Here is a 111790-nt window from a genome sequence, read left to right as displayed (position 1 = left end):
GCGCACGATCAGATGAGTCCGCCCCTGCTCGTCGGTGTCGCGGAAGGTGACGCGACCATTCTCATAGAGCCAGGCCAGGGCCTCGCCCTGATGCGGCTCCAGCGTCAGGCGGGTCTCAGGATCATCGTCAATCAGGCCCGCGATGGCGTCGCGTAGAGCGTCGATGCCCTCCCCGGTCCAGGCCGAGACGCCGACCGCCTTGCCCTCGCGCGCCAGACGTTCGGCCTGCCCCAGCACTGCTTCGCGCACGTCGGCGTCCAGCAGGTCGATCTTGTTCCAGACCTCGAGGATGCGGCGCGTCTTGCCCTCCGGCGTGGGGATTTGCTCCAGCACGGCCTCGACGTCCTTGGCCTGGGCGTCGCTGTCGGGCGAGGCGATGTCGCGGACGTGCAGGATCAGGTCGGCTTCACCCACCTCTTCCAATGTGGCGCGGAAGCTCTCGACCAGCTCGTGCGGCAGGTCGGAGATGAATCCCACGGTATCGGCGATGATGGCCGGCCGCCCCTGCGGCAGCCGAATGGTGCGCTGGGTGGTGTCGAGGGTGGCGAACAGCAGGTCCTTGGCGAAGACCTCGGAGCCGGTAAGCCGGTTGAACAGGGTGGACTTGCCGGCGTTGGTGTAGCCGACCAGAGCCACCGACGGGAAAGGCACCTTCTTGCGCGCCTTGCGGTGCAGACCGCGCGTGCGGCGCACCTCTTCCAGCTCGGCCTTCAGCCTCACGATCCGGTCGGCGATCAGACGCCGGTCCAGCTCGATCTGGGTTTCGCCCGGACCGCCGGTCGAGCCGGTGCCGCCGCGCTGGCGCTCCAGGTGGGTCCAGGTCCGGACCAGGCGCGAGCGTTCGTAATCCAGCCGCGCCAGTTCGACCTGCAGCCGACCTTCCTTCGTCCGCGCGCGGCGTCCGAAGATTTCCAGGATCAGGCCGGTGCGGTCGATGACCTTGACCTCCCACGCCTTTTCCAGATTGCGCTGCTGCACCGGCGACAGGTCGTCGTCGATGACGACGGCCTCGGCGTCGGCGGCGCGGACCAGAGCGGCCAGTTCCTCGACCTTGCCGGACCCGAACAGGGTCGCGGGCGTAGTCGAGCGCAGTCGCACGATCTCTTCGGCGCGCACGTCCAAGTCCAGCGCGCGGGCCAGGCCCGCGGCTTCCTCAAGGCGCTCGCTCGCCAGCCTGGGGCTGTCCGAGCGTCGGTCGGGATGGATGACGACCGCCCGGATCAGCGGGACGGCGTGGTCGATGAACTTGGAGGTCAATCAGTCTTCTTCGGCGTCGGGCTCGTACATCTGCACGGGCGCGGACGGCATGATGGTCGAGATGGCGTGCTTGTAGACGAGCTGCGACTGGCCATCGCGACGCAGCAGCACACAGAAGTTGTCGAACCAGGTCACGATGCCCTGCAACTTGACGCCGTTCACCAGGAAGATGGTCAGCGGGGTCTTGGTCTTGCGGACGCTGTTGAGGAAGGTGTCCTGAAGGTTCTGGCGTTTGTCTTGCGACATGGCAGGTTGGTCCTGTTCTTGGTTCTTTTTCGCCGGCCAAGGCAGCCGGTGCGGACTCATCGGCCCGCACACAACCTTAAACGCGCCTTCGCAGTCGCGGCAACGCCCTAAATGGCCTCGCGACGCGCCTGTTCAAGATAGACCTCGCGCAGACGGGTCGCGACCGGGCCCGGCTTGCCGTCCGCGATCTTCGATCCGTCCAGCGAGATGATCGGCATGACGAAGGAGCTGGCGGCGGTGACGAAAATCTCCTTGGCCCGCTTGGCCTCGTCCACGCTGAACGGCCGCTCGTCCAGTTCGATGCCCTCGGCCTCGGCCAGCTTCAGGATGGCCGTGCGGGTGATGCCGCGCAAGATGTTGGCCTGGGTGTCACGGGTGCGCAGCTTGCCGTTCTCATCAACGATCCAGGCGTTGGTGGACGAGCCTTCAGTCACCAGCCCCATGTCATCGACCATCAGGCACTCATAGGCGCCCTTCTCGCGCGCAGCCTGCTTGGCCAGGACGTTGGGCAGCAGACCCACGGTCTTGATGTCGCAACGGCCCCAGCGGATATCGGGCATGGTCACGCCCGCCGCGCCCTTGGCGGCCAGGGCTTCGCCCTTGGCCAGATCGATGGTCTTGGACGTGACGATGACGCTGGGCGGTGTGTCCTTCGGAAAGCCGTGATCGCGTGGCGAAGTCCCACGGGTGACCTGAATATAGACGATGCCGTTGCGCACCCGGTTGCGCCGGATGGTTTCCTTGAGCACTCGTTCCAGGGCTTGGGCGGTCATCGGGATCGGGATGCGGAGTTCGGTCAGGCTGCGGGCCAGCCGCGTCATGTGACCTTCGAAATCGGCCAGCTTGCCATCGAACACCGACCAGACCTCATAGACGCCGTCGGCGAACTGGAAGCCGCGATCCTCGATGTGAACCGTGGCGCCGTTGTGGGCCTGATAGGTTCCGTTGACGTAGGCGATCCTGGACATCAGGCGCCCTCTCCTTCTTCGTCTTCGCCGCCGCGAGCGGGCGAAACGCCCAGCGACTTCAGTTTGCGGTGCAGTGCGGATCTTTCCATGCCGATGAAGGCGGCAGTGCGCGAGATATTTCCGCCGAAACGCATGATTTGCGCGGCCAGATAGTCCCGTTCGAACACTTCGCGCGCCTCACGCAGCGGCAGGGCGATGATGCGGTCGGCGCCCAGCGAGGACGCGCCGCCGGACGACGCCACTTCCTGGGGCAGCATGTCGGCCGTGATCGGCTCGTCCGGATCGCCCGTCGCCAGGATCAGCAGGCGCTCGACGTTGTTGCGCAGTTGGCGGACGTTGCCCGGCCAGGGATGGACCTGAAGCACGGCAAGCGCGTCGTCGGCGATCCGGCGATGCGGCAGACCCTGCGAGGCTGACAGGTTGTCGACGAAATATTCGATCAGCTCGCCGATGTCCTCGCGACGCTCGGACAGCGGGGGCACGCGGATCGGCACGACGTTCAGGCGGTGGAACAGATCCTCGCGGAACCGACCCTCGGCGATCTCGACCTTCAGATCGCGCGCGGTCGAGGTGACCACGCGAACGTCCACCTGGACGTCCTGCTCCCCGCCGACACGACGGAACCGCTGCTCGACCAGCACGCGCAGGATACGGCTCTGGCTCTCACGTGGCATGTCGCCGACGTCGTCCAGATAAAGTGTGCCGTTGTGGGCGCGCTCGAACACGCCGATCTTACGGGGACGGCCGTCGCCGCCCTCTTCGCCGAACAGCTCCACGTCCAGCCGTTCCGGGGTCATGCCGGCGGCCGAGATAGCGACGAACTCGGACTTGGCGCGCGGGCTGCCGTCATGGATCTGACGCGCCACGAGCTCCTTGCCCGAGCCGGGCGGACCCGAAATCAGGACGCGGCTGTTGGCCGGCGCCACCTTGGCGATGGTGCCGCGCAGCAGTTGCGCCGCCGCCGATTTCCCAATCAGGCCAGTGGGCGCCATCGTCTGCGCCCGCAGACGGCGATTTTCACGCTTCAGAGCAGCTGCTTCCAGCGCGCGCTCGACTACGACCACCAGGCGATCCGATTTGAACGGCTTTTCGATGAAGTCGTAGGCGCCGCGTTTCAAGGCGCTGACGGCGGTTTCGATGTTGCCGTGGCCTGAGATCATGACGACCGGCAGGTCTTCATCCAGCTCCTTGACGACATCCAGCAATTCCAGCCCGTCCAGACCGCCGCCCTGCATCCAGATATCGAGCACGGCCAACGACGGCTTGCGCGCCCGGATCGCGGCCAGGGCCTCATCAGAGTTGGCGGCCGTTCGGACCGAATGGCCCTCGTCCTCGAGCAAGCCTGAGACCAGTTCGCGGATGTCCGCCTCGTCGTCCACGACCAGAATGTCGGCACCGGTAATGCGCATGACGCCTCTCTTACTCCGCCGCCCGCGCCGTGCCGGGGGCACGTTGGGCAGCCTTGCTGTCTTGGGTCAGGGGGAAGATCAGGCACACGCGTGCGCCCGATAATGTCTCGGCGTCTGCCAGCTTCAGCTCGCCGCCGTGGTCCTCACAGATGCGTTTGACGATGGCCAGGCCCAGGCCCGTGCCCTTCTCGCGCGTCGTAACATAGGGCTCGGTCAGGCGATCACGATCCTTGGCCGGCAGACCGACGCCGTCGTCCTCGATCACGAAGGCGGCGAGCCCGCCCTCGACCGTCAGGCGGGCGATGATGCCGATTGCTTCCGTTGGAGCCGTATCGCGCATCCGCCGCGCGGAAACGGCCTCGCCAGCATTCTTGAGGATGTTGGCCAGGGCTTGACCGACCATGCGCCCGTCGCACTGCAAGACGGCGTCCGGCAGGGGTTCGATCAGTTCAACAATGATATCCGCCGCCGCCACACGCTGAGCGAATACCGCCTCGCGCAGCATTTCTGCGGGGTTCTCGCGCGTGAAGCGCGGGGCCGGCATCCGGGCGAAGGACGAGAACTCATCCACCATGCGGCCGATGTCGCCGACCTGTCGGATGATGGTCTCGGTGCAACGGTCAAACACCTCGACATCGTCGCTGACCTGCGAACGGTATTTGCGACGCAGGCGTTCGGCCGACAGCTGGATCGGCGTCAGGGGGTTCTTGATCTCGTGGGCGATGCGACGGGCAACGTCGCGCCAGGCGGCGTTGCGCTGGGCCGTGACCAGCCGTGTGATGTCGTCGAAGGTCAGGACCATCTCACCACCCTGCCCGCCTTCGATACGGACGCGCAGACGACGGGCTTCACCGGCGCGGCTGACGTCGATGTCCTCTTCAATGTGGGCCTCGGCGCGTTCGGAAAGTTCAGCCAGTTCAGGCGCAACCTCGGCCAGCAATTGCCCCTGCACATCCGCCTCGTCGATGGCCAGAAGTTGGCTGGCGCTGTCGTTGATGGCCGAGATGCGGCCCATGCGGTCCAGACCTATCACTCCGGCGCTGACGCCCGACAAGACCGTCTCGATGAAGCGACTGCGGCCTTGGGCGTCGTCGCTGGCGGTCTTCAGCGCCGCCTGCTGGGTCATGATGTCGCCGGTCATCCGATTGAAGGCCTCGGACAGGACGATCAGGTCAGACGGCGCCCCCGTATTGTCCACCCGCGCGCTCAGGTCGCCGCCCGCCACCTGGTCCGCCGCCTTCACCAGACGGCCGATGGGAGCCGAAATCGAACTGGCCGCGGACATGGCCAGCCAGACCGCGCCGACCAGAACCAGCAGGGCGGTCTCCAGATAGCTGAGCGCGAAGGCCGCTTGAATCCGCGCCCGACTTTCCTCGGCGGCGCGATAGGCGGCGATGGATTCCTCGCCATTGCGCATCCGCTGGATCAGACCCGGCGCCAGGGGTCGGACGACATAGAGGTAGGCGTGACCATAGTCAGGCAGCGGATACAGCGCTCGCACCATGTCCGGATTTTCAGTCACGGTCGTCGGCGCCACTTCGCCGGCCGCCACAGTCTCAAACGCTTCCCGCGGAGGGGCAACATAAGGCGGCGCGTCGGGCTGCTCGCCGCTGGCCAGCACCTCTCCGTCGCTGTTCAGAATATAGAGGGCCGGATAACCGAAGAAGTCGCCGATCTGGGCCAGAGCGCGTGAAAACTGAATGCGGTTGTCGAAAAGGCTTCGCACCCCGCCCAGTTCCGTCGACATCGTCTCAAGATCGACCTCCAGCCCCGCGCCGACATCGGCGACGTAGGCCCGGCCGATTTCGGCGCCGTTCTCTACCGCTGAACGGACGTTGGTGCTGAACCACTGGTCCACGCCGCGGTTGACCAGGACACCGAACACCAGCGCGATCAGGACCGCCGGAACGACGGCGACCAATGAAAACAGGGTGACAAATCGCAAATGCAGCCGGGAGCCAGGGTCGTTGCGGTTCCTGGTCAGGCGCAGCACCCGCCCGCCGATCACTGCGGCCAGACCACCGATCAAGACCAGGTTGGCCAGCAGGATGAACAGGACGAACTGACTCGCCGCTGTTCGTGCATCGCCGCCGGCTGTCGCGCCTGGCGCGATGGCAACCAGCCAAATCGCCGCGGCGGCGATCAAGGAGGCGACAGCGTAGGCAGAGACGAACAAGGCCCGGGCGCGACCGCTAGCCAAACGCCCCCAGAGCGAACGCTCGGGGTCGTGACCTTCAGTCTGCGCGGCAGGCAACTCCGTCATCACCTTGCAGCTTCAACCAACTGTGGCCGATTTTCAACACTAGAGTTGCGGAATTGATCCACCGCAGCCAACCAAAGCTGGGAAAGCGCTTTCTCAACCTCACCGGGCGTCTCCAGTCGACAGAGGCGCGCCTTGGCGGCACGTCGCTCCAACGGTTCCTCCGGCCAGGGCGCCTGTTCGATATACCAGCCCAGATGCTTGCGGAACATCTTCAGGCCAAGCGGGAGGCCGTAGAATGCCGCTGAAGCCCGCAGGTGCTCGATGACGATGGCCAGACGCTCTTCACGACCAGGTTCCTGAAGTCGTGTTCCATCCGCCAGCGCGCGTTCCAGATGGGCCGCGAGCCAGGGCCGACCATAGACCCCTCGGCCCAGCATCAGGCCGTCGGCGCCGGATTGAGCGAGGGCCTCTCGCGCCTGTTCGGCGGTTATGATGTCGCCGTTGACGATGACCGGAATGCCCACCGACCGCTTGACCTCGGCCACCGCGTCCCAGTCCGCGACGCCGGTATAGAATTGCTTGCGGGTGCGTCCATGCACCGTGACGGCGGCAACACCGAGATCCTCGGCGCGCCGCGCCAGATCGGCCGCGTTATGGCTGTTCTCGTCCCAGCCCAGTCGCATCTTGACTGTGACCGGGCGACTGACGGCCGCGACAACGGCCCCCATGATCGCCGCCGCCCGTTCGGGGGTGCGCATCAGCGCCGAACCGCATGCAGCGCCAGTGACCTCCTTGGCCGGGCAGCCGAAATTCAGGTCGATGATGTCCGCGCCCGCCTTTTCCGCCATGCGCGCGCCTTCGGCCATGGCCGCCGGATCACCGCCGACCAACTGGATCACCGTCAGCGGCAGTCCGCCGCCGACAGCCGCACGTCGCACCACGTCGGGCCTCCCGCGCGCCAGTTCCGCCGAGGCGACCATTTCAGTCGCGACGTAGGTCGCGCCCAGCTTGGAGGCGAGCACGCGGAACGGCAGGTCAGTGATCCCCGTCATGGGGGCCATCAGCACCCGGCCGGCGATCCGCACGTCTCCGATTTGCAATCCTGTGCTCATATGGCCCTTACCGCCAACTGTTGCCCCTCTCGTCAAGCGGAACTGGGGCGCTTAGAAGGCCGACATGGGATTTGCAGCAATCGTTGTGGCGGCCGGTTCGGGCTCGAGAGCCGGCGGAGACAAGCAATGGCGGAGCGTCGGCGCCAAGCCGATGGTCCGCTGGTCGATTGAGACCCTGTTGAAGGCAGGGGCCGATCCAGTTCTCGTCGTTGTCGCGCCAGGCGCCGAATCTCGATTGAACGAGGCGCTGGACGGGCTGTCAGGATGGACCGCAGTCATCGGCGGCGCCACGCGAGCAGAATCAGTCTGCGCTGGCCTGACCGCTCTGGCCGCCAAGGACGACACGCCGGTCATGATCCACGACGCAGCCCGACCGTTCCTGACCTCCGAGGTGATCGAACGCCTGCTGGCGGCGCTGAATGACGCCGACGGGGCCCTGCCCGCCCTTCCCGTGGCCGACAGTCTGCGTCGCGGCGTGGACGGCCTGGTTGTCGGCGGCGTCGAGCGCGAAAGTCTCTGGCGCGCCCAGACGCCCCAAGCCTTCCGCCTCAAGACCATCCGTGGCGCCTACGCCGCCTGGACCGATGCCGCCGCCCCCACGGACGAAGCCGCCGTGGTCGAGCGCATCGGCGGCCGGGTGCGCCTGGTCGAGGGCGACGCTCGCTTGATGAAACTGACCTACCCCGAGGATTTCGCCATGGCCGAGGCCCTGTCGCCCAAGACCTTCCGCATCGGCCAGGGCTATGATGTGCATCGCTGGGGACCGGGAACCTCGGTCTGGCTGTGCGGAGTCGAAATTCCTCACGACCAGACCCTGATTGGGCATTCCGACGCCGATGCGGGCCTGCACGCCCTGACCGACGCGATCCTCGGCGCTATCGCCGACGGCGACATCGGCGACCATTTTCCGCCCAGCGATCCGCAATGGAAAGGCGTTTCGTCGGACCGCTTCCTGGTTTATGCGGCTGAACGCGTGACCGCGCGCGGCGGCCGGATCGTGAATGTCGATGTGACCCTGATCTGCGAGCAGCCCAAGGTGAAACCGCATCGCCTGGCCATGCGCGAACGCCTCGCCGAGTTGCTGCAAATTCCGCTCGACGCGGTCAGCGTCAAGGCGACGACGAGCGAGGGCCTCGGCTTCACTGGTCGCGGCGAAGGCCTCGCCGCCCAGGCCGTGGCCTCGGTGGAACTGCCCGCCTAGCTGCTGGACAGATCCGCCGACGCCCGTTCAAGCACGGCCGCAGGCGTTTCTCCGTTGCGCATTTCCGCCACCCCGACTTCAAACTCGACCACGAAGGGCGAACGATCCTTGCCCGCGTCGAAAGCGGTGCAGGCGATCACGGCAGAGATTCGTTCGGCCGCCATGCGTGCAGCGGCCGCGCTCGTGGCGGGCAGAACCAGGGCGAACAATTCGGGTCCCAGTCGCGCCGCAGTATCCTCTACGCGCACAAGTCGCGACACCATGGCGCCGATCTGAGGCATGGCGCGATCCAGCCAGCCGCCGTCGCGCGCCTGAACGACGGGGTCGCGTTCGGCAACTCGCAGAACGCAGACTGACAGGGCGCGATTGCGTGATCGCGCGCCCTCGGCGAGACGCGCCAGATGGGAGGCGAACAAATCGCGCGTGAACAGGCCGGTGGCCGCGTCCGTCAGGTCCGAGCCCCGAACTGAATCGAGGGCGCGCCGAATGGCCTGACGACGGCGATGGTTGCGAGCCAGAGCCAGAACCCGCTCGGCCGTCTCGTCCTCCGGCGTTTCAGCCGCGGCCACATCGGCGAAGCCTCTGCGGAACAGATCCGCCAGTTCGACCTCGGCCGCACCACGCAAATAGAGCACCAGCGGAATATGATAGAGGCGCGTATTCCGCTTCATGCCGGACGCGATCGACAAGGCCGGCGCATGATCCTGACCACCCCAAAGGACGGCGGCGTCAAACGCCCGCTCATGCAGGTAGTCGAAAGCGGTGTAGGGCGTCGGCGCGGCGATGACCTCGGCGCCGGCGGCCGACAGGGCGTTGGACATGGCCAGGAAGCGACGGTCGGCCGCTCCCGCCGTCAGAATTTGCAGGGGCGTATCGCCGAGATCGGGCGCCTGCAGGGTCACCCCGTGAGCCGCGAAGGTCTGCTGCCGCAGCTTGAACTCCTCTTCGGCGATGCCGGCGCGCGTCAACTGGTCGAGCCGCAAGGCGGCCTGCGCCGGATGCGGCGCCGAAGACATGGCAAGATCGGCGTCGCCTTGGCCTGAATCGTTACCGATCATGAGGATGGGCAGGTAGCGCGGCGCGGCGGCCTCACGAAGCCGGGCCAGCGCGGCGCCGCCCTCCATTCCGCGCGCGTCAATTACGGCCGCATCGACCGCCATATCCTTCAACACCAGAACGGCGGCGTCCAGCGTCCGCGCCGTCATCGTGGGCCATCCCAACTGGTCCAGACCCTCGCAAAGCGGGCCGATCAGGTCGTCATCGAAAGCGACAACCAGTACGCGCGGATCGGAATCCAAAAGTCTCTCCTTGAGGCCCGGTCGGTTCGCCCCCGACGCCGATGCTCCGAGCCGCGGCGATGATACCGACGCCTCCCCCTGTCTAGCAATGGGGCCGGCGCCGACCCCAGGTTACAATTTAAACGGCGCTGACAGAGGGTTTCGCCATTGGCCGAATGAGGTTAATCGGTCGCTTTGACGGATGCCGAGGTCCAGGCTTGAACCAACAACACCGATTGACGGCCCTGCCCCTTTTCTGGGGCAAGCTGGCGGTTCGCTCCTTCACCCGGAGTTGGGGGCGCGACGTCATGCTCTACACGGGCGGCGTATCCTTCTTCGCCCTGCTGGCCGTCTTCCCCGCCATCGCCATCCTGATCGGCTTCTACAAGGTTGTCCTTTCCATTGGTCAGGTCAGCGAGCAAGCGGCGGCTCTGGCCGATGTCGTGCCGCACGCCGCCCGCTCCATCTTCCTGAACGAGATCGACCGCCTGGCGAACGCCTCGGCCCGCACTGTATCGGCGCAAAGCGCTCTCGCCCTGATCATCGGCGCATACGCCGCGCACCGCGGTTTCAAGGCCTTGCTGGCGGGTTTGAACCTGATCCATGATGAGACCGAACCGCACGGCTTCTTCAAGTTCAACCTGCTGGCCTTCCTGGTCGCGCTGGCCGCCTTCGTCCTGTTCACCGTGGTGTCCGGCGCGGTCGTGACATCTCGGCTGATGGAGCACACGCACGCCCAGGACCCCGTCGGTCTTCTGGTACTGCCGCTGGACGGCCTTTGGCCCTCGCTCGGCCTGTGGCTCGGCCTGACCATGCTTTACCGTTACGCCATGTCCCACGCCACGCGCGTGGCGTGGAAGGCGGCGATCATGGGGGGCCTGATCGCCACGGTCATGTCGACCTTCTTCTCATGGCTTTGCGCCATTTATGTTGAGCAGATCGCCCAGCTCGGCGCCACCTACGGCTCGGTAGGCGCGGTGGTTGTGCTGCTGATCTGGCTATCATGGAATGTCAACGCCATCTTCTACGGCGGGGCCTTCGCCACCGAACTGGAGATCGCGTGGAAAACGCCCGAGCCGGAAGTTGAGGCTGACAGCTCGGTCGTCAATCTGTCGGAACGCCGCCAGTCTCGACAGTGATGCGCAGCACGCCGTCCTGCTCCTCGACCCCACAGACCTTCCCGCCCAGATCCCCCATCAGATAGGGTACGTCGATCCGCGCCATCGGGTCCGTCGCCAGCAAGGTCAGCCGCGCGCCCGGCGCCGCCCCCTCCATCGCCCTGCGCAAACGCAAGCTCGGCACGGGGCAACGATGCCCGCGCGCATCCACCACAAGCCCTGTCACGCGGTCACCGCCCTCAGCAACATGGCGAGGGCGACGCGCACGCTTTCCAGTCGCACCGCCTCCCTCCCGATATCGCCGAACCAGCGTTCGTCATGAACAACGACGCCGTCGCGTCCGACGGCCGCGAAATGCACCAGTCCGACGGGCTTTTCGATTGAGCCCCCGCCAGGCCCCGCCACCCCGGTGATGGACACCGACGCCGAGGCCCGCGATCTCTGAACCGCCCCCTGCGCCATCGCCCGCGCGACGGGGTCCGACACGGCGCCGAAACGCTCCAGAAGCTCGCCGGCCACTCCGAGAAGCTCGACCTTGGCCTCGTTGCTGTAGGTGACGAAGCCGCAATCCAGCACGGCCGACGACCCCGCGATGGCCGTGATCGCGCCTGACACCAGACCGCCGGTACAGCTTTCCGCCGTCGCCACCATGACCCCGGACTTAAGCCCGGCTTCGATCACGGCTTCAGCCGCAGCCTGAATATCATCGGGGAACATGGCTATGCGCTCCGTCTGCGAGTCGGTCTAAGGCTGCCTTCAGGGAGCGGGTCAGTCGACCGCGCAACAGCCAGCGGATCGCGAATGACCGATTCCACCATGACGACGGCCCTCCGCAAGGGCGCAGCGATAACACCCGTCTTGTTCGCCGTCGCCATCTTCACCTCGGCGTCTCTCGTTTTTATCGTCCAGCCTATGGTGGCCAAGCTGGTCCTGCCGATGCTGGGTGGATCGCCATCGGTGTGGAACACCTCCATGGTCTTCTTCCAGACCGCGTTGCTGGCCGGATACGGCTATGCGCATCTGCTGCAGCGCGTTCGATCATTGAAATGGCAGGCGGTCGTTCATCTCGGCCTTCTGGCGGCGGCGGCGCTGTTTCTGCCCTTGCAGATCAGCGGCCTGTTGGGTGAACCTGATCCTGCGGCTCCGAATGCCTGGCTGCTGGCGACGCTGGCCTTGTCGGTCGGCGCGCCGTTCGCGATCCTGTCAGCCACGGCGCCGCTCCTTCAGGCCTGGTACGCCCGTGTGCGCGCCGACCACGCCGATGGTCAGAACCCCTACGTCCTTTATGCCGCCTCCAACCTCGGCAGCTTTCTGGCCCTGCTCGCCTACCCGGCCGTGATCGAACCGCTGATGTCCCTGTCTGGCCAAAGAGTCGGCTGGACCGGCGGTTACGGGCTTTTCGTCATTCTGGTGGTCGGCCTGGCGGTCGTGGTCTGGCGCCGTCGCGCGCAGGACGCACCTGAGCCCGCGCCTCTGGCCGTCAGCGCGCCCATTCCCTGGCGCGAGAAGGGCGTGCTGGTTTTGCTGGCCGCGGCGCCGTCCAGCCTGATGCTCGGCGTCACCGCCCACCTGTCGACGGATGTGGCCTCAGCGCCCTTCCTCTGGGTCGCGCCCCTGGCCCTCTACCTGCTGACCTTCGTCATAGCCTTCCAGACCCGGCCGTGGATCAGCCTGCCGACGACCCTGGTCCTTCAGGCCGCACTCGGCGCCGTCGTGGTCAGTCTGGTGGGCATGAACACCGGTCAGTGGCTGTTGCTGCTTCTGGCCCACCTGACCGCCTTCTTCTTCACCGCACTCATGTGTCACCAGCGGCTCGCCGCGCGACGTCCCGCGCCGGATCGGCTGACCGAGTTCTATCTTCTGCTGTCGCTGGGCGGCGTGGTCGGCGGAGCGTTCAACGCCTTGCTCGCCCCGGTCATCTTCAACGGTGTCTGGGAGTATCCTCTGGTCATGGTGCTGGTCGGGCTAGCGAGACCGTGGGGCGATGGCGCCCTGTCGCGCCGCTATATCCTCCTTCTGCTCATCGGTATCGGCGTCGCCGTCGCGCCGCCGATCATCCTTGAGGTCATGCGCTACAACCCCGACTTCCGCGCCCTGCTCAGCGACCAGGCGCGATTGCAGATGGTTCAGGTCATTCTGGGCGGGGCGGCGATCTGCGCCTTTCTGGTCCGCGACCGTGCGATCCTGTTCACCATCATCATCGCCGCCATCACCCTGTCGGCCCACCACGTCGGTCGCGGCTACGACTGGAACCTGACGGAACGCAGCTTCTTCGGCGTGATGCGGGTGGCCGTCACGCGCGACGACAGCATGGGCGGGGACCTCCATGTCCTGATGCACGGCACCACCCTGCACGGCGCCCAGGCCCGCGCGCCCGGCTTCGCCTGCAGCCCCACCATGTATTACGCTACCGCGACACCCCTGGGTCAGGCGGCGCAGCGAATCCAGCAGCGTACCCCGGCGGCCAAGATCGGCGTCGTGGGCCAAGGCTCAGGCGCCATGGCCGCCTACAAGCGCGCCGAGGACGAGCTGACCTTCTTTGAGATCGACCCGATGGTGGACCGCGTGTCGCGCGATCCGTCCTGGTTCACCTACATCTCGCAGTGCGCCGACGGACCCATTCGCACCGTGCTGGGCGACGCGCGCCTGACCATGGCCAAGGAGGCGCCGGGCACCTACGACCTGCTGGTCATCGACGCCTTCTCGTCGGACGCCGTGCCCACGCACCTGCTGACGGTCGAGGCCATTCAGGGCTATCTCAAGCTACTGAAGCCTGACGGCGTGGTCGTGCTGCACCTGTCAAACCGCAACCTTGAAATCACCATGCCGGCTGTCGCCGCCGCTCGTCAGCTGGGCGCCGCCGACCTGCATCAGATCTACATCGAACAGCCGAATGCGCCGGAAATGTCCGAGGCTTCGACCGAGGCCCTGGCCATCTCGCCGACCGCCGAAGGCCTGGCAGACTTCAAGGGCGACGGCCGCTGGCGCAAGCTGGCCCCGACCGAGGTGCGCCCCTGGACCGACGACTACGTCAACCTGTTCGGCGCCTTGATCCGGCAGATGAAGGGGCGCGGTTAAGCCGCCCCCGCCACCCGCGCCAGATCGGCGGTGATCCGCTCGGCGACCTTCAGACGGTCGTCGGGCGTGGGCCATTCGCCCTTCACCACGATCTTCTGATCCGGCCTGATCTTCCAGAAGGCCTGGTTCTTCTGGATCAGACCGACCAGTCCCATCGGATTGGGGAAGCTGTTGTTGCGCAGGGTCAGAACCGCGCCCTTGGGCCCGATGTCGATCTTCTCGATGCAGGCCGTACGGCAGTTGGCCTTGATGCCGACGATCCGCAGAAGCTGCTGCGCCTCGTCCGGCAGCGGGCCGAAGCGGTCGATCAACTCGGCCGCCATGGCCTCGCGATCCTCCATTTTTTCAGCGTCCGACAGGCGACGATAGAGGCTAAGGCGAACGTTCAGGTCTGGCACGTAAGCTTCTGGAATCAGGACCGCCGCGCCGACATTGATCGACGGCGACCAGCCTCGGTCGGCTACGCCCTCGCCCGCTTCGCGCAGTTCGGCGACGGCGTCTTCCAGCATCTGCTGATACAGCTCGACCCCGACCTCGCGAATGTGGCCCGACTGCTCGTCGCCCAGCAGGTTGCCGCCGCCGCGCTGGTCCAGGTCGTGACTGGCCAGTTGGAAGCCGGCGCCCAGATTGTCCAGCGACTGCAGCACCTGCAAACGCCGCTCGGCTGACAGGCTCAGCGGACGCTTGGGATCAGTCGTCAGATAGGCGAAGGCCCGCGCCTTGGACCGACCGATGCGGCCCCGGATCTGGTGCAGTTGCGCCAGGCCGAACATATCGGCGCGATGGACGATCAGGGTGTTGGCCGTCGGAATGTCGATACCGCTCTCGACGATGGTGGTCGAAACCAGCACGTCGTACTGCCCGTCGTAGAAGGCGCTCATCACCTCCTCCAGCTGGGTCGGGCTCATCTGGCCGTGGCCGACCACGAACTTCACCTCGGGCACCTGCTCGCGCAGGAACTTTTCGATGTCCGGCAGTTCCTTCAGGCGCGGCGCGACGTAATAGGCCTGACCGCCGCGATACTTTTCGCGCAGCAAGGCCTCGCGCACCAGCACCGGGTCCCACGGGGTGACATAGGTCCGCACCGCCAGACGATCAACCGGCGGCGTGGCGATGATCGACATCTCGCGGATGCCCGACAGGGCCATCTGCAGCGTCCGCGGGATGGGCGTGGCCGTCAGGGTCAGCAGGTGAACATCGGCCCGCAGGGACTTCAGCTTCTCCTTGTGCTTGACGCCGAAGTGCTGCTCCTCGTCGACGATCACCAGGCCCAGATCCTTGAACCCGACCTGTTCGGCCAGCACCGCATGGGTGCCGACGACGATCTCGAAGGTCCCGTCCTTGAGCCCCGCGCGCGTCTCGTTGGCGTCCTTGGCCGTGACCATGCGCGACAGGTGCCGCACCGTAATCGGCCAGCCAGCGAAGCGTTCCGAGAAGGTCTTGAAGTGCTGGCGCGCCAGCAGGGTCGTCGGGCAGACGATGGCCACCTGCTGACCGCTCATGGCGACGACGAAGGCGGCGCGCAGGGCGACCTCGGTCTTGCCGAAGCCGACGTCGCCGCAGATCAGGCGATCCATGGGCGTGCCCTTGCCCAGGTCTTCCAGCACGTCGCCGATGGCGTTCAACTGGTCGTCCGTCTCCTCATAGGGGAAGCGGGCGCAGAACTCGTCGAACAGGCCGGACGGCGGCACGATGGCGTCGGACACCCGCAGCGCCCGTTTGGCGGCCAGGGCGATCAGACCCTCGGCCATGGCGCGCAGGCGTTCCTTGGCCTTGGCCTTGCGACCCTGCCAGCCGGCCCCGCCCAGACGATCCAGCTGAACCCCGTCGGCGTCGGTGCCGTAGCGGGTCAGAAGGTCAATGTTTTCAACCGGCAAATAAAGCTTGCTGTCACCGGCGTAGAGCAGTTCCAGGCAGTCGTGCGGCGCCTCCTGAATCTCCAGCGTCTTCAGGCCCTCATAGCGCCCGATGCCGTGATCCAGGTGGACGACCAGATCGCCCGCCGTCAGAGCCGAGGCCTCGGCCAGGAAGTTGGAGGCCCGCCGCTTGCGCTTGGGCCGCGCCAGGCGGTCGCCCAGGATGTCGGTCTCGGAAATGACCGCGACCTCGTCGGTGACGAAGCCATGCTCGACCGGCAGGACGGCGCGCAGATAGATGTCCTTCGGCGCCGCCAGCACATCGTCCCAGTCACGCACCGGCAAGACGTGCGCCAGGCCATGGTCGCCCAGCATGGCCGCCAGACGCTCGGCCGAGCCCTCGGTCCAGGAGGCGAACAGGACCCGCTTGCCCTGCCCCTTCAATGCCTCGGCGTGCTGCGCCACCGCAGCGAACAGGTTGACGCTGTCCTGCGACCGTTCGGCGGCGAAGCTGCGGCCCAACCGCCCGCCGGCGTCCTCGCCCGACCCCGCCGCCAGCGGCGAAAGGCGTCGCACGGCGCGACCGGCCAGGGCGCTGTTCCAGTCGCCTTCGTCCAGATAGAGGCTCTGCGGCGCGGGCGCGCGATAGGCCGCGCCGCCCTTGCCCCTGGCGGCTTCCTTGCGCGCCTCATAGGCGTCGCTCGTCAGACTCCAGCGCTCGGCGCGGGCCTGCTCTACCTGACTGTCGAGGAAGACCGGCGCGCTGTCCGGCAGGAAGTCGAACAGGGTGTCGAGGCGGTCGTAGAAGAGCGGCAGCCAGTGCTCCAGCCCCTGACGGCGCGCGCCCTCGCTGACGGCGGCGTACATGGGCTCGTCGCCGGGCGCGCCGAACAGATTCAGATAGCCGCTGCGGAACCGCGAGATGCTCTCGGCGTCCAGCAGCACCTCCGACACCGGCAGCAGGGCGACCTGCTTCAGTTGTTTGGTCGAGCGCTGGGTTTCGGGATCGAAGGCGCGGATGGATTCCAGTTCGCTGCCGAACAGGTCCAGACGGACCGGCTCGTCGAAGCCCGGCGGGAAGACGTCGATAACGCCGCCGCGAATGGCGTACTCACCACGCTCCGACACAGTCGAGGCGCGCACATAGCCGTTGGCCGAGACGTAGCGTTCCAGCGCCGCCGTATCCAGATCACGACCGACCCTGGCCTCGAACCCGGCTCCGGTCACAGCCTGGCGCGGAGGCGTGCGCTGAGTGGCGGCGGCGACAGTGGCGATGACCAGCAGGGGCCTAGCGTCCGACGGATCGCGCTGGGCCAGCCGGGTCAGGGTCGCCATGCGCTGGGCCGCAACCGAGGCTGTGGGGCTCAGACGGTCGTAAGGCAGGCAATCCCAGGCTGGATATTCAAGAACTTCAACGTCCTTGGCGAAAAATCCGAGGGTCTGGGTAAAATTACCCGCGCGCTGATAGTCCCGGGCGACCAGCAAGCCTACCCCGCCCTGGGCCGTCAGCCGTTCAGCGACGACCAGTGCATCCAGACCCTCGGGCGCGCCGCCCAGTTCGACGTCACGCCGCGCCATCGCCTCACTCATCAACCGATACCCTTGGCCACTTCCGCCGCGACGTGTTCGCGCATGAAGGCCCGGATGCGCGCCAGCATCGGCCCGTCGAACTCGGGCGGGGTCGGCTCCTTCTCGATGATCCAGGCGTAGAGGTACTGGTCCTCCTCGTTCAGGAGGTGCTCCAGTTCGTCCAGTTCGGCGTCGCTCAGCGTCGGCCCGATCTGGTCCGTGAACGGGCCCAGCACCATGTCGGCCTCGCGGAAGCCGCGTCGCCAGGCGCGGTAGGAAATCCGGCCGAGTCGTTGTTTCCGAGCGTCCTCTGGACGTGCATCAATATCGGCCACGCGGTTCCTTGCCCGGTCCGTTCATGTGAAGAGTTGGATCAGATAGCGTTCCCGTTCCGTTTTCGCCAGCTATGCTGAGGCTAATGCGGCCCGAGATTCTCTTTCCCCTGTTCGCGGACGTCTCCACCCTGAAGGGCGTGGGGCCCAGAAGCGCGCCCTTGGTGCACAAGCTGGCGGGTCCGCTGGTGCGCGACGTCCTGTTCCTGTCGCCGTCAGGGATCATCCAGCGCCGCCGCACGACCGCCGCGGCCGCCGTCGAGGGCGAGATCGGCGTCTTCGACGTCCTGATCGACCGGCTGATCCCACCGCACAAGAACGGCGCCCCGTTCAAGATGCGGGCGTCCGACGACACCGGTTTTGTTCACCTGATCTGGTTCGCCGGTTCGCCGCGCCATATCGAGAGCCTGGCCCCGCGCGGCGAGCGGCGGCTGGTGACAGGCAAGGTCGAGCGCTTCAACAACGAGGTGCAGATCGCGCACCCCGACTACATCCTGCCGCTGGACAAGGCGGACGAAATCCCTCTGTCCGAACCGGTCTATCCGGCGACGCAAGGACTGACCTCGCGTGTGGTGCGCAAATTGGCGCAGGGCGCGCTGGCCCTCGCTCCAGAGCTGGCCGAGTGGCAGGACCCCGCCTGGCTGGCGGCGCGGCGCTGGCCCGGCTGGCGCGCGGCGCTGGAGAGCCTGCACGCCCCGACGACGGAGATGGATCTAACGCCCGAGGCCCCGGCCCGCCAGCGCCTGGCCTATGACGAGCTGTTCGCCCACCAGCTGGCTTTGGCGCGCCGTCGCCGCACGCGACATATCACCCCTGCAGCGCGCATCGAGCCTGGCGACGCCTCGCGACGCATGCTCGCCGCCCTGCCCTTCACCCTGACCGGGGCCCAGGCCCGCGCTCTTGAAGAAATCCGCGCCGATCTGGCCGCGGGCGAGCAGATGGGGCGGCTGCTGCAAGGCGACGTGGGCTCCGGCAAGACCGCCGTCGCCGCCCTGGCTCTAGCCGACGCAGCGTCCAGCGGCTTCCAGTCCGCCCTGATGGCCCCCACCGAAATCCTGGCCCGCCAGCACTATCAGCGACTGGCGCCGATGCTGGAGGAAGCCGGCGTCTCGACCGTCCTGCTGACCGGCCGCGACACGCAGAGCGAGCGACGTCAGCGGTTGGCGGCTCTGGCCTCGGGCAAGGCCCAGGTCGCTATCGGCACCCACGCCCTGTTCCAGGACGCGGTGCAGTTCCATCGTCTGGCCCTGGCCGTCATCGACGAACAGCACCGCTTTGGCGTCAATGAGCGCCAGAGGCTTCAGGCCAAGGGGGATCCAGCCATCGGCGGCGTCCACCTGCTGACCATGTCGGCCACGCCGATCCCGCGCACGCTGGAACTGACCCAGTACGGCGAACTGGAAGTCAGCCGCCTTATGGAGAAGCCGCCGGGCCGCACCCCCGTCGCCACCGCCGTCTTGCCGCTGGTCCGCATCGGCGAGGTGGCCAAGCGACTGAAGGCGGCCATCGACAGCGGAGCTCAGGCCTACTGGATCTGTCCGCTGGTGGCCGAATCCGAAGCCATCGACCTGGCCGCCGCCGAGGAACGCGCCAACGACCTGCGACGAATCCTGCAGGTCGAGGTCGGTCTGGCCCACGGCCAGATGCCAGGCGCCGAACGTGAAGCCGTCATGGCCGAGTTCGCAGAAGGGCGCATCCCTCTGCTGGTCGCCACCACGGTCGTCGAGGTGGGTGTCGACGTGCCCAACGCCTCAATCATGGTCATCGAACACGCCGACCGCTTCGGCCTGGCCCAACTGCACCAGTTGCGCGGCCGGGTCGGGCGCGGGGCCAAGTCCAGTTCCTGCATCCTGCTATACGGCGGTCAGGACGGTGCGCTGGGCGAGACCGCGCGCGAACGTTTGGAGACCCTGCGTCGCACCGAGGATGGGTTCGAGATCGCCGAAGAAGATTTCCGCCTGCGCGGCGGCGGCGACCCGCTTGGCCTGAAGCAGAGCGGCTTCCCGGCCTATCGCTTCGCTGACCCGATCAAGCACCGAGCGCTGATGCTGGCGGCGTCGGACGACGCCCGTCTGATCCTGGGGCGCGATCCCGACCTGACCAGTCCGCGCGGCCAGGCCGTACGGGTGCTCGAGGCCCTGTTTGACTGGCGTGCGGACCGATCGGGAGCCGACTAGGAGGTCTGCCGGGTGTTCCAGGCAGCCAGCCGCGCCAGGGCGTCCGCTTCGATGTCCGCATAGAACAGGTTGTAGGGTCGCGCCTTGCGGCGGTCAGCCCAGCCGCTGAACTCACGGAAGGATTCCGATTTCAGCACCGTGTGACGCAACAGGCCGTCGCGGCATTGGGTGGCGATCTGACGGTCGATAAAGGCAGGGCGAAGCCCCCACTCCAGCCCTGTGGCGTTGGCGGCGCCCAGGTGACGGCGCTCGGGAACCGCCGCGCCGTTGTCGCTACCGGATACCGGGTTCACGCAGAGAGCGGGGCGATCGCCCAATTCAACCAATTGGCCGCGGTCATCCCAGATCAAGGCGCGTCGCAGCCTGCGCTTTGCAGCCCCTTCGTCGCCCTCGCCAACCTGCGACCAACCCACGACGCACCCCGTCTGATCCCGAGCGTGACAGGCGATGATCGGCGTCGTCTGATCCACAGCGACAATGGCGTCCATCAGATAGACCGCGACCAGCCGCTGGCGCAGACTCGGGTCAACCGCCACGCGCTCCTTGACCAGACGCGCGATCAGGTCCGCCCCCTGCTCGACCCCTGCCAGGATGATGGGCCCGGTCAGATGCTCCGCAAGCCATTGATCGAACGCCTGTTGGACGTCGCCATAGGCGAAGGCGCGCGCTTCACGGGCATCCTCGCGAAGCGTCAACCGCGTGTATAGGCTGGCCTGCCGGTAGCGTGGCGCGCTGATGGCGCCAGCTCTGGCGAAGGGACCGGCATAGTTGGGAATCACAACCCGCTTCAGATAGGCGTCGGCTTTGCGGTCGCCGATCGGACCGTTCCAGCCAGCCCCGCCGTTGTAGGTGGTCGAATGGACAAAGAAGATGGCGGCGTTTTCCGCGCTCGGAGCCCGGGCGTCCAGCAGGGCCCAGGCCGCAGACTGACGATAATCAGGCGGGGGCGGCGGCTCATAGGTCTGGAACGGAACCTGGGGATCCAACCCCGCCTTGAGTATGTCGCCGCGCCAGACCATGACAGCGGCCACCAGAATGAAGACGAGCGCAAAGCCCGTATAGCCGACCCATTGGCGCAAGGTCAGGCTGGGCATCTTCATCGATAGGGATCCGGCTTGGACAGAAATTCCTGGACGTAGCGCCGCACACCCTCTTCCAGCGGCGTCGATTGGCCGTTGAAACCGACCGCGCGTATGCGCTCCATGCTGGCCTCGGTGAAGTACTGATACCGGTCGCGGATCACCTCGGGCATATCGATATAGGCGATCGACGGCTCCTTACCCGCCGCCGCGAAGGTGGCGCGCGCCAGATCGGCGAACGACCGCGCCTGGCCCGATCCGGCGTTGAACACGCCCGACACGTCCGGCGTCTGCAGCAGCCAGTCGATGATGTTCACCACGTCGTCGACATAGACGAAGTCACGCAGCTGGCCGCCATCGGGATAGTTGGGGTTGTGCGACTTAAACAGGCTGACCGTCTCACCGGCCTGCACCTTGGGCCAGATCTGGGCCACAACCGACTTCATGCCGCCCTTGTGACCCTCGTTCGGGCCATAGACGTTGAAGAACTTCAACCCCGCCCACTGGCGCGGCGCCTCGCCCCGATCCGCCTGACGCACGGCATACTGGTCGAAAAGATATTTTGAATAACCATAGGCGTTTAGAGGACGCAGCGCATTCAGACTCTCAGGATCGTCGCGATCCTCGAACCCGATCTCGCCGTCGCCATAGGTCGCCGCCGAGGAGGCGTAGATCATCCGCACGTCGCGAAGCGCGCACCAGTCCCAGATGTCACGCGACAGGCTGAAGTTGGTGCGCAGGATCAGGTCCGCGTCCGGCTCGGTCGTCGAGGAAATGGCGCCCATGTGCACCACGGCCTCGATCCGTTCGGCGTGGCGCTCCAGCTGTTCGAACAGATCTTCGGGCGCCCACAGGTCGGCTATGGGATGCTTGGCGATGTTCTTCCACTTGGCGAGATCGGCCGTCTCCAGCCGGTCGCAGATGACCACGTCCCAGGCGCCGCTCTCGCACAGACGCGCCACGATGTTGGAGCCTATGAAGCCCGCGCCGCCCGTGACGACGATCATTCGCGGGGTCATGCCTTGTCTCCATTCATCTTTTCAATCGTCTTCGTCGTGGAATAGCCGTCGGCGAACTCGGCCAGGCGGACTTCCCCGCCCCAACTCTCGACCTCTGCTGCGCCGACGACCTTGTCCTTGGTGTAGTCCGCCCCCTTGATCAGCACATCAGGCCGCAGCCGCTCGATCAGGGCGATGGGGGTCGGGTCGTCGAAGGCCGTCACCCGATCCACGCTGGCAAGACCGCCGATAACGGCGGCGCGGCTGTCCAGGTCGTTGACCGGGCGCCCCTCGCCCTTCAGGCGACGCACCGAGGCGTCAGTGTTCAGCGCCACCACCAGCCGGTCGCACCAACCGCGCGCCTGATTAAGATAGGCGACGTGGCCCCGGTGCAGGATGTCGAAGCAGCCGTTGGTGAAACCGACCTTCAGGCCCTGACGCTTCCACGCCTCGACCTGATCCGACAGTTCGTCCAGCGGCGTGACCTTGGACTGGGCCAGGGCCGCGTGCTGGCTCATCTCGGCCTCGATCAGTTCGGCCGGCGTGACGACGGCGGTGCCGCTCTTGCCCACGACGACACCGGACGCGAGGATGGCGAACTGCACCGCCTGTTCCAGCGTCGCGCCTGCGCCCAGCGCAAGGCCCAGCGCGGCCAGACAGGTGTCGCCCGCGCCCGAGACGTCGAACACCTCGCGCGCCCGACCGGGGAAGTGGGTGACGCCACCGCCACGCCGCGCCAGCGTCATGCCCTTGCCTGCGCGGGTGACGATGACGGCCTTGGCGGTCGTGGAGGCCAGCAGGGCGGCCAGCGCCGCATCGACCTGCCCGTCAGTCTCGGTCGGCAGGCCGGTGGCGCCAGACAGTTCGCTGGCGTTCGGCTTGATGACGTCGACCGCGCCATAACGGGCGAAGTCGCGGCCCTTGGGGTCGACGATGACCGGCGCGCCGTATTCAGCCCCGGCCCACAGCGCCGCCTGGATGGCGCCGTCGTCCACCACGCCCTTGGCGTAGTCGGACAGCAGGATGGCGCCCGCGCCCTGAAACACCGCCTTGTCGCCATAGCCGGAATGGAGCGCGGCCTCATCGTCCAGCCGCAACAGCTGCTGGCCGGCGGCGACGAAGCGCGTCTTGACGATGGTGGCGGCGCCCTCGGGCCGGATCAGGGCGTCCTCGATCCGGTCCTCTGCAGTGATCAGATCGGTCAGCTCGGCGCCAGCCGCATCCTGCCCCGCCACGGCGCCCAGACGGGCCCGACCGCCCAAGGCCGCGACGTTGCGCGCCACATTGCCCACGCCGCCGGGCATGGCCACGGTGCGGCGCGCGCGCAGGACGGGGATCGGCGCTTCAGGCGAGATGCGGCTGACCTCGCCATAGACATAGCGATCCAGCATCAGGTCGCCGACGCAGGCGACCTTCAAGTCATGCACGCGTTCCAGCAGGGACTGCAGGGCGCCGAGATCAAGGGAACGTTCAGCCATGACGCCGAACTAGCGGATTCACGCCGCCTTAGCCATCGGCCCCTTGTGACCCAGCTTGATAGCCAGGTCGTCGAAGGCGATCAGTTCGGCGGCCAAGGCCTCAAACTGGCTCAGCGGCACCATGTTCGGGCCGTCCGACGGCGCGTTGTCCGGGTCTTCGTGCGTCTCCATGAAGACAGCGTCCACGCCGACTGCCACGGCGGCGCGCGCCAGAACCGGCACGAACTCGCGTTGGCCGCCCGAGGACGTGCCCTGCCCGCCCGGCTGCTGCACGCTGTGGGTCGCGTCGAAGACGATCGGGCAGCCGATCTCACGCATGATCGGCAACGACCGCATATCGCTGACCAGGGTGTTGTAGCCAAAGCTGGCGCCGCGTTCGCAGGCCATGACATTGGGGTTGCCGGCGCCGACCACCTTGGCGATGACGTTCTTCATGTCCCAGGGGGCCAGGAACTGACCCTTCTTGATGTTGATCGCCTTGCCGGTCGCCGCGGCGGCCAGCAGCAGGTCGGTCTGACGCGACAGGAAGGCCGGGATCTGCAGCACGTCGACAGCCTCGGCCACGCCTTCGCATTGGGCCTCGGAGTGGACGTCGGTCAGGGTCGGCAAGCCGGTGGCTTCGCGGATTTCGGCGAAGATCGGCAACGAGTCCTTCAGGCCGATGCCGCGCGCGGCGGTGGCGCTGGTGCGGTTCGCCTTGTCGAAGCTGGTTTTGTAGATGATGCCGACGTTCAGTCGGTCGCTGATTTCCTTCAGCTGATGAGCCGTCTCCAGCGCGTGCTGGCGGCTTTCCATCTGGCAGGGGCCGGCGATGAAGACGATGCGACGTCCGCCGCCAATCACGACGGGCTTCTTGAGGCCTTCGGACAGTTCGATGACGGCGTTGGGACGGTTCACGGCGGCGCTTTCGGCTGTTTGAATCGATCAGGTCGCGGCTCCATGCCGCAACTTTGCGTCCGACAGGTGGCGTCAGACCCTTGGTTTCGCAACCTACAGGGCGACTCAGGGCCTGACCACATGGCTGAGCCGTCGTGTTATCGTGAGCCCATGCCTATGCCCTCGGACAGCCCCCTGATTTCGACGCAACACCTGGCGGATCGCCTCGGCGCGCCGGTCCTGCGGATCATAGACGCCAGCTGGTGGTTGGATGGACGCGACGCACGCGCCGATTTCGAGCATGAGCGCCTGCCGGGCGCGGTGTTCTTCGATCTGGAAGCCGTCTCAGATAATGCCAGCCCCTACCCCCACATGCTGCCGACGCCCCAGGCCTTCGCCGAGGCCATGGGCGCGCTGGGCGTGTCCGAAAACGACGACATTGTCGTCTATGACGCCCAGGGCCTGTTCTCGGCGGCACGGGTCTGGTGGACGCTGCGGATCATGGGCGCGAAACAGGTCCGCGTGCTGGACGGCGGCCTGCCTAAGTGGCGTGCTGAGGGACGACCGCTGGACCACAGGCCGGACACGACCGACAGGACTTCGACGTTCCGTTCCAACTTTGCCAGCGAAGGCGTGGTTGATCTGGAACAGGTCCGCCATGCCTTGACCGGAGACATTCAGGTGATTGACGCCCGAGGCGCGCCCCGTTTCAGAGGGGAGGCCGCCGAGCCCCGACACGGCGTCCGCTCCGGCCATATGCCCGGCGCGCTGAACCTGCCCTTCGGCCAGTTGCTGAACGCCGACGGGACAATGAAGCGTGGCGCGGCGCTGGAAGCCGCCTTCCACGATGCCGACATCGACCTGGACCGGCCCCTCATCACCAGTTGCGGGTCCGGGGTAACCGCCGCCATCCTGACTCTCGGCCTTGCTGAACTGGGTCGGTCGTCGCGGCTCTATGACGGGTCGTGGGCCGAATGGGGCGCTCGCACCGACGCCCCCGTCGAAACCGGCTGATCGTTAGGCCACAGCCCGAACCGTCGCGTCCGCATCCTCCTCGCCGCGCGACACCACGGTGGCCACGACCAGATCGCCAGTCACGTTCAGCGTGGTCCGGCACATGTCCAGGAAGCGATCCACGCCCAGGATCAGGCCGATCCCCTCTGGCGGCACACCGACCATCGCCAGGATCATGGCGATGACCGGCAGAGATCCCGCTGGCACCCCCGCCGTGCCGACCCCGCCCAGAATGCAGACCAGCATGACAATGACCTGCTGGCCCAGGCTCAGATCGACGCTGAAGAACTGGGCGAGAAACAGCACGGTCACCCCCTCGAACAGGGCCGTGCCGTTCTGATTGGCCGTCGCCCCGACCGTCAGGACAAAGCGCGCGATCTTGCGCGGCAGGCCCAGGTTCTGTTCGGCGACACGCAGCGACACCGGCAGGCTGGCGTTGGACGAGGCGGTCGAGAAGGACACCACCATCGCCTCACGAATGTCTCGGAAGAATTTGACCGGCGACATGCCGCCCAGGGTCGCGATGCAGATCGGATAAACCACGAACATATGGATAGCCATCGCCCCCACCGCGACAGCGACGAAGGCGGCCAGCCGCACCAGAAGATCCCATCCGAACAGGGCCGCGAGATTGAACATCAGGCAGGCGATCGCCACCGGCGCCAGGCGGATGACCAGGTTGATGAGCTTCATCATCACCTCGAACACGCCCTCGATGGTCTTCTGCAAGGTCTCCGTTACCGGGCCCTTCGTCAGGACCAGCCCGATCCCGAACAGCAAGGCGAAGACCATGACCGGCAGGATCTCGTTCTCCGCGGCCGCCGTAAAGACGTTGGACGGCACCAGATCCAGGAAGAAGTCGCCCGCGCGGACCGAATCCGGCGCACTGCCGACGATGGAGGCCGCGCCGCTGCGTCCCTGCTCCAGAAGTTGCTGCGCCAGTACAGGGTCCACGCCGTCGCCGGGTCGGAACAGGTTGACCATGACCAGACCGATCAGCACGGCGACGGCCGAAACGAAAATCGTGAACAGCAGGCTCTTGGTCCCCGCCCGCCCGAGAGTCTTAAGGTCTCCCATCTCGGCCACGCCGATCACGAGAGCCGAAAACAGCAGGGGCAGCACCAGCATGAACAGCAGGCGCAGGAAGATCTGTCCCGCAGGCCCGGTGATGTTCGAGGTCAGCCACTGAACCCAGGGCGCGTCGCCGCCAATCGTCAGATTAACCGTCAGACCGCCTAGCAACCCGACCAGAAAGCCGATCAGCATCAGCCCATGCAACGGCAGGCCTTTTCGCGTCCTGACGGTCATGCGTCCCCCTTTCGGGCGGCCGACCGATGCCCTAGCGAATCGGCAGGGCGTAGATCAGGCCGCTGGGCCGCGCGCTCCATTGCGCGTTCAGACCCCTGGCCAGATTCAGCGCCGATTGCTGGCCAAGGTTCCGTTCAAAGATCTCGCCATAGTTGCCGCCCGCGGCGATCGCGTCTCGGGCCCAGGTCCGCGGCAGGCCGATCGAGGGGCCGAACTCGCCCTCCTCGCCCAACAGTCGACGAACGCGCGGTTCCTGGCTGTCTCGGGTCAAAGCCGCCACATTGGCCTTGGTCACCCCCAACTCCTCGCCCAACATCAAAGCGTTCAGCGTCCAGCGGATCACCGCTGTCCACTGATCGTCCCCATGGCGTACGACCGGCCCCAACGGCTCCTTGGAGATCACGTCCGGCAAGATCGCGTGCTGCTGCGGGTTCGCCAGGGTCGTCCGCGCCGCTGCCAGCGCCGAGATATCTGCGGTGAAAGCATCGCATTCCTCGCGCGCATAGGCCTGTCGCGCCTCTTCCTCGGTCTTGACCATAACCGGGCGGAACTCGATTCCGCGCGTGCGGAAATAGTCCTCCACGTTCAGCTCCGTGGTCGAACCCGTCTGGACGCAGATGCGGGCGCCGTTCAGCTCGGACGCGCTATTCAGGTTCAGGGCGCGGCGGACCAGGAAGCCCTGACCGTCGTAATAGTTGATCCCGGCAAAGCTCAACTCGCCCCCGGTGTCCCGGCTCATCGTCCAGGAGGTATTGCGCCACAGGACGTCGACGCGCCCGTCTCGCAGGGCGTCGAACCTCAGTTCCGCGGTCAGCGGCACAAATCGCACGGCGTCCGGATCGCCGAAGATGGCCGCCGCCGTCGCCCGACAGAAGTCGACGTCAAAGCCGCGCCACGCCCCGCGATTGTCCGTATAGGCGAAGCCGACCAGCCCCTGATTGACGCCGCAGTTAAGATGCCCGCGCTGCTTGATCGCGGCCAGCGTGGGACTGGCCTTGTCCGTCGGCATGGTGGTCGTGGTCGGTCGCGAGGTCGTCGGCGTCTCCGTCTGATCGGTCTTTGCCCGTCGCTCGCAGGCCGCCGTCGCCAGCAGCAGCGCCAGCGATATTCCCGTCACGTTCCTCGCCGCCCGCATTCCCTCACCCTCGCCAGCTTGCGCCCCCGCCTTCTTTAGAGCCCTCTAGGCCCAGAACCGCAACCCGCCGGAGCCCTCATGCCTCGCCTTTCCGACCGCACCCGCCTGATCGCCTCCGCCACGCGACGGGGTCAGGGCCGACGGCCGGTCAATCCGCCGGTTGAGCGCGCTTCCACAATGCTCAGCGACGACCCGGCCTCGATGCAGGATTCGGCCTATGGCCCGGTTTATGGCCTGGACGGCACCAGCGCCGCGCGTGAACTGCGCGCAGCCCTGGCCGATCTGGAGGGCGCCGGCGACGCCTTCCTTGTCCCGTCAGGCCTCGCCGCCGTCACCGTGCCCTTGCTGGCCCTGCTGCGCCCCGGCGACGAGGTGGTGACCAGCGACGCCGTCTATGGTCCCACGCGCCGCTTCCTTACACGCCACCTGGCCGCACGCGGCGTTACAACCCGGTTCCATCCGGCCGACGCCTCGACAGCGGACATCCTCGCCCTGTGCAGCGAGCGGACCCGCGTCCTGCTCATCGAATCCCCTTCGTCCCTCACGTTCGAGATCGTCGATGTGCCCGCCCTTGCCGCCGCCTGCCGGGCGCGCGGCGTCCTGACAGTGATGGACAACACCTGGGCGGCGGGTCTTGCCATGCGACCGCTGGACCTCGGCGTCGATGTCAGCGTCCAGGCGGTGACCAAGTACGCTGCGGGTCATTCCGACCTTCTAATGGGCGCAATCGCGATTCAGGACGCCGGGATTGCGCGCGCAGTTCTGCACACGATTGAAGACATGGGCTGGCATGTCTCGCCCGACGACGCCTGGCTGGCGCTGCGCGGCCTGCGCACTCTGCCTCTGCGCTACGATGAGGCGCTGAAGTCCGCGCTTCAGGTCGCCCACTGGCTTCAAACCCGACCAGAAGTCGAACGCGTCCTGTTCCCGCCCCTGCCCGGCTCGGTTAGCCACGACCTCTGGCGGCGCGACTACTCAGGCGGGGCGGCGCTGATGGGCGTTGTCATGAAGGGCGGCGACAAGGCCAGTGCTCACGCCCTGATGAGCGGACTGAACCTGTTCGGCATCGGCTATTCCTGGGGCGGCTTCGAAAGCCTGGTGACCCATGAGACGCCGCAACTGAGCCACCGCCTTCACGCACCTGACCTGCCGGGCCAGCTGCTGCGCCTGCATATTGGCCTTGAGGATCCGGCAGACCTGATCGCGGATCTGGAAAAAGGCCTGGAGGCCTGGCGCGCCCTGCAGGACTCGAACCTGCAACATCCCGCTTAGAAGGCGGGTGCTCTATCCGGTTGAGCTAAGGGCGCCTCGGCCAGGGCCGCAGCGAGAGGCCTGACCTAGTGGGTCCAGGACTGCTTGCGGTTGGTGGCGAAGTTGTCAGCGTAAGCCTTGATGATCACCGGCGCTTCCTGCGGTTCATGCAGGCGGAAGGCTATGCCGTGACGCTCGGCGTACTCGACGGCTTCTTCCTTGGTCTCGAAGTTCAGCCGCACCTGGCCATTCATGTCGGTGGTGCTGGTCCAGCCGGTCAGCGGATCCTGAGTACGCGCCGAAGCCGGTTCGAACTCCAACCGCCAATCATTGGTCTTGGCCTTGCCCGACTGCATCGCGGTCTTGGCCGGGCGATAGATGCGAGCGAGCATGGGCGGAATCCTTCGGCAACTTGTCTTGGCCGGGTCCATAGCCCGACCTCGCCGCCCGGTCCAGCCGTCCGCTGCGACAAGCTTCAGGCGGCGAGCGTGGTCGAACCCGCGTCGATCCACCGGCGCGCGGCGCGTTGGGCCTCGGCGATCTCGTCGTGGTCCATCTCTTCGCTCATTTCACGACGATAGATGCGCGCCTCGACAGAGCCCTTCATGGCCGCCAGATTGAAGATCATGTGAGCCGAAACGCGGTCAATAGGACAGCCGTCCAGACCCGCCGAATAGGCCAGTCCCAAGCGGAACAGGGCGTCTCCGTCCATGTCGACGGTCGGCAGCGGCAGGGCCGCGGTTTCGAGAGCTTCGGGCGCGGTTTCGTGCGCGATCATGTTCAGTCCTCCGGGCGTCGGTCATTCTGACCCTGCCTTTCGAACGCCATTCAAATACCGGCGGTTTGAAATTAGAGTTAACGGCTCCGCTGGCCCGGCGAGCGAATGCGCGCGCTCGTCGGGCCCGCATAAACAATCGAGCCGCAAACCTGACGGAGCCGTTCAGGACGAGTTCATGCGCCGGGCCCGACCTTGGCCTCCTGTTTCAACGGGTCGTCCGCAGCTTTCCCTCGGCGCCCAGACCAAGGAGACGTCCAGATGAACCGCCTGACCAAGGCCGCCATCGTCGCCCTGGCGCTGACCACCACGGCCGCGCCGCTGGCGGCCCAGGCCCAGAACCGCGACCACCGTGAGTGGCGCCAGGAGCGCCGCGAGGACCGCCACGACCGTCGTGAAGATCGCCGTGAGTGGCGCGAGGATCGACGCGAAGACCGTCGCGAGTGGCGTGAGGACCGCCGGGACGACCGTCGCGACTATCGCCAGAGCCGCCACTATGACCGTTGGGACCGCAACAACCGCGACTGGTGGCGCGGTCGCCCCGAGTTCCGTGACTATCGCGGCGCCCGCCAGGGTTACTGGTACGCGCCCGGGCGTGGCTATTACCGGGTCGAGCCGCGCTATTACGGCTACCGCTGGCGCCAGGGCGGCTACCTGCCGTCTGCCTATCGCGGCTACTATGTGGACGACCCCTATTATTACGGTCTTCGCCCCGCGCCGCGCGGTTATCGCTACGTCCATGCCAACAACGACATCCTGCTGATCGCCGTCGCCACGGGCCTGATCGCCAGCGTGCTGCACGACGTCTACTAGGTCAAACGACAGGCCTCCGCTTGCGGCGGAGGCCTATGACGTCAGAACCAGGCCTTGATCCCGACGACGAGGCGCGTCGCATCCACGTCGTCGCCGCGCGCCCTGGCGTAGTTGGCCGTGTCGCCGAACGAATGGCTCCACTCGACCCCGACATAGGGGGCGAACTCCTTGCGGATTTCGTAGCGCAGCCGCAGCCCCGCCGTGACCGAGGTCAGGCCCGAACCGATCTCCAGCTCAGGGATGGCGCTGGCCGACAGAGCCACTTCGATCGCCGGTTGCAGGATCCATTTCTGGGTCAGGCGCTGGTCGTATTCCGCCTCGGCGCGAGCAGTCAGATCGCCCTCGGTCGACAGGAAGGCGGCGGCGCTCATTTCGAACCAATAGGGCGCGACGCCCTGGACCCCGACGGTCAGGTGGGTCGTGTCGTCGCCGTCGGGACGGAAGTCCTGGCGCACACCGGCCTGTAGGTCCCAGAAGGGCGCTACGGCGCGGCTGTAGAGGGCTTGAACCTCTGCCTCGTGCAGCTTGCTGTCGAACGCCCCCTCGCCCTCGGTCTTCCACCAGAAGCGGTTGATGTCGCCGCCGGTCCAGCCCTGTGCGTTCCAGCTGTAGCTTTTCTCGCCGTCGCCGAACCCGGCCTCGAGCGTGTCGATCAGGACGGCGGTGGTGCGCACGTCGCCGTTCTCGGCCAGCAACTGCTTGCGCGCCGCCGCCATGACGGCGGGGTCGAACAACAGGTCAGCCGCATGGGCGGGCGCGGCGCGCGCGGCGGCGGGCGGCGGCGTCTCGACCATGCGGCCGCCGACGGCGTCCACGCTGGTCGGGATATTGGGCGCTCCGCCCGTCATGGCCGACATGTCGTGGCCGGCGTGCGGGTCGGCCGCCGCAGCGGGAGCGGCGTGCCCGGCGTGACCGCTCATGTCATGACCAGCGTGCGGGTCCGCCGCCACCGGGGCCGCAGGCGCAGTAGGCCGAGGAGCAGCGGCGCGCGGCTTGGGCGCGGGCCTCGGGCGGGCCTGCTGAGGGCGAGCTTGCGGCGGACGCGCAGGCGCAACGTGGGCGCCGTGACCGGCATGACCGCCGTGGCTCTGGGCGACGGCGGAACCGGCGGCCAGCATCAGGGGCAGGACCGCGACAGCGGCGAACAGGGCGCGGCTCATCGGGCGGCTCCTTCCATCGGACGAACCGTGACGACGTTGAACATCCCCGCGTGCATGTGCATCAGCAGGTGACAGTGGAAGGCCCAGTCGCCCGGCGCGTTGGCCGTCAGGTCGAAGGTGACCTTGCCGCCCGGCGCGACGTTGACCGTGTGCTTCAGCGGCTGATGCCCGTCGTGACCGTTGACCAGCTCGAAGAAGTGGCCGTGCAGGTGGATCGGGTGGGCCATCATGGTATCGTTGACCAGGGTCACGCGGACCCGCTCGTTCAGCTCGAACCGGATCGGCTCGACCAGTTCCGAGAACTTGCGCCCGTCAAAGCCCCACATGAACCGTTCCATGTTGCCGGTCAGGTGGATTTCCATCGACCGGGACGGCGGGCGCGTGTCCGTGTTGGGCGTCAAGGATCGCAGGTCGGTATAGACCAGCACCCGGTGATCGACGTCCTGAAGGCCCTGCGGCCGCTCCCCCAGTCGGTTGGCCGGGGCGGGCGAGACCATGTCCACCCCGACGCCGACCGCCATGTCGGCAGGGGCGTTGTCGGGGTCGCGCATGCTCATGGCGCCGTGGTCCATCGGCGCGGCGGCGGCGGCTCCCGCCGCTGCACCATGAACCGAATGGTCCATCCCGGCCATGCTGCCGTGATCCATGCCCCCCATCCCCATGTCGGCCATGGTCAGGTTCGGCACCTTGCGCAGCGGCGGCGCCTCGGCCGTCATGCCCAGACGCGGGGCCAGGGTGGCGCGGCCCATGCCTGAACGGTCGATGGCTTCCGACACGATGGTGTAGGCTCGGTCCTCGGTCGGGCGCACGATGACGTCATAGGTCTCGGCGACCGAAATCTGGAACTCGTCGACCTCGACCGGACGCACGTGCTCGCCGTCTGCCTGGACCACGGTCATGGCCAGACCGGGGATGCGGACGTTGAAAATCGACATGGCCGAGGCGTTGATGACGCGCAGACGCACCCGCTCGCCGGGCCGGAACAGGCCGGTCCAGTTCTCTTCCGGGCCGTGGCCGTTGACCAGATAGGTATAGGTCGTGCCGTTGACGTCGAGGATGTCGCGCGGGTCCATCCGCATCCCCGCCCACATCCGGCGCTCGGCCAGGTTCATGCCGTCCGACCCGTCCAGCAGGCCCGCCAACGTCGTCTTCTGCATGTTGAAATAGCCGGGGCTTTTCTTCAGCTTGGCCAGGATTTCGTGCGGATGCAGGAAGCTCCAGTCCGACAGGACCAGCACGTGCTCGCGGTCATAGCCGACCGGATCGACTCCCGCCGGGTCGATGACGATGGGGCCATAGTGGCCCATGGCCTCCTGCATCCCCGAATGGCTGTGATACCAGTAGGTGCCCGACTGCTTGATCGGGAACTCATAGACAAAGGTCTCGCGCGGCTTGATGCCGGGGAAGCTGATCCCCGGCACCCCGTCCATCTGGAACGGCAGCAGCAGGCCGTGCCAGTGGATCGAGGTGTCCTCGTCCAGGGTATTTGTCACCGACAGGCGAACGTTCTGCCCCTCGCGCATCCGCAACAGGGGCGCGGGCAGCAGGCCGTTGACGGTGAAGGCGTGGCCGGTGCGACCGCCGACGGTGAAGTTGGAATGGCCCACCGTCAGGTCGATGTTCGGCCCCGTCAGCGTCGGCAGGTCGGCGCGCAGGCCAGGCGATCCGGTCTGGGCCCAGGCGGGCATCAGGCCCGAAAGGCCGAGCAGCCCACCGCCGACGGCCGCGCCGCGCAACAGGGACCTGCGATCAAGGACGCTCTGGGTCATGTCTCGGCTCATCCTTCTGGAAGCAATCTGACCGGCTGGATAAACCATCATGATCAGACGTTGACCTTCCCATGACAGGAAGGTTTAGAAGGGGGAGGCTCTCTCGACGAAAGGCTCCGCCGATGTCCGCCGCCTCCCCCAAAATCCTTGATCTGCCTGTACTCGGCATGACCTGCGCCAGCTGTGTGGGTCGCGTGGAGAAGGCCATTCGCGCCGTGCCCCGCGTCAATCGGGCGCACGTGAATCTGGCGACGGAGCGGGCCCACGTGGTCATGGACGCCGGCGGCTCGCCCGCAGCAGTAGCCGCCGCCATCCGCGCCGCCGGCTATGAGCCGATGGAGGAAGAAGTCGTCTATCCCGTCCGCGATATGACCTGCGCCAGCTGCGTCGGTCGCGTGGAGAAAGCCCTGGCCGCCGTGCCCGGCGTGCTGAGCGCCAGCGTCAATCTGGCGACCGAACGGGCCACCGTCCGCTTCCTGTCGGGCGCCGTCGCCTTCCGCGACCTGGCCGCCGCCGTGCAGCAGGCGGGCTATGTGCTGGAACAGCCGGAACAGACCGGCCTCGACGCCGCCGACCGTGAACAGGCCGCCCGGGCCGCCGAGATCCGCAACCTGGGCCGCGCTGTCCTGATCGCCGGCGTCGCCACCCTGCCCCTGTTCGTACTGGAAATGGGCTCGCACTTCGTGCCGGGCATGCACCACTTGCTGGAACAGACCATCGGCACGCAGAACTGGCGGTTGATCAGCTTCGTCCTGGCCTCCTTTGTCCTGTTCGTTCCGGGCCTGATCTTCTTCCGCAAGGGCGTGCCCGCCCTGCTGCGCCGCGCGCCGGACATGAACTCCCTGGTGGTGCTGGGCGCCAGCGCGGCCTGGGCCTTCTCGACTGTGGCGACCTTCGCCCCCGCCCTGCTGCCGTCCGGCACGGCCAACGTCTATTTCGAAGCCGCCGCCGTCATCGTCACCCTGATCCTGGTCGGACGCTGGATCGAGGCTCGCGCCAAGGGCCAGACCAGTCAGGCTATCCGCCGTCTGATGTCGATGCAGGCCAAGACCGCCCGCGTCCTGCGCGACGGCATTGAGCAAGATGTGCCCATCGACGGCGTCCAGGCCGGCGACCTGATCGCCGTCCGTCCCGGCGAGCGCGTCCCGGTCGACGGCGTCGTCACCGAAGGCGCTTCCTGGCTCGACGAATCCATGCTGACCGGCGAACCCATCCCGGTCGAAAAGAACGCGGGGGCCAAGGTCGTCGGCGGCACCCTCAACACCACCGGCGCCTTCCGCTTCGAGGCGCAGCAGGTCGGGGCCGAAACCGTACTGGCCCAGATCGTCCGCATGGTCGAAACCGCCCAGGGCGCCAAGCTGCCTATTCAGGCCCTGGTCGACCACGTCACCGGCTGGTTCGTGCCGGTCGTCATGGGCGTGGCCGTCCTAACCTTCGCCGTCTGGTATCTGTTCGCGCCCGATCCGGCGCTCGGCATGGCCCTGGTCGCCGCCGTGTCGGTGCTGATCATCGCCTGCCCCTGCGCCATGGGTCTGGCCACCCCGACCTCGATCATGGTCGGCGTGGGCCGCGCCGCCGAACTGGGCGTCCTGTTCCGCAAGGGCGAAGCCCTGCAAGCCCTGCAAGGGGTCGAGGTCATCGCTTTCGACAAGACCGGCACGCTGACGGCGGGCCGTCCCGAGCTGACCGACCTGAGCGTGGCCCAAGGCTTCGCCGAAGACGAGGTCCTAGCCCTGGTCGCCGCCGTCGAGGGACAGTCGGAACACCCCGTCGCCCGCGCCCTGATCGAGGCCGCCGCCGCGCGCGGCCTCAGCGTCGCCCGCCCCGAACACTTCACCTCCGTGCCCGGCAAGGGCGTGGCGGGCGTGGTTGCGGGTCGCCGCATCGAGGTCGGCGCCGACCGCTACATGGCCGAGCTGGGCCACGACGTCGCCGTCTTCACCGAGGTCGCCGCCCATCTGGGCGACGAGGGCAAGACGCCGCTCTACGCCGCCATCGACGGCCGACTAGCCGCCGTCATCGCCGTGGCCGACCCGATCAAGCCGACCACGGCCGCCGCCATCCAGGCCATGCACGGTCTTGGACTGAAGGTGGCGATGATCACCGGCGACAACCGCCGCACCGCCGCCGCCGTCGCCCGCCTGCTGGGCATAGACGAGGTCCACGCCGAGGTCATGCCGGACGGCAAGGTCGCCGCCATCAATGCGCTGAAGGCCGGCGGCCGCCGCATCGCCTTCGTCGGCGACGGGGTCAACGACGCCCCCGCCCTGGCCTCGGCCGATGTCGGCCTGGCGGTCGGCGGCGGCGCCGACGTGGCCATCGAAAGCGCCGACGTGGTCCTGACCGGCGGCGACCTGCGCGGCGCGGTCAGCGCTATCAGCCTGTCGCGCGCCACCATGACCAACATCCGCCAGAACCTGGCCTGGGCCTTCGGCTACAACGTCCTGCTGATCCCGGTCGCGGCGGGCGTCCTCTACCCGGCCTTCGGCTACATGCTGTCGCCCATGCTGGCGGCGGGGACCATGGCCCTGTCCAGCGTCAGCGTGGTGCTGAACGCCCTGCGCCTGCGCGCCTTCAAGCCCCACATCCACGGAGCCGCCCAATGAATATCGGCAAGGCCTCCCTCGCCACCGGCGTTTCGGCCAAGATGATCCGCTACTACGAGTCCGTTGGCCTGATCCGGCCCTCGGAGCGGACCGAAAGCAACTATCGCGACTTCAACGAGCGCGATCTGAACGACCTGCGCTTCATCCGCCGCGCGCGCAGCCTGGGCTTTTCGGTCGAAGAGATCGCCCGACTGTTGTCTCTGTGGCGCGATCACAACCGGCCCAGCCGCGAGGTGAAGGCCATGGCCGAGAAGCACGTCGCCGACCTCGATGCCCGCATCAAGGAAATGCAGGCCATGGCCGACGCCCTGCGCACCCTGTCCCATTGCTGCGCCGGCGACGACCGCCCCGACTGCCCCATCCTGTCCGACCTGGCGGGTTCGCCCGCCGCCGCTTCTGAAGGAGCTTCTCAATGATCGTCCTGACCATTCCTAGGATCCGCTGCGGCGGCTGCGTCGCCAGCGTCGAGAAGGCCATCCACGGCGTCGACGCCTCGGCTGAAATCAAGGCCGACATCGAGGCCCGCCGGGTCGAGGTGACGACAGCGGCCGACCGTCAGGACCTGGTGACGGCGCTGGCCGACGCCGGCTATCCGGCCGAGTCCGCCTGATCATGGACAGGATGAAGATCGCCACACTCGCCTTCGGCGGCGCCATTCTGGGCGGCGCGGGCTTCCTGCCGAACGGCCTGCCTGACGTGGCCCAGGCCTCGGACATGACCGTCTACAAGAGCGATTCCTGTGGCTGCTGCGGCGGCTGGGTCGAGCACATGAGCAAGGCCGGCTACGCCATCCGCGTCGTCCCGACCGACGACCTGGCCCCTGTCAAGGTCCGCCTGGGCGTGCCAGAATCGCTGTGGAGCTGCCACACCGCTGTCGTCGATGGAAAGGTGATCGAGGGCCACGTTCCGGCCGCCGCCGTCGACGCCTTCCTGAAGTCGCCCGGCGCATCGCGCGGCATCGGCGTGCCGGGAATGCCGACCGGCTCGCCCGGCATGGAGTCTATCGAGCGTCTGCGGACAGCGCCTCGACCATGCTCCGGTCAAAACGACGCGCCTGGGCGTCAGTCATAACAGACCGCATTTCGAAAATGTGGGCGATGGTGGCTTGCTGCAAATCGCCCATGGCGTCGTGAAAATGATCGACGGCGGGCTGAACCACCCGGCTGTCGCCGTTACTGACCCTGATCGCCTCGGCCAACTCGCGATTGGCGGCCTGAACCTGTCCCTCCAATGTGAGGTGTTGCTCCGCGAACCTGTCTTCGATGCTGTCGATCTTCCTGTGCTGCTCCGACGACAGGTCCAGGTCCTTGTGGACGATCTCGCGCAGGGATGGCGGCGCCTGCCTGTTGAGCACCCAGCTCGCCCCCGCCCAAGCGCCAATGCCGCTAGCGGCGGTGGCCAGGGCGACCGTCACGGCGATGGATTTCCACGCGACAGGCATCAGCCGACTTCCATACGCGCCAAGGGCGACATCGCGGCCGAAGTGAAGACCCTCATCTCCGACGATGACTGCGCGAACTTCGCTCCCAGTCCGCCGTTCGCTACGTCGATCAGAAGCGCCATGGTGACCGCAACCGCACGCATCCGCTCCATCGCCCGCTGCGACTGGATCGCCTTCACCCGGCTCCAGACACCCTCTTCCAGGCGATCAAGCGAAGCGCCTTCGGGCGTGGAAGCACGCGCCAGCCAATATCCCAGATCTTCCATGACCGAAGCCTTTTGCGTCCCCAATGACGAATACGCACCATTGGCGCTCATCTCTCAAGACGTCGCAAAGAGGTCTGGTGCGGCCCGCGGTCTGGCCGCGATCAAGCGCCCGAATGGAAAAGTCGCAGCATGGCGTTCGCGACAGCCCCCAGAACGCCGACGCTCGCGATCAATCCAAGGACCAGCACGGCCTTGAAGTGCCGATGAAGAAAGTAGAGAATTTCACCCGCCATCTGCGTTTGCCCAGTGATTGCGGCCCATATTGGCACAACACTGGACAAACGCTGCAACAAGCGTGCGTGAACCTCGTTCTTAGACGAGACGGCTCTGCACCACGGCCGCGCCGATGAAGCTGGCGAACAGCGGATGCGGCGCGAACGGGCGGCTCTTCAACTCCGGGTGGTACTGAACGCCGATGAACCACGGGTGATCCGGGCGCTCGACCGTCTCAGGCAGGACGCCGTCAGGCGACAGGCCCGCGAAAACCAAGCCAGCCTTCTCCTCGATCGCTTCGCGATAGTTGATGTTCACCTCGTAGCGGTGACGGTGGCGCTCGCTGATCTCGGTCGCGCCATAGATCTCTGCAATCTTTGAGCCCGACTTGAGGGTGGAGTCATAGGCGCCCAGACGCATGGTGCCGCCCAGGTCGCCGCCTTGCTGACGCAGGACGCGCTGGTTGCCTTGCGTCCACTCGGTCATCAGACCGACAACGGGTTCGTCCGCCGGACCGAACTCGGTGGAGGTCGCCTTGGGGAAGCCCGCCAGGTTTCGGGCGGCCTCGATCACCGCCATCTGCATGCCGAAGCAGATGCCGAAGTAAGGGATCTTGCGTTCGCGGGCGAAGCGCGCCGCCTCGATCTTGCCCTCAGCCCCGCGCTCGCCGAAACCGCCGGGGACCAGGATGGCATGGGCGCTTTCCAGCCGCTGGGCGCAGGCTTGCGGATCGCCCTCGAAGGTGTCGGCCTCGACCCAGTCGATGTTGACCTTGACGTTGTTGGCCACGCCGCCGTGGTGCAGGGCCTCGATCAGGGACTTATAGGCGTCCTTCAGGACGGTATATTTGCCGACCACGGCGATGGTGACTTCGCCATCGGGGTGCAGGCGACGGCGCACGATCTCCTGCCAGCCGGTCAGGTCAGGCTGGGGCGCGTCGGTGATGCCGAAGTGGGCCAGGACTTCGCTGTCCAGACCTTCGTGGTGATAGTCCAGCGGCACGGCGTAGATGTCGGCCGAGTCCATCGCCTGGATCACGCCGCTCTCGCGCACGTTGCAGAACTGACCGATCTTGCGCTTTTCCTCCGCCGGGATCGGCTGCTCGCAGCGGCACAGCAGGATGTCCGGCTGGATGCCGATGGACCGCAGTTCCTTGACCGAATGCTGCGTCGGCTTGGTCTTCATCTCGCCGGCCGTCTTGATGAAGGGCAGCAAGGTCAGATGAACGAAGCAGGACTGGCCACGCGGCAGGTCCTGTCCCAGCTGGCGGATAGCCTCGAAGAACGGCAAGCCCTCGATATCGCCGACCGTGCCGCCGATCTCCACCAGGACGAAGTCCACGTCCGCGCCGTCGTCGGTCTTGGCCGGGCTTAGGCAGAACTGCTTGATCTGGTCGGTGACGTGCGGAATCACCTGGACGGTCGCGCCCAGATAGTCGCCCCGACGCTCCTTCTCCAGGATGGTCGAATAGATGCGGCCGGTCGTGACATTGTCGGACTTTGCGGCCGAAACGCCGGTGAACCGCTCATAGTGGCCCAGATCAAGGTCGGTCTCGGCGCCGTCGTCGGTCACGAAGACCTCGCCGTGCTGATAGGGGCTCATCGTCCCCGGATCGACGTTCAGATAGGGGTCCAGCTTGCGCAGGCGGACCTTGTAACCTCGCGCCTGCAAAAGAGCGCCGAGAGCGGCGGAGGCGAGGCCTTTTCCTAGCGAGGAAACCACGCCGCCGGTGATGAACACATAGCGAGCCATGGGCGGACACCTTACTCCATGATTCGCGGCGGGAGCATGGCCCGACGCAAAACAACTGTTGAACATAATAAGAAAGCGCGCCCTGCGGCGCGCTTTCGGGGATTTCGTATCTGTAGGCGGCTTACTGAGCCGGTGCTGGCGCCGGGGCCGGAGCAGAAGCCGCCGGGAGGCTGGCTTCCAGATCGTCCAGCGACGGGGCGGCGGGCGCCGCCGGGGTCGGCGCGGCGGGTTCAGCCGGAGCCGTCTGTTGCTCATTGCCTACGGCGATGGCGCCGACGGCGTCGGCGTCGATCACCGAGCGCGAGCCGCGGGCGAAATTGCCGGCGATGGTCAGGCTGATGGCGCAGACGAAGAAGGCGATGGCCAGGATCGAAGTCGCCCGCGTCAGCAGGTTGCCCGCGCCGCGCGCGGTCATGAAGCCCGACGGGCCTCCGCCCATGCCCAGGGCGCCGCCCTCGGAGCGTTGCAGCAGGATCACGGCCGTCAGGGCGACCGAGATCAGGATCATGGCGACGAGCAAGATGGTCTGGAGCATGGTGTCAATCATGTGGGCGCGCAGATGCGCCGATCAAGCGGCGGCGTCTAACACCGATGCGGGACCGGGGCAAACACCGAACGAAACAGGGCGAAGAAATCGCGATGCTTACGCCGCGCGAATGATGCCCAGGAAGTCCCCGGCCTTCAGCGAAGCACCGCCGACCAGAGCGCCGCCGACTTCGGCCACGTCCAGAATTTCCGCCGCGTTCGACGGCTTGACCGAACCGCCGTACAGGATCGGAGCGACCCGACCGCCCTCGCCCAGCCTGGCGACCATGGCGGCGCGCACTGCGACGTGCACTTCCTCGATCTGCTCCAGCGTCGGCGTCAGGCCGGTGCCGATGGCCCACACCGGCTCATAGGCCACGGCGAACGCCTTGCCCGAGAGGCTGACCGGCAGAGAGCCCGCGACCTGACGGCTGACGACTTCGACCGCCAGCCCGGCTTCGCGCTCCGCCAGCGTCTCGCCGATGCAGATGATGGGCTCCAGACCGGCGGTCAGCGCGGCTTCCACCTTGGCGGCGACATCAGCGTCGGTCTCGCCAAATCCGGCGCGACGTTCGGAGTGACCGAGAATCACCAGAGCGGCTCCAGCATCGACCAGCATGTCGGCCGACACCGAACCCGTGAACGCGCCCGACGCCTCGGCATGGCAGTCCTGGCCGCCCAGTTCGACGGACGTACCAGTCAGAACGCGCCCCATCCGCTCGATCAGAGTCGCGGGCGGGCACAGGGCCACGCGACAGGCCGCAGCCTGTTCCTGCAAGGCTTTCGCCAGAGCCTCAGCCTCACCCAGGCTCGCGCCCAGACCGTTCATTTTCCAGTTGCCGGCGACCAGCTTCACAGATTGTTTCATGGCCGCCTCTTTAGGCGCCGTTGTCGCGGAAGCCAAGATGTTGCGGTCCGTCCGCTTGCGGCGCCCTAGGGACTGCCCCTATACGCCAACGTGGCGCCCCTTTGACGCCGGCCCTCGTCAGGTTTCTGTCTCGATGATCACGCTGTTCCGCAACTTCGCCAAATCGAAATGGGCTGCGGGCCTGTTCGCCCTGCTTATCCTCAGCTTCCTGATCGTGGGCGCCCAGTCGGACGTCTTCTCGAGCTTCGGACCCAAGCACGTCATCGACGCCGGCGACCGCAGCGTCGGCGCCCAGCAGTTCCGCGGCGACTTCGAGCGCGTCCGCGCCAACCTGCAGGAGCAGGCCGGTCGCCCCGTGTCGTTCGACGACATGGTCAAGGAGAACATCCACACCCAGTACCTGGAAAGCCAAACCCAGCGCATGGGCTTCCTGGCCTGGGCCTGGAACGCCGGCATCCGCCCCGGCAAGGAACTGGTGCTGAAGGAAATCCGCCGGATCCCGGCCTTCTTCAACCAGGTTTCGGGCCAGTTCGATCAGGACCGTTACGAGCAGGCTCTGGCCGCGCAAGGCATGACCTCGGAGATGCTGGAGCAGGACCTGCGCGATCAGTATGTCGCAAGCCAGTTCGGTGCGGGCGTCTTCGCCGGCGCGCGCGTGCCGCGCATCTATGGCGCCCTGCTCGCCGGTCAGGCGCTGGAAACGCGCGATGGGCGCTGGTTCACTGTGACCCAGGCGATGGCCGGGGCCGCTGGCGCGCCGACCGACGCTCAACTGACCGCCTTCCTCAATGAGAACGCCGCCCAGTTGCGCCGTCCCGAATTCCGCATGATCTCGATCGTGCTGTTCAACCCCGGCCCCAACAGCCAGGCAGCGCCGATCACCGAAGAGCGCATTCGCGAGCGTTTCGAGTTCCGCAAGGCCGCACTGTCGAACGCCGAAAAGCGCACCTTCGTCACGCTGACCGTCCCGAACAAGGCCGCCGCCGACCGCGTCGCCGCCGACCTGCGCGCCGGCAAGACCCCGGCCGAGGTCGCCGCCGCCAACAAGATCGAGGTCAGCACCTATAACGACACGCCGCAGAGCGCGCTGGGCGACCCCGCTGTCGGCGCCGCCGTCTTCGCCCTGCCGGCCAACCAGGTCTCCAACCCGATCCAGGGCCGCCTGGGCTTCACCGTCGCCAAGGTGACCGGCGTCACCGCCGGCGCGCCCGCCACGCTGGAAAGCGTCCGCAACGCCCTGGTTCAGGAGTTGCGCGCCGAAGACGTGAAGGGCGAGACCTACGCCAAGGTCGAGAAGTACGAAAAGGCCCGCCAGGAAGGTAAGAACCTGGCCGACGCCGCCCAATCGGTCGGCGCCCGTCTGGTGCAGCTGCCGCCCTTCACCGCTGACGGCCGCCTGCCCGACGGTCAGCCCCTGAACGCGCCGCGTCAGATCTTCGAGTCGGCCTACGCCCTGTCCAAGGGCGGCGAGAGCGACATCATCGACGCCGGCGAAGGCCAGTATTTCGCCGTCCGCGTTGACGACATCCGTCCGGCTTCGCTGCCGACCCTGGCCGAAGTTCGCGCCCCTCTGGCCCAGCAATGGACCCTGCGCGAAAACGCGCGCCGTCTGTCGGCCAAGGCTGAGGAGCTGGCTGGCCGCATTCGCGGCGGCGAGGACATCGCCAAGGTCGCTGCTTCGGCCGGCGCCCAGCTGGCTACGCGCACCGCCGTCCAACAGAGCCAGGCCAGCCAGACCGAACTGGGCGAAGGCGTCCTGCGCGGCCTGTTCGGTCAGGGCAAGGGCCAAGTCTTCACCGGCGCGGCGTCGCAGAACAGCTTCGTGGTCGGCCATGTCGACGCCATCCACGCCGCCGTTCCCGCCCTGGCCGCGCCCCTGGTCGAGCAGGTTCGTCCGCGCCTGACCCAGGCTCTGGCCAACGCCATGGTCGAACAGAGCTTCGCCGCGGCCGCCGCACGCGTGAAGGCCAAGAACGACCCGGCCGCCGCCATCGCGGCCCTGGGCATCGAAGCCCCTGCCGCAACCGCTCCGGCGGCGCCGGCCCCCGCGCCCGCCAAGAAATGAGCGCAGGCGTTGGACACGAAGGTGAACGCGCCGCGTTTGTCTCTGGCCTGAAATCAGGCCGCCCCCAGGTCGTCGTTCGCCGCTTGATCGACGACCTGGAAACGCCCGTCTCGGCCTTCCTCAAGGTCGGTCACGGACGGCCCTACGCCAGCCTGCTGGAGTCGGTCGAAGGCGGCGCGGTCAACGGCCGCTATTCGATCGTCACCCTGGCCCCCGACGTCGTCTGGCGCTGCCGCGACGGTCAGGCCGAGATGGCGCGCGGCGAGGCGGTCCTGTCCGACCGTTTCACCGCTGAAGACCGCCCCGCGCTCGAATCCCTGCGCGCCCTGATCGCCGCCACCCGGTTCGACCTGCCCGACGATCTGCCGCCCATGGCCGCCGGCCTGTTCGGCGTCTTCGGCTACGACATGGTGCGGCTGCTGGAGCCGCTGGGTCCGGCGAACCCTGACCCGCTGAATCTGCCCGACGCCGTCATGGCGCGCCCGTCGCTGGTCGCCATTTTCGACTCGGTGAAGCACGAGATCGTCCTGATCGCCGCGGCCTATCCCGACAGCGATGTCGAGGCGGACACGGCGTTCAACGCCGCCATCGCCCGCCTCGACGACTTCGAGGATCGCCTTCGCGGCCCCCTGCCGATCCAGCGCGAAGCCGCGCCGGTTCCCGCCCCGGAATTCCGCTCGCCCGTCGATGCCGCCGGCTTCGACGCCATGGTCGCCAGGGCCAAGGACTACATCGCCGCCGGCGACATCTTCCAGGTCGTGCTGGCCCACCGCTTCTCCGCGCCGTGGAGCCAGGACCCGTTCGCCTTTTATCGGTCGCTGCGTCGCGGCAACCCGTCGCCCTATCTCTTCTTCCTCGACTACGTCGATTTCCAGCTGGCCGGCTCCAGCCCTGAGATCCTGGTCCGGTTGAAGGACGGTCGCGTCACCATCCGCCCCCTGGCCGGCACCCGCCCGCGCGGCGCCACGCCCGAGCAGGACAAGGCGCTGGAAGCCGAGCTTCTGGCCGATCCCAAGGAGCGGGCCGAACACCTGATGCTGCTCGATCTGGGCCGCAACGACGTGGGCCGCGTCTCGTCGCCCGGCTCGGTCGAGGTCACGGAAAGCTTCGTCGTCGAACGCTACAGCCAGGTCATGCACATCGTCTCCAACGTGCACGGCGCCGCTGATCCCAAGCTGGACGCGGTCGATACCCTTTTGGCTGCCCTGCCCGCCGGCACCCTGTCCGGCGCGCCAAAGGTACGGGCCATGGAGATCATCGACGAACTGGAAACCGAGAAGCGCGGCGTCGGCTATGGCGGGGGCGTGGGCTATATCTCGGCCAATGGCGAGGCGGACATCTGCATCGTCCTGCGCACCGCCATGTTCGCTAAAGACAGGATCTTCGTTCAGGCTGGTGCCGGGGTCGTCGCCGACAGCGATCCCGCCGCTGAATACGCCGAAACCCTGGCCAAGGCCCGCGCCCCGATGAAGGCGGCCGAGGACGCGTGGCGATTCACCGCGACGACTCGCGGCCAGGGCGCCGACGGCAAGATCTAAGGATTGGAAACCGTGGAACCCTGGTCGAACGACACGCCGGGGCCCACGACCATGGTCCCCGCCAGCATCACCGCCGCCGTCGCGGCGAAGGCGGCCGCCGCCAGCAGGCGCAGCGGCTTGGGTTGCTCTATGACCGGTTCGTTCAACAGGTCGCGGGCGTCGCGGATGGCTTCTAAGCGGGTCAAGACGGATTTCTTCCGATGGCGATGCTCCTGTATCGCGCGGACAGCTTAACGTCCGCTTTCAGTCCGCCTTCGCTTGGCGCGTCGTCACTCCCGTCCTAAGAACCCTGCCATGATCCTCGTCGTCGATAACTACGACAGCTTTACCTACAATCTCGTCCACTACCTCGCGGAGCTGGGCGCCCAGACGCATGTCGTCCGCAACGACGACCTGACGGTGGACGAAGCCTGGGCGCTGAAGCCTGAGGCCGTACTCCTGTCGCCTGGGCCATGCGCCCCCGATCAAGCCGGCATCTGCCTGCCGCTGATCACGACCGCGCCGCAGGACATGCCCATCTTCGGCGTGTGCCTGGGGCATCAGGCCATCGGGCAAGCCTTTGGCGGCGAGGTGATCCGCGCAAAGACCCTGATGCACGGCAAGACCTCGCCGATCGAGCATGAGGGCCGCAGCGTCTTCGCCGGCCTGCCATCGCCCTTTATCGCCACCCGCTATCACTCCCTGGCCGTGCGCCGCGAAACCCTGCCGGCCGAGTTGGAGGTCACCGCCTGGACCGCCGACGGCGAGATCATGGGCCTGGCTCACCGCACCCGGCCGATCCATGGCGTGCAGTTCCACCCGGAATCCATCGCCACCGAGCACGGCCACGACATGATCGCAAACTTCCTCGATCTGGCGGGCGTCAAGCGTCTGGCGACGGTCTGAGCCCATGGACGGTTTCAAGCCTCTGCTGGGCAAGCTGGTGGACGGGCGCGTCCTGACGCCGGATGAAGCCCACGCCTTCTTCTCGGCCTGCCTACGCGGCGAACCGACCCCGTCCCAGGTCGCCGCCGCCGTCACGGCCCTGCGCATTCGCGGCGAGACGGTGGACGAGATCGTCGCCTTCGCCACCGCCATGCGCGATGCGGCCCTGTCGCTGGATCACCCCTTCGACGAGGTGATCGACACCTGCGGCACAGGCGGCGACGGCCAGCACACCTTCAACGTCTCGACGGCGGCGGCCTTCGTCCTGGCGGGCGCCGGGCTCAAGGTCGCCAAGCACGGCAACCGCGCCATCAGTTCCAAGTCCGGTTCCTCCGACGTCCTGGCCGCGCTGGGCGTCAACCTGGACGCCACCATCCCGCAACAGGCCCGCGCCCTGGATCAGGCCGGCATCGCCTTCCTGTTCGCACCCACCTATCACGGGGCCATGCGCCACGTCGGGCCGGTGCGCGCCGAGATCGGTTTTCGTACGGTTTTCAACCTTCTGGGACCGCTTTGTAATCCAGCCCATGCGAACCGTCAGGTCATGGGCGTCTATGATCCCGCCCTGCTGGAGCCTCTGGCCGAGGTGCTGGGCCGTCTCGGCGCCCGCCGCGCCTGGACCGTACACGGTCAGGGTCTGGACGAACTGACCACCACTGGCCCGACTGAAGTGGCCGAATGGAAGGACGGCGCCGTCCGCCGCTTCACCGTCACCCCCGCCGACGCCGGCCTGCCGCTGGCGACGCTGGACGACCTGCGCGGCGGCGACGCCGAGCATAATGCGGCGGCGCTGACGGCCCTGCTGGCGGGCGAACCCGGCCCCTATCGCGACATCGTCGTGCTGAACGCCGCCGCCGCCCTGGTCGTGGCCGACCGCGCCGCCGACCTGCGCGAAGGCGCCGAACTGGCCGCCGCCGTCATCGACGACGGCCGCGCGGACCGCGCGCTGGAAACCCTGGTGCGCGTCACCAACACCCCTATCGAGCCCGAGGCCGCATGACCGACGTTCTGGCGAAGATCGCCGCCTACAAGCGCGAAGACGTAGCCGCCCGCAAGCTTGCGACCTCTCAGGACGCCATCGAGGCCCTCGCCGCCCAGGCCTCGGCCCCGCGCGGCTTCCGCGCCGCTCTGGAACGCAAGGCCGAGGACACCGGCCGCCCGGCCCTGATCGCCGAGATCAAGAAGGCCAGCCCCTCCAAGGGCCTGATCCGCGCCGACTTCGATCCGCCCGCGCTGGCAAAAGCCTATGAACGCGGCGGCGCGACCTGCCTGTCCGTCCTGACCGACGGCCCCAGCTTCCAGGGCGACGACGGCTTCCTGGCCGCCGCCCGCGACGCGGTCGCCCTGCCCTGCCTGCGCAAGGACTTCCTGGTCGATCCCTGGCAGGTGGCCGAGAGCCGCGCCCTGGGCGCCGACTGCATCCTCATCATCCTGGCCATGGTCGACAACGCCCTGGCCGCCGAGCTTCTGGCCGAGGCCGAGCGCTTCGGCATGGACGCCCTGATCGAGACCCACGACGAGGCCGAGATGGCCCGCGCCTGCAAGCTGGGCGGCGATCTGGTGGGCGTCAACAACCGCAGCCTTCGCACCTTCGAGGTCGACCTCGACGCCACCGAGCGCCTGTCCATGCTCAGCCCCGTCAAAGCCTTGCTGGTGGCCGAAAGCGGCATCTTCACCCCCGACGACGTCCAGCGCGTCACCGACGCCCACGCCCAAGCCATCCTCGTCGGCGAAAGCTTGATGCGTCAGGATGATGTGGAAGCGGCGACCAAGGCCCTGCTGTCGCTGAGTTAACGTCGGATATCGGCTCAGCAGGAAATGTCAGCTTCCGACCCGTCGCGGACATTGGCGGGGTGCAGCTCTTACCGCCTGCGCTCATGGATAAGCACGATTGTCTCAAACAGCTTTCCGTCTGGGTATCTATCAAACTGGCTCGACAGGCGCTGATCGACAGGTGATCCGCCATCGATGCTAACCGTCACTGTAAATCGGCACTCGGGGATGCCGTAATATGATCCACAGGAGACGTCTCGAACGCCAATGAGGGACACGTTGTCGTTTGGACGCTGCTGAAAGCGTGCGGTCCGCTCCGAGTAGCTGGACCAATGCGTCTGAACATATGCGACGACTTCCTCGTTGGTCGGAGCGACTAGCGCTGACGAAATGGGCGCGCTGTGACCCGTCATTCCCGTACAAGCCGCGATCAAACAGCCTGATAACGCGACAGGCGCGTGCGTTCGCACATGACGCCCAACTGGATTGATCATGGGCATCACGGGGTCTCCTGTCTTTCGGATATAAATGTGGAACATCCGCTTCCCATTTTTAGCTGACATCGACGGCGACGGCTTTTCGGCCTGGAGGCCAATGTCCGCTCTGGGCTCCGGTGCCCAGGACCGTAATCGACCCATTGCGGAACTTGACGATAGACTACTTTCAATGTCCCGTTTGTAGGTGCCCAAAACTACACCCCACCATCACCCGATCGTTCGCTGGCTAGACCGAGAGTTCGATCATGAGTTTTACCGTGTGGGAAACTGGCTCGTCCTCATAGTCTCAGTGGGGTTGGTGCCAATGCTGCTTTTCGGAGCTACAGCAGCCACGGTCGCCATTAGTGTGATCTGGGGAGCGCCCTGGTGCTTGCTCTTCGGCTGGAGAGGATATTTTTGGATCCAGCGGTTCGAAGCTCGTGAGCGACGACGGCGCGAGAGACAGAGGCGCAGGCGTCTCAGACACGTCAATGAGGCTGATGAGGGAGCTTCATGAGTCGGTGTTGCAGCTTTCCACCCTTAGCTGACATCCAAAGAAGCCGCTTTGAGCGGCAGCGCCCCCTCAACGCGGCCGAGTTGACATTCAGCAAGAACACTTACAGAACATCGACAACGGTTCACGCCTTGTTCTGGAAGCCTTGCGCCCATGCTCACCAAGAAGCAGCACGAACTCCTGATGTTCATTCACGAACGGATTCAGGAAACGGGCGTCTCGCCCTCCTTCGACGAGATGAAGGAGGCGCTGGATCTGGCGTCCAAGTCGGGCATCCACCGCCTGATCACGGCGCTGGAAGAACGCGGCTTCATCCGCCGTCTGGCCCACCGCGCCCGCGCGCTGGAAGTGACCAAGCTGCCGGAACAGGCCACGGCCGGCGCGCCGCGCGGCCACGCGGGCTTCAAGCCCGGCGTGATCGAAGGCGGCGGTCGCCCCCGCGCCGCTGAGCCTGCCAACGACACGCGCGAACTGGCCTTGATGGGCAAGATCGCGGCCGGCACGCCCATCGACGCCATCGAGCATGAGACCGCCCGCTATCCCGTGCCGGAAACCATGCTGGGCGCGGGCGAACACTATCTGCTCGAGATCGAGGGCGATTCGATGATCGAGGCCGGCATCCTCAACGGCGACATGGTCATCATCAAATCCACCGCCGACGCCTCGTCCGGCGAGATCGTGGTGGCCTTGGTCGAGGGTGAACAGGCCACGCTGAAGCGCCTGCGCAAGAAGGGCGCCTCCATCGCTCTGGAGCCCGCCAACCGCAACTACGAGACCAAGATCTACGGCTCGGATCAGGTCGCGGTCCAAGGCAAGCTGGTCGGCCTTATCCGCCGCTATCACTGAAGTCGGGATCGGCCTGACGCGTCCACGGCCGCTGGCCGCGCACGTCAGCCGCCCACACCGCCTTCCAGCCCGCGCCCACGCGCCACAGTTCCACCGAGCCCCCGCGCGAGTAGTCAACGCCGTCCAGCACCAGCCGGTCCGCGCATGAAGCGGGCAACCATGTCAAATCGGCCCGGCTGCTGACGACCAACGCCGACCGGCACATCGCGTCCAACTGTTCCGCCGTCGGCCCCTTCTTCCCCCACCACAGCGCGACCGGCCCAGCCGCTTCCGGCGCGCAGAAGGACCGCCTGCAGGCCCAGCCCTCCTCCGGTCTCGGCGTCAGTGCCAACCCGCGCCGCCGCGACCACAGATCGGCCGCGAACTGCCGCACGCCGGGCCGCACCACGACCGCCGCCTCGGCCTGCCGCCAGGCCGCATTGGTCCCGCCGTCGCCGATCCACAGATCCGGCGCCGCCGGACGCGGCCAGATCAGCACAGCCGCCGCCAGCGGCAGACCCAGCCAGCGCAACCGCCCGCGCCACAGGCAGATGAACAGGATGCCCAGGAAGGCCACCGGCAGAGCCGCCGCCGGGGCGCTGGCCACCGTCTGCACCGCCCCCGGCAGGCCCGCCGTCCAGTGGCCGATGGCCAGCATCAGATCGACGCCCTTGCCCGCCAGCCACAGGAAGGGCGCGCCCAGCCCCAGCGGCTCCAGCGCCGCGCCCAGCGCCAGCGCCGGCATCAGGATGAAGTCCGCGACCGGCGCCGTGCCCATGTTGGCGACCAGGCCATAGACGGCGGTGCGGTTGAAATGCTGCATGGCGAACGGCCCGGTCGCCATGCCCGCGACCAGACTGGCGGTGCATGCCACCAGCAGCCAACTGCCCAGCCTCTGCGCCGCCACGAAGGGCCAGGGCGCGGAAATCTCCTTGATCCGGCGCGGCCAGACCTCGGACAGCGCTACCAGAGCCGCTGTCGCCGCGAACGACATCTGGAACCCTGGCGTGACGATGGCCTCGGGTTGCAGCAACAGAACCGCGAAAGCCGCAACCGCCAGGGCGTGCATGGTCACCGCCTGTCGATCCAGCAGGATGGCGACAAAGGCTATGGAGGCCGTGATCGCCGCCCGCTCGGCGGGCGGCGGCGTGCCCGACACCACCAGATAGGTCCCGACCGCGATCAGCCCCGCGACCGCCGCGACCTTCTTGCCCGACACCCTGAGCGCCAGCCACGGCCAGGCCGCGACGCCCAGCCGCACGGCGAAGAAGACAAAGCCGCCGACGATGGCCATGTGCAGGCCCGAGATCGACAGGATATGCGCCAGCCCGGAATCGCGCATTGCGTCCAGATCCTCGCGCCCGATCCAGGTCTCATGTCCCGTGGTCATGGCGGCGGCGATTCCGCCCGTCCGCTCGCCCAGCCGCGCCACGATCCTCTGCGCCAGCGCATAACGCGCCGCATTGATTTTCATCGCCAGTCGCACCCGCCAGGGCGGCTCGGGCAGAACCGTCGGTCGTGTCTGCCCCAGAGCGAACAGCGTCCCGCCCATGCCCTGGAAGAAAGCATTGCGGCCGAAGTCATAGGCCCCCGGACTGGCCGGCGCCGGCGGCGGGTTCAGAATGCCATAGAGACGCACCGCCGTCCCCGGCGCCGGCGGCTCGCCGCGCACCGTCGCCCGCAACCGAACCGGCGTCGCCTCGGGGGTCAGCCCCCTGATCCGCACCGGCGCCACGACGATTCGCGCGCCGCGCTCGCCGGGACTGTCGATGTCCATGACCCAGGCCTCGACCACGGTCGACTCGGCCAGGGCCGGCGCGATCGGCCCGTTGACCGCCTCGGTCCTGAGTTTGGCTGTCGCCGCCCCGCCGCACAGGCAGGCCAGCATCAGCAGGGCGAGGGTCCGGCGCCGCGCCAGCCCAAGCCGCCGCCCTGCCAGCCAGGCCCCGCCTGTCAGCACCGCCGCCAGCATCAGCGGCCATCCCGCCGGTTCGGCCCTCAAGGCGAAATAGATCGCGCAGCCGCCGCCAAAGAAGACCGGCGCCCACAATCGCCACCGATCCGTCTGCGCCGCGACCTCGGCGCGCCCCCCGTCAAGAACCCTTAAGGCAAGGCTTCGCTTTGGCGCGCGCGGGCGTATAAGGGCCTCCGCAACGGACCCTTCCTGAATGACCTCCCCTTCCTCGACTGTCGTCACCCGCTTCGCCCCCTCGCCCACAGGCTACCTGCATATCGGCGGGGCGAGAACCGCGTTATTCAACTGGCTGTACGCCAGGAGCCGGGGCGGGAAATTCCTGATCCGCGTCGAGGACACGGACCGCGAGCGTTCGACCGACGACGCCGTGAAGGCCATCTTCGACGGCCTGTCCTGGCTGGAGCTGTTCGGCGACGAAGAGCCGGTCTTCCAATTCGCCCGCGCCGACCGCCACCGCGAGGTCGCCGAGCAGTTGCTGGCCTCGGGCCATGCCTATCGCGACTTCCTGACCGCCGACGAAACCAACGCCCTGCGCGACGCCGCCAAGGCCGAGGGCCGCGACTTCGTCTCGCCCTGGCGCGACCGCGAGCCGACCGTCGATGATCTGGCCAAGCCCTCCACCATCCGCTTCCGCCGCCCGCTGGACCAGGCCGTCGTGGTTGATGACGCGGTGCAAGGCAGCGTGCGCTGGGAATCCTCGTCGCTGGACGATCTGGTCATCGTCCGCTCGGACGGCGCCCCGACCTATAATCTGGCCGTGGTGGTGGACGACCACGACATGGGCGTGACCCACGTCATTCGCGGCGACGACCACCTGAACAACGCCGCCCGCCAGAGCCTGATCTATGACGCGCTTGGCTGGACGCGTCCGACCTTCGCCCACATCCCGCTGATCCACGGTCCCGACGGCGCCAAGCTGTCCAAGCGCCACGGCGCCCAAGCGGTTCATGAATACGCCGAGATGGGCTATCTGCCCGAAGCCATGCGCAACTATCTGGCGCGTCTGGGCTGGGCCCACGGCGACCACGAACTGTTCAGCGACGAACAGGCGATCGAATGGTTCGACCTTCCGGGCATCGGCAAGGCCCCAGCTCGCCTCGACTTCGACAAGCTGGCCCATGTCAACGCCCACTGGATCCGCTTGGCCGAGGACGATCGTCTGGCCAAGCTGACCCTGGACGCCCACCTGGCCCAGGGCCGCGCCCTGCAGCCCGACGACGAGGCCCGCCTGCTGCGCGCCATGCCCTTCGTCAAGGACCGCGCCAAGACCGTCGTGGAACTGGTCGCCCAGACCGAGTTCGTCCTGAAGCAGCGTCCGCTCGCCCTCGATGAGAAAACCCTTGGTTTGTTAAGCGGCGAAGGCGGCGAGAGAATTTCACGACTCCGTGAACGGCTCCGTCTTTTCCAGAGCTGGGACGTTTTCGCCCTCGAAGCTGAACTTAAGGCCTTTGCTAAGGAAGAGGGCGTAGGCTTCGGAAAAATCGGCCCTTCCATGCGCGGCGCTTTGACTGGCGGCTCGGTGTCGCCCGACATTGCGCGGATTCTTGCAGCCCTGGGACGCGACGAAGGTCTGGGGCGCTTGGATGATGCGCTGCAACAGACTAAGTGAACACCCATAACCACGCAGGCCGACGCCTCCCCGCGCCCGGTCGAAGGAAAACAAAAGGGGCCTAGATGACTGAACAAGCGAAACCCGCCGGCACGGCGACCTTCACCTACGGCGACAAGAACGTCGAACTTCCCGTCCTCGCGGGCTCGACCGGACCGGACGTCATCGACATCCGCAAGCTGTACGGCGCGACCGGCGCCTTCACCTTCGACCCGGGCTTCACCTCCACGGCCTCGTGCGAATCGGCTCTGACCTACATCGACGGCGACGCCGGCGTGCTGCTGCACCGCGGCTATCCCATCGACCAGCTGGCCGAAAAATCGAACTTCATTGAAGTTTGCCACCTGCTGCTGCACGGCGAACTGCCGACCGCCGCCCAGTACGAGAAGTTCGAGCAGAGCGTCACGCGGCACACCATGCTGCACGCCCAATTCGACCGCTTCTTCGAAGGCTTCCGCCGCGACGCCCACCCCATGTCGATCATGGTCGGCACCGTCGGCGCCCTGTCGGCCTTCTATCACGACAGCCTGGACATCCATGATCCGGTGCAGCGCGACATCTCGGCCATCCGCCTGATCGCCAAGATGCCGACCATCGCCGCCCGCGCCTACAAATACCACATCGGCCAGCCCTTCATCTCGCCGCGCAACGACCTGTCGTACGCCGAGAACTTCCTGCGCATGTGCTTCGCCGTTCCGGCCGAGGATTATGTGGTCGATCCGGCCCTGGTCCGCGCCATGGATCGCATCTTCACCCTGCACGCCGACCACGAGCAAAACGCCTCGACCTCGACCGTCCGTCTGGCCGGTTCTTCGGGCGCCAACCCGTTCGCCTGTATCGCCGCCGGCATCGCCTGCCTGTGGGGCCCGTCGCACGGCGGCGCTAACGAAGAAGCGCTGAACATGCTCAAGGAAATCGGCACGCCGGACCGTATTCCCGAGTTCATTCAGGGCGTTAAGGACCGTAAGTACAAGCTGATGGGCTTCGGTCACCGCGTGTACAAGAACTATGATCCGCGCGCCAAGGTCATGCAGCAGTCAGCCTATGAAGTGCTGGCCGCCACGGGCCGTGAAAACGATCCGCTGTTCCAGGTCGCCAAGGAACTGGAACGCGTCGCCCTGTCGGACGAGTACTTCACGTCGCGCAAGCTGTTCCCGAACGTCGACTTCTATTCGGGCATCACCCTGTCGGCGATGGGCTTCCCGACCACCATGTTCACCGTCCTGTTCGCCTTGGCGCGCACCGTCGGCTGGATCGCGCAGTGGCAGGAAATGATGTCGGATCCGACCCAGAAGATCGGTCGCCCGCGTCAGCTCTACACCGGCCCGACGCAACGCGACTACGTGTCGATCGAACAGCGCGGCTAAGGCCGTGTCGGGTCGAGAAGGCTGCGCCTTCTGACCACGGCCAAACAAAAATGAAAAACGCCGGGGCGAAAGCTCCGGCGTTTTTTGTTCACCCCACGCCGCCGTAGCGGCTCCGCCATGCTAGGTAATCGACATGAGCGACCATAAAGACGACGTCCCCGCCGCCGAAACTCCGGCCCAACGCGCCCTGCGCCTGAAACAGGCCGCGCTGAAAGCCCGCTCCGGCCCGCCGCAGAAGGGCGGCCTGCAGCGCGACAAGTCAATCACCGTGAAATCCGGGTCTAACAAGCCCTGGATGACGCGCTAAGTGCCAAGGCGCAGCCAGCAGACATCGTGAAAGGCCGTCAAGGATGGGAAGCGGACTTTAGCCCTAGTGATCGGGGAGTGACGATGGGTGGCTTGGTTCGAGCGCTCAATTCTCGCGAAAGCGGACCGTAAATTCAATCCGCGCCCCTGCACGCAAACTTCCTCTCGGACGGCTCAAGCGGGCTTCTGGCTTAGAAGCTTGGGCCAGCGCGATAGCACCGTAGCCCTTGCCTTCCGGGCGCTCACTGACAATGCGACAGTCCGCCAACCTTAGATCTTCGCCAACAGCACAATTAAGAGTGGCGGCGCCATCACGGTCGGTTGGGGTGAAGCTCCTGCCATGAATCGGTGTGCCATCGGCCGTGGTGCCGACGTGTTTCTCGCTAGATGCGCAGCCGCTGACGGCCAGGGCAAATCCTAGCGTTGCAATAAATGATCGAACCTTCATGCGCGCCTCCGCTTTGCCGGGAGGCTAGATCAGGGGATAGTGGAGCTCAATCGCGGACGACGGGAATGTCCGCCACGGGTCGAAAGCGGACGCGCTTTGAGGCACCACACACCGACGTTACAGTCTGCACTTTCAGCCCTTTCGAGCCGCAATCACCCGCAGCACCGCATCCGCCGCCAGCTCCGACGGATCGGGACCGCCTCGGCCCATCAGGTCCAAGGCTGCCGTCTGGCGCGCGGCCTGATCGGCGGCGGCCTGCGGGTCAGGCAATAGACGCCCGACCGCCTCGGTGAGCTTCTCGGGCGTGGCGTCATTCTGGATGAATTCGGGGGCGATGCGGTCGTCGGCGGCGATGTTGAACAGGGTGATGTGTTTGGCCGTCACCAGCTTCTTCATCAGCAGATAGGACAGGCCGTCGATCTTGTAGGCGATGACCATGGGCGCACCGGCCAGGGCCAGTTCGGTCGAGACCGTACCGCTGGTGGCCAAGGCGACATTGGCCGCTTTCATCGCGTCGTACTTGTCTGATTCCTGCACCAGATGGGCACGGAAGGGCCAGGCGGCGACGCGGCCCGCCACATCAGCGGCGACCGTGCCGGCGGCGATTACGGCCACCTCCAGCGAAGGGTTCGCCGCCTTCAGACGCTTCACTGTCGCCTCGAAGACGGGCGTCATGCGGGTGATCTCGCTGGGTCGGCTGCCCGGCAGGACCAGCAGCAGGGGCGCATCGGCGGCGATGCCGCGCGCGGCGCGGAACCGGGCGCCGTCGGCGCCGGCCATGTCCACGTGCAGGGCCTGTGACCCCACGACCGTCGTCGGCAGACCCTCGCGCTCGAACCAGGGCGCGTCAAAGCTGTAGAGCGACAGCAGATGATCGACGCTGGCGGCCAGGGTCTTGGCCCGACCCGGACGCGAGGCCCAGACCTGTGGTCCGACATACTTGATCAGCGGCACGCCGGGCAGCACCTCGCGCAGAGCCTTGGCCACGCGGATAGTGAAGCCCCAGCTGTCGATCAGGACGACCGCGTCGGGCCGCTCGGCCTTGGCTAGGGCCACCGTGTCGGCCACCCGACGCTTGACCAGACCATAGGCCTTCAGTCCCTCGATCCAGCCCAGGATGGACAGTTCGGCGATGTCGAACGGGCTGACGACCCCCTCGGCCGCCATCTTGGGTCCGCCCACGCCGACGAAGGTGACATCCGATCCCAGCCGCGTCTTCAGCGCTTGCGCCAGGCCGGCACCCAGGGCGTCGCCGGACGCCTCAGCGGCCACCAGCATGATCTTCAGCGGACGGCTCATCTTTCCACGCCCCAGACGAACAGGCCCAGCCGATCCGCCGCCTCGACCAGGGCTTCATGGTCGATGATGATCAACCGCCCGGCGAACCCGCCGATGCCGGCCAGCCCGGCGGCGGCCGCCAGCTCGACCGTGCGCGGCCCGATGACCGGCATGTCCACCCGCAGGTCCTGGATCGGCTTGGGCGCCTTGCCCAGCGCCCCCTTCAGCGCGCTGGGCGCGCCGCGCAGGTCGGCGGGAAGACCCGCGACGCGGCGCAGCATCTCGTCCGTACCCTCCTGCGCCTCGACCGCGAGAACCAGACCGTCGCAGACGACCGCACCTTGGCCGATATCCAGTTCACCTGATTTTTCAGCGACGTGCAGCGCCTTCTTCAGGTCCTGCAGTTGCTCCCCTGTCGGCGTGATCGCGCCCAAGGCGCCCGGCGCCAAGGCCTCGCCGCCCAGAATGTCGTCGGCGCCCTCGACCGCATATCCCTCGGCCTCGAACACCGAGAGGATCTTGCGCAACAGGGCGTCGTCGCCCTTGGCGGCCGCCGCCACGATGCCAGGCAGCAGGGTCGCCCCTTTGAAATCCGGCTTCAGCGTCTTGAAATCAGGCCGGTTCACATAGCCCGCGAAACAGACGGCCTCACAACCCTCGGCCTTCATCGCCTTCAGGATACGGCCGATCTCGGCCATGCCGAACTCTACGCCCGGCCAGCGCACCAGATGCTCGTCGGCGAAACCAGCCAGACGGATGATGAAGACCGCCCGCCCCTCGGCTTCGCACCGCGTCGCAATACGGATAGGCAGATCACCGGAACCCGCGATCAGGGCCAGCTTGGGCGCCCCAGATGCCGGGCTTGTCATTCCGCGTCCGGCAGGCAGAGCGGCCGCTTGGCGCCGTCGCGGATGAAGGCGACGATCTCCACGATCTCGGGCAGGTCGGCATAGGTCGTTTCGACCCGGTCCAGACGCTCGGCGAAGACGCCCTCGCCCTCGAACAGGTCGCGATAGGCGGCCAGCAGGCGACGCACGGCGTCCTTGCCGTAACCCTTGCGCTTCAGCCCGATCAGGTTGAGGCCGTGCAGGCTGGCGTGGTTGCCCCAGGCCGAGCCATAGGGGATGACGTCGCGCGTCACGGCGGCCAGACCGCCGACGATGGCGCCCTGCCCCACCCGGCCGTTCTGGTGCACGGCGCACAGGCCGCCCAGGAAGACCTTGTCGCCCACCTGAGCGTGACCGCCCAAGGTGGCGTTGTTGGCCATGACGACATTGTCGCCAACGACGCAGTCGTGGCCGACGTGGGCGCCGGTCATGAACAGGCCGTTCGAGCCGACGCGCGTCACGCCCGTCCCCTGCGGCGTGCCGCGGTTGAAGGTGGCGTGCTCGCGGATGACGTTGTCGGAGCCGATCTCCAGCCGCACTGGCTCGCCCTTGTAGCCGTTGTGCTGAGGATCGCCGCCGATGACGGCGAAGGGATGGATGACCGTCCGCGCGCCGACACTGGTGTCCTGCTGAACCACCACATGGCTGACCAGCTTGACACCCTCGGCCAGGGTCACACCCGAGCCAACGACGCACCAGGGGCCGATCACGACCCCGTCGGCGATCTGGGCCGAGGCGTCGACGACGGCGGTCGGGTGGATGGTCACTGAGCGGGCTCCGCCACGGTGACGACCATGGCCATGAACTCGGCCTCGGCGGCCAGCTTGCCGTCGATGAAGGTCTCGCCGCGGAACTTGTAGGCGTCTCCGCGCGCGCGGATCACCTTGACCTCCATGCGCAGCTGGTCGCCCGGACGTGCGGGCTTGCGGAAGCGCACGCCGTCGATCGACATGAACATGATGACCTTGTCGGCCACGGCCACATCCAGCGACTTGGACATCAGCAGGGCGCCCGTCTGGGCCATGGCCTCGACGATCAGGACGCCCGGCATGACCGGATCGATCGGGAAGTGGCCGGGGAAGAAGGGTTCGTTGTGCGTGACGTTCTTGATGCCGACGATCGAGGTCGCCGCCACGAAGTCCTCGGCCTTGTCGACCAGCAGGAAGGGATAGCGGTGCGGCAGGCGACGCATCACCTCGGCGTAATCGATCTTGTTGTCTTCGCTCATTCTTTCGATTCCTTCGCGCCCTTCTTCTGGGACGCCTGTTTGGACAGCCACACCGTCTCGCGCAAGAACTGGCGCAGCGGCTTGGCAGGATAGCCGGACCAGATCTCTCCCGGCGGAATATCGGCCAGGACGCCGCCGCCGGCCGCGACGCGCGCGCCCTCGCCGATGGTGATGTGGTCGCCCACGCCCGCCCGGCCGCCGAAGATGCAGTTGTCGCCGGTCGTGACCGAGCCGGAGATGCCCGTGTGGGCGGCCATCAGATTATTGCGCCCGATGACGCAGTTGTGGCCAATCATGACCAGATTATCGATCTTGGTGTTCTCGCCGATGACAGTGTCGTCATAGGCGCCCCGGTCGATGCAGGAGTTGGCGCCGACCGTCACCCCGTCCTGCAGGATGACCCGGCCCAACTGCGGAATGTCCACCGGACCGGCCTTCGACCCTGCGGCTCCGAATCCCGATTCGCCGATCCGCGCGCCGGCCAACAGCTTCACCCGGTCGCCCAGGAGGGCGAAGCCGACGGTGACGCCAGGGCTGATCAGGCAGTCGCGGCCGATCTGGACACCCGGCCCGACGACGGTGTTGGCGCCGATACGCGTGCCGCGCCCGATGCGGACCCCCTCGCCCAGCACCACGCCCGGCTCGATCATCACGGTGTCGTCCTCGGCGGCCTCGGCGGCGGTGATGGCCCGGTCCAGGCGGATCGGTCGGTGCAGCACGGCCGAAGCCCGCGCCCAGCCCGCCTGGGCCTCGCCCGAGACGATGACGGCGGCGTCAGCGGGCGCCAGCTCGACGGCCGAAGCCGGCACGATCACGCAACCGGCCCGGGTCTCGGCAAGGGCGGCCGCGAACTTTCGGTCGCCCAGAAACGCAATCGCGCCCCGGTCCGCTGTGGACAGGGGCGCAACGGCCGAGATGACGACTTCGCCGCCCCGGACCACCTCCCCGCCGATGTGCTCGGCGAGGGCGGCGACCGTCAGGGGCGACAGGGTCTGAAAGAACCTCGGATCGGGCATGGCCCGTCTTACGACTGCGGCTGAGCCGGAACCGGCATGCGGTTGAAGCTGACCGTCGGCAGGGCCGTGTTCAGGCGCTGGATGACCAGCGGCGTCACGTCCATGGCCGGGTTCATGATGAAGACGCTTTCGCGGTCAACCAGGATGCCGCAACCCTTTTCTTGATAGACGGCGACCAGGATCGGCTCGATGGCCTCCGAGATCTTCTTGCGCTGTTCGGCGAGGGTGTAGCGCAGTTCGTTGTCGCGGGTCTGCTCCAGTTGCTGGGCTTCCTGAGCACGCTGCTGCAGGGCCTGACGACGCTGGTTCAGTTGGTCGGCCGGGATGGTGGTCGCGCCCTGCTGCAGGGCCTGATACTCGGTTTGCAACTGCGTGGCGTAAGGGGTGATCTCACCCTGAACTTCCTGCGCCAATTGCTCCATGCGGGCCTGAACGGCTTGGCCGACGGTCGACTGAGCCAGGGCCTGCTGGTTGAAATAGACGCAGACGCCCGGGATCACCGGGCCGGGGTTGGCCGGACCTTGCGACTGGGCCAGGGCCGACGAGGCGGCCAGCGAAGCGACGGCGAAAGCGCTGATAGCGAACAGTTTCATCTTGAACCTTTGAGCAGTCTGGAAGGCTGCAGTTAGAACTGGGTCGAGGTGGAGAAGCGGAAGGTCTCGGTCTTGTCGTAGTCTTCCTTGGACAGAACCTTGGACAGGTCGAAGCGGATCGGCCCCATCGGCGAACGCCAGTGGATGCTGAGGCCCGCAGCGGCCCTCAGGGCGAGATCGTCCACGATGTTCGGATTGGGGGCGCCCGTGACAGAATCGACCTGATAACGGTCGTCCAGCATGCCCAGGGTGCCGACATCCGCGAACAGCGAGGTCTTGATGCCGTATTCTTCGGGCAGATAGTTCGGCACCGTCAGTTCAACCGTTCCGATGGCGTAGAAGTTGCCGCCCAAGGCGTCGGTCGTCGTCAGGTCGCGTGCGCCCATGCCGGCGGTTTCAAAGCCGCGGAAGGTGTTGCCGCCCTTGAAGAAGCGATCATTGATCCGGATCGGATCGCCGTTCCAGCCGCTGACGTAACCGGTCGAGCCTTGCAGGCTGACCACCCATTTCGGCGTGATGCCATAGTACCAGGACGCGTCGGCCTCGGTCTTCAGGTAGTTCACGTCGCCGCCGATACCGGCGAAGTCCTGACGCAGGGACGCCGACCAGCCGCGCGTCGGGCGAACCGGATCATTTGTCCGGTTGACCATCAGCGTGTAGCCCGCCGACGAGTTGAGGAACGCCCCCGCCTGATCGCAGAGCGCCGACGACCCGGTGCCGTTGCAGTAGCCGAACGGAATGATGACTTCGTCGGACTTCAGGAAGTAGCGCACGCTGAAGCGCGAATAGCCATTCAACGGATAGCTGAGACGCAAGCCGCCGCCGGTCGAGCGATAGTCGTACGAGGAGTACTCGCTCAGATCGTATCGCGTGTGGAACAGATCGAAGCCCGCCCCCACGTCGCGCCCCAGGAACTTCGGCTCGGTGAAGCGGAAGTCGATCTGCTGACGCAGCGAACCCCATTCCGCGCGCGCCACGAAGTTCTGACCACGGCCGCGGAAGTTGCGCTCGGTAATGCCCAGGTTCAGGACGAAGGAATCGACCGAGCTGAAGCCGGCGCCGACGGACAGTTCGCCGGTGGGTTGCTCCTCGACGGTGACGTTAACGACCGAACGGTCCGGCGCGCTGCCGCGCGTCTCCTCGATCTTGACGTCCTTGAAGAAGCCCAGCGCGCGCAGATTGTTGCGCGAGCGCTCAACCAGCGAGCGGTTGAAGGCGTCGCCCTCGCCCACCATCAGTTCGCGGCGAATGACCGAGTCGAGGGTCCGCGTATTGCCGACCACGTTGATGCGATCGATGTAGACGCGCTGACCTTCCTTGATGTTGAAGGTGACGTCGACCTTGTCGGTTTCCGGGTTAGCGCGATAGGTCGGGTTGATCTCGACAAAGGCGTAACCGGCCGAACCCGCCGCGAAGGTCAGGGTGTCGACGGCGCTCTCGATGCGGTCGCTTTCATACAGGTCGCCCGAGCGGATCGGCAGCAGACGCTGCAGGAAGTCGGCGTTCAGACGGTCGTTCTCGGTGACGACCTTGACCTCGCCGAAGGTATAGCGATCGCCCTCGTCCAGCGTCAGCGTCATGCCGAAGGCGCTGTTGTCAGGCTTCAGCTCCGCCACCGACGACAGGATACGAAAGTCGTAATAGCCCCGGTTCGTATAGAATTTCCGCAGCTGCTCACGGTCGTAATCCAGGCGGTTCGGATCGTAGTTGTCGTTCGAGCTGAACAGCCGCCACCAGCTGGACTGCTTGGTGACCATGACCTCACGCAGGTCGCTGTCCGAGAAGGCGGTATTGCCCAGGAAGGTGATGGCGGCGACGCCCGTCTCCGGACCTTCGTCGATCTCGAACACCACATCGACGCGGTTCTGATCCAGTTGCACCAGCTTCGGCGTCACCGTGGCCGAGATCCGACCCGACAGGCGGTACAGTTCGACGATCTTGCCGACGTCTTCCTGGACACGGGCGCGCGTGTAGATGCCGCGCGGCTTGATCGTGACCTCGTCGGTCAGCTTCTTGACCGCGAGCGCCTTGTTACCCTCGAACGTCACCTGATTGATGATCGGGTTTTCCGCGATCTCGACGATCAGGTCGCCGTTCGGCTGAAGGCCCAACTGCACGTTGGCGAACAGGTTCGTCCGGGACAGCGTGCGCACCGCGACGTCGATCGTCGCCGCGTCGATGGTGTCGCCCGGCTGGATCGGCAGGTAGGACAGGACGGTCGTCTGGTCGATGCGCTGGTTGCCGCGCACGAGGATGCGGTTGACCACGCCGCGCTCTTCCGCAGGCGCGGTTACGACGACTTGCGGGTCCTGCGCGGCCGCCGCTCCGGCAACGGGCGCCGTCTGGGCCAGCGCAGGTCCGGCCAGGCCCGCGGCGACAGCCAGGGCCAGGGCGCTGGGTCCAAGGATACGGCCACGGGTTCGGATCATAAGGCGACTGTCGTTCTGAATCATTCGGGGAACCATCGGGGGCTGGCGTCGGCTCACGAGACGAGCCCGCCGAGGAATTTGAAGAGATTGAGTTTCTGCAGGTCGTTCCAGGTCGCGAACAACATTAAACTGGCCAGCAAAGCAAGACCGACACGATATCCCGCCTCCTGAACCCTGGCCGCCACGGGCCTGCGCGCCACCGCCTCATAGGCGTAGAACATCAGATGCCCCCCATCCAACACCGGAACCGGCATCAGATTTAGAAAGCCGATTCCGACCGAAAGTATGGCGGCGAAGCTGGTCAGCGTCAGCAGGAGATTTCCCGCCATGGCCACGGGATCAGGATTGGCGGCCACCGCGGCGTTGGTCAGAGCGCCAGAAGCCTTGGCGATGCCCAGGGGGCCGCTGAACTGATCGCCCGATTCACGGCCGCTGAAGATCCGACCGATATAGGTGAAGGTGGTGCTCAGGATAGCGCCGGTTTCCTTGACCCCCTGCCCCATGGCGGCGATCGGCCCATAGCGGACATGGCGCACCTCATCGCGGCTGGAGCCAAGGCCCAGCCCGACGCGGCCGATGGAAACGCGACCGGCGATGGGGTCGTTCTCGACCCGACGCTCAGGCGTGGCGGTCAGTTGAACTTCGGCGCCGGCGCGCTCGACCGTGAAGGCCACCGGATCGCCGCTGCTCAGGGCCACCACGCGCGTGACCTCGCCGCCGTCGGCGATCAGCTTGCCGTTGACGCGGGTGATCAGGTCGCCGGGCAGGAAACCGGCGGCTGCAGCCGGCGATTCCGGCTGCACCTGCACGACCCGCGCGGGACGGAGTTCGACGCCCACCAGGCTGAACAACAGGGTGAAGATGGAGATGGCCAGCACGAAATTGGCGAATGGGCCGCCAGCAACGACTAGGGCGCGCTGCCACAAGGGCTTGAAATACAGGTAATCCTTCTCGGCGCCGTGACCATGCTCGGCCACGACTGCCTTCTTCAGCGCATCCAGCCCGGCCTTGTCCGGCACGCCCGTCGCGTCCAGATCACCGGCGAACTTGACGTAACCGCCCAGCGGCAGCCAGCCCAGACGCCATTCAACGCCGTGCTTGTCGGTGCGCTGGAAGATGGCGCGGCCGAAACCGATGGAGAAGCGCTCCATCTTCACGCCGAAGGCGCGGGCCGTCAGAAAGTGTCCCAGTTCGTGAACAGTGACGACCAGGGTCAGCACCAACAGGAACGGCACGACATAGATCAGGGCTTGCCCGATAATTCCTAGCATGCCGGTCACTGTCTCCGTCGCCCTCAGGCAGCAATCGCGAGCGAAGCGATAATGTCGTTCGCGATCCGTCGGGCCGCCGCGTCCACGGCCAAAGCCGCGTCGCAGGCGTCGTCGGAACCGGAATCCATCCCCGCGTTCGTCGCACGCTCCAAGGTGTCCGCGACGACTGCGGCAATATTGAGAAAGCCCAGCCGACGGTCAAGGAAGGCCAGGGCCGCGACTTCATTGGCCGCATTGAAGACGATGGGCGCCACGCCGCCCGCCGCCAGGGCCTCGCGCGCCAACCGCAGGGCTGGGAACCGCGCCATATCGGGCGCCTCGAAGGTCAAACGACCCAAAGCGGCCAGATCCAGCCTGGGCGCGGGCCAAGCCATGCGGTCCGGCCAGGCCAGGGCGCAGGCGATCGGCGTCTTCATGTCCGGCGGGCCCATCTGGGCCAGGGTCGAACCATCCACATATTCCACAAGGCTGTGGATGATTGATTCCGGGTGAACCACAACGTCGATCCGGTCACCGCTCATGGCGAAAAGATAGGCCGCCTCGATCAGTTCCAGACCCTTGTTGGCCATGGTGGCGCTGTCGACCGAGATCTTGGCGCCCATGCTCCAGTTCGGATGGGCCACGGCCTGCTCCGGCGTGATCCGGCCCATGGCTTCGCGCGGCAGGGTGCGGAAGGGCCCGCCCGAGGCGGTCAGCACCAGTTTCGACACCTGCTCGGGCGCCTCGGCCGGAAATACCTGGAATATGGCGGAATGTTCGGAATCGACAGGAATCAGCTTGCCGCCGCTGCGCTTGACCCGCTCGATCAGGGCCGGACCGCAGCAGACCAGACTTTCCTTGTTGGCCAAAGCCAGGGTCGCGCCGGTGCCCGCCGCGGCCCAGGCCGAGCGCAGGCCCGCCGAACCGACGATGGACGCCATGACCCAATCCACGGGCCGGGTGGCGGCTTCAACGATGGCTTCGGGGCCAGCAGCGGCCTCGACTTCGGTCCCAGCCAGGGCGTCGCGCAGTTCCGACAGACGGGCAGGATCAGCCGTCACGGCCAGCCTGGGCCGCCAACGTCGGGCCTGTTCGGCCAGACGCGCGATATTATTGCCGCCGGTCAGCACCTCGACCTGAAACGCACCGGATCCGGCCGCCTCAGCCTGAGCCATCAGGTCCAGCGTCGACGTTCCGACCGAGCCGGTCGAGCCCAGCACGCTGACCTTGCGGGCGATCATGCGCCCTGCCCCAGCATAAGGACGATGACGCGTCCAGCCGCCACGACCACGACCGCGAACATCAGGCCGTCGACTCGATCCAGCAGGCCGCCGTGGCCGGGAATGATGTTGCCCGCATCCTTGACCCCGAAGCGACGCTTCAGCGCCGATTCCCACAGATCGCCCGCCATGGTGGCCAGAGCTGCCGCCAGACCCAGGACGCCGCCCCAGAAGACGTTCAATCGGCCCATTTCCAGCCAGCCGGCCATCACAGCGCCGGCGATCATCCCAGCCAGCAGGCCGCCGATAAAGCCCGACCAGGTCTTGTTGGGCGAAAAGCGCGGCCACAGCTTGGGCCCGCCTACGGCGCTGCCCACCAGATAGGCCAGAATGTCCGAGGCCCAGGCCACGGCGAAAACCAGAACGGTCCAGTAGAGGCCCTGCGCGTCGTTCAAATCGCGCAGCCAGATCAGCAGGACGCACGGCCAGCCGAGGTAAAGAACGCCATAGGCCGCGTCGAGGGCTTCGGCGCCGCGCGATCTCGCGAACAACCCCGCCGCCAGAGCGCCGAAGACCAGCAGCACCAGCGCCAGCGACATCTGCCCGATATGAGCCGCGACCACGGCGATGATCAGAGCCAGGGCCACGGCCGTGCCGACCGAACGCCAGAAGCGCGGCGCGCTCATTCGCGCCCACTCGAACGCCAGCAGGCCGCAAGCCGCCACGACCAGGGCGCAAAACCAGCCGCCGCCTGCCCAGGTGGCCAGCACCGCCGCCGGCGCAAGCACCACGGCCGAGGCCGCTCTCAGCCCGATGTCACCGATCTTCAACGCCATCAGCCCGCCGCCGTCTTCGCAGCGGTCACGTCCGGCGAGGCGTCGCGCCCGCCAAATCTACGCTCGCGATTGCCAAACACCGACACCGCCTCGCCCAGCGCCTCGCCCCCGTAGTCGGGCCACAGGATGTCCTGGAATACCAGTTCGGCATAGGCGGCTTCCCACAACAGGAAGTTGGACAGCCGCTGCTCGCCGGAAGTCCGCACGATCAGATCGACCGGCGGCGCGCCTGCCGTCGACAGCCCTGCCCCGAGGTCCTCCTCGGTGACGTCACCGTCAAACTGTCCGGCGCGAGCCTGATCGACCAGCCGCTGCGCCGCATCGACGAGGTCCGCCCGGCCGCCGTAGTTAAAGGCGACCTGCAGCAGGAAGGCCGTATTGTGCGCCGTCTGCGCTTCGGCGCGATCGACGATGGCGGCGATATCGCTGGGCAGCCCCTTGCGACGACCCAGGACGCGAATGCACACCCCCGCCTCGTCCAGACGCTTCAGATCGCTGCCGACAAAGGCCCGCACCAGACCCATCAGGTCCGACACCTCGTCCGCTGGGCGGCTCCAGTTTTCGGTCGAGAAGCCGAACACGGTCAGGCAGCGGATGCCGAAACCCGGCGCCGCCTTGATGGTGCGACGCAGCGCCTGGACCCCCTCGCGGTGACCCATGACGCGCGGCAAACCGCGACGCTCGGCCCAGCGACCGTTGCCGTCCATGATCAGGGCGACGTGACGAGGCCCCTTCTCAGGCGCCGTGGCGACGGTCTCGGCCGACATTGTTAAGATCCCTCCCGACGCGAACCTGCGTCAGACCTGCATGATCTCGACTTCCTTGGCCTTCAAGGCCTCGTCAATGCGCTTGATGGCCGCGTCGGTGTCCTTCTGGACCTCGGCTTCCATCTTCTTCTGTTCGTCCTGGCTGATCTCGGCGGCCTTTTCAGCCTTCTTGAGATCGTCATTGGCGTCGCGGCGCACGTTGCGCACGGCGATTTTCTGCTGCTCGGCGTACTTGCCGGCCAGCTTGACCAGATCCTTGCGGCGCTCTTCGGTCAGCGGCGGAACCGGAATGCGCAGGGTCTGGCCGTCCACGATCGGGTTCAGGCCCAGACCTGCGGCGCGAACAGCCTTCTCGACAGGTCCCACCATGCCCTTGTCCCAGACGTTGACCGAGATCATGCGCGGCTCGGGCACGCTGATGGCGGCCACAGCGTTCAGCGGCGACGTCGAGCCATAGGCCTCGACCTGGACAGGGTCGAGAAGGCCCGCATTAGCCCGACCCGTCCGCAGCCCGGCGTAGTCTTCCTTCAGCGAGGCGACGGACTTGTCCATCCGGTCCCGGTAGGTCTTGAGGTCGGGCTTGGCCATGGTGGTTCCTTGGTCTGGTCGTTCGGAGCGAGAGCCGCTTACGCGGCCTTGTTGGTGATGACGGTGAAGGTGCCGTCGCCGCGCAGGGTCTTGCGCAGGGAGTCTTCCTCACGAATCGAGAAGACGACGATCGGAATGTCGCTGTCGCGCATCAGGGCGATGGCCGAGGCGTCCATGACGCGCAGGTCCTTGGCCAGGACCTCCTGATAGGTCAGCGTCTCATAACGCGTGGCGTTCGGATCCTTCTTGGGGTCGGCGGTATAGACGCCGTCCACGCTGGTGCCTTTCAGCAGGGCGTCGCAGCCCATTTCCGCGGCGCGCAGGGCGGCGCCCGAGTCGGTCGTGAAGAAGGGAGCGCCCACGCCGGCGGCGAAAATCACCACCCGTCCCTTTTCCAGGTGCCGCATGGCGCGACGACGAATGTAAGGCTCGGCGATAGCGGCCATGGGAATGGCGCTCTGGACCCGCGTATCGACGCCGATCTTCTCGAGCGCGCCCTGCATGGCCAAGGCGTTCATGATGGTGGCCAGCATGCCCATGTAGTCAGCGTTGGCGCGATCCATGCCCTCTGCCGCCTTCGACAGGCCGCGGAAGATATTGCCGCCGCCGATAACCAGGCAGATCTCCACGCCTTCGCGCGCCACCCGCGCCACGGCCGCCGCCACGACATCCACCGTCTTCATGTCGATGCCGTAGGACTGATCCCCCATCAGGACCTCGCCCGAGACCTTCAGCAGGACGCGCTTGTATCGGAAGTCGGAAGGGGCGTCAGGCATGGGTATGGGTCCGTGGATACAGGGGTTACGCATCCGCGCGAGGTGAATCGGCGGCTCATCATAGACGAAGGGCGCGCCGGCCATCAAAGCCGAACGCGCCCTTTTGAAAATTCTTCCCTTTCAGGAAGGAACTTCGGTGTTAGTTGCCGCCGGTCATCGAGGCCACTTCGGCCGCGAAGTCAGGGGTCTCGACCTTCTCGACGCCTTCACCCAGGGCCAGACGGACGAAGCCGGCCAGCTTGAGGTTCGAGGAGCCCAGTTCCTTGCCCGAGTTGGCGACCAGTTGTTCGATGGTCACGTCGGGGTCCATCACGAACGGCTGCTTCGACAGCACCACGTCCTTCTGGAACTTGTTGATCTGGCCTTCCACGATCTTCTCGATCATGGCTTCCGGACGGCCTTCTTCCTTGGCCTTTTCGATCAGAACGGCACGTTCCTTATCGATGGCGGCCGGGTCCAGGTCGTCGGTGTTCAGCGACAGCGGCGCCGTGGCGGCGACATGCATGGCGATCTTGCGGCCCAGTTCGCGCAGGGCTTCCTGGTCGCCTTCGCCTTCCAGGGCCACCAGCACGCCAATGCGGCCGACGCCCGGCGAGACGGCGTTGTGGACGTAGGTCGAAACCACGCCCTCATCGACGGCCAGACGAGCGGCGCGGCGCAGTTGCATGTTCTCGCCGATGGTGGCGATCAGCTGGGTCACTTCGTCCTGAACCGTGCGGCCGTTTTCCAGGGTCGCGCCGTGGATGGCGTCGACGCCGTCGTGGTGCAGGCCCAGTTGGGCGAACGACTTGGCGGCGTTCTGGAACAGGTCGTTGCGGGCGACGAAATCGGTTTCCGCGTTGAACTCGATGGCGGCAGCGACTTCGCCCTTGCCTTCGGCGCGGACGGCGACGGCGACCAGGCCTTCAGCGGCGACGCGGTCGGCCTTCTTGGCGGCCTTGGACAGGCCCTTGGCGCGCAGCCAGTCGATGGCCGCGTCGATGTCGCCGTTGTTCTCAACCAGCGCCTTCTTGCAGTCCATCATGCCGACGCCCGAACGCTCGCGAAGCTCCTTCACGAGGGCGGCAGTGATCTCGGCCATGTTCTTCTCCTGGAAATTCAAATGAGCGGCCGGGCTTGAATAGCCCGGCCGCATGTCAGTTTGGCGTAGGTCCCATCACCGATCGGACCTCGAGGACGTTTAGCCCTCGACCTTTTCTTCAGTCGTCGCGAGCAGTTCTTCTGCAGCGCCTTCCGTGCCGGCCGGAGCGGCTTCAGCAGCGGCCGGAGCAGCGGCTTCACGCAGCATCGGCTCGACCGGAGCTTCCGAAGCGCCCAGATCGATGCCCGAGGCCGAAGCACCGGCGGCCAGGCCGTCCAGGACGGCGTCGGCGATCAGGTCGCAGTAGGTCTGGATGGCGCGGGCGGCGTCGTCGTTGCCCGGGACCGGGTAGGTGATGCCGTCCGGATCCGAGTTGGTGTCCAGGATGGCGATGATCGGGATGTTCAGCTTGCGGGCTTCCTGGATCGCGATCGACTCTTTGTTGGTGTCGATGACGAACATGATGTCCGGAATCGAACCCATGTCCTTGATGCCGCCCAGCGACAGCTCAAGCTTGTCCTTCTCGCGCTGCAGGTTCAGCAGCTCTTTCTTGACGCGACCTTCGCCGCCGGCGGCCAGGACGGTTTCCAGCTCGCGCAGACGGGCGATCGAACCCGAGACGGTGCGCCAGTTGGTCAGCGTGCCGCCGAGCCAGCGGTTGTTCATGTAGTACTGGGCGCAGCGCGTGGCGGCTTCGGCGACCGGGCCGGCGGCCTGGCGCTTGGTGCCGACGAACAGGACGCGACCGCCCTTGGCGGCGACGTCGCGAACGGCGACCAGAGCCTGGTGCAGCAGCGGCATCGTCTGCGACAGGTCGATGATGTGGATGTTCGAGCGCGAGCCGAAGATGTAGCGGTCCATCTTCGGGTTCCAGCGGTGCGTCTGGTGGCCGAAGTGAGCGCCGGCTTCCAGCAGCGTACGCATCGAGAATTCAGGCAGAGCCATGATCGTTGTATCCTTTTTCCGATCAAACCTAGCGTGAGCGAGTAAAAGGACCGGGCGGTCCCTCGGAACGGTGCAGACCGGGATGTCTCCCCGGACCGCGCCACGCCCACGTGCGAAGTGCGCGCGCTCTCTAGGCGGATTGATCGGAAAAGGCAAGCCAATCAGTCAGAAGCTGCGCCCATCCACGCGCTTGGCGGTCCAGCCCCACGGTTCCACATCCGTCAGGGTCCGCACATTGATCGCCGCCACCTCGGACCCGTCGGGAGCCACGCCGTAACCGAAGGGCTGAACCCCGCAGGTCCTGCAGAAGCGATGGTCGATCTTGTGGTGGTTGAAGAAGTAGGAGGTCGTCGCCTCCTGGCCCGCTGTCAGCCGGAATGCAGCTCGCGGCGCGAAGGCCAGGACAAAGCCCTTTCGGTAACAGTGCGAACAGTTGCACTCGATCAGGCCCTCCAGCCCGACCTCGACTTCATAGGCCACCCCGCCGCAGTGGCAGGATCCCTTGTGCACGGCCATGTTCGCTCTCCTCCCTCAGGATGTCGGCAGACTGTATTCCAGATCGTAGTTGTGGACGCCGTCCACGATCGTCAGGTGAAAGACCCCGGCGATCCCGGTCAGTTCCCCTGCCCCCGATCCCGGCACGATGGTGATCAGCAGTTCCTGCGCGCCTCGATCCATCAGGCCCCGATGCACCAGGGTGAAGGCCCCCTAGCGTCCGTCGACGACGCCGTGCACCCGGTCCAGGGCGACATAGGCGCCCGACCGCTCGGGGCTCATAGTCGCCAGCATCTCGCCGGAGGCCGTTCCGGTCAGGTCGCCGTGAAAGGTCTTGGCCAGAAGCATGCGTCCCGGCGCGTCCGAGGCGGCGCCCTCCGCCGGCTGGACCGGGGTGATGACGACCTCAAAGGTCCCGCGCGCATTCTTCATGACCAGCCCCTCGCTCATCAGGCGTCCTCCAGCATCACCACGCCCGGCGCCGATTTCAACGCCCCGCGCAGGGCCGCGTCCAGTCGGTAGCGGCCCGGCAGCTTGATCTCGATCTCCGTCCGTCCGCCCAGCGTGGCCTGCAGCCAGACCTCGCCGCCCTTGCCCTGGGCTCGCGCCCGATCCAGTCGCGCCTTCAGCGCCTCGGCGTCCGCCGACTGCGCCGACAGCACGACCCGCAAACCGATCTGGGTGTCGTCCAGCAGGGTCTCCATCCGGCTGGCGTCGTCGCCGAAGAAGCGCACCTCGCCGTCCGCCGACTTGGCCCGCACCTTGACCAGCACCGAGGTGCCGACCTCGAGGATGTCGCGGCAGCGCCGCAGCTGTTCCGGCGGGAACAGGCATTCGAACTCGCCCGTCGGGTCCGAGAAGGTGACGAAGGCGAACTTCTCGCCGCTCTTGGCGCTGGCCCGCTCCTGACGCCGACGCACCACGCCGGCCATCATGAAGGCCTCGTGCCCCGCCTCGGCCAGACCCTGAGCCTCAGCCACGAAAGTCACGCGCTTGCGCTTCAAGGCGGGCGTCAGGTCTTCCAGCGGGTGACCCGACAGATAGAAGCCGACCGCCGCCAGTTCCTGATCCAGCTTGTCCGGCCCTGCCCACGGCTCGACACTCTTCAGACGCGGCCGAGCGGCCCCGGCCTGATCCGCCCCGAACAGACTGACCTGCGACGAGGCACGCTCGGCGGCGACGCTCTGGCAATAGGCGATCAGGATGTCGGCCTGTTCGAACAACTGGCGACGGTTGGGGTTCAGGCTGTCAAAAGCCCCCGCCTTGGCCAGACCTTCCAACGCCCGCTTGTTGACCGCCTTGGGATCGACCCGTTCCAGGAAGTCGAACAGGTCGACGAACGGCCCGCCCGCCTCGCGCACCTCGACGACGTGCTTCATCGCCTCCAGACCCACGTTGCGGATGGCGCCCAGAGCATAAAGCACGCTGCCCTGCCCGTCCTTCCACGCCACGTCGAAGTCGGCGGAGGACCGATTGATGTCAGGCGCCAACACCGGGATCTCGAACCGCCGGCAATCCTGATAAAAAACCGCCAGCTTGTCGGTGTTCGACAGGTCGAGGCTCATCGACGCCGCGAAGAACTCGACCGGGTGGTTGGCCTTCAGCCAGCCCGTCTGGAACGAAATCAGCGCATAGGCCGCCGCGTGCGACTTATTGAAGCCGTAGCCCGCGAACTTGGCCACCAGATCGAAGATAGACCCCGACTGGGCCTCCGGCACCGACTTCTCGGACGCGCCCTTGACGAAGCGGAGGCGCTGGAAATCCATCTCCTCCTTCTTCTTCTTGCCCATGGCGCGGCGCAAAAGGTCGGCTTCGCCCAGGCTGTAGCCTGCCAGGATCTGGGCGATCTTCATCACCTGTTCCTGATAGATGATGACGCCGTAGGTCTCGGTCAGCACCTCCTTCAAACTGGGGTGCAAATAGTCCACCTCGGCCCGACCGAATTTCCGGTCGATATAGGTGTCGATCATCTCCATCGGCCCCGGCCGATAGAGCGAGATCAGGGCGGTGATTTCTTCGATGGACCCGCAGCGCATCTTGCGCAGGGTGTCGCGCATGCCCTGGGATTCCAGCTGGAACACCCCAACCGTCTGGCCCGAGGCCATCAGCTCATAGGTCTTGGGGTCGTCCAGCGGCAGCAGGTTCCATTCCGGCGCCGCGCCGCGCCGTTCCAGATACTCGCGCGCCCGGTCCAGCACCGTCAGGGTCTTCAGGCCCAGGAAGTCGAACTTCACCAGACCGGCCGGCTCGACCCACTTCATGTTGAACTGGCTGGCCGGGATGGTCGAACGTGGGTCCTGATACAGCGGCACCAGCTCGGTCAGCGGCCGATCGCCGATGACGATGCCCGCCGCATGGGTCGAGGCGTTGCGGTACAGCCCCTCCAGCTCCAGCGCAGTCTCCAGCAGGGTCTTGACGGCTGGTTCGGCGTCGCGCGCCTCCTTCAGGCGCGGCTCCAGATCAATGGCCTGGGCCAGGGTCACCGGGTTGGCCGGGTTGTTCGGCACCATCTTGCAGAGCCGATCCACCTGGCCCAGCGGCATCTGCAGCACCCGACCGACGTCGCGCAACACGGCCCGCGCCTGAAGCGTGCCGAAGGTGATGATCTGGGCCACCCGGTCCTTGCCGTAGTGGTCCTGCACATAGTCGATCACCTCTTCCCGCCGCTCCTGGCAGAAGTCGATGTCGAAGTCGGGCATGGAAACCCGTTCGGGGTTCAGGAACCGCTCGAACAGCAGGCCGAACCGCAAGGGGTCCAGATCGGTGATGGTCAGCGACCAGGCCACCAGCGAGCCGGCGCCGGAGCCCCGCCCCGGCCCCACCGGGATGCCGTGCAGCTTGGCCCACTTGATGAAGTCCGAAACGATCAGGAAGTAGCCGGGGAACCCCATCTGCTGGATGATCCCCACCTCCCATTCGAGGCGGTTCCAGTAGTCTTCCTCGGGCGCGTAGGCCTTGTTCTTCTCGAGACGAAGCTTCAGCCCTTCGCGGGCCTGGTGCGCCAGTTCGTCGGCCTCGGAGCGCCCGGCCCCAGTGTCGAAGCGCGGCAGGATCGGGGCCCGAGTCTGGACCAGGAAGGCGCAGCGACGAGCGATGTCGATGGTGTTGTCGCAAGCCTCGGGCAGGTCCGCGAACAGGGTCCGCATGGCCTCGGCGGTCTTGAACCAATGCTCGCCGGTGATACGGCGCCGGTCTTCCTGGCCGGTGAAGGCGCCGTCGGAGATGCACAGCAGGGCGTCGTGCGACTTCGCCTGCGCCGCCTTGGCGTAATAGACGTCGTTGGTGGCGACCAGAGGCGCATCGTTGGCGTAGGCCCATTCGACCAGGCCCGCCTCGGCGGCCGGCTCCTGCGGCAGCCCGTGACGTTGCAGTTCGACGTAAAAGCGGTCGCCGAAGACGCGCTGCATTTCGACCAGCGCCGCCTTGGCCTCGGCAGGCTTGTTCTGGACGAAAAGGGGATCAACCGGTCCGTCGGGACCGCCCGACAGCAGGATCAGCCCCTCCGATTTATCCACAACCTGCGCCCAGGGCACGCCGGGCTCGGACATCTCGCCCGCGTCGAGGTAGGCGGCGGACGACAGGGCGCACAGGTTGAGCCAGCCTTGCTCGTTCTGGACCAGCAGCACCACGGTCGGGGTCTTGGCCCAGCGCTCGGCGACCTGCCCGCCGATGCCCAGCACCGGCAAGGCGCAGGCCACGATGGGCTGAACGCCCGCGTCCTTGGCAGTCTGACTGAACTCCAGCGCGCCGAACAGGTTGGCCCGGTCAGCGACGGCGACCGCCGGCATTCCAGCGTCCGCCGCCATCTTGCCGATCTTGCCGGCCTTGATCGCCCCCTCCAGCAGGGAATAGGCGCTGCGGACCCGCAAATGGACAAAGCCCTGACTGTTCGTCGTTTCCGCCAACACAAACTCCGCTGATCCCGATCGACGAGACCTCTCATATCCGACCGCCACGCGCTCGGGTTGTGATCATGCAGGGAGTCGATGCGGCGATCACGCCACCAGGAAAGACGCCTGCCAGATCATCCAGACGAAGCCGCCGCACGACGCAAGCGACAGCATATCCCTCACCCAACGCGACATCGGTTTATCCCCAGCTCGGTTGTTCCTGAAACGTTCTATATTCTCTCTTTGTTCTCATTGCAAGCGCTCGGATGGGAGCCCCGCCATGGCGAGACGCCCTCGTCCTTCCCATGTTGCAGGACGCAGCGATTCAAGGAGCCGCCCATGTCGTCGCGCCTTCTGCCCCTCGTCGCCGTAATCCTGACGGCGGCCTGTTCACCGGGCGAAGCGCCCGCCAGCGCCGCGCCGCTGGAGCCGCCCCCGCCCGGCTATCAGACCGCCATCTTCGCCGGCGGCTGCTTCTGGACCGAGGAAAAGGCATTCGACGGCCTGCCCGGCGTGCGCTCGGCGGTGTCAGGCTTCGTCGGCGGCACGTCGCCCAACCCCACCTATGAACGCGTCGTGCGCGGCGGCACCGGCTATCGCGAGGCTGTGCTGGTGACGTTCGACCCGGCCGTGGTCAGCTATCGCTCCCTGGTCGACCGCTTCTGGCGCACCATCGACCCGACCGACGCCACCGGACAGGTCTGCGATCAGGGCCCCTCCTACGTCTCGGCGGTCTATGCCACCGAGGCCCAGACGGCGACGGCGCTGGCGTCGCGCGCGGCCGCACAGACCGCGCTGGGGGCCAAGGGCTCGGGCTTCCTTACCCCGGTCTATCCGGCCATGCGCTTCTGGTCCGCCGGTCCCGAGCATCAGGACTTCGCCAAGCGACACCCGGCCCGATACGAAGCCTACCGCATCGGCTGCGGGCGCAGCGCCCGCCTGCGGACGCTGTGGGGCGACGCCGCCGTCGGCTAGTTAGTAGGCTTGGCTCTCAGCCGCGCGTTCTTCCAGATGGCCGTCCTTCAGGGCGAAGACGCGGTCCATGTGGCCGGCCAGCTCCATGTTGTGGGTGGCGATCAGGGCGGCCACGCCCGTGGTCTTGGCCAGTTCGCGCAGGGCCTCGAACACCGCATGGCTGTTGCCGGGGTCCAGGTTGCCGGTCGGTTCGTCAGCCAGCAGCAGACGCGGGCTGTTGGCCAGCGAGCGGGCGATGGCGACCCGCTGCTGCTCGCCGCCCGACAACTGGGCCGGCTGGTGGGTGAAACGCTCGCCCAGACCCAGGCTAGTCAGCAGGGCCTCGGCCCGGCGACGCGCCTCGGGTTCGGAATGACCCGCGATGCGCATCGGCAGGGCCACATTATCCCGCGCATCAAATTCCGGCAGCAGGTGGTGGAATTGATAGACGAAGCCGATCCGTGACAGGCGCAGGCGCGTGCGCGCCCGCTCGTCCAGACCGCCGACGTCCTCGCCGTCGATCATGACCTGACCGCTGGTCGGGCGCTCCAGCAGGCCGGCAGCGTGCAGCAGGCTCGACTTGCCCGAGCCGGACGGCCCGATCAGGCCAACGACCTCGCCCGGCATGATGTCCAGATCGACACCCTTCAGCACCGTCAGTCCGCCCGAGGCGGTCGGATAGGTGCGGGTGATGCCGCGCAGGCGAAGCGTCGGCGTCTTGTTCAGCGGATTATTCAAAGCGCAGGGCCTCCACCGGGTCGATCCGCGACGCGTTCCACGACGGCGGCAGGCTGGCGAGGCAGCTCATGAAGAAGGAGAAGAGCGCCACCCAGGTCACGTCCCACGGATCGACCAGGGCCGGAATGGCGTCCAGCATATAGACGTCGGCGTTGAACAGCTGGACCCCCAGCAGGGCTTCAAGGAAGTGCTGGATCGCGCCGATGTTCAGACAGAACAGCAGGCCCAGCCCCAGCCCGGCGATGGTGCCGCCGATGCCGATGGCCGCGCCTGAGACGAAGAATATGCGCAGGATCGACGAGGGGCTGGCCCCCACGGTACGCAGGATGGCGATGTCGCGGGTCTTGTTCTTCACCAGCATGACGATGCCGGAAATGATGTTCATGGCGGCGATGGCGACGACCAGGCCCAGGATGATGCTCATGGCGACGCGCTCGACCTTCAGCGCGCCCCAGAAGGCGGCCAGACGGACACGCCAGTCGGTGACGATGCTGCCCGCCCCGGCCGCCTGCTGCACCGGCGTCAGCAGGGTCTCGACCTGATCCGGTTCAGCGACCTTCATCTCGATCACGTCCCAGACCCCCTCCTTGCCGAAGAAGAGCTGGGCCTGTTCCAGCGGCATGAAGATGAAGGCGCGGTCGTAGTCCGCCGTGCCCGAGCTGAAGATGCCGCCGACGCGGTAAGTCTTTTCCAGACCGCCCAGATTGCCGAAGGCGCTGTCGGCGCCGGTCGGCGAATAGATGGAAATGGCGCTGCCGACGCTCAGCCCCATCTGGTCGGCCAGAGCCTTGCCGATCAGAATGTTGTCGCCGCCGTATTCGCCACGGCCGAAGGATGCGATCTCCTCAGGCTTCAGGCTGTCATAGACGAACCTAGTTGAGGCCAGGTCCTGAGGCCGCACGCCGCGCACGACGCCGCCCGTCATCTGGCCGCCCGCACGGAACATGGCGGGGGATTCTGTCAGCGGCGACACCGAGACCACGCCGGGCACGTCAGAAATCCGCTTCAGCGTCGCCTCGCGGTCGGGCGAAGTGAGCACCGGCCCCTGGACATACATATGCCCGTTGAACGACAGCATCCGGCCCAGCAGTTCGCTGCGGAAGCCGGCCATGATGCTCATCACGCTGATCAGCACCGCCACGGCCAGCATGATGCCGACGAAGCTGATGATGGCGATCAGGGCGACCCCGCCCTCCTTGCGCTTGGCGCGAAGATAGCGAAGAGCCAGTCCGATCTCCCAGGCGGAGAAGGGACCGGCGGGTTTCACGGCGGGCGGCGTGGAGGCCGTCGCGGCGTCGGTCATTTCGTCAGCAGCTCCAGGGCGGCGTCGAGCGACAGGGTTTGCTTCTCGCCGGTGGCGCGGCGCTTCAGTTCGACCACGCCGTCGGCCAGGCCCTTGGGCCCGATGGTCAGCTGCCACGGCACGCCGATCAGGTCGGCGGTGGCGAACTTGCCGCCCGGACGCTCGTCAGTGTCGTCGTAGAGGACGTCCTTGCCAAGGGCTTCCAGCTTGGCCACAGCGTCTTCACAGGCGGCCGAGACAGCGTCGTCGCTGGCGCGCAGGTTGATCACCACCACATCGAACGGGGCGACCGAGTCCGGCCAGATGATGCCCCCGGCGTCGTGGCTGGCCTCGATGATGGCGCCCAGCAGGCGCGACACGCCGACGCCATAGCTGCCCATGTGCACCTCGGTGTCCTGACCGTCCGGCCCGGCGACCTTGGCCTTCATCGGGGCCGAGTATTTAGTGCCGAAGTAGAAGATGTGGCCGACCTCGATGCCGCGCGCCGACAGGCGGTCGCCCTCGGCGGTCTGCGTCTCGAACTGGGCCGCGTCGTGCATTTCCTCGGTCGCGGCGTAGAGGGCCGTACGCTCGTTGAACACGCCTTCCAGCTGCTCGACGCTGAGGTTGTGGCCCGGCGCGTCCATCTCGACCAGCTTGCGGTCGCAGAAGACCTCGCTCTCGCCGGTCTCGGCCAGAACGATGAACTCGTGGCTCAGGTCACCGCCGATGGGGCCGGTGTCGGCGCGCATCGGCACGGCCTTCAGGCCCAGACGCGAGAAGGTGTTCAGATAGGCGGCGAACATGCGCTTGTAGGCGATGCGGGCCGAGGCCTCGTCCAGATCGAAGGAATAGGCGTCCTTCATCAGGAACTCGCGACCGCGCATGACGCCGAAGCGCGGACGGCGCTCGTCGCGGAACTTCCACTGGATGTGGAAGAGGTTCAGCGGCAGGGCCTTGTACGACTTCACATAGGCCCGGAAGATATCCGTGACCATTTCCTCGTTGGTCGGTCCGTACAGCAGCTCGCGCTCATGACGGTCGGTGATGCGCAGCATCTCGGGGCCATAGGCGTCATAGCGGCCGCTCTCGCGCCACAGGTCGGCCAGTTGCAGCGTCGGCATCAGCAGCTCGACAGCGCCGGCCTTGACCTGCTCCTCGCGGACGATGTTCTCGATCTTGCGCAGCACCCGCAGGCCCAGCGGCAGCCACGCGTAGATGCCGGCGGCCTCCTGCTTGATCATGCCCGCACGCAGCATCAGCTGGTGCGACACGATCTGGGCGTCGGAGGGGGCTTCTTTCAGGGTCGGCAGGAAGTAGCGCGACAGGCGCATGGCGGGAATCTCTGCAAAATCAGTCTGGCCCGAGTTTTAACCGGGCGAATGGGGCGAAAGCTAGAGCGCAGGTCCGCGGCTGAAGTCCGGCAGCGGCATCCACCCCGTCCAGACGATGAAGACGATGAAGGCCCAGACGATGGCCGAGACCCAGGTCGTGGTGATGAACTTCTTCTTCAGTTGCGGATTAGCGGGCGCGCCCCACTGGCTGCCGTCGGTCGGCGGCGTCTCGACCTGCTTGGACGATCCCAGCGGCAGGATCGTGAACAGCACGATCCACCACGAGGTCAGATACAGCGCCACCAGGGTGAAGGGGCCAAGAGGCATGGGCGGTCATCCATCGGTTCGGGCGCCTGCCGCATTCCGCCCGCGTGATCAGCAGGCTAAGGAAAGGCGCGAAACTAAGGACGCCCTCATGCCACAGATCACCTTGGAACACTCCCCCCATTTCGACGGGACAGATTGGCGCGCCCTGGCGCTGGAGATTCACAAGCTGTGCGTGGACGTGGTCGGCGCGACGAGCCAGGCCTGCAAGACGCGCATCGTGCGCTGCGACGACCTGATCATCGCCGACGGCGACCCGGCACAGGCCATGGTCCACTGCGACCTGCGTATCCTGACCGGTCGGACGCAGGAGCAGAAGACGGCGCTGGGCGAAGCGGTTCAGGCGGCCTTGCTGGCGGGGATCAAACCCTATGACGGCCCGGCGCAGATTTCGGTCGAGATCGGGGCGCTGGACAAGGACAACTATCGCAAGGTCACCTTGTAGGCCCTTCCCTCTCCCGCTGGGAGAGGGCTTGAGCGCCCGCGCGCCGAAGGCGATCGGTTGCGTGATCCAAAGGACGGCGCGGAGCATCCAAAGGGTGAGGGTCGATGGCGTCCATCCGCCGCGCAGCGGCTTACGCCGACACAGATCGCCAACCCTCATCCGGCCCTTCGGGCCACCTTCTCCCATCGGGAGAAGGGTTCACTTCTACGGGTGTGGTCGCCCGATCCCGTAGCGGGCCGCCCAATAGGGCAGGATGTCGTCGTCCTGCAGGAAGCGGGCGCCGGTCTCTTCGCTGACCTGAGCGTCGGGCCAGTCGAATTCGCCGTCCAGCACCAGCAAAGGGCAGCTCTGGTTGGCCTCCCCCACCTCGGCCACCACGGCGGCGCGAGGACGGGGGTGATCCAGATGCGTGACCTGAACCTGCTCGCGCAGGCGCGGGTACAGCCCCAGCACTCCCTCGATCCGGGCGCCGGGCGGGCAGTACCAGGGCCCGCCCTGATCGTCGAACCAGTCGGGGTTCAGCAGGTAGAGCCGGTCCGCCATTACAGACGCAGGATCACGGTTTCGACGATAGGGCGACGGTCCCAGACCTGCTGGCTGGCCTTCTTCAGGGCGCGACTGACGGCCTGTTCGACCACCAGCTCGTCATCGAGCGCCTCGCCCTTCAGCTTGCGAACCGCCTGTTCGGCGCGTTCGGCCAGGTCGTCGAGGATATCGCCCAGAGGACGGTCCGCGTCACCGGGCAGGCCGATGCCGCGCACGTCGATGTCGCTGACGATCTTGCCACGCTTATCCATGGCGAAGCTGACGACCAGAACGCCGTTGGAGGCGGCGTGGCGACGCTCGCGCAGGGCCTCGCCCGCCTCCTCGACCAGCATGCCGCCGTCGACGAACAGACGGCCCGAGGGCACTTCGTCGATGATGGCGGCGGGTCCAGGGGCCAGACGCACCATGTCGCCGTTGCGCGGCGTCACGGTTTCGGGGACCTGCATGTCCTTGGCCAGAAGGGCGTGCTCCATCAGGTGACGGCGCATGCCGTGGGTCGGCACCGCGATCCGCGGACGCGCCCAGCTGTACATCTCGCGCAGCTCGTCACGGCACGGGTGGCCCGAGACGTGGATGCCGGGATGGTCCTTCTCGGTGTAGAGACGCACGCCCCGGTCGGCCATCTTGTCCTGCAGGCGGCCGATCGACAGTTCGTTGCCCGGAATGACCCGCGACGAGAAGATGCAGTGGTCGCCCTTGCCCAGTTTGATGAAGGGGTGCGTGCCTTCAGCCACGCGCGACAGGGCGGCGCGGACCTCGCCCTGGCTGCCGGTGCAGAGATACAGGATCTCGTCCTCGGGCCAGACGCGGGCTTCCTGTTCGCTGAGGAAAGGCTTTACGTCGCTCAACATGCCGACCGACTTGGCGGCGGCGGTGATGCGGTGCATCGAGCGCCCGGCCAGGGCCACGCGGCGACCAGCGGCCTCCGCGGCGCGGATCACGCTGTCCATGCGCGCGACGTTGGAGGCGAAGCAGCCCACGGCGACGCGGCCTTTCAGGTCCTTGATGAGCGCGGCAAGCGCCACCTTCACGTCGCCCTCGGAACCGGCCACGCCGTCGACGAAGACATTGGTGCTGTCGCAGACCATGGCCAGCACGCCCTCGTCGCCGAGACGCTTGATCGTCTCGACGTCGGTGCGCTCGCCCACGACCGGATCGTTGTCGATCTTCCAGTCGCCGGTGTGCAGAACCGTGCCCAGCGGGGTCTTGATGGCCAGGCCGTTCGGCTCGGCGATCGAGTGGGTGATGGTGACGAAGGTCACGTCGAACGGACCCAGGTTCAGGTCGCCGCCCAGCGGAATCTCGTTCAGCTCGACATCGTCCAGGATGTTGGCGTCGCGCAGCTTCTCGCGGATCAGATAGGCGGTAAAGGGCGTGGCATACAGCGGCGCCTTGATGCGCGGCCACAGCCAGCCGAGGGCCCCGATGTGGTCTTCGTGGGCGTGCGTCAACACGATGCCCAGGATGTTCTCGCCTTCCAGGAAGGTCGGATCGGGCACGATCACGTCCACGCCGGGCGTGGAGGGGTCGCCGAAGGTCACGCCGACATCGACGATGATCCATTTGCGGTCATGCGCCGGGCCAAAGCCATAGGCGTTCAAGTTCATGCCGACCTCGTTCGAGCCGCCCAGCGGCAGGAAGACGAGTTCGTCGTTTTGAGTTTTCTTTGTCATACGTCCCTAGAGATGGGTGTTCCGCCGCCAGATTTCGAGTAGGCCGCGGATGGTCAGGTCCGGATCGAACCGGTCGATTGATTGGGTGGAGCCTTCAAACAGCGAGGCGACGCCGCCGGTGCCGACGACCGTCATGGGCTTGCCCCACTCGGTCTTGATACGGTCCACCAGGCCCTCGATCAGGGCGATATAGCCCCAGAAGACGCCCGATTGCATGGAGGTGACGGTGTCGCGCCCGATGACGACATCGGGGCGTTGAATGGCGATGCGCGGCAGCTTGGCCGCCGCTTCATGAAGGGCTTGCAGCGACAGGTTGATGCCCGGCGCGATCAGACCGCCCTCGAAGGCCCCCTGCCCCCGCTCGGCGCCGCCCGACACCACGTCAAAGGTCGTGGCCGTGCCGCTGTCGATCAGCAGCAGGTCGCCCTCATAGACCTGCAGCGCCCCGATGGCGTTGACCAGTCGGTCGGCCCCCGCCTCGCTGGGCTTGGGAATGCGCACCTCGATGCCGAGGTTGACGTTCTCCCCGATCACCAGAGGCTCCACGGCGATATAGCGCCGCGCCAGATTGCGCAGATTGAAGATCGACTGCGGCACCACGCTGGATATGATGCAGCCGTCCAGGTCCTTCATGTTCAGTCCCTGGCCGCGCATCTCGAACAGCTGATGCAGCCAGACCGCATACTCGTCAGCCGTGCGCATGGCGTCGGTGGCCGTGCGCCACTGGGCGATCCATTCGGTCCCGTCGTGGACGGCGAAAAGGGTGTTGGTGTTGCCTTGCTCGATCGCCAGCAGCATCAGGCGGTCTCTCCGAAAAAGACGTCGCCGGCGGAGATAATCCGCAGCGATCCGTCCGGCAGTTTCAGACGCAAGGATCCGTCCGCCTCGACCCCGTCGGCCGTGCCGGTCAGGGTCTCGTTGGTCAGCCGCGCCGTGCAGGGTCCATATAGGCCCGGAGTCCGCGCGATCCAGGCGTCGAGAACGGGCTGGAAGCCGAACGTCATCCAGCGATCCAGCCAGACGCCGAAGGTTTCGGCCAGGCCCTTCGCCGCCTCATCAACGGACGGCGCGGCGACGACGCCCTGGCTCAGGTGTTCCGCGATGCAGGTGGCGGGCCGTTCGGTGTCGCCGGGCGTCTGGTTCAGGTTCACCCCAATGCCGATCGCCAGCCACAGGCCGCCAGCCGGCGCCGGGCCGGACTCGATCAGGATGCCGGAGGTCTTGCGCCGATCCAACAGCACGTCATTGGGCCATTTGATCGTGACAAGGGCCGGCGGGACATAGCGGTCCAGGAGATCGGCCACGGCCAGCGAAGCGGCAAACGTCAGCTGCGCGGCCTCGGCGGGGGATTTACGCGTCAGCAGCAGCAGGGTGGAGGCGAGATTGCCGCTCTCGCTCTCCCATTTGCGTCCGCGACGGCCGCGCCCGGCGGTCTGCTTCCGGGCCGTGATCCACAGCGGCCCGCCGTCGCCCGCCTCGGCGCGGCGTCGCGCCTCGGCGTTGGTGGAGTCGGTTTCGTCGAGGATCAGGACCGGGGCGGCCAAAGACCCTTACCCGACGCCGACGCTCGAGGCGGCGGCGCGGGTCAGCGGCTCCAGCCAGGTCAGAGCGACGATCACCAGCGGGAAGCAGAAGGCGGCGGCCGCGAGGGCGATCCACTTGGCTTCCAGCGGCGACTTGTCGGTCGTCACGTCGAACTCCGGCGTATCGAACCACATCACCTTGATGATGCGCAGGTAGTAGAAGCCGGCCACGACCGAGGCGACCAGACCGGCGGCGCCGGCCATCCAGTAGCCCGCATCAGCAGCGGCGCCGAAGACGAAGAACTTGCCCCAGAAGCCCGACATCGGCGGAATGCCGACGGCCGACAGCGACAGGATGGTCAGGGCCACAGCCGTCAGCGGACGATCCTTCTTCAGCCCGGCTAGGTCGGAAATCTTGCGGATCGGACGACCATTGCGGCTCAGCGACAGCAGCACGGCGAAGAAGCCGAACTGGTCGATGACGTAGAGGGTCATGAACATCAGGGTGGCCTGGACGCCGGCTTCGGTGCCTGCCGCCACGCCCAGCAGGGCGTAGCCGATGTTGATGATCGACGAATAGGCCAGCAGACGCTGGACGTCCTTCTGCATCAGACCGCCGAACGAACCGACGGCGAAGCTGATCAGCGAGATCAGGATGATGACCTGGGCCCACTGACCGTGGGCGACGCCGAAGCCTTCGACCAGGACGCGGATGATCAGCACCATGGCGGCGATCTTGGGCGCCGTGGCGAACAGGGCCACGACCGGGGTCGGGGCGCCTTCATAGACGTCGGGCGTCCACATGTGGAATGGCGCGGCCGAAACCTTGAACGCCAGACCGCAGATCAGGAAGACCAGGCCGAAGATCAGGCCCGGGCCCGGGTTGGCGGTGGCGAAGGCGGCGATGTCGACGAAGCGCATCGAACCGGCGAAACCGTAGATCAGGCTGGCGCCGTAGAGCAGCAGACCCGACGACAGGGCGCCCAGGACGAAATACTTCAGACCGGCTTCCGAGGCCTTCAGGTTGTCGCGGTGATAGGCAGCCAGCACGTACAGGGCCAGCGAGTGCATCTCGATGCCGATGTAGAGCGAGATCAGGTCGCCCGAGGACGCCATCATCGACATGCCGACCGAGGCCAGCACGATCAGGACGGGATACTCGAACTTGGCGATTCCGTTGCGGTGGATCCAGCCGTCGCCGAGGACGATGGCGACCGCCGCCGACAGGAAGATGGCGACCTTGCCGTAAACGGCCAGCGGATCGGCCACATAGGCGCCGTTGAAGGCCGTGCCCAGCGGGCCGACCGCGGCCAGAACCGAGGCGGCGGCCAGCAGCAGGATAGACAGGCCCGAGATCAGGCGCGTCGACTTCTCGCCGGTGAAGGCGCCGAGCATGAGCAGCACCAGCCCGCCGACCGCAAGGGTCAGCTCCGGGGCGGCGAGTTGAAGGGCGGAAGACAGATCAGTCATTATGCTCTCACCCGCCAATGGCTGCGCGATAGGCGGTCGTCAGGGCCTCAACAGTCGGCCCGGTGTAGTCAAGGACGGCGTTGGGATAGAGGCCCAGCCAGATGGTGCCGACGATCAGCGGCACGAAGATCAGCAGCTCGCGCTTGTCGATGTCCGTGATGGTCTGCAGCGCCGGGTTCTTGATCTCGCCGTACATGACGTTGCGGAACAGCGTCAGGGCGTAGACCGCCGAGAAGATCACGCCCGAGGCGGCGATCAGGGCCGTCCAGGTCGAGACCTGATAGGCGCCGGTCATGGTCAGCACTTCGCCGATGAAGCCCGAGGTGCCCGGCAGGCCGACGTTGGCCATGGTGAACATCAGGAAGATGGCCGCATACCAGGGCATCCGCGCCGTCAGGCCGCCGTAGAAGGCGATCTCGCGGGTGTGCATCCGGTCATAGACCACGCCGACGCAGAGGAAGAGCGCGCCCGAGATCAGGCCGTGGCTCAGCATCTGGAAGACGGCGCCCTGCACGCCGGTGTCGTTGCCGGCGAAGATGCCCATGGTCACGAAGCCCATGTGGGCGACCGACGAATAGGCGATCAGCTTCTTGATGTCCGTCTGACGGAAGGCGACCAGCGAGGTGTAGACCACGGCGATCACCGACAGGGTGAAAACCAAAGGCGTGAACATCTGCGACGCCTGCGGGAACATCGGCAGGTTGAACAGGATGAAGCCGTAACCGCCCAGCTTCAGCAGGATGCCGGCCAGGATCACCGAACCGGCCGTCGGGGCCTGAACGTGGGCATCGGGCAGCCAGGTGTGGACCGGCCACATCGGCATCTTCACCGCGAACGAGGCGAAGAAGGCCAGCCACAGGATCGGCTGAACGGCCGGATCGAAGGCGTATTTCTTCAGCTCGGGGATGCTGGTGGTGCCCGTCTCATGGGCCATCCACAGCATGGCCAGCAGCATCAGCACCGACCCCAGCAGGGTGTAGAGGAAGAACTTGTACGAAGCGTAGATCCGGTTCGCCCCGCCCCAGATGCCGATGATCAGGAACATCGGCACCAGGGTGCCTTCGAAGAAGATGTAGAAAAGGAACAGGTCCAGCGACGTGAAGACGCCGATGACCAGGGTCTCCAGCACCAGGAAGGCGACCATGTATTCGACGACGCGCGTCTCGATCGACTTCCAGCTGGCCACGATGCAGATCGGCATCAGGAAGGCGGTCAGCAGGACGAACAGGATCGAGATCCCGTCCACGCCCAGGTGATAACCGGCGCCGGCGAACCAGGCGTAGTTTTCAACGAACTGATAGGCCGGGTTCGACGGGTCGAACTGGGCCACCAGCAGGACGGACACGGCCAGCACCACGAGCGTGGTGCCCAGGGCGATCCAGCGCGCGGCCGGAGCCGCGGCGTCCTGGCCGCCCTTGTTCATCATGCCGGCCAGAAGCAGCAGGCCGGCGCCGACCAGCGGCAGGAAGGTGACGATGCTCAGAATGTGAGGCACGAGGCTCAGGCTCCCCACGTGAAGATGGCGAAGGCAAGGAACACAGCCACGCCGATCAGCATCACGAATGCATAGAAGTAGACGAAACCGGACTGGAAGCGCGACAGCCAGCCACCCGATTTCAGTGAAGCCCAGGCCGCGCCATTGGGGCCCAGACCGTCGATGATCTTCACGTCGCCGATCTTCCAGAAGAAGTCGCCGATCGCCTTGGCGCCCTTCACGAAGACGGCGTCATACAGTTCATCGAAGAACCACTTGTTGTAGAGGAAGGTCCACAGCGGTCCCTTGCGCTCGGCCCACTGCTTGGCGACGCCTTCCTTGAGGACGTAGATCCAGAAGGCGGCGAAAGTGCCCAGCAGGGTCACGACCAGCGGCGCCCACTTCACCCAGGTCGGGACGTTGTGGCTCTCGTGCAGGACGTGGTTGGCGCTGCCGACGAAGATGGCGCCGCGCCAGAACTCGGCCTCATGGTGACCGATGAAGTGCGGGGCGAAGATCATGCCCGCAAACATGGCGCCGATCGACAGCACCAGCAGCGGCAGGACCATGGGCAGCGGGCTTTCATGCGGCGACAGCGGACCATGGTGGTGGTCGTCGTGCGCGTGATCGTCGCCGTCCAGCGGCTCGGAGTGCGTCTCCAGCTGGGCGTGCGAGGCGTGGTCGTCGGCGGCGTGATGGCCGTCGTCTTTCCACTTGGCCGTGCCGTGGAAGGTCATGAAGACCAGACGCCACGAATAGTAGGCCGTCAGCAGGGCCGCCGAGATGCCGATGACGAAGGCGAACATGCCCGCGGCCGAGTGGCCCGTCGTCGCCGCCGCATAGGCGCTCTCGAGGATGGAGTCCTTGGAGTAGAAGCCGGCAAGACCGCCGATGCCCGGAATGCCCAGACCGGTGATGGCGATGGTGCCGATCATCATCACGCCGTAGGTGATCGGCAGCAGCTTCGCCAGGCCGCCCATATTCCGCATGTCCTGCTCGTGGTGCATGCCGTGGATCACCGAGCCGGCGCCCAGGAACAACAGGGCCTTAAAGAAGGCGTGCGTGAACAGGTGGAACATGGCGGGCTGATAGGCGCCGACGCCCGCAGCGAAGAACATGTAGCCCAGCTGCGAGCAGGTCGAATAGGCGATCACGCGCTTGATGTCGTTCTGCATCATGCCGACGGTCGCGGCGAAGATGGCCGTGATGCCGCCGATGATGGCGATGAACAGCGACGCCGTCGGGGCGTGCTCATAGAGCGGCGACAGCAGGCAGACCATGTAGACGCCGGCGGTGACCATGGTCGCCGCGTGGATCAGGGCCGACACGGGCGTCGGGCCTTCCATGGCGTCCGGAAGCCAGGTGTGCAGGAAGAACTGGGCCGACTTGCCCATGGCTCCGATGAAGAGCAGCAGACCCGCCAGATCCAGAGCAGACCAGGTGTAGCCCAGGAACTCCCAGCCCGTGCCGACCTTGCCGGCGATCAGCGGGAACAGCTTGGCGAACTCGATCGTGCCGAACATCCAGAAGACGGTCATCATGCCGAGCAGGAAGCCGAAGTCGCCGACGCGGTTGACCACGAAGGCCTTGATGGCGGCGGCAGAGGCGGTGTCCTTCTTGTACCAGAAGCCGATCAGCAGATAGGACGCCAGACCCACGCCTTCCCAGCCGAAGAACATCTGCAGGAAGTCGGCGGCCGTCACCAGCGCCAGCATCATGAAGGTGAACAGCGACAGGTAGGCGAAGAAGCGCGGCCGGCTGTCGTCCTCGGCCATGTAGCCCCAGGAATAGAGGTGAACCAGCGACGACACCGTCGTCACCACGATCAGCATCGTGGCCGACATGGCGTCCACGCGGATCGACCAGTTCGACTGGAAGTCGCCGACATGGATGAAGGGCGCGATATGGACGGTGAAGGCTTCAAGCCCGCCCCAGGTCCACTGGCTGAACACGATCCACGAGACCGCGCACGAGAAGAACAGCAAACCGGTCGTGACCGACTGCGAGGCGATGTTCCCGATCCTGCGACCGAAGAAGCCAGCGATCATCGCCCCCAGAAGGGGGGCGAAGACGCCGAGAGTGACGAGAGTCTGGATAGTCACGGTTCCGATCAGCCCTTCATCACGGAGGCGTCGTCAACCGCGATGTCGCCGCGGTTACGGAAGAAGGTCACCAGGATCGCCAGGCCGACGGCGGCTTCAGCCGCGGCGACGGTCAGGACGAACATGGCCATCAGCTGACCCGACACATCGTTGAGATAGGTCGAGAAGGCGACGAAGTTGATGTTCACCGCGAGCAGGATCAGCTCGACCGACATCAGGATGATGATGACGTTCTTGCGGTTCACGAAGATGCCGAACACGCCGATGGTGAACAGCATGGCGGCGACCGCCAGATAGTGCTGGAGCGAGATGTCCATCACAGAAGCTCCTCGGGGGTGACGCCCTGGCCGGTGGCGACCGACTTGACCTCGACGGCCTTGGCGCGTTCGCGGTTGGCCTGGGCGGCCAGGTCCTGACGACGGACGCCAGGACGATGACGCAGGGTCAGGACGATGGCGCCGATCATGGCGATCAGCAGCACGATGCCTGCAGCCTGGAAGAAGTAGACGTAGTCCGTGTAGAGGACGCGGCCGATCACCTCGACGTTCGAGGCGTCAGGCCCGGCGACGACCGGCGCGATCGCGGCCCTGGCCGCCCCGCCCTGCACCACGGTGATCGACACCATGATCATCTCGGCTAGCAAGACGCCGGCGACGATCCCGGCCAGCGGCAGGTAGCGGGCGTAGCCTTCGCGGAGGCGGACGAAGTCTACGTCCAGCATCATGACCACGAACAGGAACAGCACCGCGACGGCGCCGACGTAGACGACCACCAGCAGCATCGCCAGGAACTCTGCGCCCAGCAGGACGAACAGGCCGGCGGCCGAGAAGAAGCTGAGGATCAGCCACAGGACGGAGTGCACGGGATTGCGCGCGGTCACGACCAGAAGGGCCGAAACCACGGCGACCGTCGCCAGTAGATAAAACGCTATGCCTTGCAGCATGGGTGGGACAAAGCCCCCTTTAAAGTCTTGCGCAGCGATCCCGTGGCGGAATCGCGGCTCGGTTTAGCGATACGGAGCGTCGAGTTCCAGATTCTTCGCGATCAGCCGTTCCCAGCGGTCGCCGTTGTCCAGCAGTCGGGCCTTGTCATAGAGCAGTTCTTCGCGCGTCTCGGTGGCGAACTCGCTGTTCGGTCCCTCGACGATGGCGTCCACCGGGCAGGCCTCCTGGCACAGGCCGCAGTAGATGCACTTGACCATGTCGATGTCGTAGCGGGTCGTGCGGCGGCTGCCGTCGGCGCGCGGTTCGGCCTCGATGGTGATGGCTTGCGCCGGGCAGATGGCCTCGCACAGCTTGCAGGCGATGCAGCGCTCTTCACCGTTCGGATAGCGGCGCAATGCGTGTTCGCCGCGGAAGCGCGGCGACTGCGGGTTGCGCTCGAACGGATAGTTCACCGTCGCCTTCGGCTTCATCATGTACTTCATCGACAGGCCGACGGCGCCGAACACGTCGGTCAGCATCGCGCCCTTGGCCGCCTGAACGATACGGGTCAGCATTACGATTTCACTCCGGCGCACTCGCGTTGATAGCGCGCGCTTTCCTTGTCGAGGGTTCCACAGATGCGCTGGCGTTCGGCTTCCTGCCTCTGCACCTGCTCCACCTTGCGTTCCCACTGATAGACCGAGACCGGATCGGCCTCATACGGCGCACAGGCCGACGCCAGCAAGGGCGCGGCCAGGGCGATGATCATGACGACGGCCTGTTTCATCCGCCCACCTGCCGCTTGCAATCGTCTCGGTCGAAACGCGGATCGTCGCGCGACAGACGCTGACAATAGGCCCGCTTGTCCGCCTCGTCCCGACGCTCGCGCTCGACGCGATCCATCCGAGCCGCCGCGCCTTCAGGCGCAGCCGGCTCGATCGGCTTGAAGGTGCAGGCCGACAGGCCGGCGGCGAAGGCCAGCGCAAGCAGTGATGTGGCGCGAACGCCCATCACGCGCCCACCGCGAAGACACGCCAGGCCGCCACGACCACCACGGCCACCAGCGAGGCCGGCAGGAAGATCTTCCAGCCCAGGCGCATCAGCTGATCGTAGCGGTAGCGAGGCACGAAGGCCTTCACCAGGGCGATCATGAAGAACCAGAAGACGATCTTGGTCGCCAGGACCAGGAAGTAGAACAGGTTGGCCAGGAAGGTCGGCCAGCTGTCGAGGAAGTCCGTCGGGAAGCCCGGATTCCAGCCGCCGCAGAACAGCAGGCTGATCATGGCGCACATGAAGACGATGTTGGCGTATTCGCCGATCATGAACAGCAGGTAGGGCGTCGAGGAATATTCGACCTGATAGCCGGCCACCAGTTCCGACTCCGCCTCGGGAAGGTCGAAGGGCGGGCGGTTCGTCTCGGCCAGGGCCGAGATGAAGAAGACGATGGTCATGGGCAGCATGACCACGATGGTCGGCAGGGTGTCGAGGCCGCCGCCAAACATGTTCCACTCGTAGATCCAGCCCGACTGCGCCGTCACGATCTGCGTCAGGTTCATCGTCCCGGCCAGCAGGATGACGTTGATGATGACCAGGCCCATCGAGACCTCATAGGACACCATCTGCGCCGCCGAACGCAGCGACCCCAGGAACGGATACTTCGAGTTCGAAGCCCAGCCGCCCATGATGATGCCGTAGACGCCCAGCGAGCTGATCGCGAGGATGTAGAGCACGCCGACGTTCAGGTCCGAGATCACCCAGCCCGGCGCGAACGGGATCACCGCCCAGGCGATGAAGGCCAGGATGAAGGTGATCAGCGGCGCGGCCAGGAAGACGACCTTGTCGGAACCCGACGGGACGACGATTTCCTTGAGCACGAACTTGAAGAAGTCGGCGAAGGACTGCAGCAGGCCGAAGGGGCCGACCACGTTGGGGCCCTTGCGCAGTTGGACACCGGCCCAGATCTTGCGGTCAGCCAGCAGCAGGAAGGCCAGCGAGATCAGGATCCCGACCGTGACGATCAGGATGCCGCCGAGGGTGGCGAGGGTCCAGCCGATGGGGGTGGCCCAGAAGGAGGTCGCAGCGTCCATGATTTACTCCGCCGCCAGAACGACCGGGGCCGTCCGCTCAGCGGACAGTTGGGCCATGGTTTCGCTGGCGCGCGCGATCGGGTTGGTCAGGTAGGGGTCGACAATGGTCGAGACGAAGGCGACGTCGCCCAGATCGCCCTTGGCGCCCAGGGCCGCCACGTCGAATGAAGCCGCCGGAGCCAGGTAGTCGATGCGGCCGAAGGTCGGGTGATCGCCCATCAGCTTGGCGCGCAGTTGCTCCAGGGTGTCGAACGGCAGCTTACAGCCGACCCGTTCCGACAGGGCGCGAATAACGGCCCAGTCTTCCTTGGCCTCGCCCTTGGGGAAGACGACGCGTTCGGCCATCTGCACCCGCCCCTCGGTGTTCACATAGAGGCCCGACTTCTCGGTATAGGCGGCGCCCGGCAGGATCACGTCGGCGCCGTGTGCGCCGCGATCGCCGTGCGAACCCAGATAGACGCGGAAGGCGTCCGAGCCCGAGGCGTTTACTTCATCAGCGCCCAGCAGGAACAGAACGTCCAGCGCGCCCGGCTTCAGCATGCCGGCCACGTCCAGACCGCCCTCGGCGGGGACGAAGCCCATGTCCAGACCGCCGACGCGGGCGGCGGCGGTGTGCAGGACGTTGAAGCCGTTCCAGCCGTCCTTGACCACGCCGACCTTCTTGGCCAGCGCGCCCAGGGCGTTCAGCACAGCCGCGCCGGTGTCGCCGATCAGGGCGCCCGCGCCGACGATGATCGCCGGGCGTTCAGCCTTGGTCAGGAAGTCGACGGCGGCCTTGGGCAGCTTGCCGACGGTCTTCGAACCGGCGCCCAGGTAGTTGTAGTCATAGGTCAGGTCGACCTGCTGGCCGATGACGCCGATCTCGGCGGCGCCCTTCAGCCAGGTCTTGCGGATGCGGGCGTTGAGCAGCGGCGCCTCGACGCGCGGATTGGCGCCCACGATCAGGATGGCGTCAGCGTTTTCAATGCCTTGCAGACCGGAGTTGAACAGCCAGCCCTCACGAGCCCCCTGCCCGATCGCGGCGCCGTCCTGACGGCAGTCGGTGTTGGCCGAGCCCAGGACGCGGAACAGGTCCAGCGCGGCCTTCATCGACTCGGCGTCCTGCAGGTCGCCGGCGATGACCCCGATACGGTCGGCCGAGGCCGCCTTGATCTTGGTCGCGACAGCCGACAGCGCCTCGTCCCACGAGGCGACGCGCAGCTTGCCGTTCTCGCGCACCCACGGACGGTCCAGACGACGCGCCTGCAGGCCGTCGACGGCGTAGCGCGAGCGGTCCGACAGCCACTCTTCGTTGATGCCCTCGTTCACGCGCGGCAGAACGCGCATGACCTCGGCGCCGCGCGCGTCGGCGCGGATGTTCGAGCCCAGGGCGTCCATGACGTCGATGGTCTCGGTCTTCTTCAGCTCCCACGGACGATAGTGGTACTGCCACGGACGGTGCGTCAGCGCGCCCACCGGGCACAGGTCGTTGACGTTGCCCGACAGCTCGCTGTCGATGTTCTTTTCCAGATAGGTCGTGATCTCGGCGCTTTCGCCCCGCGAGATCATGCCGATGTCCGGCACGCCGGCCACTTCGGTGATGAAGCGAACGCAACGCGTGCACTGGATGCAGCGCGTCATGAACGTCTTGACCGTCGGGCCCATGTTCTTTTCTTCGACCGCGCGCTTGTTCTCGCCATAGCGCGAACCGTCACGGCCATAGCCGACAGCCTGGTCCTGCAGGTCGCACTCGCCGCCCTGGTCGCAGATCGGGCAGTCCAGCGGGTGGTTGATGAGCAGAAACTCCATCACCCCTTCGCGGGCCTTCTTGACCATCGGGGTGTCGGTGAAGATTTCCTGGCCGTCCATGGCCGGAAGGGCGCACGACGCCTGCGGCTTCGGCGGTCCGGGCTTCACTTCAACCAGGCACATCCGGCAGTTGCCGGCGATGGACAGACGCTCGTGGTAGCAGAAACGCGGGATCTCCTGACCGGCGCGCTCTGCGACCTGCAGAACCGTCATGCCGGGTTCGAACTCGGTTTCGACGCCGTTGACCTTGGCGATAGGCATTACGATTACTCCGCCGCGATCGCATGGCCGGCGAAGTTCGCGCGGCGGCTGCGGTAGGTGTTGATGCGGTCTTCAATCTCGTGACGGAAGTGGCGGATCAGGCCTTGAACAGGCCAGGCCGCGGCGTCGCCGAGGGCGCAGATGGTATGGCCCTCGACCTGACCGGCCACGTCGAGCAGCAGGTCGATTTCCGACGGGTCCGCGTCGCCCACGGCCATGCGTTCCAGCACACGCCACATCCAGCCGGTGCCTTCGCGGCACGGCGTGCACTGGCCGCAGCTCTCATGCTTGAAGAAGTAGCTGATGCGGGCGATCGCCTTCACGATGTCGGTGGACTCGTCCATCACGGTCACGCCGGCGGTGCCCAGCGACGAGCGCATTTCGCGCATGGAGTCGAAGTCCATCAGGACGGTTTCGGCCTGTTCGCGCGTGATGACCGGGCAGGACGCGCCGCCCGGAATGATGGCCTTCAGATTGCCCCAGCCGCCGCGCACGCCGCCGCCGTGATCCTCGATCAGCTGGCGCAGCGGGATCGACATGGCTTCTTCGACCACGCAAGGCGTATTGATGTGCCCCGACAGCGACATCAGCTTGGTGCCGGTGTTGTTCGGACGGCCGAAGCTGGCGAACCAGTCCGCGCCGCGGCGCAGGATAGTGCCGACGACGGCGATGGATTCCACGTTGTTCACGGTCGTCGGGCAACCGTAAAGGCCGGCGCCGGCCGGGAACGGCGGCTTAAGGCGCGGCTGGCCCTTCTTGCCTTCGAGGCTTTCCAGCAGAGCCGTCTCTTCGCCGCAGATGTAGGCCCCGGCGCCGTGGTGGATATAGACGTGGAAGTCCCAGCCGTGGACGTTGTTGTCGCCGATCAGCTTGGCTTCATAGGCCTGCTTGACGGCGGCCTCCATACGCTCGCGCTCCAGCACGTACTCGCCGCGCAGGTAGATGTAGCAAGCATGGGCCTGCATCGCGAAGGAGGCGATCAGCGCCCCCTCGATCAGCAGTTGCGGATCATGACGCATGATCTCGCGGTCCTTGCAGGTCGCGGGCTCGGATTCGTCAGCGTTGATGACCAGGTAGTGAGGACGATCCTTCACTTCCTTGGGCATGAAGGACCACTTCAGGCCGGTCGAAAAACCGGCGCCGCCGCGTCCGCGCAGGCCCGAGTTCTTGACGTTGTTGATGATCCAGTCGCGGCCAAGGTCCAGCATGTCCTTGGTGGCGTTCCACGCGCCGCGCTGCTTCGCCCCCTCCAGGCCCCAGTCATGGAAACCATAGAGGTTGGTGAAGATGCGGTCCTTGTCTTCGAGGATTCCGACCATGAGCCCTTAAAGTCCTTCCGCCATGCGGCGTTTATGGTGGCGGGTGCGCATGAAGATCGAACCGATCACCAGCGCCCAACCCACGGCCAGGACGCCATAGGCGACCGTCACCGCATCTTCTGTAAGTCCGAACCGACCCTGACGAGCGAACAGCACCAGTCCCGCCGCCACCACGATCAGCGCCATCCCGCCCCAGCGGAACGGCCAGCCGACGCGGCGCAGCTCGGCCCGGTAAGCCGCCCTGCCCTCATCCGTGTCCAGGTTCGGTCGCGTCATCAGGCCGGAGCCTTCTCAGCCGCCGGCTTGGAGTTCGGCAGCGACTTGATCTTCTTGGCGCGCGAACCGTCGTACAGCGACGGATCCGTCAGGACCCGGGCGCCGCCTTCCGGCTCGGACGTGTGACGACCGACGCGCGAACCCGGCTTCGGCGACTTGCCGGCGGCGAAGTCGTCGATGATCTGGGCCATCGTCTCGGGCGTCAGGTCTTCGTAGTAGTAGTCGTTGATCTGGGCCATCGGCGCGTTGGCGCAGGCGCCCAGGCACTCGACTTCCTGCCAGGTGAAGCGGCCGTCGGCCGAAAGCTCGTCCTTGGGCCCGATCTTCTCCTTGCAGACGCGCATCAGCTCATTGGCGCCGCGCAGCATGCAGGGCGTGGTGCCGCAGACCTGGATCAGGGCGGCTTTGCCCACCGGCTCCAGCTGGAACATGGTGTAGAAGGTCGCGACCTCCAGCACCCGGATGAAAGGCATGCCCAGCAGTTCGCCGATGGCGCGAATGGAGGGTTCCGAGACCCAGCCTTCCTGTTTCTGGACCAGCCACAGGATCGGGATCACCGCCGACTGGCGACGGTTCTCGGGATACTTCTTGATCCACCACTCGGCCTTGGCCTTCGTGTCCTTTGAAAAGGCAAAGGATTCAGGCTGCTCCTTAGCGAGGCGACGAACGCTCATCGGTCCACTTCTCCGAACACCATGTCGAGCGAGCCGAGGATGGCCGACACGTCCGCCAGCATGTGGCCCGTGTTCATCCAGTCCATCGCCTGCAGGTGACGGAAGCCGGGGGCCGACAGCTTGACGCGGTAGGGTTTGTTGGTGCCGTCCGACACCAGATAGACGCCGAACTCGCCCTTGGGCGCTTCGACGGCCGCATAGACCTCGCCTTCCGGCGTCTTGAAGCCCTCAGTGTAGAGCTTGAAGTGGTGGATCAGCGCTTCCATCGAACGCTTCATCTCACCGCGGCGCGGCGGGGTGATCTTGTGATCTTCGGCCAGGACAGGCTCACCGGGGCAGTTGCGCAGCTTGTGGATGCACTGCTCCATGATGCGCACCGACTGCTTCATCTCTTCGACGCGGCAGAGGTAGCGGTCCCAGCAGTCGCCGTTCTTGCCGACGGCGATGTCGAACTCCAGGTCCGCATAGCAGTCGTAAGGCGTGGCCTTGCGCAGGTCCCAGGCGATGTCCGAGCCGCGCAGCATGACGCCCGAGAAGCCCCAGGCCAGGGCCTCTTCCTTGGACACCACGCCGATGTCGACGTTGCGCTGCTTGAAGATGCGGTTCTCGGTGACCAGGCTCTCGATGTCCGCCAGCTTGGCCGGGAACTCGGCGCACCAACGGCCGATGTCGTCGACCAGCTCGGGCGTCAGGTCCTGATGGACGCCGCCGGGACGGAAGTAGTTGGCGTGCAGTCGGGCGCCGCAGGCGCGCTCGTAGAAGACCATCAGCTTCTCGCGCTCTTCGTGACCCCACAGCGGCGGGGTCAGGGCGCCCACGTCCATGGCTTGCATGGTCGTGTTCAGCAGGTGGTTCAGGATGCGGCCCATTTCCGAGTACAGGACCCGGATCAGCTGGCCGCGATACGGCACGTCGACTTCCAGCAGGCGCTCGATGGCCAGGCAGAAGGCGTGCTCCTGGTTCATCGGCGAGACGTAGTCCAGCCGGTCCAGGTAGGGGATGTTCTGCAGATAGGTCCGCGACTCCATCAGCTTCTCGGTCCCGCGGTGCAGCAGGCCGATGTGCGGGTCGACGCGGGTCACCAGCTCGCCGTCCAGCTCAAGCACCAGACGCAGCACGCCGTGCGCAGCCGGGTGTTGCGGGCCGAAGTTGATGGTGAACTTGCGGTCGTCCATCGCCCGCGCGTGCGGGGTCAGACCGTCTTCATAGTCCTCGAACGGGTCGATCGCCTTGGGGGCGGCCGTCGCGGGGGTGTTGTTGCCGTCAGCCATTACTTGGCTCCCGCCTTCTCGTCGCCCGGCAGGACGGTCGGATATTCAGCGCCTTCCCACGGAGAGAGGAAGTCGAAGTTGCGATATTCCTGGGCCAGCTTCACCGGCTCATAGACCACGCGCTTCTGCTCTTCGTCGTAGCGGACCTCGACATAGCCCGTCATCGGGAAGTCCTTGCGCAGCGGATGCCCCTGGAAACCGTAGTCAGTCAGGATGCGGCGCATGTCGGGGTGATCCGAGAAGATCATGCCGTACATGTCGAAAGCTTCGCGTTCGAACCAGCCCGCCGACGGATAGACCGAAACCACGCTGGGCACCGGCTTTACCTCATCGGTCGAGACCTTGACGCGCACGCGCGCGGCGCGGGTCAGTGACAGCAGGTGATAGACCACCTCGAAGCGCTCGGCGCGGTCAGGATAGTCGGCGCCGCAGGCGTCCATCAGCAGTTGGAAGCCGAATTGGTCGCGCAGAGCCGTCATGACGGCGACGATGTTCTCGCGCGGGGCGATCAGGGTCAGCTCGCCAAAGGCGACGACGGCCTCGACACCGAGAGCCGCCACCATTTCGGTTCCCAGCGGGGTCAGGGCGGATTCGCGCTCCGCGACGCGCACCAGTTCGCTCATCGCTCGATCGTCCCCGTGCGGCGGATCTTCTTCTGCAGCTGCAGGATGCCGTACAGCAGGGCCTCGGCCGTCGGCGGGCAACCCGGAACGTAAACGTCCACCGGCACCACGCGATCGCAGCCGCGCACGACGCTGTAGCTGTAGTGATAATAGCCGCCGCCGTTGGCGCAGCTGCCCATGGAGATGACGTAGCGCGGGTCCGGCATCTGGTCATAGACCTTGCGCAGGGCCGGAGCCATCTTGTTGGTCAGGGTGCCGGCGACGATCATCAGGTCCGACTGGCGCGGCGAACCGCGCGGCGCGGTGCCGAAGCGCTCCAGGTCAAAGCGCGGCATGGACAGGTGGATCATCTCGACGGCGCAGCAGGCCAGGCCGAACGACATCCACATCAGCGAACCGGTACGGGCCCAGTTGATGACGTCGTCCAGCGACGTCGTCAGGAAGCCCTGCTCGCCGAGTTCGGTGTTCACCGCCTCGAAGAACTTGTCGTGAATCTTGGGATCGTAGCCTTCGACGGTCGAGCGCGCGGCCGAGCCGGCGGGGACCAGGGGCGACGCCAAGGGCGACGAAGGCGCGATTATTGCCATTCCAGCGCTCCCTTCTTCCATTCGTAGATAAAGCCGACCGTCAGCACGCCGAGGAAGACCATCATCGACCAGAAGGCGAAGACCATGCCGCCGGTCGACAGGTCGAACATCGACACCGCCCACGGGAACAGGAAGGCCACTTCAAGGTCGAAGATGATGAAGAGGATCGACACCAGATAGAAGCGAACGTCGAACTTCATGCGTGCGTCGTCAAAGGCGTTGAAGCCGCACTCATAGGCCGACAGCTTTTCAGTGTCGGGGTTTTTCGGCGCGAGAGCCCAGGCGGCCAGCATGAAGCCGAGCCCCAGGACGGCGGCGATCGCCAGGAAAACGACGATCGGGAGGTATTCTAGAAGAAATGCGTTCATTCGAGCTGCCTCGCCCGCCGAGGGAGGGGGCGGATTCGGGGCTTCTTAGACCCAACCATCGACAGGTTCAAACCCATGTCGGCAAAGGTTTTTTGTTGAGAATGGTTCGCAAGCCCGCGCGCGTTTTGCCGCAGGCCGCGCCGTTGCCAGTCGCACCAACGATACGCGTAAATGGAGGCTTTCCCATACCTCTGTAATCAAGGTCGCAGCATGAGCCTGGCAGCCCGCTTGCTGAACACCATCGAACGCGTCGGCAATCGCCTGCCCGATCCCGTATTTCTCTTTCTATGGCTGATCCTGGGCCTGATCCTGCTCAGCCTGGTGGGCGCCGGTCTGGGCTGGTCGGCGGTCAATCCGGTGACCGGCGACGTGCTGCAGGCCGAGAGCCTGTTGTCGCCCGCCAATCTGGAGCGGCTCTTCATCGGCATGCCGCGCACCCTGGCCGATTTTCCGCCCCTGGGGATCGTGATCACAATTATTTACGGGGCCTCGGTCGCCGAGCGGACAGGGATGTTCTCCACCGCCATTCGCGGCGCCCTGCTGAACGCGCCGCGATTCATCCTGACGCCGATCGTGGTGGTGACCGGCATGGTCTCCCACCACGCCTCTGACGCCTCCTATGTCGTGGTCATTCCTCTGGCCGCCGTCATCTTCGCCGCGGCGGGCCGTCACCCGCTAGCCGGTCTGGCCGCCGGTTTCGCCGCCGTCTCGGGCGGATACGCCGGCAACCTCTTCCCCGGCGCCAGCGATGCGCTGATCCTCGGCATCACCGAACCGGCCGCCCACCTGATCGATCCGTCCTACGCCGTCAGCATTGCCGGCAACTGGTTCTTCATCGTCGGCGTCGTCTTCGTCTTCACCCCCATTGTCTGGTTCCTGACCGACCGGGTGATCGAGCCCCGCTTGGGGCCGTGGGTCCCCACCTCCGCCGCGCCCGCCACGGCTGAGGAGAAGCAGCCGCTCTCCAGCATGGAGAAGCGCGGCCTGCTGTTCGCGGGCCTGACCATCCTGGCCATGATCGCGGCCTGGACCCTGATCACCCTCCTGCCCGGCTCGCCCTTCGTCGATGCAGACGCCGAGCCCGCCCAGCGCTTCAACCCGCTGTATCGCTCGCTGGTCGCCTTCTTCGCCCTGACCTTCTTCGGCGCGGGCGCGGCCTTTGGCGTCGGTTCCGGCTCGATCAAGAGCCACCACGACCTGGTGCGCATGATGCGCGAGGGAATCAGCCAGCTGGCTCCCTATATCGTCCTGGCCTTCTTCGCCGCTCACTTCGTCGCCATGTTCAACTGGTCGGGCCTGGGCCCCATCCTGGCGGTCAATGCGGCCGCTTCCCTGCGCGAACTGGCCCTGCCCACGCCCCTGCTGCTGATCGTGGTGGTGCTGGTGTCCTGCGTCTTCGACCTCTTCATCGGCTCGGCCTCGGCCAAGTGGTCGGCCCTGGCCCCCATCGTCGTGCCCATGTTCATGCTGCTGGGCATCAGCCCGGAAATGACGACCGCCGCCTATCGCATGGGCGACAGCGTCACCAACATCGCCACCCCGCTGATGAGCTACTTCCCCCTGATCCTGACCTTCGCCCAGCGCTGGGACCCGCGCTTCGGCCTCGGCTCGCTGATGGCCACCATGCTGCCCTACGCCGGGGCCTTCCTGATTGCGGGCCTGATCATGGTGGCGAGCTGGGTGGCGCTGGATCTGCCGCTGGGGCCGGGCGTGGGCGTCCACTACGACCCGCCCCCGCCCGCCGTCGCCTCGCACCTGCCGACGGACGGCGGAATCGCCGGTCCCGTCGCCCCGCCGCAAGCCGCAGCAGCCGCCAAGTAACGGAGGTCTTGCGATATTTTCGCTTATCCACAGCAGGGCCGCTTGACGGGCGCGGCGGCCCCGCCTAAACGACGCCCCTCGCCGCGGCGCACAGCGCTTCGGTTCGGGAAACGCGGGTGTAGCTCAGTTGGTTAGAGTGCCGGCCTGTCACGCCGGAGGTCGCGGGTTCGAGCCCCGTCACTCGCGCCATTCCTTTCAGCGAAAGGAATGGCGCACACCGCCTTCCCCCTTCTTTCATACATTATGAATTAGGCGCCGCTCAGCGATCGCTCCACTTTGCGCAGTGGAAGCGACCTGGCCAATGGGCATTGCGCCTTCAAGGCGCCGACACGCCCACCGCCACCCTCGACGGCACTTTACCGCCCATTGGACACGCCCGACCCCTTGGCGCCGACCAGAAACGTCAAAGGCCGCCGGAGCAGTCCAGCGGCCTTTTGTTTTTGACGTGGTGATTTCCGTCGCGACACAACAGCGATGGCGAACAGCCAGCCCGACTGGCGCACTATACTGTACAGATGAAGGAGAAGTTTGAGCCGGTCGATACTCGAGCCGGAAAGGGCGGTGGCTGGGGAACTAGGACTCGAACCTAGAATGACGGTACCAAAAACCGTAGTGTTACCATTACACCATTCCCCAGCAGGACCAGTGCGCCGCCGCAGTTCGTTGCGGCGAGGAGCGGTGAGATACGCCAAGCTTTTCGGGGATGCAACACTGAAAACAAAAGAATTTTCATCGAGCAGCGACTTTTTAAAAACCGCAAATTCCCCGCTTGCGAGGTCCGAAACGGGTGGCTATAAGCCCCCTCCTCGACGCAACGACGGCCTCTGGCCCGCGCCGAGAAAAATGTCGGAGTGTGGCTCAGTCTGGTAGAGCACTGCGTTCGGGACGCAGGGGTCGGAGGTTCGAATCCTCTCACTCCGACCATTTTTTCCTTACACCGTCAGATGATTTCCCCCTCGCGGGGTCGTGCACTTGCACGAGCGCAGGCTTAAGCTTTGCAGCATGAACACCCTGCTTGCCCCCGCCCAGGTCGTCGCCTTCTGGAACGAAGCCGGCCCCGAGAAATGGTTCGCCAAGGACGCCGCTTTCGACGCGGCCTTCACCGAACTGTGTCGCGAAACCCATTTCGCCGCCGCACGTCGCGAACTGGACGCCTGGACCGAGACGGCCGAGGGCGCTCTGGCCCTGATCATCCTGCTGGATCAGCTGCCGCGAAACGCCTTCCGCGACACCGCGCATATGTTCGCCACCGATTCCCTGGCTCTGATGTTCGCCAAGGCCGCCATCGCGCGCGGCGATGACCGACAAGTGGCTCATGACCTGCGCCCCTTCGTCCTGATGCCGCTGATGCACTCCGAATCCCTAGCGGATCAGGAGACGCTTCTGACCCTGCTGGATGAAGCCGATCAGCCGAACACCTACAAGTTCGCCGTGATCCACCGCGACATCATCGCCCGTTTCGGCCGGTTCCCGCACCGCAACGTCTGTCTGGGCCGCGAAACCACGTCGGATGAGGCGGTTTTCCTGACATCCGGGGGCTTTGCGGGCTGATAGCCCAACCACTGTGGTTGTGCTTTGCGTATGGCAAAGCTAGAGAAATGGGGCTTTTTTCAACAACCATAAGCTCGAATTATGCCTCATTCCGCACGCGGCTTGACCGCTGTCGCCGCCCTGACCGTCATGCTGACGACCCCGGCCGAGGCGCAGATCTTCGGTCGCCGCAGCAATGACTCGGCGGCCTCGGTCATCAACGAGACGCCGCGCTGCACGCAGAACCTGGGCACCGTCACCATCGCCGACACCCAGGGGGCCCTGTTCAATCAACTGGGCGTGGGCGCGCCTTCCGAGCTGTTGCGTTATTTGGTCCGCGAATCCGGCTGCTTCACTCTGATCGAGCGCGGCCCGGGCATGGACGTCGTGGAACGCGAGCGCGGCCTGGGCGCCGCCGGGCGCATCCGCACCGCGGATTTCGTCCTGGTCGCTGAACTGGCCAATCCGATCGAGGCCGACAGCGGCGACAGCCGTCGTGGGCTGCTCGGTTCCCTGGCTTCCAGCGGCGGACGCATTCTGCTGCAGGCGGGCGTGGCCGCCATCACCGGCGGCGAAGGCGCCGAGATGGGCGCCGGTATGGCCCAGATGCTTTCCTCTGGCGCCAACGTCGCGGGCAATCAACTGGATCAGGCTCTGAGCAATCGCACCGTCGATTCCATCAAGGAGCTGAAGAAGGACATCGCCAAAGGGAAGGAGGACGCACAGGTCGTCTTCTCCCTGTCCAGCGTACCGCTGGCAGAGACGGTGGGTTACACTCGCGCCGTCGCCAACAAGGACGACTGGCGCCGCCTGCGCATCCGCGACAATCATTTCGGCGGCCGTGTCGGCGCCGGCTACGAGACCGAGGATGAGGGCAAGACCCTGGCCCTGGCCTTCGTGCGCGGCTACGCCGACCTAGTGACCAGCCTGGGCGGCACGGGCTCCACCCTCCCTGAAGTCACGCTCGCCAACCGCGAAGCGCTGCGCGCCGAGGCGGCCGCGCAAGCCTCTCGCCCGGCTCCGGGACGTCAGGACCAGCGCAGCTCCGCCGTCGCCCGCTACAGCCTGGCCCGCGCGTCCGTGCTGCGCCGCGCGCCCGGCGGCGAGGTCGTTCGCCCCATTCCTGTTGAATCCATCGTCTTCCCGACCGGCGAAGAGGACGGCGACTGGATCGAGGTTCTGGACGCCGACGACAACGTCGGCTGGCTGCAGCGCGACCGCCTGACGCCCGAAGGCTGAATATCGACAACCAAACACCGTCCTGCCCGCCCCCATCGGAGCGGCGACGCCTGAATCCCACAGGAGTTTTCCCTTGAACATTCGTATCATGGCCCCTGCCATGGCCGCCCTCATGGCCGCCTCCGTCCTGCCGACCGCGTCCGACGCCCAGGCGCGCCGCAGCAGCGCCCAGCGCACTCAGGACGCGCAGATGGCCCAGATTCCGCGCTGCGCCCGCAGCCTGGGCACCGTCACCCTGGCCGACGGTCAGTCGGACTTCTGGCGTGAGCTGCAGCTTTCGCCGCCGCAAAGCCTGCTGCGCGTGGTGATCCAGCGTTCGGGCTGCTTCACCCTGGTGGACCGCGGCACGGGCATGAGCGTCGCGCAGCGCGAGCGTGAACTGGCGTCCGGCGGCGACCTGCAACGCGGCTCCAACGTCGGCGGCGGTCAGGTCCGCGCGGCGGACTTCGTCCTGGTCGGCGAGATCGCCAGCCAGAACGCCAACTCGGGCGGCAGCGCCCTGGCGGGCCTTGCCGGCGCCGCCATCGGCGGTCGCGCCGGCGCCCTGGTCGGCGGTCTGCGCACGCGGCGAATGGAGGCCAACACCGTCCTGTCACTGACCAACGTCCGCACCTCGGAAACCACGGCCGTGACCGAGGGCTACGCCTCCAAGAGCGACATGAGCTGGGGCCTGGGCGCCGGCGGCTTCGGCGCGGGCGCGCTGGGCGGCGGCAGCTACGAAAACACCGAGATCGGCCGCATCGTGGCCCAGTCCTTCATCCAGGCCTACACTGACATGGTCATGCAGATGGGCGGACTGGAGGGCGGCTCGGCGACCCAGGAAGCGCCGATCCAGACCTATACGGTTCAGCAGGCCGCCACGCTTCGCTCGCGCCCCAACGGCGGCTCGGTCGTGCGCGCCCTGCCCGTGGGCCTGCGCCTCTATCCGACCGGCAACCGCGACGGCGTCTGGTGGGAGGTGCTCGACGACAACGACAACCTGGGCTGGGTGCTGAACGAGCGCCTGGCTCCGGGCCGCTGATCCCGCGACACAACTGAGCTGGAAACGCCCGCCGATCGCTTCGGCGGGCGTCTTCGTTTCTGTGGGCAATGATTCGTCTGAGGGTGACGAAGAGGCTGATTCGGCTCCATCTTCCTTTCCCATGACCGCCGCTCTCGCCCTCGCCGATCTGGAAACCCGCAGTGGGGCGGCGCCGGCCGATCACCCCGAGTGGCAGTATCTCAACCTGCTGCGCGACATCCTCGACAACGGCGTGCGCCGCGACGACCGCACCGGCACCGGCACCCTGGGCGTCTTCGGTCGCCAGATCCGCTTCGACCTGTCCAAGGGCTTTCCGCTTCTGACCACCAAGAAGCTGCACACGCGCTCGATCTTCATCGAACTGCTGTGGTTCCTGCGCGGCGAGACCAACATCGCCTGGCTCAAGGACAACGGCGTCAGCATCTGGGACGAATGGGCCGACGCCGAGGGCGACCTGGGTCCCGTCTATGGCAAGCAGTGGCGCTCCTGGGCCGCGCCGAACGGCCAGAGCATCGACCAGATCCAGAAGCTGATCCACGGCCTGAAGACCAACCCCAACAGCCGCCGCCACATCGTCAGCGCCTGGAACCCGGCTGACGTGGACGACATGGCCCTGCCGCCCTGCCACTGCCTGTTCCAGTTTTTCGTCGCCCCAAACGAAAAAGGGGGCGGAAAACTGAGCTGTCAGCTGTATCAGCGCAGCGCCGACATCTTCCTCGGCGTACCGTTCAACATCGCCTCCTACGCCCTTCTGACCATGATGCTGGCCCAGGTGCTGGGGCTGGAGCCCGGCGACTTCGTCCACACCTTCGGCGACGCCCACCTGTATCTGAACCATCTGGAACAGGCCGAGCTGCAACTGAGCCGCGCGCCCCTGCCCCTGCCGACCCTGACCGTCGCGCCCAAGTCCGACCTATTCGCCTATGAGCTGTCGGACTTCGTGCTGAACGATTACCAGTCCTGGCCGCATATCAAGGCCGCCGTCGCGGTCTGACCCTCATGAAGATCGCTGACCTGAAGGCGGACGTCCTCCGCATCTCCGACATCTATGCGCGCGAGCATTCCATCGATCGCGACCGCGACTGGGCCCTGCTCAAGCTGCAGGAGGAACTGGGCGAACTGACCAAGGAGCACCTGAACCTCACAGGCCGCGCCCGCGGTGCCCCTGACGCGACCGCCCTCGGCGACGAGGCGGCGGACGTGCTGGGGATGCTGCTCATCTACTGCGATCGCGCCGGCATCGATCTGGAAGCCGCCATGCAGCGCAAGTGGCTGAAGTGGCTCAAGGCTGACGCGTAAACTCCCGTAACATCGTATGGCGAAGCGTCGAGACTCGGCGCACCCTCCCTGATCCGCGTCGATGCGGGCGCATGAAACGGGAGGGTTGTCATGTTGAAGAAGTTCGCGGCCGAACTGGTCGGGACGATGGTGCTGGTGCTGTTCGGGTGCGGGGCGGCCGTGCTGGGCGGGTTCGACCATGTGGGCCAGTTGGGCATCGCCCTGGCCTTCGGCTTCGCCATCATCGCCATGGCCTATGGCATCGGCCCGGTGTCGGGCTGTCACGTCAATCCGGCGGTCAGCCTGGGCGTCTTCGTCGCCGGACGGATGAGCGCGAAAGACATGGTGATATACTGGGTCGCCCAGTTCATCGGCGCCATCATCGGCGCCGCCATCCTCGGCATGATCGCCAAGACCGGCTTCGCCAGTCTGGGCCAGAACGGCTTCGACGCCGGATCGCCCGGCGGATACAGCCTGCAGGCCGCCCTGATCTTCGAGATCGTCGCCACCGCCATCTTCATCATCGCCATTCTGGGCGTGACCGGGGCCAAGGGGCACGGTGCCCTCGCCGGCGTCGCCATCGGCATCACCCTGGCGGTCATCCACATTGTCGGCATCCAGGTGACGGGCGTCTCGGTCAATCCGGCCCGCAGCTTCGGCCCGGCCCTGCTGGTCGGGGGCCAGGCCCTGAGCCAGGTCTGGGTCTTCTTCGTCGCTCCGGCGATCGGCGCAGTCATCGGCGCGCTCTTCTTCCGCTTGAAACTGCTCGAACCAGAGGCCTAAGTCGGCATCAAGGGGGCGGCGTCGCGTCGCCCCCGTCTGCCGGAGTTCGCCAGTGTCTGTTCCCAAGATCGCCCTTGTCGTCGCCCGCGCCCGCAACGGCGTCATCGGACGCGACGGTGACCTGCCCTGGCGGCTGCGCTCGGACCTGCAACGGTTCAAGGCCGTCACCGTCGGCAAGCCCTGCATCATGGGCCGCAAGACTTGGGAAAGCCTGCCGCTCAAGCCCCTGCCTGGTCGCCTGAACATCGTCCTGACCAAGGACGGCTCCTACGAATCCGAAGGCATGGCCAAGGGCGCCCTGGTCTGCTCGAACCTGAGCGAGGCCCTGTCCATCGCGCGCGAAACTGCTGAGGAAGACGGCGTGGACGAGGTCTGCGTGATCGGCGGCACCGCCCTTTTCGAAGCGATCCTGCCGCGCGCCCAGCGCCTCTACATCACCGAGGTCGAGGCCGAACCCGAGGGCGACGCCCGCTTCCCCGCCTTTGACGAAAGCGCGTTCGTCGAGACCCTGTCGGAAGCCCATCCGGCGGGCGAGAAAGACGACCACGCCTTCACCTTCCGCACCCTCGACCGTCGCTAATTCGGAGACACAAGCATGCTCGTCGCCACCACCAACGACCTAGCCGGCCACCGCATCGTCCGCCATCTGGGCATGGTGCGCGGCGTTACCGTGCGCTCGCGCAACCTCGTCTCGGACGCCATCGGCGGGGTTCAATCGATGATCGGCGGCCGCGTCGGCGCCTATGTGAAGCTGGCCGAGGCCGCGCGGCAGGAAGCCTATGACGAACTGGTCGCCCATGCGCGCGACATGGGCGCCAACGCCATTCTGGCCATGCGCTACGACGCCAACGAAATCATGCCGGGCGTGACCGAGGTTCTGGCCTATGGCACCGCCGTGGTGGTCGAACCGGCCTAGAGGCCCAGCCCCTCGGCCACCCGCGCCGCCACCGCCGCAAAGCGCTGCGCCACCTCGCCGTCGGGTTCAGCTGAAACCAGCGGCCGCCCGGCGTCGCCCGCCTGACGCAGGGCCGCATCCAGCGGCAGGTCGCCGAGGAAGGCCACGTTCAGACGCTCAGCTTCGGCCTCGGCCCCGCCCTGACCGAAGACCGGGCCGCTCATGTTCTCGATCAGGCCCAGGGTCGGGACATTGACGCGCTGGAACAGGGTGTGGGCCCGGCGCACATCGGCCAGCGCCACCTCCTGCGGAGTCGAGACGATGACCGCCCCATCCAGCGGCGTCTTCTGGATCAGGGTCAGTTGCACGTCCCCGGTGCCGGGCGGCAGATCAACGACCAGCACGTCCAGCGGCGCTTCCTCCGTACCCCAACGCGTCTGGGTCAGCATCTGGGTGATGGCCTGCGACGCCATCGGCCCGCGCCAGATCATGGCGTCCTCGGCCTTGGTCAACAGGCCGACCGACATGGCCTTCAGCCCATGCGCCACGTGCGGCACGATGGCCCCGTCCTCATAGGCAGGCTGGCCCGACAGCCCCAGCATGGTCGGCAGCGAGGGACCATAGACGTCCGCGTCAAGCACCCCGACCGACAGCCCGCGCGCCGCCAGCGCTGCAGCCAGGTTCACCGCCACCGTCGACTTGCCGACCCCGCCCTTGCCGCTGGCCACGGCCAGGACACGCTTCACATGGGCCGGGCGGTCGGTCGGAACCGGCGCCTTGGCCCGGCCCTGATCGGTCGCGGCCTTCGACAGGCCCGCCGTGCGGCGCGGCGCGGCGGCCGGCGCCGTCTCGGCGGTCAGCACGACCGAGACCCGCGCCATGCCCGGCATGGCCTTCAACGCCGCCTCGGCCGCGTCGCGCACCGGGGCGTAGATCGCCGTCTCGCCCGCCGGAACCTCCATGACGAAACCCGCGCGATCCTCGGCCACGGTCAGTCCCTGAACCAGACCGGCGGCGACCAGCCCCTGTCCCGATTTCGGGTCCACAATGGCGTCGAGGGCGGCGATTACGGCGGTGCGGTCGATCAAGGCTCTGCTCCTTGGCCCTTGCCGGGCCGGTCGCGGGCGTTCTATCGCCGTCTGGTCCTGTTCGCGAGCCTGTTCCTTTGACCAAAACGCCCCGCCTCACCCTGATCGCTGGCCCCACCGCCTCGGGCAAGTCGCGTCTGGCGCTGGAAATGGCGGAGAAAACGGGCGCCGTCGTCATCAACGCCGACAGCCAGCAGCTCTACGCCGACCTGCGCGTCCTCAGCGCCCGCCCGTCGGTCGACGAGGAAGACCACGCCGAACACCGTCTCTATGGCGTGGCCGACGCCGCTGAATCATGGTCGGTCGGCCGCTGGACCCGCGCCGTCGTGCCCTTGCTGGAGGAACTGGCGGCGCAGGACCGCCCGGCCCTGCTGGTCGGCGGCACCGGCCTCTATTTCAACGCCCTGACGCGCGGCCTGGCCGACATCCCCGCCGTGCCGGACGAGCTGCGCGATACGGTTCAGGCCTCCTATGACCTTGAAGGCGAAGCGGCCTTCCGCCGCCGTCTGGCCAAGGTCGATCCCGCATCCGCCGCCGCCATCACCCCCGGCGACCGCCAGCGTCTGATCCGCGCCCTGGCCGTGGCCCAGGCGACCGGCCGTTCGTTAAGCGCCTGGAAAGCCGACACCAAACCCCTGCTGGCGCCCGGCGACTGGAAGGGCCTGGTGCTGGAGCCGGATCGCAAGCGGCTCTACGCCTCATGCGATCTCAGGGTCGCCCAAATGATCGAACAGGGCGCGCTGGACGAAGTGAAGGCTCTCGCCGACCGTCGTCTCGATCCGGACCTTCCCGCCATGAAGGCCGTCGGAGTGCGGGAACTGATGGCCCACCTGGCTGGCGAGACCTCGCTGAAACAGGCCATGGAGCTGACGCGCCAGGCCACCCGCAACTACGCCAAGCGCCAACTGACCTGGTTCCGCAACCAGACGCCTGACTGGGCGCGCGCCTAGGCCAGTCGCGACGGGTCGAGAACTACGTGCCGGATGCGGGTCCGGTCGTGCGTATAGGTGACATGCACCAGCCCGTTCGAGGCTTGGACCACGGCCGGATAGGCGTAGCCATGCGTCAGGGGCTCGCTCTCCAGCGTCAGCACGTTTCGCCACGACAGACCGTCGGCCGACAGACCGACATTCAGCGGATAGCGCGGCCCTCGCCCCGGTCGATCCGGCTCATGCCCCGCGTGATTGTAGATCATCAGATGACGCCCGTCCTGGAGGGTCGAGGCGTCCGTTCCCGAATTGGGATTGGGCAGATCGACAGCCCCTATGGCGCTCCACGTCCGTCCGCCGTCGCGTGACCAGCTGGACGCCAGCGCCCCCTGACGCGCCCGCGCCACGGCCTGCAAGGTGCCGTCCGGATGGATCAGGATGCTGGGCTGTATGGCGTCGATGTTCAACGGCGAGGCGACCGGATCGGTCAGGGTCCAGCGACGTCCCTGATCCGTGCTGATCTCGAAGTGCAGCCGCCAGCCCGCGCCGGCAGCGGCGCCCATGCCTTCGCCCGCCTCGGTGCTCGACGGGGACAACCAGGTTCCGTCGGCCAGCACGACCGGCTTGTTCTTGATCGGTCCGAGCACGCCGTCAGGCAAACGACGCGGCGACGACCATGTGCGGCCTCCGTCCGGCGAGGTCATCATCATGCCCCACCAGCTGAAGGGGTCGGGACCGACCTTGTAGAACAGGATCAGATCGCCCTGAGGGGGCTGGAACAGGACCGGGTTCCAGGTCGGATGTCGCGAGCCGTCCGCTTGCACGCCATCGGCGACCTGAGCGCCCTCGCTCCAGACGCCGTCCTCAAAGCGCGCGAACCAGATGCAGACGTCAGGGTGCTTCTCATGCGTCCCGCCGAACCAGGCCGCCGCCATGACGCCGCCCGTGGTCTCCACGATGGTCGAGGCATGGCACTGCGGATAGGGCGCCTGCTCGTAGATGAAGCTCGAGCGAACGACAGCGAGCGACTTTTCGCCCCCCCTCTCCCCGGCGGCGACAGCGGTCGTCGCCAGACCTGCCCCCAAACCGACTCCCAGGCCAAGCCCCAATCGCCTGCGTGTGATCTCAGCCATGCACCATCCTCCCGTGATCCATGCTCACGATGATGTCCACCGGTGTCAATCGACGTGGCCAGCGACATTTCGACTGAGAATCCAGACACTCCGCCGCCATCCCTCTTGGATACGGCCGCAGGAGGCCCTATATCGAAGCTGTTCGGGTTCGCCCGGACTATGGCGATAAACGCGCTTGTAATAAGCGGACCGGACCCGGGTGCGATTCCCGGCGGCTCCACCAACTTCTTCCCCGCGTTATCGGCGGAGGCAGCATGGGGCCGACTAGCATCGACGGACGTGTAAAGAAGATGCTTTCGCTCGTCCTGGCCCACCGTATCGGGCCATATTCTAACTGCGAACGATAACTTCGCTGGAGAAGTCCGCCTCGCCGCGTAATGCGGTTCGGTTGATTTCGAACACTTAAGTCCTGGGGGTTCAGATCCTCAGGCGGGGCCCGGAGGGCGCCTGGCAACAGAAGCCCTCCACTTCCTCAGAGACATTGCGAGAGCCTGGCGCCAGAATCCCGGCGCTTTCCTCAATCGGCATCTTCCGTCACTCGCCTGTCGCGGGTAACAGTCGCCCGTTCCCAGTTTCGAGGCCCCTGATGACGGATCAATCTCCCCCGGTCGACGAGATGCACTACGAGCAACTCGCCCAGGACGCCCTGCGCGGCGTGATCCGTTCCGCGCTGGAACGCGCGGCCCAGCCGGCCGGCATTCCCGGTGCGCACCACTTCTACATCACGTTCAAGACTCGCGCGCCGGGCGTCTCGGTGCCGCCGGACGTCCTGGCCAAGTACCCGGACGAGATGACCATCGTCCTGCAGCACCAGTACTGGGACCTTGAGGTCCAGCACGATCGCTTCTCGGTGATGCTGAAGTTCGGCGGCATGCCCAAGGTCCTGGCCATGCCCTATTCGGCCGTGACCCGCTTCTACGACCCCAGCGTCCAGTTCCTGCTGCAGTTCGAAGAGCCCGAGATCGTCGAGGCCGAGGTTGCGCCGCTCACGCCCCCTGCCCGCGATCCGAACGCCGCACCGCCTCCCTCGGGCGACGACGACGGCCCCAAGGTCGTCTCGCTGGACCAGTTCCGGAAGAAGTAGGCGCGGAGGGCACCACCCTCATCGCCGGACGCATTGCGCGTCCGCGAAGGATGGACAGCGGAAGGTCAGCGCCGCACGGTGAGGTATGCGGTCTTCAGCCATCACAACCCTCGCGGTCTCCATTGCAGCACTCGCTGTGTGTTCTGCTTCGGTTGCCGACGCGCAACCAGCTTTGGAGCAAGGCTTCTCTGGCGCCCTGCGTGGCTGTGAGGAATGGATTCTAAACCCAGAAAGCTGGATCAACGGCCCCGCTCCCTTCATCGCAACGGTAGGCTTGGGCGACACGATGGGGCTGGTTGCTAAAGTCGATGAGGCGTCGCTCCCGCCTCCGGCCTTGCGCCGCGGGAACCGCTACTGGCGCATCAACTCGACCGAGACCGCCGGCTATATCCTAGTCGTCTCGGACCAAGCCCCCATGTGCCACATCACCGGCGGCGGGAATGTCGATCTGCAGCCCGTGGTGGAAGCCGTCCTGACGTCAGCAGCCTTCGCCAGCCGCTGGGAAACGGTTCGGCAGACCGAGCGGCGCGACATGGCGGCGACCACGTTCAGGAACCGGACCGATCCGTCCCTGTCAGCAGTCGTCAGTCGGGCGAAACGGCCGGGCGAGAGGCTAGACCGCGTCCAGGTCTTGGTGACGACGACGTACGAAATGCAGAACTAAGACTCTGCCTCGATGCCGCGTGCCAACGCCCGTGCTGACACCCCTACCGCCTCG

General features: G+C 66.4%; 108 protein-coding genes, 4 tRNA genes, 1 other RNA gene and 1 pseudogene (2 of these 114 only partly in view). 37 read left to right on the top strand and 77 right to left on the bottom strand.

Annotated features, from left to right (window positions below):
- The 6 genes from hflX to dusB all read right to left on the bottom strand — a co-directional run.
- Nucleotides 1-1257: the 5' portion of a GTPase HflX gene (gene hflX, locus ACI2KI_RS01895; RefSeq protein WP_404617249.1), read on the bottom strand. The gene continues 57 nt to the left of window position 1, outside the view; 1257 of the gene's 1314 nt are visible here — the first part of the coding sequence; its start codon is at nucleotides 1255-1257; the stop codon falls past the left edge of the window.
- Nucleotides 1258-1503, bottom strand: a complete 246-nt coding sequence (gene hfq / locus ACI2KI_RS01890) for an RNA chaperone Hfq (protein WP_105563529.1) — start codon at nucleotides 1501-1503, stop codon at nucleotides 1258-1260.
- 107 nt (nucleotides 1504-1610) lie between these two features.
- The gene (locus ACI2KI_RS01885; protein ID WP_292082739.1) at nucleotides 1611-2471 is read right to left on the bottom strand and encodes a D-amino-acid transaminase; all 861 of its coding nucleotides are present in this window, start codon (nucleotides 2469-2471) and stop codon (nucleotides 1611-1613) included.
- Nucleotides 2471-3880, bottom strand: a complete 1410-nt coding sequence (locus ACI2KI_RS01880; protein WP_404617246.1) for a sigma-54-dependent transcriptional regulator — start codon at nucleotides 3878-3880, stop codon at nucleotides 2471-2473. The genes ACI2KI_RS01885 and ACI2KI_RS01880 overlap by 1 nt, the downstream gene beginning before the upstream one ends.
- Before the next feature lie 10 nt (nucleotides 3881-3890).
- On the bottom strand, nucleotides 3891-6143 hold the full coding sequence (locus ACI2KI_RS01875; protein WP_404617244.1) for an ATP-binding protein: 2253 nt from the start codon (nucleotides 6141-6143) through the stop codon (nucleotides 3891-3893).
- Nucleotides 6143-7195 (bottom strand): tRNA dihydrouridine synthase DusB, encoded by a 1053-nt coding sequence (dusB, locus tag ACI2KI_RS01870; protein ID WP_404617242.1) that lies wholly within the window; start codon nucleotides 7193-7195, stop codon nucleotides 6143-6145. Before dusB ends, ACI2KI_RS01875 begins: the two co-directional genes overlap by 1 nt.
- A gap of 64 nt (nucleotides 7196-7259) precedes the next feature.
- Between dusB and ACI2KI_RS01865 the strand changes: the two genes are divergently transcribed.
- Entirely contained in the window at nucleotides 7260-8396 is a 1137-nt protein-coding gene (locus tag ACI2KI_RS01865) for a bifunctional 2-C-methyl-D-erythritol 4-phosphate cytidylyltransferase/2-C-methyl-D-erythritol 2,4-cyclodiphosphate synthase (RefSeq protein WP_404617240.1), read from the top strand.
- On the opposite strand, the gene ACI2KI_RS01860 is transcribed toward ACI2KI_RS01865, so the two are convergent.
- Nucleotides 8393-9694: a diguanylate cyclase domain-containing protein gene (locus tag ACI2KI_RS01860; RefSeq protein WP_404617238.1), complete on the bottom strand. Its 1302-nt coding sequence runs from the start codon at nucleotides 9692-9694 to the stop codon at nucleotides 8393-8395. The genes ACI2KI_RS01865 and ACI2KI_RS01860 overlap by 4 nt on opposite strands.
- 287 nt (nucleotides 9695-9981) lie before the next feature.
- Between ACI2KI_RS01860 and ACI2KI_RS01855 the strand changes: the two genes are divergently transcribed.
- Complete coding sequence (locus tag ACI2KI_RS01855) at nucleotides 9982-10812, top strand: YihY/virulence factor BrkB family protein (protein ID WP_404618907.1); 831 nt, start codon at nucleotides 9982-9984, stop codon at nucleotides 10810-10812.
- Here ACI2KI_RS01855 and ACI2KI_RS01850 read toward each other — a convergent pair.
- Together ACI2KI_RS01850 and ACI2KI_RS01845 are read right to left on the bottom strand one after the other, a co-directional pair.
- On the bottom strand, nucleotides 10778-10960 hold the full coding sequence (locus ACI2KI_RS01850; protein WP_404617236.1) for a sulfurtransferase TusA family protein: 183 nt from the start codon (nucleotides 10958-10960) through the stop codon (nucleotides 10778-10780). The two genes, ACI2KI_RS01855 and ACI2KI_RS01850, sit on opposite strands and share 35 nt — an antisense overlap.
- A 53-nt stretch (nucleotides 10961-11013) precedes the next feature.
- A complete protein-coding gene (locus ACI2KI_RS01845; protein ID WP_404617234.1) occupies nucleotides 11014-11508 on the bottom strand; it encodes a CinA family protein in 495 nt (164 codons plus the stop codon).
- 84 nt (nucleotides 11509-11592) lie between these two features.
- On the opposite strand from ACI2KI_RS01845, the gene ACI2KI_RS01840 reads away from it, so the two are divergent.
- Nucleotides 11593-13869: a spermidine synthase gene (locus ACI2KI_RS01840; RefSeq protein ID WP_404617232.1), complete on the top strand. Its 2277-nt coding sequence runs from the start codon at nucleotides 11593-11595 to the stop codon at nucleotides 13867-13869.
- Here the strand turns inward: ACI2KI_RS01840 and mfd are convergent.
- A complete protein-coding gene (gene mfd / locus ACI2KI_RS01835; RefSeq protein WP_404617230.1) occupies nucleotides 13866-17303 on the bottom strand; it encodes a transcription-repair coupling factor in 3438 nt (1145 codons plus the stop codon). The genes ACI2KI_RS01840 and mfd overlap by 4 nt on opposite strands.
- Before the next feature lie 11 nt (nucleotides 17304-17314).
- The gene (locus ACI2KI_RS01830) at nucleotides 17315-17629 is read right to left on the bottom strand and encodes a succinate dehydrogenase assembly factor 2 (RefSeq protein WP_292082726.1); all 315 of its coding nucleotides are present in this window, start codon (nucleotides 17627-17629) and stop codon (nucleotides 17315-17317) included.
- Between the two features lie 83 nt (nucleotides 17630-17712).
- On the opposite strand from ACI2KI_RS01830, the gene recG reads away from it, so the two are divergent.
- Entirely contained in the window at nucleotides 17713-19803 is a 2091-nt protein-coding gene (gene recG, locus ACI2KI_RS01825; protein WP_404617228.1) for an ATP-dependent DNA helicase RecG, read from the top strand.
- On the opposite strand, the gene ACI2KI_RS01820 is transcribed toward recG, so the two are convergent.
- From ACI2KI_RS01820 to kdsA, 4 genes are read right to left on the bottom strand one after another with little or no spacing between them, the layout of a single operon-like run.
- Entirely contained in the window at nucleotides 19800-20897 is a 1098-nt protein-coding gene (locus ACI2KI_RS01820) for a DUF3089 domain-containing protein (protein WP_404618905.1), read from the bottom strand. The two genes, recG and ACI2KI_RS01820, sit on opposite strands and share 4 nt — an antisense overlap.
- Nucleotides 20898-20899: 2 nt before the next feature.
- Entirely contained in the window at nucleotides 20900-21901 is a 1002-nt protein-coding gene (rfaD, locus tag ACI2KI_RS01815) for an ADP-glyceromanno-heptose 6-epimerase (protein ID WP_404617226.1), read from the bottom strand.
- Complete coding sequence (rfaE2, locus tag ACI2KI_RS01810; protein WP_404617224.1) at nucleotides 21898-23358, bottom strand: D-glycero-beta-D-manno-heptose 1-phosphate adenylyltransferase; 1461 nt, start codon at nucleotides 23356-23358, stop codon at nucleotides 21898-21900. The genes rfaD and rfaE2 overlap by 4 nt, the downstream gene beginning before the upstream one ends.
- 18 nt (nucleotides 23359-23376) lie before the next feature.
- On the bottom strand, nucleotides 23377-24255 hold the full coding sequence (kdsA, locus tag ACI2KI_RS01805; protein WP_404617222.1) for a 3-deoxy-8-phosphooctulonate synthase: 879 nt from the start codon (nucleotides 24253-24255) through the stop codon (nucleotides 23377-23379).
- 150 nt (nucleotides 24256-24405) lie between these two features.
- On the opposite strand from kdsA, the gene sseA reads away from it, so the two are divergent.
- A complete protein-coding gene (sseA, locus tag ACI2KI_RS01800; RefSeq protein WP_404617220.1) occupies nucleotides 24406-25248 on the top strand; it encodes a 3-mercaptopyruvate sulfurtransferase in 843 nt (280 codons plus the stop codon).
- 3 nt (nucleotides 25249-25251) lie between these two features.
- On the opposite strand, the gene ACI2KI_RS01795 is transcribed toward sseA, so the two are convergent.
- Both ACI2KI_RS01795 and ACI2KI_RS01790 read right to left on the bottom strand, forming a co-directional pair.
- Nucleotides 25252-26556, bottom strand: coding sequence for a dicarboxylate/amino acid:cation symporter (locus ACI2KI_RS01795; RefSeq protein WP_404617218.1), 1305 nt, complete (start codon nucleotides 26554-26556; stop codon nucleotides 25252-25254).
- A 31-nt stretch (nucleotides 26557-26587) separates the two neighbouring features.
- Complete coding sequence (locus ACI2KI_RS01790; RefSeq protein ID WP_292082720.1) at nucleotides 26588-27673, bottom strand: amino acid ABC transporter substrate-binding protein; 1086 nt, start codon at nucleotides 27671-27673, stop codon at nucleotides 26588-26590.
- A 96-nt stretch (nucleotides 27674-27769) separates the two neighbouring features.
- On the opposite strand from ACI2KI_RS01790, the gene metC reads away from it, so the two are divergent.
- On the top strand, nucleotides 27770-28963 hold the full coding sequence (metC, locus tag ACI2KI_RS01785) for a cystathionine beta-lyase (RefSeq protein WP_404618903.1): 1194 nt from the start codon (nucleotides 27770-27772) through the stop codon (nucleotides 28961-28963).
- On the opposite strand, the gene ACI2KI_RS01780 is transcribed toward metC, so the two are convergent.
- From ACI2KI_RS01780 to ACI2KI_RS01770, 3 genes are all read right to left on the bottom strand, one after another.
- A tRNA-Arg gene (locus ACI2KI_RS01780) sits at nucleotides 28922-28998 on the bottom strand. The genes metC and ACI2KI_RS01780 overlap by 42 nt on opposite strands.
- A 30-nt stretch (nucleotides 28999-29028) precedes the next feature.
- On the bottom strand, nucleotides 29029-29334 hold the full coding sequence (locus ACI2KI_RS01775; protein ID WP_292082718.1) for an ETC complex I subunit: 306 nt from the start codon (nucleotides 29332-29334) through the stop codon (nucleotides 29029-29031).
- A gap of 83 nt (nucleotides 29335-29417) precedes the next feature.
- Nucleotides 29418-29720 (bottom strand): sel1 repeat family protein, encoded by a 303-nt coding sequence (locus ACI2KI_RS01770; protein ID WP_292082717.1) that lies wholly within the window; start codon nucleotides 29718-29720, stop codon nucleotides 29418-29420.
- Nucleotides 29721-29978: 258 nt separating this feature from the next.
- Between ACI2KI_RS01770 and ACI2KI_RS01765 the strand changes: the two genes are divergently transcribed.
- Nucleotides 29979-30530, top strand: a complete 552-nt coding sequence (locus tag ACI2KI_RS01765; RefSeq protein ID WP_292082716.1) for an RcnB family protein — start codon at nucleotides 29979-29981, stop codon at nucleotides 30528-30530.
- 41 nt (nucleotides 30531-30571) lie between these two features.
- Here the strand turns inward: ACI2KI_RS01765 and ACI2KI_RS01760 are convergent, their stop codons facing one another.
- Both ACI2KI_RS01760 and ACI2KI_RS01755 read right to left on the bottom strand, forming a co-directional pair.
- Complete coding sequence (locus tag ACI2KI_RS01760) at nucleotides 30572-31690, bottom strand: copper resistance protein B (protein ID WP_404617215.1); 1119 nt, start codon at nucleotides 31688-31690, stop codon at nucleotides 30572-30574.
- Entirely contained in the window at nucleotides 31687-33459 is a 1773-nt protein-coding gene (locus tag ACI2KI_RS01755) for a copper resistance system multicopper oxidase (protein WP_404617213.1), read from the bottom strand. Before ACI2KI_RS01755 ends, ACI2KI_RS01760 begins: the two co-directional genes overlap by 4 nt.
- 122 nt (nucleotides 33460-33581) lie before the next feature.
- On the opposite strand from ACI2KI_RS01755, the gene ACI2KI_RS01750 reads away from it, so the two are divergent.
- Genes ACI2KI_RS01750 through ACI2KI_RS01735 form a run of 4 tightly spaced genes read left to right on the top strand, consistent with a single transcriptional unit; the run spans nucleotide 33582 to nucleotide 37136 of the window.
- Nucleotides 33582-36065, top strand: coding sequence for a heavy metal translocating P-type ATPase (locus ACI2KI_RS01750; RefSeq protein WP_404617211.1), 2484 nt, complete (start codon nucleotides 33582-33584; stop codon nucleotides 36063-36065).
- Complete coding sequence (gene cueR, locus ACI2KI_RS01745) at nucleotides 36062-36481, top strand: Cu(I)-responsive transcriptional regulator (RefSeq protein ID WP_404617209.1); 420 nt, start codon at nucleotides 36062-36064, stop codon at nucleotides 36479-36481. Before ACI2KI_RS01750 ends, cueR begins: the two co-directional genes overlap by 4 nt.
- Nucleotides 36478-36675, top strand: coding sequence for a heavy-metal-associated domain-containing protein (locus tag ACI2KI_RS01740; protein WP_404617207.1), 198 nt, complete (start codon nucleotides 36478-36480; stop codon nucleotides 36673-36675). The genes cueR and ACI2KI_RS01740 overlap by 4 nt, the downstream gene beginning before the upstream one ends.
- 2 nt (nucleotides 36676-36677) lie before the next feature.
- Nucleotides 36678-37136: a DUF411 domain-containing protein gene (locus ACI2KI_RS01735; RefSeq protein WP_404617205.1), complete on the top strand. Its 459-nt coding sequence runs from the start codon at nucleotides 36678-36680 to the stop codon at nucleotides 37134-37136.
- Here the strand turns inward: ACI2KI_RS01735 and ACI2KI_RS01730 are convergent.
- From ACI2KI_RS01730 to tpiA, 5 genes are all read right to left on the bottom strand, one after another.
- On the bottom strand, nucleotides 37066-37506 hold the full coding sequence (locus tag ACI2KI_RS01730; RefSeq protein ID WP_404617203.1) for a Spy/CpxP family protein refolding chaperone: 441 nt from the start codon (nucleotides 37504-37506) through the stop codon (nucleotides 37066-37068). The two genes, ACI2KI_RS01735 and ACI2KI_RS01730, sit on opposite strands and share 71 nt — an antisense overlap.
- A complete protein-coding gene (locus ACI2KI_RS01725; protein WP_404617201.1) occupies nucleotides 37506-37772 on the bottom strand; it encodes a hypothetical protein in 267 nt (88 codons plus the stop codon). Before ACI2KI_RS01725 ends, ACI2KI_RS01730 begins: the two co-directional genes overlap by 1 nt.
- A gap of 312 nt (nucleotides 37773-38084) precedes the next feature.
- On the bottom strand, nucleotides 38085-39737 hold the full coding sequence (locus ACI2KI_RS01720; RefSeq protein ID WP_404617199.1) for a CTP synthase: 1653 nt from the start codon (nucleotides 39735-39737) through the stop codon (nucleotides 38085-38087).
- Nucleotides 39738-39858: 121 nt separating this feature from the next.
- Nucleotides 39859-40272 (bottom strand): preprotein translocase subunit SecG, encoded by a 414-nt coding sequence (gene secG, locus ACI2KI_RS01715; RefSeq protein WP_312065864.1) that lies wholly within the window; start codon nucleotides 40270-40272, stop codon nucleotides 39859-39861.
- A gap of 108 nt (nucleotides 40273-40380) precedes the next feature.
- Nucleotides 40381-41130, bottom strand: a complete 750-nt coding sequence (tpiA, locus tag ACI2KI_RS01710) for a triose-phosphate isomerase (protein ID WP_404617197.1) — start codon at nucleotides 41128-41130, stop codon at nucleotides 40381-40383.
- A 133-nt stretch (nucleotides 41131-41263) separates the two neighbouring features.
- On the opposite strand from tpiA, the gene ACI2KI_RS01705 reads away from it, so the two are divergent.
- Together ACI2KI_RS01705 and trpE are read left to right on the top strand one after the other, a co-directional pair.
- Nucleotides 41264-43195, top strand: a complete 1932-nt coding sequence (locus ACI2KI_RS01705) for a peptidylprolyl isomerase (protein ID WP_404617195.1) — start codon at nucleotides 41264-41266, stop codon at nucleotides 43193-43195.
- Nucleotides 43192-44733 carry an anthranilate synthase component I gene (gene trpE / locus ACI2KI_RS01700; protein WP_404617193.1) on the top strand — a complete coding sequence of 514 codons (1542 nt, stop codon included), beginning with the start codon at nucleotides 43192-43194 and terminating at the stop codon, nucleotides 44731-44733. Before ACI2KI_RS01705 ends, trpE begins: the two co-directional genes overlap by 4 nt.
- On the opposite strand, the gene ACI2KI_RS01695 is transcribed toward trpE, so the two are convergent.
- A complete protein-coding gene (locus tag ACI2KI_RS01695) occupies nucleotides 44730-44918 on the bottom strand; it encodes a hypothetical protein (protein WP_404617191.1) in 189 nt (62 codons plus the stop codon). The genes trpE and ACI2KI_RS01695 overlap by 4 nt on opposite strands.
- A gap of 109 nt (nucleotides 44919-45027) precedes the next feature.
- Between ACI2KI_RS01695 and ACI2KI_RS01690 the strand changes: the two genes are divergently transcribed.
- The 4 genes from ACI2KI_RS01690 (at nucleotide 45028) to lexA (ending at nucleotide 49266) form a co-directional block, all read left to right on the top strand.
- Nucleotides 45028-45618, top strand: a complete 591-nt coding sequence (locus ACI2KI_RS01690) for an anthranilate synthase component II (protein WP_404617189.1) — start codon at nucleotides 45028-45030, stop codon at nucleotides 45616-45618.
- A 4-nt stretch (nucleotides 45619-45622) separates the two neighbouring features.
- Nucleotides 45623-46657: an anthranilate phosphoribosyltransferase gene (trpD, locus tag ACI2KI_RS01685; protein ID WP_404617187.1), complete on the top strand. Its 1035-nt coding sequence runs from the start codon at nucleotides 45623-45625 to the stop codon at nucleotides 46655-46657.
- Nucleotides 46654-47451 (top strand): indole-3-glycerol phosphate synthase TrpC, encoded by a 798-nt coding sequence (gene trpC, locus ACI2KI_RS01680; protein ID WP_404617185.1) that lies wholly within the window; start codon nucleotides 46654-46656, stop codon nucleotides 47449-47451. Before trpD ends, trpC begins: the two co-directional genes overlap by 4 nt.
- A gap of 1122 nt (nucleotides 47452-48573) precedes the next feature.
- A complete protein-coding gene (lexA, locus tag ACI2KI_RS01675) occupies nucleotides 48574-49266 on the top strand; it encodes a transcriptional repressor LexA (RefSeq protein WP_312065877.1) in 693 nt (230 codons plus the stop codon).
- Here lexA and ACI2KI_RS01670 read toward each other — a convergent pair.
- Nucleotides 49247-51295: a ComEC/Rec2 family competence protein gene (locus ACI2KI_RS01670; RefSeq protein WP_404617183.1), complete on the bottom strand. Its 2049-nt coding sequence runs from the start codon at nucleotides 51293-51295 to the stop codon at nucleotides 49247-49249. The genes lexA and ACI2KI_RS01670 overlap by 20 nt on opposite strands.
- Nucleotides 51296-51413: 118 nt before the next feature.
- Here ACI2KI_RS01670 and gltX point away from each other — a divergent pair, with 118 nt between their 5' ends.
- The 3 genes from gltX to ACI2KI_RS01655 all read left to right on the top strand — a co-directional run bounded on the left by gltX (nucleotide 51414) and on the right by ACI2KI_RS01655 (nucleotide 54503).
- Nucleotides 51414-52829 carry a glutamate--tRNA ligase gene (gene gltX / locus ACI2KI_RS01665; protein WP_404617181.1) on the top strand — a complete coding sequence of 472 codons (1416 nt, stop codon included), beginning with the start codon at nucleotides 51414-51416 and terminating at the stop codon, nucleotides 52827-52829.
- Between the two features lie 65 nt (nucleotides 52830-52894).
- Nucleotides 52895-54196 (top strand): citrate synthase, encoded by a 1302-nt coding sequence (gltA, locus tag ACI2KI_RS01660; RefSeq protein WP_404617179.1) that lies wholly within the window; start codon nucleotides 52895-52897, stop codon nucleotides 54194-54196.
- Between the two features lie 133 nt (nucleotides 54197-54329).
- Nucleotides 54330-54503: a hypothetical protein gene (locus ACI2KI_RS01655; protein ID WP_404617177.1), complete on the top strand. Its 174-nt coding sequence runs from the start codon at nucleotides 54330-54332 to the stop codon at nucleotides 54501-54503.
- A 105-nt stretch (nucleotides 54504-54608) separates the two neighbouring features.
- On the opposite strand, the gene ACI2KI_RS01650 is transcribed toward ACI2KI_RS01655, so the two are convergent.
- The 19 genes and pseudogenes from ACI2KI_RS01650 to dnaE all read right to left on the bottom strand — a co-directional run bounded on the left by ACI2KI_RS01650 (nucleotide 54609) and on the right by dnaE (nucleotide 74244).
- Nucleotides 54609-54950, bottom strand: coding sequence for a hypothetical protein (locus ACI2KI_RS01650; RefSeq protein ID WP_404617175.1), 342 nt, complete (start codon nucleotides 54948-54950; stop codon nucleotides 54609-54611).
- A gap of 132 nt (nucleotides 54951-55082) precedes the next feature.
- Nucleotides 55083-56249 (bottom strand): lipid-A-disaccharide synthase, encoded by a 1167-nt coding sequence (gene lpxB, locus ACI2KI_RS01645; RefSeq protein ID WP_404617173.1) that lies wholly within the window; start codon nucleotides 56247-56249, stop codon nucleotides 55083-55085.
- Complete coding sequence (locus ACI2KI_RS01640) at nucleotides 56246-57097, bottom strand: LpxI family protein (protein ID WP_404617171.1); 852 nt, start codon at nucleotides 57095-57097, stop codon at nucleotides 56246-56248. Before ACI2KI_RS01640 ends, lpxB begins: the two co-directional genes overlap by 4 nt.
- Nucleotides 57094-57882, bottom strand: coding sequence for an acyl-ACP--UDP-N-acetylglucosamine O-acyltransferase (gene lpxA, locus ACI2KI_RS01635; RefSeq protein WP_404617169.1), 789 nt, complete (start codon nucleotides 57880-57882; stop codon nucleotides 57094-57096). The genes ACI2KI_RS01640 and lpxA overlap by 4 nt, the downstream gene beginning before the upstream one ends.
- Nucleotides 57879-58343, bottom strand: a complete 465-nt coding sequence (gene fabZ, locus ACI2KI_RS01630; RefSeq protein ID WP_025977361.1) for a 3-hydroxyacyl-ACP dehydratase FabZ — start codon at nucleotides 58341-58343, stop codon at nucleotides 57879-57881. Before fabZ ends, lpxA begins: the two co-directional genes overlap by 4 nt.
- Nucleotides 58340-59359: a UDP-3-O-(3-hydroxymyristoyl)glucosamine N-acyltransferase gene (gene lpxD / locus ACI2KI_RS01625; RefSeq protein ID WP_404617167.1), complete on the bottom strand. Its 1020-nt coding sequence runs from the start codon at nucleotides 59357-59359 to the stop codon at nucleotides 58340-58342. Before lpxD ends, fabZ begins: the two co-directional genes overlap by 4 nt.
- Before the next feature lie 8 nt (nucleotides 59360-59367).
- A complete protein-coding gene (locus tag ACI2KI_RS01620) occupies nucleotides 59368-59952 on the bottom strand; it encodes an OmpH family outer membrane protein (protein WP_313101969.1) in 585 nt (194 codons plus the stop codon).
- 32 nt (nucleotides 59953-59984) lie between these two features.
- Complete coding sequence (bamA, locus tag ACI2KI_RS01615; RefSeq protein WP_404617165.1) at nucleotides 59985-62381, bottom strand: outer membrane protein assembly factor BamA; 2397 nt, start codon at nucleotides 62379-62381, stop codon at nucleotides 59985-59987.
- Between the two features lie 53 nt (nucleotides 62382-62434).
- The gene (locus ACI2KI_RS01610; RefSeq protein ID WP_404617163.1) at nucleotides 62435-63652 is read right to left on the bottom strand and encodes a M50 family metallopeptidase; all 1218 of its coding nucleotides are present in this window, start codon (nucleotides 63650-63652) and stop codon (nucleotides 62435-62437) included.
- A 23-nt stretch (nucleotides 63653-63675) separates the two neighbouring features.
- Nucleotides 63676-64872, bottom strand: coding sequence for a 1-deoxy-D-xylulose-5-phosphate reductoisomerase (gene dxr, locus ACI2KI_RS01605; RefSeq protein WP_404617161.1), 1197 nt, complete (start codon nucleotides 64870-64872; stop codon nucleotides 63676-63678).
- Nucleotides 64869-65687 carry a phosphatidate cytidylyltransferase gene (locus tag ACI2KI_RS01600; protein WP_404617159.1) on the bottom strand — a complete coding sequence of 273 codons (819 nt, stop codon included), beginning with the start codon at nucleotides 65685-65687 and terminating at the stop codon, nucleotides 64869-64871. The genes dxr and ACI2KI_RS01600 overlap by 4 nt, the downstream gene beginning before the upstream one ends.
- Nucleotides 65687-66454 carry a polyprenyl diphosphate synthase gene (gene uppS, locus ACI2KI_RS01595; RefSeq protein WP_404617157.1) on the bottom strand — a complete coding sequence of 256 codons (768 nt, stop codon included), beginning with the start codon at nucleotides 66452-66454 and terminating at the stop codon, nucleotides 65687-65689. The genes ACI2KI_RS01600 and uppS overlap by 1 nt, the downstream gene beginning before the upstream one ends.
- Nucleotides 66455-66484: 30 nt before the next feature.
- Nucleotides 66485-67042 carry a ribosome recycling factor gene (gene frr / locus ACI2KI_RS01590; RefSeq protein ID WP_292082673.1) on the bottom strand — a complete coding sequence of 186 codons (558 nt, stop codon included), beginning with the start codon at nucleotides 67040-67042 and terminating at the stop codon, nucleotides 66485-66487.
- 38 nt (nucleotides 67043-67080) lie between these two features.
- Nucleotides 67081-67818, bottom strand: coding sequence for a UMP kinase (gene pyrH / locus ACI2KI_RS01585; RefSeq protein WP_292082671.1), 738 nt, complete (start codon nucleotides 67816-67818; stop codon nucleotides 67081-67083).
- Between the two features lie 139 nt (nucleotides 67819-67957).
- Nucleotides 67958-68899 carry a translation elongation factor Ts gene (tsf, locus tag ACI2KI_RS01580; RefSeq protein ID WP_404617155.1) on the bottom strand — a complete coding sequence of 314 codons (942 nt, stop codon included), beginning with the start codon at nucleotides 68897-68899 and terminating at the stop codon, nucleotides 67958-67960.
- A 99-nt stretch (nucleotides 68900-68998) separates the two neighbouring features.
- On the bottom strand, nucleotides 68999-69844 hold the full coding sequence (gene rpsB / locus ACI2KI_RS01575; RefSeq protein ID WP_292082669.1) for a 30S ribosomal protein S2: 846 nt from the start codon (nucleotides 69842-69844) through the stop codon (nucleotides 68999-69001).
- A gap of 165 nt (nucleotides 69845-70009) precedes the next feature.
- Complete coding sequence (locus tag ACI2KI_RS01570; protein WP_404617153.1) at nucleotides 70010-70360, bottom strand: GFA family protein; 351 nt, start codon at nucleotides 70358-70360, stop codon at nucleotides 70010-70012.
- Between the two features lie 15 nt (nucleotides 70361-70375).
- Nucleotides 70376-70771, bottom strand: a pseudogene (locus tag ACI2KI_RS01565) (DUF3224 domain-containing protein).
- Between the two features lie 17 nt (nucleotides 70772-70788).
- The gene (gene dnaE, locus ACI2KI_RS01560) at nucleotides 70789-74244 is read right to left on the bottom strand and encodes a DNA polymerase III subunit alpha (RefSeq protein ID WP_404617151.1); all 3456 of its coding nucleotides are present in this window, start codon (nucleotides 74242-74244) and stop codon (nucleotides 70789-70791) included.
- 324 nt (nucleotides 74245-74568) lie between these two features.
- Between dnaE and msrA the strand changes: the two genes are divergently transcribed.
- Nucleotides 74569-75204 carry a peptide-methionine (S)-S-oxide reductase MsrA gene (gene msrA / locus ACI2KI_RS01555; protein ID WP_404617149.1) on the top strand — a complete coding sequence of 212 codons (636 nt, stop codon included), beginning with the start codon at nucleotides 74569-74571 and terminating at the stop codon, nucleotides 75202-75204.
- Here the strand turns inward: msrA and ACI2KI_RS01550 are convergent, their stop codons facing one another.
- Genes ACI2KI_RS01550 through ACI2KI_RS01535 form a run of 4 tightly spaced genes read right to left on the bottom strand, consistent with a single transcriptional unit; the run spans nucleotide 75205 to nucleotide 78864 of the window.
- Nucleotides 75205-75921, bottom strand: a complete 717-nt coding sequence (locus tag ACI2KI_RS01550) for an ABC transporter ATP-binding protein (RefSeq protein ID WP_404617147.1) — start codon at nucleotides 75919-75921, stop codon at nucleotides 75205-75207. It abuts the gene before it with no gap.
- Complete coding sequence (locus tag ACI2KI_RS01545) at nucleotides 75914-77224, bottom strand: lipoprotein-releasing ABC transporter permease subunit (RefSeq protein ID WP_404617145.1); 1311 nt, start codon at nucleotides 77222-77224, stop codon at nucleotides 75914-75916. The genes ACI2KI_RS01550 and ACI2KI_RS01545 overlap by 8 nt, the downstream gene beginning before the upstream one ends.
- Nucleotides 77221-78537: a proline--tRNA ligase gene (proS, locus tag ACI2KI_RS01540; protein ID WP_404617143.1), complete on the bottom strand. Its 1317-nt coding sequence runs from the start codon at nucleotides 78535-78537 to the stop codon at nucleotides 77221-77223. The genes ACI2KI_RS01545 and proS overlap by 4 nt, the downstream gene beginning before the upstream one ends.
- Nucleotides 78538-78597: 60 nt before the next feature.
- Nucleotides 78598-78864, bottom strand: coding sequence for a DUF1467 family protein (locus ACI2KI_RS01535; protein WP_178826887.1), 267 nt, complete (start codon nucleotides 78862-78864; stop codon nucleotides 78598-78600).
- Nucleotides 78865-78952: 88 nt separating this feature from the next.
- Here ACI2KI_RS01535 and ACI2KI_RS01530 point away from each other — a divergent pair, with 88 nt between their 5' ends.
- Entirely contained in the window at nucleotides 78953-79306 is a 354-nt protein-coding gene (locus ACI2KI_RS01530) for a 5-carboxymethyl-2-hydroxymuconate Delta-isomerase (RefSeq protein WP_404617141.1), read from the top strand.
- Nucleotides 79307-79510: 204 nt separating this feature from the next.
- Here ACI2KI_RS01530 and ACI2KI_RS01525 read toward each other — a convergent pair whose 3' ends face one another.
- From ACI2KI_RS01525 to ACI2KI_RS01425, 21 genes are all read right to left on the bottom strand, one after another.
- Nucleotides 79511-79849, bottom strand: coding sequence for a DUF3088 family protein (locus tag ACI2KI_RS01525; protein ID WP_292082659.1), 339 nt, complete (start codon nucleotides 79847-79849; stop codon nucleotides 79511-79513).
- A complete protein-coding gene (locus tag ACI2KI_RS01520; RefSeq protein WP_404617139.1) occupies nucleotides 79849-81525 on the bottom strand; it encodes a ribonuclease J in 1677 nt (558 codons plus the stop codon). The genes ACI2KI_RS01525 and ACI2KI_RS01520 overlap by 1 nt, the downstream gene beginning before the upstream one ends.
- A 6-nt stretch (nucleotides 81526-81531) precedes the next feature.
- Complete coding sequence (locus ACI2KI_RS01515; RefSeq protein WP_404618901.1) at nucleotides 81532-82326, bottom strand: type III pantothenate kinase; 795 nt, start codon at nucleotides 82324-82326, stop codon at nucleotides 81532-81534.
- Nucleotides 82323-83069, bottom strand: a complete 747-nt coding sequence (locus ACI2KI_RS01510; protein WP_404617137.1) for a biotin--[acetyl-CoA-carboxylase] ligase — start codon at nucleotides 83067-83069, stop codon at nucleotides 82323-82325. The genes ACI2KI_RS01515 and ACI2KI_RS01510 overlap by 4 nt, the downstream gene beginning before the upstream one ends.
- A 6-nt stretch (nucleotides 83070-83075) precedes the next feature.
- Nucleotides 83076-84518 (bottom strand): NADH-quinone oxidoreductase subunit NuoN, encoded by a 1443-nt coding sequence (gene nuoN / locus ACI2KI_RS01505; protein ID WP_404617135.1) that lies wholly within the window; start codon nucleotides 84516-84518, stop codon nucleotides 83076-83078.
- 7 nt (nucleotides 84519-84525) lie between these two features.
- The gene (locus ACI2KI_RS01500) at nucleotides 84526-86013 is read right to left on the bottom strand and encodes an NADH-quinone oxidoreductase subunit M (RefSeq protein WP_292082654.1); all 1488 of its coding nucleotides are present in this window, start codon (nucleotides 86011-86013) and stop codon (nucleotides 84526-84528) included.
- Between the two features lie 5 nt (nucleotides 86014-86018).
- Nucleotides 86019-88088, bottom strand: coding sequence for an NADH-quinone oxidoreductase subunit L (gene nuoL, locus ACI2KI_RS01495; protein ID WP_404618899.1), 2070 nt, complete (start codon nucleotides 88086-88088; stop codon nucleotides 86019-86021).
- Nucleotides 88089-88102: 14 nt separating this feature from the next.
- Nucleotides 88103-88411: an NADH-quinone oxidoreductase subunit NuoK gene (gene nuoK, locus ACI2KI_RS01490; protein ID WP_105563431.1), complete on the bottom strand. Its 309-nt coding sequence runs from the start codon at nucleotides 88409-88411 to the stop codon at nucleotides 88103-88105.
- Nucleotides 88411-89037 carry an NADH-quinone oxidoreductase subunit J gene (locus tag ACI2KI_RS01485; protein WP_404617132.1) on the bottom strand — a complete coding sequence of 209 codons (627 nt, stop codon included), beginning with the start codon at nucleotides 89035-89037 and terminating at the stop codon, nucleotides 88411-88413. Before ACI2KI_RS01485 ends, nuoK begins: the two co-directional genes overlap by 1 nt.
- Nucleotides 89038-89100: 63 nt before the next feature.
- Nucleotides 89101-89592, bottom strand: coding sequence for an NADH-quinone oxidoreductase subunit NuoI (gene nuoI, locus ACI2KI_RS01480; RefSeq protein WP_040345161.1), 492 nt, complete (start codon nucleotides 89590-89592; stop codon nucleotides 89101-89103).
- Nucleotides 89592-89804 (bottom strand): hypothetical protein, encoded by a 213-nt coding sequence (locus ACI2KI_RS01475; RefSeq protein WP_404617130.1) that lies wholly within the window; start codon nucleotides 89802-89804, stop codon nucleotides 89592-89594. Before ACI2KI_RS01475 ends, nuoI begins: the two co-directional genes overlap by 1 nt.
- Nucleotides 89801-90028, bottom strand: a complete 228-nt coding sequence (locus tag ACI2KI_RS01470; protein ID WP_313472387.1) for a hypothetical protein — start codon at nucleotides 90026-90028, stop codon at nucleotides 89801-89803. Before ACI2KI_RS01470 ends, ACI2KI_RS01475 begins: the two co-directional genes overlap by 4 nt.
- Nucleotides 90028-91104 (bottom strand): NADH-quinone oxidoreductase subunit NuoH, encoded by a 1077-nt coding sequence (gene nuoH, locus ACI2KI_RS01465; protein WP_404617128.1) that lies wholly within the window; start codon nucleotides 91102-91104, stop codon nucleotides 90028-90030. The genes ACI2KI_RS01470 and nuoH overlap by 1 nt, the downstream gene beginning before the upstream one ends.
- A 3-nt stretch (nucleotides 91105-91107) precedes the next feature.
- The gene (gene nuoG, locus ACI2KI_RS01460; protein ID WP_404617126.1) at nucleotides 91108-93153 is read right to left on the bottom strand and encodes an NADH-quinone oxidoreductase subunit NuoG; all 2046 of its coding nucleotides are present in this window, start codon (nucleotides 93151-93153) and stop codon (nucleotides 91108-91110) included.
- 5 nt (nucleotides 93154-93158) lie between these two features.
- Complete coding sequence (gene nuoF / locus ACI2KI_RS01455; protein WP_292082648.1) at nucleotides 93159-94472, bottom strand: NADH-quinone oxidoreductase subunit NuoF; 1314 nt, start codon at nucleotides 94470-94472, stop codon at nucleotides 93159-93161.
- A gap of 6 nt (nucleotides 94473-94478) precedes the next feature.
- A complete protein-coding gene (locus ACI2KI_RS01450) occupies nucleotides 94479-94748 on the bottom strand; it encodes a hypothetical protein (protein WP_207821662.1) in 270 nt (89 codons plus the stop codon).
- Nucleotides 94748-95422: an NADH-quinone oxidoreductase subunit NuoE gene (nuoE, locus tag ACI2KI_RS01445; protein ID WP_404617124.1), complete on the bottom strand. Its 675-nt coding sequence runs from the start codon at nucleotides 95420-95422 to the stop codon at nucleotides 94748-94750. Before nuoE ends, ACI2KI_RS01450 begins: the two co-directional genes overlap by 1 nt.
- Nucleotides 95419-96597 carry an NADH-quinone oxidoreductase subunit D gene (locus tag ACI2KI_RS01440; protein ID WP_292083358.1) on the bottom strand — a complete coding sequence of 393 codons (1179 nt, stop codon included), beginning with the start codon at nucleotides 96595-96597 and terminating at the stop codon, nucleotides 95419-95421. Before ACI2KI_RS01440 ends, nuoE begins: the two co-directional genes overlap by 4 nt.
- 95 nt (nucleotides 96598-96692) lie before the next feature.
- Complete coding sequence (locus tag ACI2KI_RS01435; protein ID WP_312063429.1) at nucleotides 96693-97316, bottom strand: NADH-quinone oxidoreductase subunit C; 624 nt, start codon at nucleotides 97314-97316, stop codon at nucleotides 96693-96695.
- The gene (locus ACI2KI_RS01430; RefSeq protein ID WP_292082645.1) at nucleotides 97313-97924 is read right to left on the bottom strand and encodes an NADH-quinone oxidoreductase subunit B family protein; all 612 of its coding nucleotides are present in this window, start codon (nucleotides 97922-97924) and stop codon (nucleotides 97313-97315) included. Before ACI2KI_RS01430 ends, ACI2KI_RS01435 begins: the two co-directional genes overlap by 4 nt.
- The gene (locus ACI2KI_RS01425; protein WP_207821670.1) at nucleotides 97894-98271 is read right to left on the bottom strand and encodes an NADH-quinone oxidoreductase subunit A; all 378 of its coding nucleotides are present in this window, start codon (nucleotides 98269-98271) and stop codon (nucleotides 97894-97896) included. The genes ACI2KI_RS01430 and ACI2KI_RS01425 overlap by 31 nt, the downstream gene beginning before the upstream one ends.
- A gap of 210 nt (nucleotides 98272-98481) precedes the next feature.
- Here ACI2KI_RS01425 and ACI2KI_RS01420 point away from each other — a divergent pair, with 210 nt between their 5' ends.
- Both ACI2KI_RS01420 and ACI2KI_RS01415 read left to right on the top strand, forming a co-directional pair.
- Nucleotides 98482-100092, top strand: a complete 1611-nt coding sequence (locus ACI2KI_RS01420) for an AbgT family transporter (RefSeq protein ID WP_404617122.1) — start codon at nucleotides 98482-98484, stop codon at nucleotides 100090-100092.
- A gap of 112 nt (nucleotides 100093-100204) precedes the next feature.
- Nucleotides 100205-100281, top strand: a tRNA-Asp gene (locus ACI2KI_RS01415).
- Between the two features lie 373 nt (nucleotides 100282-100654).
- Here the strand turns inward: ACI2KI_RS01415 and ACI2KI_RS01410 are convergent.
- Nucleotides 100655-100728: transfer RNA gene (locus tag ACI2KI_RS01410), tRNA-Gln, on the bottom strand.
- 211 nt (nucleotides 100729-100939) lie between these two features.
- Here ACI2KI_RS01410 and ACI2KI_RS01405 point away from each other — a divergent pair.
- The 9 genes from ACI2KI_RS01405 (at nucleotide 100940) to ACI2KI_RS01365 (ending at nucleotide 106859) form a co-directional block, all read left to right on the top strand.
- Nucleotides 100940-101016 (top strand) — tRNA-Pro (locus tag ACI2KI_RS01405).
- 78 nt (nucleotides 101017-101094) lie between these two features.
- Nucleotides 101095-101643 carry a DUF924 family protein gene (locus ACI2KI_RS01400; protein WP_404617120.1) on the top strand — a complete coding sequence of 183 codons (549 nt, stop codon included), beginning with the start codon at nucleotides 101095-101097 and terminating at the stop codon, nucleotides 101641-101643.
- A gap of 102 nt (nucleotides 101644-101745) precedes the next feature.
- Nucleotides 101746-102861, top strand: a complete 1116-nt coding sequence (locus tag ACI2KI_RS01395; RefSeq protein WP_404617118.1) for a hypothetical protein — start codon at nucleotides 101746-101748, stop codon at nucleotides 102859-102861.
- A 73-nt stretch (nucleotides 102862-102934) separates the two neighbouring features.
- Entirely contained in the window at nucleotides 102935-103882 is a 948-nt protein-coding gene (locus ACI2KI_RS01390; RefSeq protein WP_404617116.1) for a CsgG/HfaB family protein, read from the top strand.
- 121 nt (nucleotides 103883-104003) lie between these two features.
- Nucleotides 104004-104876 (top strand): thymidylate synthase, encoded by an 873-nt coding sequence (locus ACI2KI_RS01385; RefSeq protein WP_404617114.1) that lies wholly within the window; start codon nucleotides 104004-104006, stop codon nucleotides 104874-104876.
- A 5-nt stretch (nucleotides 104877-104881) separates the two neighbouring features.
- A complete protein-coding gene (locus ACI2KI_RS01380; protein WP_404617112.1) occupies nucleotides 104882-105181 on the top strand; it encodes a phosphoribosyl-ATP pyrophosphohydrolase in 300 nt (99 codons plus the stop codon).
- A gap of 90 nt (nucleotides 105182-105271) precedes the next feature.
- Nucleotides 105272-105943 carry an aquaporin gene (locus ACI2KI_RS01375; RefSeq protein WP_404617110.1) on the top strand — a complete coding sequence of 224 codons (672 nt, stop codon included), beginning with the start codon at nucleotides 105272-105274 and terminating at the stop codon, nucleotides 105941-105943.
- A gap of 52 nt (nucleotides 105944-105995) precedes the next feature.
- Entirely contained in the window at nucleotides 105996-106523 is a 528-nt protein-coding gene (locus ACI2KI_RS01370; protein WP_404617108.1) for a dihydrofolate reductase, read from the top strand.
- 15 nt (nucleotides 106524-106538) lie between these two features.
- The gene (locus tag ACI2KI_RS01365; protein WP_404617106.1) at nucleotides 106539-106859 is read left to right on the top strand and encodes a YbjQ family protein; all 321 of its coding nucleotides are present in this window, start codon (nucleotides 106539-106541) and stop codon (nucleotides 106857-106859) included.
- Here the strand turns inward: ACI2KI_RS01365 and ACI2KI_RS01360 are convergent.
- Nucleotides 106856-107926, bottom strand: a complete 1071-nt coding sequence (locus tag ACI2KI_RS01360; RefSeq protein ID WP_404617104.1) for an Mrp/NBP35 family ATP-binding protein — start codon at nucleotides 107924-107926, stop codon at nucleotides 106856-106858. The two genes, ACI2KI_RS01365 and ACI2KI_RS01360, sit on opposite strands and share 4 nt — an antisense overlap.
- A gap of 77 nt (nucleotides 107927-108003) precedes the next feature.
- Between ACI2KI_RS01360 and miaA the strand changes: the two genes are divergently transcribed.
- On the top strand, nucleotides 108004-108876 hold the full coding sequence (gene miaA, locus ACI2KI_RS01355; RefSeq protein WP_404617102.1) for a tRNA (adenosine(37)-N6)-dimethylallyltransferase MiaA: 873 nt from the start codon (nucleotides 108004-108006) through the stop codon (nucleotides 108874-108876).
- Here the strand turns inward: miaA and ACI2KI_RS01350 are convergent.
- Entirely contained in the window at nucleotides 108873-109988 is a 1116-nt protein-coding gene (locus tag ACI2KI_RS01350) for an exo-alpha-sialidase (RefSeq protein ID WP_404617100.1), read from the bottom strand. The genes miaA and ACI2KI_RS01350 overlap by 4 nt on opposite strands.
- Before the next feature lie 101 nt (nucleotides 109989-110089).
- On the opposite strand from ACI2KI_RS01350, the gene ssrA reads away from it, so the two are divergent.
- The 3 genes from ssrA (at nucleotide 110090) to ACI2KI_RS01335 (ending at nucleotide 111736) form a co-directional block, all read left to right on the top strand.
- Nucleotides 110090-110457, top strand: a transfer-messenger RNA (tmRNA) gene (gene ssrA / locus ACI2KI_RS01345).
- Nucleotides 110458-110574: 117 nt separating this feature from the next.
- A complete protein-coding gene (locus ACI2KI_RS01340) occupies nucleotides 110575-111072 on the top strand; it encodes an SspB family protein (protein ID WP_292082632.1) in 498 nt (165 codons plus the stop codon).
- 85 nt (nucleotides 111073-111157) lie between these two features.
- Nucleotides 111158-111736 (top strand): hypothetical protein, encoded by a 579-nt coding sequence (locus ACI2KI_RS01335; RefSeq protein WP_404617098.1) that lies wholly within the window; start codon nucleotides 111158-111160, stop codon nucleotides 111734-111736.
- A 43-nt stretch (nucleotides 111737-111779) separates the two neighbouring features.
- Here the strand turns inward: ACI2KI_RS01335 and ACI2KI_RS01330 are convergent, their stop codons facing one another.
- Nucleotides 111780-111790, bottom strand: partial view of a RusA family crossover junction endodeoxyribonuclease gene (locus ACI2KI_RS01330; protein WP_312064324.1) — the end only. The gene runs 340 nt beyond the window's last position; the window shows 11 of its 351 coding nt (coding positions 341-351); its start codon lies beyond the right edge, outside the window; it ends in the stop codon at nucleotides 111780-111782.

It is taken from the genome of Brevundimonas sp. NPDC046655 (assembly GCF_044901625.1).
Taxonomy (GTDB): domain Bacteria; phylum Pseudomonadota; class Alphaproteobacteria; order Caulobacterales; family Caulobacteraceae; genus Brevundimonas.
Note: the sequence above shows the minus strand (reverse complement) of the source record. Positions and strands in the feature narration are given on the sequence as shown.

Coding starts and splice junctions, on each gene's coding strand:
- gltX (WP_404617181.1), top strand. CDS start 51,414: ATGACCTCCCCTTCCTCGACTGTCGTCACCCGCTTCGCCCCCTCGCCC.
- ACI2KI_RS01600 (WP_404617159.1), bottom strand. CDS start 65,687: ATGGCGTTGAAGATCGGTGACATCGGGCTGAGAGCGGCCTCGGCCGTG.
- ACI2KI_RS01425 (WP_207821670.1), bottom strand. CDS start 98,271: ATGAACGCATTTCTTCTAGAATACCTCCCGATCGTCGTTTTCCTGGCG.
- bamA (WP_404617165.1), bottom strand. CDS start 62,381: ATGATCCGAACCCGTGGCCGTATCCTTGGACCCAGCGCCCTGGCCCTG.
- lpxB (WP_404617173.1), bottom strand. CDS start 56,249: ATGAGCCGTCCGCTGAAGATCATGCTGGTGGCCGCTGAGGCGTCCGGC.
- ACI2KI_RS01705 (WP_404617195.1), top strand. CDS start 41,264: ATGATCACGCTGTTCCGCAACTTCGCCAAATCGAAATGGGCTGCGGGC.
- ACI2KI_RS01380 (WP_404617112.1), top strand. CDS start 104,882: ATGAAGATCGCTGACCTGAAGGCGGACGTCCTCCGCATCTCCGACATC.
- ACI2KI_RS01520 (WP_404617139.1), bottom strand. CDS start 81,525: ATGACAAAGAAAACTCAAAACGACGAACTCGTCTTCCTGCCGCTGGGC.
- ACI2KI_RS01470 (WP_313472387.1), bottom strand. CDS start 90,028: ATGGGCGTTCGCGCCACATCACTGCTTGCGCTGGCCTTCGCCGCCGGC.
- ACI2KI_RS01655 (WP_404617177.1), top strand. CDS start 54,330: ATGAGCGACCATAAAGACGACGTCCCCGCCGCCGAAACTCCGGCCCAA.
- ACI2KI_RS01875 (WP_404617244.1), bottom strand. CDS start 6,143: ATGACGGAGTTGCCTGCCGCGCAGACTGAAGGTCACGACCCCGAGCGT.
- dusB (WP_404617242.1), bottom strand. CDS start 7,195: ATGAGCACAGGATTGCAAATCGGAGACGTGCGGATCGCCGGCCGGGTG.
- ACI2KI_RS01750 (WP_404617211.1), top strand. CDS start 33,582: ATGTCCGCCGCCTCCCCCAAAATCCTTGATCTGCCTGTACTCGGCATG.
- ACI2KI_RS01845 (WP_404617234.1), bottom strand. CDS start 11,508: ATGTTCCCCGATGATATTCAGGCTGCGGCTGAAGCCGTGATCGAAGCC.
- recG (WP_404617228.1), top strand. CDS start 17,713: ATGCGGCCCGAGATTCTCTTTCCCCTGTTCGCGGACGTCTCCACCCTG.
- ACI2KI_RS01450 (WP_207821662.1), bottom strand. CDS start 94,748: ATGACGCGACCGAACCTGGACACGGATGAGGGCAGGGCGGCTTACCGG.
- ACI2KI_RS01765 (WP_292082716.1), top strand. CDS start 29,979: ATGAACCGCCTGACCAAGGCCGCCATCGTCGCCCTGGCGCTGACCACC.
- ACI2KI_RS01570 (WP_404617153.1), bottom strand. CDS start 70,360: ATGGCCGTGCACAAGGGATCCTGCCACTGCGGCGGGGTGGCCTATGAA.
- ACI2KI_RS01865 (WP_404617240.1), top strand. CDS start 7,260: ATGGGATTTGCAGCAATCGTTGTGGCGGCCGGTTCGGGCTCGAGAGCC.
- frr (WP_292082673.1), bottom strand. CDS start 67,042: ATGGCCAAGCCCGACCTCAAGACCTACCGGGACCGGATGGACAAGTCC.
- trpE (WP_404617193.1), top strand. CDS start 43,192: ATGAGCGCAGGCGTTGGACACGAAGGTGAACGCGCCGCGTTTGTCTCT.
- metC (WP_404618903.1), top strand. CDS start 27,770: ATGCCTCGCCTTTCCGACCGCACCCGCCTGATCGCCTCCGCCACGCGA.
- nuoG (WP_404617126.1), bottom strand. CDS start 93,153: ATGCCTATCGCCAAGGTCAACGGCGTCGAAACCGAGTTCGAACCCGGC.
- ACI2KI_RS01400 (WP_404617120.1), top strand. CDS start 101,095: ATGAACACCCTGCTTGCCCCCGCCCAGGTCGTCGCCTTCTGGAACGAA.
- ACI2KI_RS01885 (WP_292082739.1), bottom strand. CDS start 2,471: ATGTCCAGGATCGCCTACGTCAACGGAACCTATCAGGCCCACAACGGC.
- nuoN (WP_404617135.1), bottom strand. CDS start 84,518: ATGACTGATCTGTCTTCCGCCCTTCAACTCGCCGCCCCGGAGCTGACC.
- ACI2KI_RS01385 (WP_404617114.1), top strand. CDS start 104,004: ATGACCGCCGCTCTCGCCCTCGCCGATCTGGAAACCCGCAGTGGGGCG.
- nuoI (WP_040345161.1), bottom strand. CDS start 89,592: ATGCTGACCCGTATCGTTCAGGCGGCCAAGGGCGCGATGCTGACCGAC.
- nuoE (WP_404617124.1), bottom strand. CDS start 95,422: ATGAGCGTTCGTCGCCTCGCTAAGGAGCAGCCTGAATCCTTTGCCTTT.
- pyrH (WP_292082671.1), bottom strand. CDS start 67,818: ATGCCTGACGCCCCTTCCGACTTCCGATACAAGCGCGTCCTGCTGAAG.
- ACI2KI_RS01375 (WP_404617110.1), top strand. CDS start 105,272: ATGTTGAAGAAGTTCGCGGCCGAACTGGTCGGGACGATGGTGCTGGTG.
- ACI2KI_RS01775 (WP_292082718.1), bottom strand. CDS start 29,334: ATGCTCGCTCGCATCTATCGCCCGGCCAAGACCGCGATGCAGTCGGGC.
- ACI2KI_RS01735 (WP_404617205.1), top strand. CDS start 36,678: ATGGACAGGATGAAGATCGCCACACTCGCCTTCGGCGGCGCCATTCTG.
- ACI2KI_RS01760 (WP_404617215.1), bottom strand. CDS start 31,690: ATGAGCCGCGCCCTGTTCGCCGCTGTCGCGGTCCTGCCCCTGATGCTG.
- ACI2KI_RS01435 (WP_312063429.1), bottom strand. CDS start 97,316: ATGAGCGAACTGGTGCGCGTCGCGGAGCGCGAATCCGCCCTGACCCCG.
- ACI2KI_RS01340 (WP_292082632.1), top strand. CDS start 110,575: ATGACGGATCAATCTCCCCCGGTCGACGAGATGCACTACGAGCAACTC.
- ACI2KI_RS01530 (WP_404617141.1), top strand. CDS start 78,953: ATGCCACAGATCACCTTGGAACACTCCCCCCATTTCGACGGGACAGAT.
- ACI2KI_RS01720 (WP_404617199.1), bottom strand. CDS start 39,737: ATGGCTCGCTATGTGTTCATCACCGGCGGCGTGGTTTCCTCGCTAGGA.
- nuoH (WP_404617128.1), bottom strand. CDS start 91,104: ATGGACGCTGCGACCTCCTTCTGGGCCACCCCCATCGGCTGGACCCTC.
- gltA (WP_404617179.1), top strand. CDS start 52,895: ATGACTGAACAAGCGAAACCCGCCGGCACGGCGACCTTCACCTACGGC.
- ACI2KI_RS01475 (WP_404617130.1), bottom strand. CDS start 89,804: ATGAAACAGGCCGTCGTCATGATCATCGCCCTGGCCGCGCCCTTGCTG.
- ACI2KI_RS01740 (WP_404617207.1), top strand. CDS start 36,478: ATGATCGTCCTGACCATTCCTAGGATCCGCTGCGGCGGCTGCGTCGCC.
- secG (WP_312065864.1), bottom strand. CDS start 40,272: ATGCTCCAGACCATCTTGCTCGTCGCCATGATCCTGATCTCGGTCGCC.
- ACI2KI_RS01880 (WP_404617246.1), bottom strand. CDS start 3,880: ATGCGCATTACCGGTGCCGACATTCTGGTCGTGGACGACGAGGCGGAC.
- trpC (WP_404617185.1), top strand. CDS start 46,654: ATGACCGACGTTCTGGCGAAGATCGCCGCCTACAAGCGCGAAGACGTA.
- ACI2KI_RS01610 (WP_404617163.1), bottom strand. CDS start 63,652: ATGCTAGGAATTATCGGGCAAGCCCTGATCTATGTCGTGCCGTTCCTG.
- rfaE2 (WP_404617224.1), bottom strand. CDS start 23,358: ATGGCTGAACGTTCCCTTGATCTCGGCGCCCTGCAGTCCCTGCTGGAA.
- uppS (WP_404617157.1), bottom strand. CDS start 66,454: ATGTCGGCCGAGACCGTCGCCACGGCGCCTGAGAAGGGGCCTCGTCAC.
- tpiA (WP_404617197.1), bottom strand. CDS start 41,130: ATGAAACAATCTGTGAAGCTGGTCGCCGGCAACTGGAAAATGAACGGT.
- ACI2KI_RS01535 (WP_178826887.1), bottom strand. CDS start 78,864: ATGCCTCTTGGCCCCTTCACCCTGGTGGCGCTGTATCTGACCTCGTGG.
- tsf (WP_404617155.1), bottom strand. CDS start 68,899: ATGGCCGAGATCACTGCCGCCCTCGTGAAGGAGCTTCGCGAGCGTTCG.
- ACI2KI_RS01650 (WP_404617175.1), bottom strand. CDS start 54,950: ATGAAGGTTCGATCATTTATTGCAACGCTAGGATTTGCCCTGGCCGTC.
- nuoF (WP_292082648.1), bottom strand. CDS start 94,472: ATGGTCGGAATCCTCGAAGACAAGGACCGCATCTTCACCAACCTCTAT.
- rpsB (WP_292082669.1), bottom strand. CDS start 69,844: ATGGCTCTGCCTGAATTCTCGATGCGTACGCTGCTGGAAGCCGGCGCT.
- ACI2KI_RS01485 (WP_404617132.1), bottom strand. CDS start 89,037: ATGCTGCAAGGCATAGCGTTTTATCTACTGGCGACGGTCGCCGTGGTT.
- sseA (WP_404617220.1), top strand. CDS start 24,406: ATGCCTATGCCCTCGGACAGCCCCCTGATTTCGACGCAACACCTGGCG.
- trpD (WP_404617187.1), top strand. CDS start 45,623: ATGGACGGTTTCAAGCCTCTGCTGGGCAAGCTGGTGGACGGGCGCGTC.
- ACI2KI_RS01840 (WP_404617232.1), top strand. CDS start 11,593: ATGACCGATTCCACCATGACGACGGCCCTCCGCAAGGGCGCAGCGATA.
- ACI2KI_RS01620 (WP_313101969.1), bottom strand. CDS start 59,952: ATGAAACTGTTCGCTATCAGCGCTTTCGCCGTCGCTTCGCTGGCCGCC.
- ACI2KI_RS01420 (WP_404617122.1), top strand. CDS start 98,482: ATGAGCCTGGCAGCCCGCTTGCTGAACACCATCGAACGCGTCGGCAAT.
- ACI2KI_RS01795 (WP_404617218.1), bottom strand. CDS start 26,556: ATGACCGTCAGGACGCGAAAAGGCCTGCCGTTGCATGGGCTGATGCTG.
- nuoK (WP_105563431.1), bottom strand. CDS start 88,411: ATGGACATCTCGCTCCAGCACTATCTGGCGGTCGCCGCCATGCTGTTC.
- ACI2KI_RS01365 (WP_404617106.1), top strand. CDS start 106,539: ATGCTCGTCGCCACCACCAACGACCTAGCCGGCCACCGCATCGTCCGC.
- ACI2KI_RS01855 (WP_404618907.1), top strand. CDS start 9,982: ATGCTCTACACGGGCGGCGTATCCTTCTTCGCCCTGCTGGCCGTCTTC.
- cueR (WP_404617209.1), top strand. CDS start 36,062: ATGAATATCGGCAAGGCCTCCCTCGCCACCGGCGTTTCGGCCAAGATG.
- lpxD (WP_404617167.1), bottom strand. CDS start 59,359: ATGCCCGATCCGAGGTTCTTTCAGACCCTGTCGCCCCTGACGGTCGCC.
- ACI2KI_RS01770 (WP_292082717.1), bottom strand. CDS start 29,720: ATGATCGCGCACGAAACCGCGCCCGAAGCTCTCGAAACCGCGGCCCTG.
- ACI2KI_RS01690 (WP_404617189.1), top strand. CDS start 45,028: ATGATCCTCGTCGTCGATAACTACGACAGCTTTACCTACAATCTCGTC.
- ACI2KI_RS01335 (WP_404617098.1), top strand. CDS start 111,158: ATGCGGTCTTCAGCCATCACAACCCTCGCGGTCTCCATTGCAGCACTC.
- ACI2KI_RS01440 (WP_292083358.1), bottom strand. CDS start 96,597: ATGGACGACCGCAAGTTCACCATCAACTTCGGCCCGCAACACCCGGCT.
- hfq (WP_105563529.1), bottom strand. CDS start 1,503: ATGTCGCAAGACAAACGCCAGAACCTTCAGGACACCTTCCTCAACAGC.
- ACI2KI_RS01350 (WP_404617100.1), bottom strand. CDS start 109,988: ATGGCTGAGATCACACGCAGGCGATTGGGGCTTGGCCTGGGAGTCGGT.
- ACI2KI_RS01730 (WP_404617203.1), bottom strand. CDS start 37,506: ATGCCTGTCGCGTGGAAATCCATCGCCGTGACGGTCGCCCTGGCCACC.
- fabZ (WP_025977361.1), bottom strand. CDS start 58,343: ATGAGCGAAGACAACAAGATCGATTACGCCGAGGTGATGCGTCGCCTG.
- ACI2KI_RS01430 (WP_292082645.1), bottom strand. CDS start 97,924: ATGGAAGAAGGGAGCGCTGGAATGGCAATAATCGCGCCTTCGTCGCCC.
- ACI2KI_RS01640 (WP_404617171.1), bottom strand. CDS start 57,097: ATGACAAGCCCGGCATCTGGGGCGCCCAAGCTGGCCCTGATCGCGGGT.
- lexA (WP_312065877.1), top strand. CDS start 48,574: ATGCTCACCAAGAAGCAGCACGAACTCCTGATGTTCATTCACGAACGG.
- mfd (WP_404617230.1), bottom strand. CDS start 17,303: ATGGCGCGGCGTGACGTCGAACTGGGCGGCGCGCCCGAGGGTCTGGAT.
- ACI2KI_RS01725 (WP_404617201.1), bottom strand. CDS start 37,772: ATGGAAGATCTGGGATATTGGCTGGCGCGTGCTTCCACGCCCGAAGGC.
- rfaD (WP_404617226.1), bottom strand. CDS start 21,901: ATGACCCCGCGAATGATCGTCGTCACGGGCGGCGCGGGCTTCATAGGC.
- dxr (WP_404617161.1), bottom strand. CDS start 64,872: ATGATCGCCCGCAAGGTCAGCGTGCTGGGCTCGACCGGCTCGGTCGGA.
- ACI2KI_RS01820 (WP_404618905.1), bottom strand. CDS start 20,897: ATGCCCAGCCTGACCTTGCGCCAATGGGTCGGCTATACGGGCTTTGCG.
- ACI2KI_RS01545 (WP_404617145.1), bottom strand. CDS start 77,224: ATGACCGACGCCGCGACGGCCTCCACGCCGCCCGCCGTGAAACCCGCC.
- proS (WP_404617143.1), bottom strand. CDS start 78,537: ATGCGCCTGTCGCGCTACTTCCTGCCGACCCTGAAAGAAGCCCCCTCC.
- msrA (WP_404617149.1), top strand. CDS start 74,569: ATGTCGTCGCGCCTTCTGCCCCTCGTCGCCGTAATCCTGACGGCGGCC.
- ACI2KI_RS01755 (WP_404617213.1), bottom strand. CDS start 33,459: ATGACCCAGAGCGTCCTTGATCGCAGGTCCCTGTTGCGCGGCGCGGCC.
- ACI2KI_RS01525 (WP_292082659.1), bottom strand. CDS start 79,849: ATGGCGGACCGGCTCTACCTGCTGAACCCCGACTGGTTCGACGATCAG.